The 115,343-nt window shown below is 70.8% G+C and carries 77 protein-coding genes and 1 pseudogene (2 of these 78 only partly in view); 30 read left to right on the top strand and 48 right to left on the bottom strand.

Going from position 1 to position 115,343, the window contains the following annotated elements:
- The 5 genes from WMF22_RS29760 to WMF22_RS29740 form a co-directional block, all read right to left on the bottom strand.
- A protein-coding gene (locus tag WMF22_RS29760; RefSeq protein WP_438031971.1) for an AAA family ATPase crosses the window boundary here: on the bottom strand, window positions 1-4,583 show its 5' portion. Its footprint begins 1,423 nt before the window's first position; 4,583 of the gene's 6,006 nt are visible here — the first part of the coding sequence; it begins with the start codon at window positions 4,581-4,583; the stop codon falls past the left edge of the window.
- 233 nt (window positions 4,584-4,816) lie between these two features.
- On the bottom strand, window positions 4,817-5,389 hold the full coding sequence (locus WMF22_RS29755; protein ID WP_438031970.1) for a hypothetical protein: 573 nt from the start codon (window positions 5,387-5,389) through the stop codon (window positions 4,817-4,819).
- Between the two features lie 58 nt (window positions 5,390-5,447).
- A complete protein-coding gene (locus tag WMF22_RS29750; RefSeq protein ID WP_438031969.1) occupies window positions 5,448-6,521 on the bottom strand; it encodes a hypothetical protein in 1,074 nt (357 codons plus the stop codon).
- Window positions 6,518-8,086: a FecR domain-containing protein gene (locus WMF22_RS29745; protein WP_438031968.1), complete on the bottom strand. Its 1,569-nt coding sequence runs from the start codon at window positions 8,084-8,086 to the stop codon at window positions 6,518-6,520. The genes WMF22_RS29750 and WMF22_RS29745 overlap by 4 nt, the downstream gene beginning before the upstream one ends.
- Complete coding sequence (locus tag WMF22_RS29740; RefSeq protein WP_012238084.1) at window positions 8,062-8,709, bottom strand: RNA polymerase sigma factor; 648 nt, start codon at window positions 8,707-8,709, stop codon at window positions 8,062-8,064. The genes WMF22_RS29745 and WMF22_RS29740 overlap by 25 nt, the downstream gene beginning before the upstream one ends.
- 233 nt (window positions 8,710-8,942) lie before the next feature.
- Here WMF22_RS29740 and WMF22_RS29735 point away from each other — a divergent pair, with 233 nt between their 5' ends.
- Window positions 8,943-11,186, top strand: coding sequence for a DUF3160 domain-containing protein (locus WMF22_RS29735; protein ID WP_438031967.1), 2,244 nt, complete (start codon window positions 8,943-8,945; stop codon window positions 11,184-11,186).
- 377 nt (window positions 11,187-11,563) lie between these two features.
- Here the strand turns inward: WMF22_RS29735 and WMF22_RS29730 are convergent, their stop codons facing one another.
- The 11 genes and pseudogenes from WMF22_RS29730 to WMF22_RS29680 form a co-directional block, all read right to left on the bottom strand.
- Window positions 11,564-11,920 (bottom strand): hypothetical protein, encoded by a 357-nt coding sequence (locus WMF22_RS29730; RefSeq protein WP_438031966.1) that lies wholly within the window; start codon window positions 11,918-11,920, stop codon window positions 11,564-11,566.
- A gap of 443 nt (window positions 11,921-12,363) precedes the next feature.
- Window positions 12,364-13,290: a hypothetical protein gene (locus WMF22_RS29725; protein ID WP_438031965.1), complete on the bottom strand. Its 927-nt coding sequence runs from the start codon at window positions 13,288-13,290 to the stop codon at window positions 12,364-12,366.
- Window positions 13,291-13,438: 148 nt separating this feature from the next.
- Window positions 13,439-14,326 carry a hypothetical protein gene (locus WMF22_RS29720; RefSeq protein WP_438031964.1) on the bottom strand — a complete coding sequence of 296 codons (888 nt, stop codon included), beginning with the start codon at window positions 14,324-14,326 and terminating at the stop codon, window positions 13,439-13,441.
- Window positions 14,323-14,895, bottom strand: coding sequence for an RNA polymerase sigma factor (locus WMF22_RS29715; protein ID WP_437293385.1), 573 nt, complete (start codon window positions 14,893-14,895; stop codon window positions 14,323-14,325). Before WMF22_RS29715 ends, WMF22_RS29720 begins: the two co-directional genes overlap by 4 nt.
- A gap of 100 nt (window positions 14,896-14,995) precedes the next feature.
- Complete coding sequence (locus WMF22_RS29710) at window positions 14,996-16,045, bottom strand: hypothetical protein (RefSeq protein WP_438031963.1); 1,050 nt, start codon at window positions 16,043-16,045, stop codon at window positions 14,996-14,998.
- A 59-nt stretch (window positions 16,046-16,104) separates the two neighbouring features.
- Complete coding sequence (locus WMF22_RS29705) at window positions 16,105-22,161, bottom strand: AAA family ATPase (protein WP_438031962.1); 6,057 nt, start codon at window positions 22,159-22,161, stop codon at window positions 16,105-16,107.
- A 147-nt stretch (window positions 22,162-22,308) separates the two neighbouring features.
- A complete protein-coding gene (locus WMF22_RS29700) occupies window positions 22,309-28,377 on the bottom strand; it encodes an AAA family ATPase (RefSeq protein ID WP_438031961.1) in 6,069 nt (2,022 codons plus the stop codon).
- Window positions 28,378-28,592: 215 nt separating this feature from the next.
- Complete coding sequence (locus tag WMF22_RS29695; protein ID WP_438031960.1) at window positions 28,593-34,637, bottom strand: AAA family ATPase; 6,045 nt, start codon at window positions 34,635-34,637, stop codon at window positions 28,593-28,595.
- 127 nt (window positions 34,638-34,764) lie between these two features.
- A complete protein-coding gene (locus WMF22_RS29690; RefSeq protein WP_438031959.1) occupies window positions 34,765-40,815 on the bottom strand; it encodes an AAA family ATPase in 6,051 nt (2,016 codons plus the stop codon).
- A 134-nt stretch (window positions 40,816-40,949) separates the two neighbouring features.
- Complete coding sequence (locus tag WMF22_RS29685) at window positions 40,950-41,402, bottom strand: P1 family peptidase (RefSeq protein ID WP_438031958.1); 453 nt, start codon at window positions 41,400-41,402, stop codon at window positions 40,950-40,952.
- A 66-nt stretch (window positions 41,403-41,468) separates the two neighbouring features.
- Window positions 41,469-41,833, bottom strand: a pseudogene (locus WMF22_RS29680) (P1 family peptidase); the annotation flags it as partial.
- A gap of 318 nt (window positions 41,834-42,151) precedes the next feature.
- Here WMF22_RS29680 and WMF22_RS29675 point away from each other — a divergent pair.
- Entirely contained in the window at window positions 42,152-43,147 is a 996-nt protein-coding gene (locus tag WMF22_RS29675; RefSeq protein WP_438031957.1) for a quinone oxidoreductase family protein, read from the top strand.
- A gap of 66 nt (window positions 43,148-43,213) precedes the next feature.
- On the opposite strand, the gene WMF22_RS29670 is transcribed toward WMF22_RS29675, so the two are convergent.
- The 3 genes from WMF22_RS29670 to WMF22_RS29660 form a co-directional block, all read right to left on the bottom strand.
- The gene (locus tag WMF22_RS29670) at window positions 43,214-44,200 is read right to left on the bottom strand and encodes an HTTM domain-containing protein (protein ID WP_437293378.1); all 987 of its coding nucleotides are present in this window, start codon (window positions 44,198-44,200) and stop codon (window positions 43,214-43,216) included.
- A gap of 4 nt (window positions 44,201-44,204) precedes the next feature.
- Complete coding sequence (locus tag WMF22_RS29665) at window positions 44,205-44,993, bottom strand: DUF5819 family protein (protein WP_438031956.1); 789 nt, start codon at window positions 44,991-44,993, stop codon at window positions 44,205-44,207.
- 235 nt (window positions 44,994-45,228) lie between these two features.
- Window positions 45,229-45,639: a hypothetical protein gene (locus WMF22_RS29660; RefSeq protein ID WP_437293376.1), complete on the bottom strand. Its 411-nt coding sequence runs from the start codon at window positions 45,637-45,639 to the stop codon at window positions 45,229-45,231.
- A gap of 574 nt (window positions 45,640-46,213) precedes the next feature.
- Between WMF22_RS29660 and WMF22_RS29655 the strand changes: the two genes are divergently transcribed.
- A complete protein-coding gene (locus WMF22_RS29655) occupies window positions 46,214-46,507 on the top strand; it encodes a hypothetical protein (RefSeq protein WP_437293375.1) in 294 nt (97 codons plus the stop codon).
- A gap of 166 nt (window positions 46,508-46,673) precedes the next feature.
- Here WMF22_RS29655 and WMF22_RS29650 read toward each other — a convergent pair whose 3' ends face one another.
- Window positions 46,674-47,153: a YbhB/YbcL family Raf kinase inhibitor-like protein gene (locus WMF22_RS29650; protein ID WP_437293374.1), complete on the bottom strand. Its 480-nt coding sequence runs from the start codon at window positions 47,151-47,153 to the stop codon at window positions 46,674-46,676.
- A 51-nt stretch (window positions 47,154-47,204) separates the two neighbouring features.
- Window positions 47,205-48,548 carry an erythromycin esterase family protein gene (locus WMF22_RS29645; RefSeq protein WP_437293373.1) on the bottom strand — a complete coding sequence of 448 codons (1,344 nt, stop codon included), beginning with the start codon at window positions 48,546-48,548 and terminating at the stop codon, window positions 47,205-47,207.
- Between the two features lie 1,295 nt (window positions 48,549-49,843).
- Between WMF22_RS29645 and WMF22_RS29640 the strand changes: the two genes are divergently transcribed.
- The 5 genes from WMF22_RS29640 (at window position 49,844) to WMF22_RS29620 (ending at window position 55,143) form a co-directional block, all read left to right on the top strand.
- Window positions 49,844-50,959 carry a glucuronyl esterase domain-containing protein gene (locus WMF22_RS29640; RefSeq protein ID WP_437293372.1) on the top strand — a complete coding sequence of 372 codons (1,116 nt, stop codon included), beginning with the start codon at window positions 49,844-49,846 and terminating at the stop codon, window positions 50,957-50,959.
- A 478-nt stretch (window positions 50,960-51,437) separates the two neighbouring features.
- The gene (locus WMF22_RS29635; RefSeq protein ID WP_437293371.1) at window positions 51,438-52,244 is read left to right on the top strand and encodes a hypothetical protein; all 807 of its coding nucleotides are present in this window, start codon (window positions 51,438-51,440) and stop codon (window positions 52,242-52,244) included.
- Window positions 52,245-52,470: 226 nt separating this feature from the next.
- Window positions 52,471-53,628, top strand: coding sequence for a sensor histidine kinase (locus WMF22_RS29630; RefSeq protein ID WP_437301629.1), 1,158 nt, complete (start codon window positions 52,471-52,473; stop codon window positions 53,626-53,628).
- Window positions 53,625-54,281: a response regulator gene (locus WMF22_RS29625; protein ID WP_437293370.1), complete on the top strand. Its 657-nt coding sequence runs from the start codon at window positions 53,625-53,627 to the stop codon at window positions 54,279-54,281. Before WMF22_RS29630 ends, WMF22_RS29625 begins: the two co-directional genes overlap by 4 nt.
- Before the next feature lie 130 nt (window positions 54,282-54,411).
- Window positions 54,412-55,143 (top strand): DUF2306 domain-containing protein, encoded by a 732-nt coding sequence (locus WMF22_RS29620; RefSeq protein ID WP_437293369.1) that lies wholly within the window; start codon window positions 54,412-54,414, stop codon window positions 55,141-55,143.
- On the opposite strand, the gene xylA is transcribed toward WMF22_RS29620, so the two are convergent.
- Window positions 55,124-56,455 carry a xylose isomerase gene (xylA, locus tag WMF22_RS29615; protein ID WP_437293368.1) on the bottom strand — a complete coding sequence of 444 codons (1,332 nt, stop codon included), beginning with the start codon at window positions 56,453-56,455 and terminating at the stop codon, window positions 55,124-55,126. The genes WMF22_RS29620 and xylA overlap by 20 nt on opposite strands.
- An 830-nt stretch (window positions 56,456-57,285) precedes the next feature.
- Between xylA and WMF22_RS29610 the strand changes: the two genes are divergently transcribed.
- The gene (locus tag WMF22_RS29610) at window positions 57,286-58,863 is read left to right on the top strand and encodes a hypothetical protein (protein ID WP_438031955.1); all 1,578 of its coding nucleotides are present in this window, start codon (window positions 57,286-57,288) and stop codon (window positions 58,861-58,863) included.
- A 175-nt stretch (window positions 58,864-59,038) separates the two neighbouring features.
- Entirely contained in the window at window positions 59,039-61,471 is a 2,433-nt protein-coding gene (locus WMF22_RS29605; RefSeq protein ID WP_438031954.1) for a substrate-binding domain-containing protein, read from the top strand.
- 40 nt (window positions 61,472-61,511) lie between these two features.
- Here the strand turns inward: WMF22_RS29605 and WMF22_RS29600 are convergent, their stop codons facing one another.
- Entirely contained in the window at window positions 61,512-61,955 is a 444-nt protein-coding gene (locus tag WMF22_RS29600; RefSeq protein ID WP_437293365.1) for a DoxX family protein, read from the bottom strand.
- A 172-nt stretch (window positions 61,956-62,127) separates the two neighbouring features.
- On the opposite strand from WMF22_RS29600, the gene WMF22_RS29595 reads away from it, so the two are divergent.
- Window positions 62,128-63,066, top strand: coding sequence for a LysR family transcriptional regulator (locus WMF22_RS29595; RefSeq protein ID WP_438031953.1), 939 nt, complete (start codon window positions 62,128-62,130; stop codon window positions 63,064-63,066).
- Window positions 63,067-63,225: 159 nt separating this feature from the next.
- On the opposite strand, the gene WMF22_RS29590 is transcribed toward WMF22_RS29595, so the two are convergent.
- Entirely contained in the window at window positions 63,226-65,082 is a 1,857-nt protein-coding gene (locus tag WMF22_RS29590) for a vWA domain-containing protein (RefSeq protein ID WP_438031952.1), read from the bottom strand.
- A 318-nt stretch (window positions 65,083-65,400) separates the two neighbouring features.
- Here WMF22_RS29590 and WMF22_RS29585 point away from each other — a divergent pair, with 318 nt between their 5' ends.
- The 5 genes from WMF22_RS29585 to WMF22_RS29565 all read left to right on the top strand — a co-directional run bounded on the left by WMF22_RS29585 (window position 65,401) and on the right by WMF22_RS29565 (window position 73,159).
- Window positions 65,401-66,624 (top strand): hypothetical protein, encoded by a 1,224-nt coding sequence (locus tag WMF22_RS29585; RefSeq protein ID WP_438031951.1) that lies wholly within the window; start codon window positions 65,401-65,403, stop codon window positions 66,622-66,624.
- Between the two features lie 83 nt (window positions 66,625-66,707).
- Window positions 66,708-68,405 (top strand): DUF1592 domain-containing protein, encoded by a 1,698-nt coding sequence (locus WMF22_RS29580; RefSeq protein ID WP_438031950.1) that lies wholly within the window; start codon window positions 66,708-66,710, stop codon window positions 68,403-68,405.
- A 196-nt stretch (window positions 68,406-68,601) separates the two neighbouring features.
- Window positions 68,602-70,314: a DUF1592 domain-containing protein gene (locus WMF22_RS29575; protein ID WP_438031949.1), complete on the top strand. Its 1,713-nt coding sequence runs from the start codon at window positions 68,602-68,604 to the stop codon at window positions 70,312-70,314.
- A 135-nt stretch (window positions 70,315-70,449) separates the two neighbouring features.
- The gene (locus WMF22_RS29570) at window positions 70,450-71,922 is read left to right on the top strand and encodes a protein adenylyltransferase SelO (RefSeq protein ID WP_438031948.1); all 1,473 of its coding nucleotides are present in this window, start codon (window positions 70,450-70,452) and stop codon (window positions 71,920-71,922) included.
- Window positions 71,923-72,229: 307 nt separating this feature from the next.
- Window positions 72,230-73,159 carry a YkgJ family cysteine cluster protein gene (locus WMF22_RS29565; RefSeq protein ID WP_437293358.1) on the top strand — a complete coding sequence of 310 codons (930 nt, stop codon included), beginning with the start codon at window positions 72,230-72,232 and terminating at the stop codon, window positions 73,157-73,159.
- A 10-nt stretch (window positions 73,160-73,169) separates the two neighbouring features.
- Here WMF22_RS29565 and WMF22_RS29560 read toward each other — a convergent pair whose 3' ends face one another.
- The 4 genes from WMF22_RS29560 to WMF22_RS29545 all read right to left on the bottom strand — a co-directional run bounded on the left by WMF22_RS29560 (window position 73,170) and on the right by WMF22_RS29545 (window position 78,223).
- Complete coding sequence (locus tag WMF22_RS29560) at window positions 73,170-74,678, bottom strand: DUF1552 domain-containing protein (RefSeq protein ID WP_437293357.1); 1,509 nt, start codon at window positions 74,676-74,678, stop codon at window positions 73,170-73,172.
- Window positions 74,679-74,682: 4 nt separating this feature from the next.
- Window positions 74,683-76,389 carry a DUF1592 domain-containing protein gene (locus WMF22_RS29555; RefSeq protein ID WP_438031947.1) on the bottom strand — a complete coding sequence of 569 codons (1,707 nt, stop codon included), beginning with the start codon at window positions 76,387-76,389 and terminating at the stop codon, window positions 74,683-74,685.
- A gap of 164 nt (window positions 76,390-76,553) precedes the next feature.
- Complete coding sequence (locus WMF22_RS29550) at window positions 76,554-76,772, bottom strand: hypothetical protein (RefSeq protein ID WP_438031946.1); 219 nt, start codon at window positions 76,770-76,772, stop codon at window positions 76,554-76,556.
- A 218-nt stretch (window positions 76,773-76,990) separates the two neighbouring features.
- Complete coding sequence (locus WMF22_RS29545) at window positions 76,991-78,223, bottom strand: hypothetical protein (RefSeq protein WP_437293355.1); 1,233 nt, start codon at window positions 78,221-78,223, stop codon at window positions 76,991-76,993.
- Window positions 78,224-78,680: 457 nt separating this feature from the next.
- Here WMF22_RS29545 and WMF22_RS29540 point away from each other — a divergent pair, with 457 nt between their 5' ends.
- A complete protein-coding gene (locus WMF22_RS29540; RefSeq protein ID WP_438031945.1) occupies window positions 78,681-79,487 on the top strand; it encodes a helix-turn-helix domain-containing protein in 807 nt (268 codons plus the stop codon).
- Window positions 79,488-79,696: 209 nt separating this feature from the next.
- Entirely contained in the window at window positions 79,697-80,050 is a 354-nt protein-coding gene (locus WMF22_RS29535; protein ID WP_437293353.1) for a DUF1428 domain-containing protein, read from the top strand.
- Between the two features lie 54 nt (window positions 80,051-80,104).
- Here the strand turns inward: WMF22_RS29535 and WMF22_RS29530 are convergent, their stop codons facing one another.
- The 3 genes from WMF22_RS29530 to WMF22_RS29520 form a co-directional block, all read right to left on the bottom strand.
- Complete coding sequence (locus tag WMF22_RS29530) at window positions 80,105-80,602, bottom strand: hypothetical protein (RefSeq protein ID WP_437293352.1); 498 nt, start codon at window positions 80,600-80,602, stop codon at window positions 80,105-80,107.
- Window positions 80,603-80,640: 38 nt separating this feature from the next.
- Entirely contained in the window at window positions 80,641-81,012 is a 372-nt protein-coding gene (locus WMF22_RS29525; protein ID WP_012238042.1) for a hypothetical protein, read from the bottom strand.
- Window positions 81,013-81,080: 68 nt separating this feature from the next.
- The gene (locus tag WMF22_RS29520) at window positions 81,081-81,995 is read right to left on the bottom strand and encodes an AraC family transcriptional regulator (RefSeq protein ID WP_438031944.1); all 915 of its coding nucleotides are present in this window, start codon (window positions 81,993-81,995) and stop codon (window positions 81,081-81,083) included.
- 102 nt (window positions 81,996-82,097) lie between these two features.
- On the opposite strand from WMF22_RS29520, the gene WMF22_RS29515 reads away from it, so the two are divergent.
- Window positions 82,098-83,129, top strand: a complete 1,032-nt coding sequence (locus WMF22_RS29515; RefSeq protein ID WP_437293349.1) for an NADP-dependent oxidoreductase — start codon at window positions 82,098-82,100, stop codon at window positions 83,127-83,129.
- Between the two features lie 101 nt (window positions 83,130-83,230).
- On the opposite strand, the gene WMF22_RS29510 is transcribed toward WMF22_RS29515, so the two are convergent.
- On the bottom strand, window positions 83,231-84,208 hold the full coding sequence (locus WMF22_RS29510; RefSeq protein WP_438031943.1) for an aldo/keto reductase: 978 nt from the start codon (window positions 84,206-84,208) through the stop codon (window positions 83,231-83,233).
- 58 nt (window positions 84,209-84,266) lie between these two features.
- Between WMF22_RS29510 and WMF22_RS29505 the strand changes: the two genes are divergently transcribed.
- Entirely contained in the window at window positions 84,267-84,878 is a 612-nt protein-coding gene (locus WMF22_RS29505) for a TetR/AcrR family transcriptional regulator (RefSeq protein ID WP_438031942.1), read from the top strand.
- Between the two features lie 304 nt (window positions 84,879-85,182).
- Here the strand turns inward: WMF22_RS29505 and WMF22_RS29500 are convergent, their stop codons facing one another.
- From WMF22_RS29500 to WMF22_RS29485, 4 genes are all read right to left on the bottom strand, one after another.
- Window positions 85,183-85,581 (bottom strand): hypothetical protein, encoded by a 399-nt coding sequence (locus WMF22_RS29500; RefSeq protein WP_437293346.1) that lies wholly within the window; start codon window positions 85,579-85,581, stop codon window positions 85,183-85,185.
- Between the two features lie 170 nt (window positions 85,582-85,751).
- Window positions 85,752-88,229: a helicase HerA-like domain-containing protein gene (locus WMF22_RS29495; protein ID WP_438031941.1), complete on the bottom strand. Its 2,478-nt coding sequence runs from the start codon at window positions 88,227-88,229 to the stop codon at window positions 85,752-85,754.
- Complete coding sequence (locus WMF22_RS29490) at window positions 88,226-90,424, bottom strand: hypothetical protein (RefSeq protein ID WP_438031940.1); 2,199 nt, start codon at window positions 90,422-90,424, stop codon at window positions 88,226-88,228. The genes WMF22_RS29495 and WMF22_RS29490 overlap by 4 nt, the downstream gene beginning before the upstream one ends.
- Window positions 90,421-91,290: a hypothetical protein gene (locus tag WMF22_RS29485; RefSeq protein ID WP_438031939.1), complete on the bottom strand. Its 870-nt coding sequence runs from the start codon at window positions 91,288-91,290 to the stop codon at window positions 90,421-90,423. The genes WMF22_RS29490 and WMF22_RS29485 overlap by 4 nt, the downstream gene beginning before the upstream one ends.
- A gap of 22 nt (window positions 91,291-91,312) precedes the next feature.
- Between WMF22_RS29485 and WMF22_RS29480 the strand changes: the two genes are divergently transcribed.
- Both WMF22_RS29480 and WMF22_RS29475 read left to right on the top strand, forming a co-directional pair.
- Window positions 91,313-91,582 (top strand): hypothetical protein, encoded by a 270-nt coding sequence (locus WMF22_RS29480; protein WP_437293342.1) that lies wholly within the window; start codon window positions 91,313-91,315, stop codon window positions 91,580-91,582.
- A gap of 91 nt (window positions 91,583-91,673) precedes the next feature.
- Window positions 91,674-93,224, top strand: a complete 1,551-nt coding sequence (locus WMF22_RS29475; RefSeq protein WP_437293341.1) for an outer membrane protein assembly factor BamB family protein — start codon at window positions 91,674-91,676, stop codon at window positions 93,222-93,224.
- A 73-nt stretch (window positions 93,225-93,297) separates the two neighbouring features.
- Here the strand turns inward: WMF22_RS29475 and WMF22_RS29470 are convergent, their stop codons facing one another.
- The 5 genes from WMF22_RS29470 to WMF22_RS29450 all read right to left on the bottom strand — a co-directional run bounded on the left by WMF22_RS29470 (window position 93,298) and on the right by WMF22_RS29450 (window position 97,730).
- On the bottom strand, window positions 93,298-94,386 hold the full coding sequence (locus tag WMF22_RS29470; RefSeq protein WP_437293340.1) for a HisA/HisF-related TIM barrel protein: 1,089 nt from the start codon (window positions 94,384-94,386) through the stop codon (window positions 93,298-93,300).
- A gap of 10 nt (window positions 94,387-94,396) precedes the next feature.
- On the bottom strand, window positions 94,397-94,945 hold the full coding sequence (locus WMF22_RS29465) for a tyrosine-protein phosphatase (protein WP_438031938.1): 549 nt from the start codon (window positions 94,943-94,945) through the stop codon (window positions 94,397-94,399).
- A 19-nt stretch (window positions 94,946-94,964) separates the two neighbouring features.
- Window positions 94,965-95,273 (bottom strand): exodeoxyribonuclease VII small subunit, encoded by a 309-nt coding sequence (gene xseB / locus WMF22_RS29460; protein WP_437293338.1) that lies wholly within the window; start codon window positions 95,271-95,273, stop codon window positions 94,965-94,967.
- A 4-nt stretch (window positions 95,274-95,277) separates the two neighbouring features.
- Window positions 95,278-96,921: an exodeoxyribonuclease VII large subunit gene (gene xseA, locus WMF22_RS29455; protein ID WP_438031937.1), complete on the bottom strand. Its 1,644-nt coding sequence runs from the start codon at window positions 96,919-96,921 to the stop codon at window positions 95,278-95,280.
- Between the two features lie 185 nt (window positions 96,922-97,106).
- Window positions 97,107-97,730: a glutathione S-transferase family protein gene (locus WMF22_RS29450; RefSeq protein WP_438031936.1), complete on the bottom strand. Its 624-nt coding sequence runs from the start codon at window positions 97,728-97,730 to the stop codon at window positions 97,107-97,109.
- 204 nt (window positions 97,731-97,934) lie between these two features.
- Here WMF22_RS29450 and WMF22_RS29445 point away from each other — a divergent pair, with 204 nt between their 5' ends.
- Window positions 97,935-98,084 (top strand): hypothetical protein, encoded by a 150-nt coding sequence (locus tag WMF22_RS29445; RefSeq protein WP_438031935.1) that lies wholly within the window; start codon window positions 97,935-97,937, stop codon window positions 98,082-98,084.
- 123 nt (window positions 98,085-98,207) lie between these two features.
- On the opposite strand, the gene WMF22_RS29440 is transcribed toward WMF22_RS29445, so the two are convergent.
- The 3 genes from WMF22_RS29440 to WMF22_RS29430 form a co-directional block, all read right to left on the bottom strand.
- Window positions 98,208-99,077 (bottom strand): hypothetical protein, encoded by an 870-nt coding sequence (locus WMF22_RS29440; protein WP_438031934.1) that lies wholly within the window; start codon window positions 99,075-99,077, stop codon window positions 98,208-98,210.
- Window positions 99,078-99,338: 261 nt separating this feature from the next.
- A complete protein-coding gene (locus WMF22_RS29435) occupies window positions 99,339-100,703 on the bottom strand; it encodes an MATE family efflux transporter (protein ID WP_438031933.1) in 1,365 nt (454 codons plus the stop codon).
- A gap of 6 nt (window positions 100,704-100,709) precedes the next feature.
- Window positions 100,710-101,687 (bottom strand): phosphotransferase family protein, encoded by a 978-nt coding sequence (locus WMF22_RS29430; protein WP_438031932.1) that lies wholly within the window; start codon window positions 101,685-101,687, stop codon window positions 100,710-100,712.
- A 170-nt stretch (window positions 101,688-101,857) separates the two neighbouring features.
- Between WMF22_RS29430 and lepB the strand changes: the two genes are divergently transcribed.
- Window positions 101,858-103,309 carry a signal peptidase I gene (gene lepB, locus WMF22_RS29425; protein ID WP_438031931.1) on the top strand — a complete coding sequence of 484 codons (1,452 nt, stop codon included), beginning with the start codon at window positions 101,858-101,860 and terminating at the stop codon, window positions 103,307-103,309.
- A gap of 97 nt (window positions 103,310-103,406) precedes the next feature.
- On the opposite strand, the gene WMF22_RS29420 is transcribed toward lepB, so the two are convergent.
- Window positions 103,407-105,407 carry a DUF4041 domain-containing protein gene (locus tag WMF22_RS29420; RefSeq protein WP_438031930.1) on the bottom strand — a complete coding sequence of 667 codons (2,001 nt, stop codon included), beginning with the start codon at window positions 105,405-105,407 and terminating at the stop codon, window positions 103,407-103,409.
- 93 nt (window positions 105,408-105,500) lie between these two features.
- Here WMF22_RS29420 and WMF22_RS29415 point away from each other — a divergent pair, with 93 nt between their 5' ends.
- Both WMF22_RS29415 and WMF22_RS29410 read left to right on the top strand, forming a co-directional pair.
- Window positions 105,501-105,698 carry a hypothetical protein gene (locus WMF22_RS29415; protein ID WP_438031929.1) on the top strand — a complete coding sequence of 66 codons (198 nt, stop codon included), beginning with the start codon at window positions 105,501-105,503 and terminating at the stop codon, window positions 105,696-105,698.
- A gap of 1,143 nt (window positions 105,699-106,841) precedes the next feature.
- Window positions 106,842-107,963: a DUF3500 domain-containing protein gene (locus WMF22_RS29410; RefSeq protein ID WP_438031928.1), complete on the top strand. Its 1,122-nt coding sequence runs from the start codon at window positions 106,842-106,844 to the stop codon at window positions 107,961-107,963.
- Window positions 107,964-107,977: 14 nt separating this feature from the next.
- Here WMF22_RS29410 and WMF22_RS29405 read toward each other — a convergent pair whose 3' ends face one another.
- Window positions 107,978-109,027 (bottom strand): iron-containing alcohol dehydrogenase family protein, encoded by a 1,050-nt coding sequence (locus WMF22_RS29405; RefSeq protein WP_438031927.1) that lies wholly within the window; start codon window positions 109,025-109,027, stop codon window positions 107,978-107,980.
- Window positions 109,028-109,145: 118 nt separating this feature from the next.
- On the opposite strand from WMF22_RS29405, the gene WMF22_RS29400 reads away from it, so the two are divergent.
- Window positions 109,146-110,270, top strand: a complete 1,125-nt coding sequence (locus WMF22_RS29400) for an ATP-grasp domain-containing protein (protein ID WP_437293330.1) — start codon at window positions 109,146-109,148, stop codon at window positions 110,268-110,270.
- Between the two features lie 167 nt (window positions 110,271-110,437).
- On the opposite strand, the gene msrB is transcribed toward WMF22_RS29400, so the two are convergent.
- Complete coding sequence (msrB, locus tag WMF22_RS29395; RefSeq protein WP_437293329.1) at window positions 110,438-110,836, bottom strand: peptide-methionine (R)-S-oxide reductase MsrB; 399 nt, start codon at window positions 110,834-110,836, stop codon at window positions 110,438-110,440.
- A 468-nt stretch (window positions 110,837-111,304) separates the two neighbouring features.
- On the opposite strand from msrB, the gene istA reads away from it, so the two are divergent.
- Both istA and WMF22_RS29385 read left to right on the top strand, forming a co-directional pair.
- A complete protein-coding gene (istA, locus tag WMF22_RS29390; protein ID WP_438031926.1) occupies window positions 111,305-112,891 on the top strand; it encodes an IS21 family transposase in 1,587 nt (528 codons plus the stop codon).
- On the top strand, window positions 112,891-113,712 hold the full coding sequence (locus tag WMF22_RS29385) for an ATP-binding protein (protein WP_438031925.1): 822 nt from the start codon (window positions 112,891-112,893) through the stop codon (window positions 113,710-113,712). Before istA ends, WMF22_RS29385 begins: the two co-directional genes overlap by 1 nt.
- Here WMF22_RS29385 and WMF22_RS29380 read toward each other — a convergent pair.
- The gene (locus WMF22_RS29380) at window positions 113,624-114,751 is read right to left on the bottom strand and encodes an ATP-grasp domain-containing protein (protein WP_438031924.1); all 1,128 of its coding nucleotides are present in this window, start codon (window positions 114,749-114,751) and stop codon (window positions 113,624-113,626) included. The two genes, WMF22_RS29385 and WMF22_RS29380, sit on opposite strands and share 89 nt — an antisense overlap.
- Here WMF22_RS29380 and WMF22_RS29375 point away from each other — a divergent pair.
- On the top strand, window positions 114,692-115,343 hold the 5' portion of the coding sequence (locus WMF22_RS29375) for a hypothetical protein (RefSeq protein ID WP_438037350.1). Its footprint extends 11 nt past the window's final position; 652 of the gene's 663 nt are visible here — the first part of the coding sequence; its start codon is at window positions 114,692-114,694; the stop codon falls past the right edge of the window. The two genes, WMF22_RS29380 and WMF22_RS29375, sit on opposite strands and share 60 nt — an antisense overlap.

Here is a 115,343-nt window from a genome sequence, read left to right as displayed (position 1 = left end):
TTTCCGATGATCTGATCGAGCGGCCTGCCGAGGGCGCGGCTCACCCCGCGGTTGGCGAGCAGGTGCCGGCCGTCGCGATCCTTGAGGAAGATGGCCGCGGCGGAGTTGTCGATGATGGCCTGGAGCGTGGCCTGGCTCCCGCGGAGCTCGCGCTCCGCCCGGCGCCGCTCGGCGTTCTCCTGCTCGATATCGGCGTAGAGCATGGCGTTCTCGAGCGAGATGGCCGACTGCGACGCGAGCAGCTCGAGCACGGTGAGCCGCCCGGGCGTGAACGCCCCCGCCACGAGGCGGTTCTCCAGGTAGAGCACGCCGATCAGCCGCGCCTGGCGCACGATGGGCAGGCACAGCACCGACCTCGGCTTCTTCCGCGTGAAATACTCCTCTTCGAGGAAAGGGTGCCTCCCGGCGGCGTCGTCGAGCAGCACGCGCTCGTGGCTGCGGCGAACGTAGTTGAGGATGGACTGCGGCAGCGCGGCCGCCGCGGCCTCGCCCGCGTCGAGCAGCCGCGCGGCGCCCCCGGACGCGGCGATCGCCGCCGCGGTCGACAGGCGATCTTCGCGGGCCAGGAGCACGTAGCCTTCCTCGGCGCCCGCGTGCTCGATCACCGTGCGCAGGAGCATCTCGAGCAGGCGCGGGAGCTTGAGCTCGCCGGAGATGCTCTGAGAGGCCTTGACGACGGAGAGGACGTCGAACTGCTCGGCGCGTACGGCGAAGGTGACGGTGGGGGCGATCGGCTTTCGCTCGACGAGGAAGGGATACCGCTGGTCGAGCTGCTCGACCTTGGCGTGGGCGCCCCAGCGGAAGTAGGCGGCGCGCGCCTTCTGGAGGTGGGCGTCGGCGGCGGTGGTGAGGCCGCACGCGCGGTAAAACGCCGCGGCGAGCTCGCAGGCGATGGCCTCGTGCTGGACGAAGCCGCCCTCCCGCGCGGCCGACGCGGCCTGCTCGTAGAGCCGGGCCGCCTCCGGTTCCTGCCCGCGGAGCCGGGCGATCTCGGCGCGGACCAGGGCGTGTTTGTGGAGGTAGTTGTCGGGGCCGTTGCTGGCCCACTCGCCGAGCTGCCGCTCGCAGTCGAGCAGCCCGTCCGGCAGCTCCCGCTCCGGCGACGGCGGCGCCTCGCGCGGGCTGTGCGCGTCGTCGTCGTCGACGAGCGCCGCGAGCGCGAGCGCGTGGTAATAGAAGTCCTCCGCCACGAGCGCCTGCGGGGCGGTCCTCCAGGGCCTGTCGACGATCACCCGGCGCGTCGCCTCGCGCGCCTCCCCGGGGGAGCCGAGCAAGAACAGCCCCTGGGCCTTCAGGCTGCAGGAGAAGCCGAGCATGCCGTCCGTGTCCCCGGGAGGCAGCCGCGCCTCGAACGCGCCGGGATCCAGCTCGGATCCATCCATCATCGGGAGCCGGGCCGGCCTGCCTCGCAGCGCCTGGACCAGCGCGTAGGCGCTCAGGAGGATGTTGTAGACGAACTCGTATCCGGTCTTGCGCACGAAGCGGAGGCGCTCCTCGACCTCGCGGAGGACGTCCTCCAGCGGCTCGCCGGCGAGCAGCGGGAACAGCGGGGCCCAGATGCAGAGGAAACACGCGTCGTTCAGGTTGCCGGTCTCGATCGCGGCGTTGAAGCCGGCGCGCGTGTACGGGTACGTCTCTCGGTAATGGCGCTTCCAGAAGATGATCATATTGCCGAACAAGGAAAAGACCATGGCCTTCATGGCGAGGAGGTTGTCCCGCTCCACCAGGTCATGACCGAGCTTGCCGAACAGATATCCCTCCTGGTATCGCCCGTATTTCGGGCCGATCACCTTCGCGAAGGCCGCATAAGCGTGAGGCGAGCTCGCGGCGTTGCCGTGCTGCAGGCTGAGCTTCACCATGCGCGCGACGACGAGGTAGTTCAGGTTCGGGTGCACGAAGTACGCGGGGACAGACACGCTCGCCAGGACGTTCATCGCGATCTTGCACGTCGGGTGCGTCATGGGAGGCAGGTGGATCAGGCCCTCGATCACCCGATCGCCCAGGGTCTGCCAGACGCCCTCGGTCTCCTCGGCGAGCCGCGCTTCGGTGAGCGGGATCGACAGGTCGATGTCGCAGGAGCGGAGGAACGAGAGCCCGATCTCCACCGCGCGGGCGGACTGCCCGCGGGTCACGCTCAGGGCGATGGCGAGCTCGACGGCCGCGGCTCGCTCGGCCTCGGTCCTCGCGTGGTCCGTCAGCGCTTGCAGCAGCCGCTCGGCCTCGTCGAAGCCGCCGGTGATGTACGCGGCGTGCGCGCGCTCGAAGGTCAGATCGTAGGTCAGATCGTGCCGCGCCTCCCAGCAGCCCGGCGCGAGCAGGGAGAGGCCCGCGGCGAAGAGCGCGGCGGCGGACTGGAAGGCCGCGGCGGCCTTGGCCTTCCTGCCGGCGCGGAGGTTCAGCGCGGCGAGCTCGTCGCGCTCGGCCTGGGAACGGATGAGCGCGGCGCCGCGGTTGAGGTGCCCCACGACGTCGAAGAGCGCCTCCTCGCGCTGGCCCTTCAGGAGCAGCCGGCCGATGCAGAGGTGCACCTCGGCGAGCTGTCCGGCGGGGATGAGCGCGTGGGCGGCCTGCTGCACCCGGTCATGGAGGAAGCGGTAGCCCGAGCCCCGGCGGAGCAGCAGCCCCTCGCGCACGGCCTCGGCGAGCGCCTCGTCGAGCTCGGCTGCCGGGCGGCTCGCGACGAGCGCGAGGGTGTCGAGGTCCAGGCTGGCGCCGAGGCACGCGGCGAGCTTGAGCGCGTCCTGCGTCGGGACGGGGAGCCGCTTCAGCTTGCCCACCATCAGATCGACGACGTTGTCGGTGAAGCCCTTGCCGCGGATCGCGGCGATGTCCCAGCGAAAGGCGCCCGCCTTCGCGTCGAAGGTGATGAGGCCTTCCTGGTGCAGCTCGAAGAGGAACTGGATCGCGAAGAAGGGGTTGCCGCCGGTCTTCTCGTGGACGAGCCGCGCGAGCGGCTCGGCGCGCTCGGCCGCGGCGTGGACCGCCCCCGCGACGAGCGCCCCGACGTCGGCGGCGGAGAGCGGCGCGAGGACGAGCTCGGAGACGGCGGCGCCGCGCTTCTGCACCTCGGCCAGCATGAGCGGCAGCGGGTGCGCCGGGCCGACCTCGTTGTCGCGGTAAGCGCCGATGAGCAGGAGGTGCTCGGTCTCGGTGTAGGTGATGAGCTGCTCGAGCAGCTGGAGGCTGCCGGCGTCGGCCCATTGCAGGTCGTCGAGGAAGAGCACCATGGGGTGCTCCTTCTGGACGCACGCCGCCACGAAGCGCTGGAGCGTCGCGTGGAACCGGTGCCGGGCCTCGACGCCCGGGAGCTCCGGCGCGGGCGGCTGCGGGCCGAGGAGCAGCGCGAGCTCGGGGAGCACGCCGGCGAGCAGCGCGCCGGTCGCGCCGACGGCCTCCCGGAGGCGCTCTCGCCAGCGCACGAGCTCCTCGTCGCTCACGCACAGGATCTCCCGCAAGAGCGCCCGGAACGCCTGGAGGAAGGCGTGGTAAGGGACGTCGCGCCTCAGCTGATCGAACTTGCCGGAGAGGAAGAAGCCCCGCTCGCGCACCACCGGCCCGCGCAGCTCGGCGACGAGCGACGACTTGCCGACACCCGAGTAGCCCGACACGAGCACGAGCTCGGGGCGGCCGCTCGCGACCACGCGCTCGAACGCGGCGAGCAGCGCCTCGATCTCGCGCTCGCGGCCGTAGAGCCGCTGCGGGATCTGGAATCGATCGGAGAGATCGCGCTCGCCGAGCGGGAAGGGCGGAATCGCCCCGCTCGCCTGCCACCTGGCGAAGCACTCGTCGAGGTCGCGCTGCAGGCCGAGCGCGCTCTGGTAGCGATCCTCGGCGGACTTGGAGAGCAGCTTGAGCACGACCGCCGACAGCTGCGGGGGAATCGAGGGGACGAGCGCGTGGGGCGGGGATGGGTGGAGGGCGACGTGGCAATACACCCATTCCACGGGATCGCTCGCCTGGAAGGGCAAGGCGCCGGTGAGCAGCTCGTAGAACGTGACGCCGAGGGAGTACAGGTCGGTCCGCTCATCGGTGGAGCGGTTCATCCGGCCCGTCTGCTCGGGCGCCATGTACGCCAGCGTCCCCGCGATGAGCCCGTCGTGGGAGGCGGCGTGGCATTCGCGGGGTGAGAGGCAGGCGATCCCGAGATCGGTGATCTTCACCTCCCCGGTGTCGGGGTTGTAGAGCAGGTTCTGGGGCTTGATGTCCCTGTGGATGACGTGGTGTCGATGCAGCTCGGCGAGCGCGCCGGAGAGGCGGAGGGCGAGGGGGAAGAAGCGCTCGAGCGGCGTCGGCCCCTGGATGAGCCGGTCGAGCGAGCGGCCGCCGAAGTCCTCCAGGACCAGGGTCATCTGATCCCGGAACGCCTCGATCCCGTGGGCCTTGACGATGGCCGTCGAGTCGAGCGCCCTGGCGACGTCGTGCTCGTGGCGCAGCCGGCCGAGGGCGCGCGGGCTCGCGTGGTCGCGCCGCAGGACCTTGAGCACCACCGGCCGGCCGTCCTCCTCGCGCCGGGCTCGGTAGAGGATCGTCTCGGGCCCGTCGTGCAGGACCTCGATCACGAGGTAGCGTGGACTATCGGCCATAGGAGGGTCTTCGAAGGCCAGTGCGGCGGCCTCCGAGGCGTCGAGCGTCGGTGCATGTTGCCAAAAGCGCCGCGCTCCGCCATGGGAAATGGCGGGGTGCCTTCGCGCCGGCTCGCCTGCGATGACGAGGGGGAAGGGAGGGAATCCGCGGAGGATCCCCCGGCGCCTGCCGCGCGGGCGCGCTGTGCCGTTTCTGCCGGAGCCTGGCGGCCAGCCGTCGTGCGACCGTGGCGTTATGTGCCGCAGCGCTGGACCGTGTGATCGCCGTCGACCGGCCAGTGCTGGTCGCCCGCGCCGCGCACCTTCACGAACAGCGAGGTCTCGTCGCTGCTGACGATCTCGAGCGTGCCCCAATGGCCGATGCCCCCGCCGCTCCCTCCACCGCAATTGGAGAAGATCACGGATTTGGAAAAGAAGATCTGCATGGCGTGGAGATCGATGAGGCCTGGCTTGTTGAGCTCGGGCGGGATCGTCAGGATGAATTGCCAGATCCCTGCCTTGTCACAGTTGACGCCGACCTTGAGATCGATCACGGGCTGGGCGCACTGCTCGACAGCGTTGCTGAAGTACAGGACGAGCCCTTCCGGGGTCTCCTGCGCGATGGCGTGGATGCCCGAGGCGCCGTCGTCCACGTCGTCCACGTCATCGTCGTCCGCATCATCGTCCTCCTCCTCATCGCCGTCGTCGGGCACGACGGGGCCCGGGGGGCTCTCCCAACCCCCATTTTGAATGGGATTGAAGATGAACTCGTCACATCCGCTGTTCATCACCGCCATCGCTCCGAGGACCATCAACCATCGTTTCATTCGAACGACCTCCAGGCCAGGTTCCAGAGGTGAAGTCCCTCCGGCGCGCGACGGCGGCTCACAAAATCAGATCGATCTCGATGCCGGCTGAAGACAGGATGAACGGTTTGCCCCAGGTGGCTGTCTCTCGGTCGACGAACCGGACGGAGACGCCCTCGACGAGGACGCTGGCGAGGGCGTCGGCGCGCAGGCGGAACGTGGGGGTCAGGGCGAAGGAGAGGCCGGCGCCCGCGAAGGGGCTGGCGGTCACCGCGGCGGCTGCGCTCGAGCGGAAGCCTTTGCTGGCCACCCCGGTGCTCCAGAGCAGCACGGCCGAGAAGCCGAGATCCGCCGAGGCCGTCCACGGGCTGCCGCGCGGGGCCAGCTGGAAGCGCGCGCCCCCGCCGGCGAGCAGGACGGAGAGCTCGGCGGTGCCTTGCGATCGCTCGATCTGGTGGGCGCTGACCGGGATCGCGGCGAACGCGATCGCGCCGGCGTGCTCGCTCGGCAGCCAGGAGAGGCCGACGTCGATGCTGACCGCCGCGCCGAAGCCGCCTGGGCTCAGCAGCGCACCGGGAGCGAGCGAGAGGCGGAGCGCCGGCGGCCTCCGGGCGGGCGCGGGCAGCGTGTCCGGCGCGCGGACCCGCAGCTTCTCGCGGATCTCGGGCGTCGCGGGCACCTCTCCGGGCGGGGGCGCGGGCAGGCCGGCCTCGAGGAGGCTGGCGCGCAGGAGCTCGACAGCGCGGAGCGCGAGCGCGGCGTCGTCGTCGGGCGTGCCGCCGTCGTCCGCCATCTCGCGGAGGACGGTCTTGCCGGTCACCCGGTCGGCGATCCAGACCTCGACGCCGCGCTCGGAGGGGACGGCGCGGATCGCGGCGATGGCGCTCACCTCGCGCGCCGAGGCCTCGAGGGACGCGCGCGACGCCGGCTCGGCCGCGGGGTCGAGGCGCTCCGCCCGGAAGCCCAGCGACTCGATCTCGGCCACGATCCGCAGGCCGAAGCGATCGCCGGGGGCGCAGAGGACGGCGATGGTCGAGGGGGCCTCGGTCCGGGTCTCGTCGGCGCGCGCGCCCTGCGCGAGCGCGGCCCCTGCCGCGAGCGTGGCCCCGGCGAGGAAGGCGAGGGAGAGGAGCGTCGCGGCGCGGCGTCTCACGGCGAGGGAGGCTCGGCGGCGGGGCCCGGCTCGCCGGGCGAGCCTCCGGGGGGGACGGGCCTGCCAGGCGAGCGCCCGGGGGGGACCGCCTTCGATCCGCGCGCGAGCACGTGCTTCGCGTACCCCGCGTGCGAGCCGCCCGGATGAGCGGCGAGGTACTGCTCGGCCGCCCTTCGGGCGCCCGCCTCGTCGCCCCGCCTGTCCTCCGCCTCGACGAGGCGCCCCGCGGCATCCGCGGCGAACGCGCCCGCCGGCTGCTCGTTCAGGTACCGGGCGAACCAGCGCGCGGCGGCCGCGTGGTCCTTGCTCTGGTCCTGGGCGATCCTCCCCAGGATGAACGCCGTCGACGCGGCCTCGGGCGAGCTGGGGAACCGGGCGCGGAGGGACGCGAAGGCCTGGGCGGCGCGCGCCGGGCTCCCGCCGAGCCGGGCCGCGTCGCCGAGCGCGTGCAGATCGCTCGCGCTCGCGGCGTCGCAGATCGCGTCGAAGCCCTCGCCCTCCGCGGCGGCCAGGGCGTCCCTGTACCTGGCCTCGAGCGCCAGGGCGCGCCACGACGGCGTCTCTCGGCGCGCGGGCAGGGGAGCGACCGAGCCCTCGCCGCCTGCTTGCCCTTCCAGCGCGGCCGCCCCGGCGTCCGGGGCGCGGGCGCTCGCAGACGGCCCGCTCGTCGAGGGCGCAGCCGCGCCCGGAGCGGCTTCGCTCGTGGCAGCCGCGCCTGGAGCGGCCGTGATCGAGGCACCTGGGCCGGGATCGGCTGCGGTCGGAGAAGCCGCGCCGGGATCGGCCGCGTTCGGGGCGCCTGCGAGAGGGGCGGTTGCTGTCGACGTGGGGCTCGAGGCGGCGTCGATCGCGCCCACCTCGAGGGTGTTCGTCGCGGGCGAGATGGTGAGCCGCTCGCCGGCGCGGACGGCGCGCGAATCGCCCACGACGGGCCCGGAGACCGTGATCGCCCCCTCGTGCAGCGCGACAACGAGCTGCTCGGTCACCGGGTCCCATCGGGTCTCGAAGCGCGTCCCGATCACGCGGACCTGGAACGGCCCGACCCGCACCGTCCAGCGCGCGCCCTCGCGGTGGACGACCGAGAGATCGAGGGCGCCTCGCTCGAGGGAGAGCTCCGCGCCGTCTGCGCCCACCGAGGCGACGCGGGCGCGCCCCCCCGGCGCGAGGCGGAGCAGCGAGCCGTCGGAGAACCGGATCGGCAGCTCCGCCGTGGCCGGCGCGGCGAGCCACGCGCCGACGACCCCTGGCTCGGCCGCCCCGAGCTCGAAGCGCATCGGAGCGCGGGGGCGCGCCACGAGCGCGACCACGAGCGCGGCGGCGAGCAGGGCCACCGCCGCCAGCGAGGCGGCGAGCCGCACCGCGAACGGCCTTCCAGGCCTCGTCCGCCGCCAGGAAGACTCGCGGCGGGGCCGCTCGCGCCCGGCCGGCTCGGCATCGGGCACCGGCGCCGCCGCGAGCAGCCGCGCTCGCCCGCGCTCGCGATCGAGCCGCGCCGCCGGCATCCGGTCCTGAAGCCCGGCCACGTGCCGCCCCAGGGTGGTCAGCGGGCGCTCGGATTGCCCCACCGGGTACCTCCATCGAGCCACGCCTCGAGCGCGGGTTGCTTGCGGGCTTCGGCCTCGAAGCGGGCGCTGGCGCGGGCGAGCCGCCGCTTGATCGTCGCGAGCGAGGTCTCGCACGCCGCGGCGACCTCGGTGAGCTCCATGCCGTCGATGAACCGGAGCGCGAAGGCGATCCGCTCGTCCACCGGGAGCGCGTCGAGGACCGCGTAGGTCGCGCGCAAGGCGTCCAGCACGTCGCCCGACGCCGCGCCGGACTCGACCTCGGGCAGCTCCTCGCTCGGCAGGAACCACAGCCAGCTGCGCCGCTTCCTGCGGGTGATCGACGATCGCGCCACGTGCACCGCGATCATCGTGAGCCAGCCCTTGAGCGCGCTCGGGTCCTCCAGGCCCGGCAGCGAGCCGAGCGCGCGGACGAAGACGTCGTGGTGCAGGTCGGCCAGATCGTGGCTGAAGCCGAGGAGCCGGTAGAGCACCCGGTGGACGTGATCCGCGAACCGGTCGTAGAGCGCGGCGCGCGCCCCGGGGTCGCCCCGCCGGAACGCGTGCACGAGGGTCGCGTCGTCGCCGGCGAAGGCCCGCTTCGGGGCGGGCGGCGGCGGTCGGACGAGCTTCAAGGGGCGGGTCAAGCGGGGCTCCTCTGCTGAAGTCCCGCGAGGGGAGGCGCACGGCTCAGGGGGTCGCACGATCGTCCCCCGAGGCCCGAGGAGCGCCTGAAGAGCCGTGGTTTCACGCGAGCGCCCTGACCCTGCGCTCCGTCGCAGGAGCGATCTTCGCGCCGAGGCCGCGCGGCCTCGGCACCACCTTTGCTTTCAGGGCCGTCGCGCCCCGGCCGAGGGGCACGCTTTCAAAGGGGAGCACGATGCGCAACCTGCTTCTTCGCCTTCACGTCGTCCCGATCCTCGCCGCCCTCGCCGCCGGCTGTTCGGGCGAGGGGAGCCGGCCCCCGCCCGGCACCGACGGCACCCAGCTGCCCTCCACGGAGCTCGGGCCCGAGCAGCAGGCGGAGCTCACCGCGCTGCTCGCCGAGAAGGAGGCCTCGGCGAGCATGAGCGCCGAGGATTTCGCCGCGCGCTACCCCGTCCCCTTCGCGTCGGGCCTGTCCTATGCGCCGGCGGACGCCGCGGGCCTCTCGCTGCTCCAGGGCACCGCGCTCGCCCTCGACGAGGACGAGCTCGCGAAGCTCTCCGCGAACGGCTTCGTCATCTCGAGCAAGAAGTCCTTCCCGACCTTCGTCTACGGCTACGAGAGCATCTACTCGCTCGACCTGCCGCTCTACGTGTCCGCGGACTCGGTCCTCTTCGCGGTCCACCGCTCGTACGACGCGATCCTGAAGGCGGTGGAGCTGGCCTCGCTCGCGCCCGAGCTCGGGACGATGCTGAAGCAGATGCGCGCGCGGCTCGCCTCGGGCGCCGGAGCGGAGCTCGGCGCCGAGGCGCGCGCGGACGCGGATCTCTTCACGGCCGTCGCGCTCGCGCTGCTCGACGGCGCGCCCGTCGCCCCCGTCGCGGGCGCCAGCGCCGCGGCGATCGACGCGCTCGTCGCGGGCGCCGAGGCCCACGACGGCATGGGGGAGGTCCGCCTCTTCGGCACGGACCGGCTCATGGACTTCTCGCAGTTCGAGCCGCGCGGCCACTACCTCGACGAGGAGCGCCCCGAGCTCGCGCGCTACTTCCGCAGCATGATGTGGCTCGGCCGCGTCGACTTCCGCTTCCTCGAGACCCAGCAGGACGGCACCCAGCGCTTCCAGCGGCGGCACCTCGAGGGCGCGTACGTGCTGCGCGCCCTGGCCGACGCGGAGACCGTCGCCCGCTACAAGCGCATCGACGACGCGATCCAGGCCTTCGTCGGCGAGAGCGACTATATGACCCTGCCGGAGCTCGACGACCTGCTCGCCGACCTCGGCCTCAGCGACGCCGCCGGCCTCGCCGGCGTCCCGGACGCGCGGATCGCCGAGGTCATCGTGAAGGAGGGCCACGGCACGCAGCGGATCTCGAGCCACATCATGATCAACGGGCTCGGCAAGGGCACGCTGCCCCTCTCGTCGAGCTTCGCGCTGCTGGGTCAGCGGTACGTCGTCGACGCCCACGTCTTCTCGAACGTGGTCTTCGACCGGGTGCAGGGCGGCGCCGTCAAGCGCATGATGCCGGACCCGCTCGACGTGGGCTTCGCCGCGCTCGGGAACGATCAGGCAGGCCAGCTGCTCGCGCCGGAGCTCGGGAAGTTCCCCTACGCGCCGGACCTGCACATGATGCGCGTGCTCGTCGACGCGCACCCCGGGGATTTCTGGGGTAAGACCCTTTACAATCGCTGGCTCGGCGCGCTGCGGGAGCTGTCGCCGGCGCGGGCGATCGGCGACGGCGAGGGGCTGCCCGGCGTGGCGAAGACCGAGGCGTGGGGCCGGCGCCTGCTGAGCACCCAGCTCGCCTCCTGGGCCGAGCTCCGCCACGACACCCTGCTCTACGCCAAGCAGTCGTACACGGGCGGGGACAGCTGCGAGTTCCCGGACGCGTATGTCGACCCGTACCCGGCGTTCTTCGCGCGCATCGCCGAGCTGGCCGAGCACGGCGCCGGGATCGTCGGCGCGCTCGATCTGTCGAGCGATCCGTGGCTCGAGAAGACGGCGCCGGCGTACTTCTCGCAGCTCCACGACGTCGCGCGCACGCTGGGCGAGATGGCCGCGAACGAGCGCGCCGGCCTGCCCCTCACCCAGGAGCACCTCGATTTCATCAACCAGGCCGTGCAGATCGAATGGGAGGGGTGCGGCGGGCCCACGGGCGTCCACGGCTGGTACAGGCAGCTCTTCTTCGACGAGCTGAAGAGCCTCGAGCAGGACCCGACGATCGCCGACGTGCACACCCAGCCGACCGACGAGGGCGGCGCGCCGGTCGGCCGCGTGCTGCACGTGGGCACCGGCCTGCCGCGGCTCATGGTCGTGACGGCCGATCCCTGCGGCGGCGCGCCGCGCGCGTTCGTGGGGCTCGCCTCGTCGTACTTCGAGGCCGTCACCGAGAACTTCGAGCGCATGGACGACCGGCAGTGGGCCGGCACGGTCCTGAAAACGACCCCCGACGTGCCCTGGATGGCGGACCTCGTCGCCCGCTGATCCGCTGATCCGGCGACGCAGCGCTCGGCGCTGGCCGTCCCGTGAATTTGTGCCGAACTGTGTCGACTTGTGCCGATCCGACGCTGCTGCGCGCCAGCGGGATCATGGTGCTCGATCGATCCCGTCAGCTCCGGGAACGTACCGCCGTCATGCGCTCGTCGCCATGTCGATCTCGAGCTCGAGGTAAAGCTCGCGGACGATCCTTCCAATTGTCTGCTCCGGTTACTTCGATTACGTCGGTCCGGCAGGTCGCCCGGAATCGTCCGGTCCCGGCTGGAAGCGCCGGATACTACGCCGACGACACGATCCCGTGATCACGGCGATCCACGGGGCGTCGAGGCGCTCGGGACCGCGGCGACACGCACCGGGTCAGCGCGTCAGCGCGGCGTCCAGGTGCCATTCGTCGCTTCGCAGATCGGCTTGACGACATCCGCCGTGACGAACTCTGTTTCATCATGGTACGTCGTCATGGTCTCGCCTTCGCCGGTGAGGACGCAGGTGCCGAGCACGTCGTCGGTAGAGCATCGATCGACGAGCTCGGCCTCGAGGGTTGACGTGTCCGTGCACTGGCTCTCGTGTTTGTCCGGGTCGTCGGTCTCGAGCTCGGCGCAGCTACGGACCGTCACGCCGCCCGGGGTGCTGCTGGTGAACTCGCAGGCCACCCAGCGCGCGGCCGGAGCCTCCCCGCCACATCCCACGATGAGCACGAACACGACGATGAGAACGTTGCGCATGGCCAATCCTCCTTGAAGAGCGCTCGAAGGAGCGCGAAACGATGACAATCACTGCTGTGTCCCCGGGCTCCTCCAGAGGTCGACCCGGGAGACGCGAGCGCGATGGCGGGCCACGACAGGGCCTGCAGGAGCGCTGGTCCCGGAGCGAACTCCCCTGGAGGCGCTCGGGGGATGACCCGCCAGAGCACCGATCGGCTTGGAAACCGGAGAAATGAACCGCCAAGCGCGCCAAGGACGCCAAGGGAAATGAAAGAATCTTGGCGTCTTATGGCGTCTTGGCGGTTCGACTCCTCGCTGTTCGCATGTGGCTTCCGCCGCAGAGCGGCGGTCACCCGCACAGGAGACGGGTCCAGATCGGCGTTTTCGGCGCGGAAGCGCACTCCGGTGCGCTGAGCACCGAAAACGTCGAGATGGGCCCGTATCCGAAGCGGGTGACCGCCGCTCTAGAACTTGCCCGAGACCGTGAGGCCTGCGTTGCCGTCGGGTCCTGAAGGCGCGACCTGCAGGCCGGCCCTGCGCAGGTCCCGCTGGTAGGACTGCGCCGGATGTTCGAGATCGAACATGGCGCCGATCGACCACACGGAGGCGAGGAGACCGGACGTCAAGCTCAACATCCGCCTCTCTGCTGGCAGATCGCCGTCCCACGCGGGCGCGGTGGCGGCGACCCCGCCCAGCGCGACCGGGAGGTAGATGGCCCAGCTAGGGATCGCAGGCGCGGTGGCCAGCAGATCCCGCTCGATGCTCGCGATCTGCGCGCCTGACAGCCGCGCGCGCCACTCGGGCGTCGCCACCAGCGCGTGGTCGGCGCGCAGGCGGGAAACAGGAGTGTAGTCGGACAGCGCCAGGTTCAGCCCGGAGAGCAAGCCGGACACGTAATATCCCGACGACAGCGCGATCGGCGTCACCCTCGCGAGGCCGCTGTCTGTGAAGAACGCGAGCCCGAGCCAGAAGCTGCCTTGTGAGAGCTGCGCGGCGGCCCCCAGCGTGTCGCGCCGGTACGCCTCCGGCACGGCGAGCGAGGCGATGCCTCCCGCGAGCAACGTCGCGGAGCCGGCGGTCCAGGCGAGGAAGCGAGGCTCGGCCGGGGCTACGGTCAGGCTCAAGGCGAGGCTCGCCCCGCCGATACCGCTGACGAGGACGGGCACCGCTTTCCCGGCGGAGCGCAGCCTGATCGCGTCGTGGAGGTGCGTCGCAAGGAGCGCGGCGCGCTCGCGCCGCTGGGCGATGTCTTCCCGACGCTCGGTCTCGTCCCGCGCCGGGGCGATCGCCTCCTGCGCCGCGGCGCTCGCCGGCAGCGAGAGGCGCGCCATCGCCGCTCCCACGAGGACCGCCTTCCGCGCGTGGCGCTTGCTCCATGACGACCAGACCATACGAAACCTCTCTGTTGAACACGCTCACGCTGAAAGCGCTCGAACCATTCGACGAACCGAACACGACAGGCACGCTCTCCGGCGCCCTCGAAAGCACGTTCACGCAGGCAGGCGAGCAGGTCGCGCGAGGCGCGCGCCGCTCGATCGATCATGGCTCGTCCGCCGCGCCGAGGAGAGCGCGCACGCCCGAGGCATGCGCGCTCGTCGGGCGCGAGGCGAGGAAGCGCTGGCCCAGCGCGGCCGCGCGGGCCCGATCGCCGAGGCGGATCAGCGCCTCGATGCGGAGCACGGTGGCCTCCTCTCCCATCGCGCTCCGAGGAAACTTGCTGTCGTGGGCGTCGAGCGCCGCGAGGCACCCCGCCGCGTCGCCGGCGGCGAGCGCGTCGCGCGCGCGATCGATCATGGCGACCTGCTCGCCGAGCGCGTCGACGGCGGCCTGCTCGCCGAGCGCGTCGCCCGGCGCGCCGGGAGCGGATCCCGCGCGCGGCGCGGCGCTCTTCGGGCGCGGCGGGCTCGCGGCGGCGGGCGCCGGGATCGACGGGGCGCTCGCCTGGAGCGGGAGCGGCGCGCGCGTCGCGGGCCCGGAGGGAGCCGGCGCGGGCGCGGCCGGCGGCGCGGTCGCGGCCGGCGGCTCGCCGGCGGTGGGCGGCGTGAGCGTGGCCTGCGGCTCGCTCGACGGTGCCCCCGCGGAGGGAGGCGCCGACGGCCGGAGGAGCGCGACGCCCGCGCCGATGAGGCCGACGCCGATCGCCGCCCCGAGGCCCCACTTCGCGAGCGCCAGCAGCTTGCCGGCGCCCGCCTTCGGCGCGGGCGCGGCGGACGGGGAAGGCGCGGCGGTTGTCTCCCCTGCGGCCCCGCCCCCTGCGGCCCCGCCCCCTGCGGCCCTGCCCCCTGCGACCCCGCCCGCGGCGAGCCCGGCGATGGCGAGCGCGCGTGCGCGCGCCGACGAGGACGGAGACTCCTGCTTCCACGAGCGGAGCAGCGCGCGCTCGAACTCGGTCGTCTCCTCGTCTCCAAGCGGCTTCGGATCGGTCATCGCTCGCCTCCCCGGTGCAGCGCCCTCGCCTGGACGCGCCTCGCGATCGCGCGAAAGTCCTCTCGCGCGCGGCGGAGGCGGGAAGCGACGGTGCCCTTCGCGAGGCCGAGCATCGCGGCGATCTCCTCGGTCGGGACGCCCTCGAGCTCGAAGAGGACGAAGACGACGCGGAGGTCCTCCTCCATCGCGTCGAGCACGTCGTCGAGCAGCGCGCGCGCCTGCTTCATCTCGATGAGCTGCTCCGGGTTCGGCGCGTCGTCCGCCGCGGCCGCCATCGCGCCGTCGTCGCAGAGCTCGCGCCGCCGCGCGCCGGCGCGGCGCGCGTTCGCCGCGACGCCCAGCGCCGTCCCGAAGAGGAAGGACCGCTCGCGATCGGGCGCGATCTCGGCGAGCTTCTGGTAGGCGATCAGGAAGACGTGCTGCGCGGCGTCGTCGGCCGAGCCGGCGGGCACGCCGAGCCCGCGCAACGAGCGCCAGATGAAGTCGAAATGCGCGTCGACCAGCGCGCGGTAGCGCTCCGCGGAGGGCGACGGCGCGCGCTGCTCGGCGCGCTCCGCAGGCGCCGTCATGGCCGCGTCGCGCACCACCTCTGCGCGCGCAGGGGGTCGGGATCGAGTCGCGCTGATCATCGTCTCCTGCCGCTGCTATGTTCGGAGGCGAGCGCCGGGATCACGGAATCGTCAACCCGAGCCCGAGCGCCGCGACGCTCTCGATCGGCGGCGGGCGGGCGCCGGCGCCGGCGCCGTCGGGGAAGAAGCCGTCGCGCAGCAGCGGCAGGCGTACCCCGGCGTCGGCGTCGAGCACGAACGGGCCCCAGAGCGAAAGCCGCGCGCGCACCGGCAGGCCGAGCGCCAGCCATCCGCGCGTCACGCTGCGCGCGGGGGCGATGCCTCGGCGGCTCGCCGAGACGAGGCCGCCCTCGACGCGCGCGCAGGGGGAAAGGCGCAGGACGCCGAGCGATGCGCCGAGCGGGCACGCGTCGGCGCCGAGGGCGGCGCGCAGAAACGATGCAGAGCCACCCGCCACGGGGACGTCGGAGGACACCTCGAGCTCCGCGTCGAAGCGCGCCGGGCCGACGCCGCGGGTCGCGACGGCGAGGGGAGGCTCCGCCGAGATGCGCGCGCCGAAGGAGGGGAGGCCGATCATCTGGCCGACGAGGAGCTGCGCGCCGAGCACCAGGTGCGTCGTGGCGTCGGGCTCCGGCGCCGGCGGCCGCGCCCGCGTGTTACCGGCCGGCGGGGCGCCCGCAGGCGGGGCGCTGGCAGGCGGCGCGCCGGCCGGCGGGGGCGGCGCGGCGACGGCGCTCGGGGACGCGGAAACCGCGGGTGTGGCGGCCGCTACGGGGGCGTCCCGGGCCTGGGTATCGACGGCGAGCGCGGTCACGACCGCGAGCGCGGCGACGACATCGTCGCAGGTGTCCCCCGCGACATCGCGGTCGGACGCCGTCCCGTCGGCCGCGCGGACGCCGAGGCGCCCGATGAAGCGGCGATCGCGCTGCTCGATGATCACGACGTACGCGCTCGCTGCGTCCGTCTCCGCGATGTTCCGCCGGAGGCGCGCGCCGACGCGCGCACGAAACTCCGCCTCTGCCGGGCATCCAGCCTCCGCGCGGTACTCGATACGCAAGGGCGCCGCGGTCGGCTGGGCGTGCGCGACCGCGCTTCCGCCGAGCGCCGCGGAGATCATGAAGAGCGGCGCTGCCGAGGAGCGTGACCTCACCCGGAGGCCAATGTGGCGTCCCGGCGCCCGGAGCGCCACTCCACATCGTCGCGCTCGTCCTAGGCCTGCGGGAACAGGTCCCCTCGGCCGTCCGCCGCCGTCTCCGACTCCGCCTCGGCCGGGTGCAAGGGGAGCTCGACGACGAACGTGGCGCCCGCGCCCGGCTTGCTCTCGACGCGGATGGTGCCGCCGTGGGAGGTGACGATCCACCGGACGATGTAGAGGCCGAGGCCGAGACCTCCGAAGTTGCGAACGGAGACGGCGCGCTCGAAGCGCTCGAAGATCCTGGCCTGATCGGCCTCGGCGATCCCCATGCCGTGATCGCGGACGACGAGCAGCGCGCGATCGCCATCGCCGCGCACGACGACGTGAACGGGGGCGCCCGCGCCGTACTTGATCGCGTTGGACAGCAGGTTGATGAGGACCTGCTCCATCCGAGAAGCATCCCAGTCCCCGATCACCGGCCCTTCCAGATCGAGCTCGGTGCGGCAGCGCGCGCTCGCGAGCTGCTGTCTCATCCGCTCGACGACCTCGCGCGTCAGGGCCGCCAGGTCGAGGGGGGCGCGCGCGAGGGTGAGCCGGCCGGCGTTGAGGCGGGTGACGTCGAGCAGCTCGTTGATCAGGTGGGCGAGGCGCGCGATCTGGCGGTTCAGGACCTGGATCGCGGCGTCGATGCGCTCCGGAGCGACCTCGGCGCGCTGGAAGCGGGGCAGGAGCCGGCCGAGGAGGTGAGCCTGCATCTTGAGCGAGGTGAGCGGGGTCTTGAGCTCGTGCGATGCGACGAGGAGGAACTCGTTCCGGCGCTCGATGGCCTCCTGGGCCTCGGCGAAGAGGCGGCTGTTGTCGAGGGCGAGCGCGGCGCGGCTCGCCAGCTCCTGGGCCAGCCACAGGTCGGCGGGGCGGTAATGGCGTCGGGGCGCGGTCGCCAGCAGGGTCATGACGCCGAAGCGCCGGTCGCGCGCGAGGAGCGGGACGCGGAGGAAGGAGTGAACGCCGAGCGGCTCGAGGAGCGGCGCGGCGCGGACGTCGCCCACCTCGGGGCGGTCCGGCGAGGTCGCTGCGAGGGGCCGCAGCGCGTCCATCACCGCGTCTGCCAGCTCGGCCGGCACGCCCGCGGTGGCCGCGGTGACCGTCCGCCCCGGGGCGTCCTGGGCGACGTCCACGTCGATGACGCACCGGTCGGCGAGCTCGGGCACGACGAGCTGCGCGACGCTGTCGAGGGTGGCGCCGTAGCCGAGGGCCATGAGCTTGCGGCTCGCGTCGGCCAGGAAGCGCTCGGCGAGCTCTGCGCGCTTGCGCTCGGTGATGTCGGTGGAGATGCCGCAGAGCACGCCGGGCATGACGCTCTCGCCGAGCGGGAACTTGAGCGACAGGAAGGTGTGCGGCCCGTCCTCCATCATCACCTCCTCCTCGAACTCGAGCGGCTCGCCCGAGTCGAGCACCCGCCGGTCGTTGTCGGCGATGATCTCGAGGTTCGTGGAAGGGAAGAGCTCGGTGCTCGTCTTGCCGACGATCTGATCGAGCGGCATGCCCAGGAGGCGGGCCACCTCGCGGTTGACGAGCAGGTGCCGGCCGTCGCGATCCTTGAGGTAGATCGTCGCAGCGGAGTTGTCGACGATGGCCTGCAGCGTGGCCTGGCTTCCGCGGAGATCGCGCTCCGCCCGGCGCCGCTCGGCGTTCTCCTGCTCGATGTCGGTGTAGAGCATGGCGTTCTCGAGCGAGATGGCCGACTGCGAGGCGAGCAGCTCGAGCACGGTGAGCCGCCCCGGGGTGAACGCGCCGGCCACCAGCTTGTTCTCCAGGTACAGCAGGCCGAGCAGCCGCGCCTGGCGCACGATCGGGAGGCACAGCACCGATCTCGGCCGCTTCCGCGTGAAATACGCGTCCTCCGAGAACGGGTGTCTGGCGGCGGCGTCGTCGAGCAGCACGCGCTCGTGGCTGCGGCGAACGTAGTTGAGGATGGATTGCGGCAGCGCGTCCGCCGCGGCCTCGCCCGCGTCGAGCAGCCGCGCGGCGCCCCCGGACGCGGCGACCGCCGCCCCCGTCGACAGGCGATCTTCCCGGAGCAGGAGCACGTACCCCTCTCCGGCGCCCGCGTGCTCGACGACGATGCGCAGGAGCATCTCGAGCAGGCGCGGGAGCTTGAGCTCGCCGGAGATGCTCTGAGAGGCCTTGACGACGGAGAGGACGTCGAACTGCTCGGCGCGTACGGCGAAGGTGACGGTGGGGGCGATCGGCTTTCGCTCGACGAGGAAGGGATACCGCTGGTCGAGCTGCTCGACCTTGGCGTGGGCGCCCCAGCGGAAATAGGCGGCGCGGGCCTTCAGGAGGTAAGCGTCGGCGGGCGTGGACAGGCCGCGATCGCGGTAGAGCCGGGCGGCGAGCTCGCAGGCGATGGCCTCGTGCTGGACGAAGCCGCCCTCCCGCGCGGCCGACGCGGCCTGCTCGTAGAGCCCGATGGCCTCCAGGTCCTGCCCGCGGAGCCGCGCGATCTCGGCGCGGACCAGGGTGTGTTTGTGGAGGAAGTTGTCGGGGCCGCTCGCGGCCCACTCGCCGAGCTGCCGCTCGCAGTCGAGCAGCCCGTCCGGGAGCTCCGGCCGGGGCGACGGCGCCGCCGCGCGGTCCTCGTCGACGAGCGCGGCCAGCGCGAGCGCGCGATAGTAGAAGCACTCGGCGTACAGCGCGTTCGTGTCCATCTTCCAGTCGCAATCGACGACCACGTGGGCCGTCGCCGCGACCGTCTCCCGGGGCGCGCCGAGGACGAACGTCGCCTGCGCCTTCATGCTGAAGTGGAAGCATGAAGGGACGAGCCCGCCCTCCCGGGCGAGCCGCGCCTCGAAGGCCGCCTGATCCAGCGCGGCGCCGTCCAGCATCGCGTAATGGACCGGCCGCCCGCGCAGCGTCTGGATGAGGTGCCGAGCGCCGAGGAGGATGTCATGGACGAACGCGTAACCGGCCTTGCGCACGAAGCCGAGGCGGTCTTCGGTCAGGTGGAGGGCGTCCTCCAGCGGCTCGCCGGAGAGCAGCGGGAACATCGCCGCCCAGATGCAGTTGTAACATGCGTTGTTCCAGTCGCCCCCCTCCAGCGCGGCGTTGAAGCCGCGGCGAGCATAGAGGCCGGTCTCCCGGTAGTGGCGCGTCCAGAACACGATCTGCTGCCCGAACAGGGTGAACACCGCGCCCTTCGTGGCGAGGGCGTGGCCCCGGTCCGCGAGGTCGTGACCGAGCTTCCCGAACAGGTACGCCTCACGGTACCGCCCGAACAGCGGGCCGCACATCCGCGCGAAGGCGGTGTACGCCTGGGCGGAGCTCTCCGCGTTGCCGTGGCGCAAGCTGAGCTTGACCATGCGCACGAGCAGCAGATAGTGCAGCTTCAGATCCACGAAGTAGGCAGGGATCATCACGCCGAGCAGGATGCGCATCGCGACCTTGATCTCGGGGTGATCCATGCGCGGCAGATCGACCAGCGCCTCGATGTCCCGGTCGCCCAGCGCCTGCCAGACGCTGTCGGTCTCTTCCTTGACCTGCGCGTCGGTGACGGGGAGCGACAGCTCGATGTCCCAGGCGCGGAGGCACGAGAGCCCGAGCTCGACGGCGCGGGCGCACTGCCCGCGGGTGACGCTCTGCGCGACGGCGAGCTCGACGACGGCTGCGCGCTCGATGTTGGTCCTCGCGCGCGCCATGAGCTCGTCGAGCAGCCGCTCGGCCTCCTCGAAGCTGCCGGTGGCGTAGGCGGCGTGCGCGCGCTCGATGCTCAGCTCGTAGGTCAGATCGTACCGAGCCTCCCAGCGCTCGCGGGGATCTTGCGCGAGGAGGGAGAGGCCCGCGGCGAAGAGCGCGGCGGCGGTCTCGTAGGCCGCGGCGGCCTTGGCCTTCCTGCCGGCGCGGAGGTTGAGGGCGGCGAGCTCGTCGCGCTCGGCCTGGGCGCAGAGGAGCGCGGCGCCGCGGTTGAGGTGACCCACGATGTCGAAGAGCGCGTCCTCGCGCTCTTCGGCGCGCTGCGCCTTCAAGAGCAGCTGGCCGATGCAGAGGTGCACCTCGGCGAGCTGTCCGGGCGGGATGAGCGAATAAGCGGCCTGCTGCACCCGATCATGGAGGAAGCGATAGACGCTGTCCCGGCGGAGCAGCAGCCCCTCCCGCACGGCCTCCTCGAGCGCCGCGCGGAGCGCGTCCGCCGGCCTTCGCGCGACGACCGCGAGGGTGTCGAGGTCCACGCTGCCGCCGAGGCAGGCGGCGAGCTTGAGCGCGTCGCGCGTGGCGACGGGGAGCCGCTCGAGCTTGCCGGCCATCAGCTCGACGACGTTGTCGGTGAAGCCCTTGTCGCGGATGGCGGCGATGTCCCACCGCCATGCGCCCTCGTCGGTGTCGAAGGTGATGAGCCCCTCTTCGTGCAGGGCGATGAGGAACTGGAGCACGAAGAAGGGGTTGCCGCCGGTCTTCTCGTAAACCAGCCGTGAGAGCGGCTCGACCTCGGCTTCGGGCGCATGGACCGCCTCGGCGACGAGCGCCCCGACATGGGCGGCGGAGAGCGGCTCGAGGACGATGTCGCCGACGGCGGCGCCGCGCTTTCGGACCTCGGCGAGGGTGAGCCGGAGCGGGTGCGCGGGGCCGACCTCGTTGTCGCGATACGCGCCGATCAGCAGCAGGTGCGCGTCGCCGGCGAGGGTGGCGAGCTGCTCGAGGAGCAGGAGGCTGCCGGCGTCGGCCCATTGCAGGTCGTCGAGGAAGAGGGCGACGGGGTGCTCCTTGCGGGCGCATGCGGCGACGAAGCGCTGGAGCGTGGCGAGCAGCCGGCTCTGGGCCTCGGCGGGCGGGAGCTCGGGCACGGGGGGCTGCGGGCCGAGGAGCAGGGCGAGCTCGGGGAGCATGTCGGTGAGCAGCCCGCCGCTCGTGCCGAGGGCCTCGCGGAGGCGCTCGCGCCAGCGCTCGACCTGCTGCTCGCTCGCGCCGAGGATCTCCTGCACGAGGCCCCGGAAGGCCTGAAGGAAGGGGCGGTAGGGGACGTCGCGCCTCAGCTGATCGAACTTGCCGGAGAGGAAGGAGCCGCGCTCGCGCACGACGGGCCCGTGCAGCTCGGCGACGAGCGAGGACTTGCCGATGCCCGAGTAGCCCGAGACGAGCACGAGCTCTGGCCGGCCGCTCGCGACGACGCGCTCGAACGCGGCGCGCAGCGCCTCGATCTCGCGCTCGCGGCCGTAGAGCCGCTGCGGGATCTGGAACCGATCGGAGACGTCGCGCAGTCCGAGCGGGAAGGCGTCGATGGCGCCGCGCTGGCGCAGCTGGGAAAAGCACGTGTCGAGGTCGTGGCGCAGGCCGAGCGCGCTCTGGTACCGCTCCTCGGCGGCCTTGGAGAGCAGCTTGAGGACGACGGCGGAGAGCTGGGGTGGGATCGAGGGGACGAGCGCGTGGGGCGGCCGCGGCGCCTGGGCGATGTGGCAATAGACCCACGCGACGGGGTCGCTGGCCTGGAAGGGCAGGGTGCCAGTCAGCATCTCGTAGAAGGTGACGCCGAGAGAGTACAGATCGGTCCGCTCGTCGACCCAGCGGTTCATGCGGCCGGTCTGCTCCGGCGCCATGTAGGCGAGCGTGCCCTCGATGAGCCCGTCGTGGGCGAGCTCCTGGGCCTCGCGCGGCGAGAGGGAGGCGATGCCGAGATCGGTGATCTTCACCTCGCCGGTGTCGGGGTTGTAGAGCAGGTTCTGGGGCTTGATGTCCTTGTGAATGACGTGCTGTCGGTGCACCTCGGCGAGCGCGGCGGCGAGGCGGAGGGCGAGGGGGAAGAAGCGATCGATCGACATCCCGCGCATCGGGCGCATGGGCCCGTCGCCATCGAGCAGCCGGTCGAGCGAGCGGCCGCCGAAGTCCTCGAGGACCAGCGTCACCTGGTCGCGGAACGGCTCGATTCCGTAGGCCCGGACGACGACGGGCGATTTCAGTGCCCTGGCGACCTCGAGCTCGTGCTGGAGCCGGCCGAGTGCGCGGGGGCTCGCGTGATCGCGCCGCAGGGCCTTGAGCACCACCGGCCGGCCGTCCTCCTCGCGCCGCGCGCGGTAGAGGATCGTGTCCGCACCCTGGTGCAGCACCTCCAGCACGCGGTAACGTGGACTATCGAGCATAGGAGGATCTTTGAAAGCCGGGGCGCCGGCGGCGTGTCGCCGTTCAACCCGGTACACTGCCAAATGCGCCGCGCCTCGTCACGAGCAAACGGCGGCGCGTCAGCGCCGGCTGAGGTAGCAGTCGGGTAGTGAGCACACAGCGCGCTCCTACGCTTTCGGGAGCAGGGCGCCCTGGCTGTCCGTCTCCGCCTCCGCCGCATGCAATGGCAGCTCGACGATGAAGGCAGCGCCCGCGCCTGGCGCGCTCTCGACGCGGATGGTGCCGCCGTGGGAGGTGACGATCCACCGGACGATGTAGAGGCCGAGGCCGAGGCCGCCGAAGTTGCGGACGGAGACGGCGCGCTCGAAGCGCTCGAAGATCCTGGCCTGGTCGGCCTGCGCGATGCCGATGCCGTGATCACGGACGACGAGCAGCGCGCGGCCTTCCAGGCCGCGCACGACGACGTGAATGGGGGCGCCTGCGCCGTACTTGATCGCGTTGGACAGCAGGTTGATGACGACTTGCTCCACGCGAGAAGCATCCCAGTGCCCGACCACGGGCTCTTGCAGATCGAGCTGGATGCGGCAGCGGGCGTCCGCGAACTGCTGCCTCATCCGCTCGACAGCCTCACGCGTCAGGGCGGCCAGATCGACGGGCGCGCGAGAGAGGGTGAGCCGGCCGGCGTTGAGGCGGGTGACGTCGAGCAGCTCGTTGACCAGGTGGGCGAGGCGCGCGATCTGGCGGTTGAGGAGCTGGATCGCGGCGTCGATGCGCTCCGGGGCGATCTCCGCGCGCTGGAGGCGGGGCAGGAGCCGGGCGAGGAGGTGGGCCTGCATCGTGAGCGAGGTGAGCGGTGTCTTGAGCTCGTGCGAGGCGACGAGGAGGAACTCGTTGCGCCGCTCGATCGCCTCCTGGGCCTCGGCGAAGAGGCGGCTGTTGTCGAGGGCGAGCGCGGCGCGGAGCCCGAGCTCCTCGGCGACCCACAGGTCGGCGGGGCCGTAGCGGCGCCGGGGCGCGGCCGCCAGCAGGGTCATGACGCCGAAGCGCCTGTCGCGCGCGAGGAGCGGGACGCGGAGGAAGGAGTGAACGCCGAGCGGCTCGAGGAGGGGCGCGGCACGGACGTCGCCCACCTCGGCGCGGTCCGGCGAGGCCGCTGTCAGGGCCCGCAGCGCGTCCACCACGGCGCCCGCGAGCTCGGCCGGCACGCCCGCGGTGACCGCGTGTCCCGGGTCGCCGTCAGCGACGCCCACGTCGATGACGCACCGGTCGGCGAGCTCGGGCACGACGAGCTGCGCGATGCTGTCGAGGGTGGCGCCGTAGCCGAGGGCCATGAGCTTGCGGCTCGCGTCGGCCAGGAAGCGCTCGGCGAGCTCGGCGCGCTTGCGCTCGGTGATGTCGGTGCAGATGCCGCAGAGCACGCCGGGCATGACGCTCTCGCCGAGCGGGAACTTGAGCGACAGGAAGGTGTGCAGCCCGTCCTCCATCGTCACCTCCTCCTCGAACTCGAGCGGCTCGCCCGCCTCGAGCACCTTTCGATCGTGAACGCCGATGATCTCGGCGAGCGCAGCAGGCAAGAGCTCGGCGTCGGTCTTTCCGAGGAGCCGATGGCTCGGCAGACCGGCGATGTTGCTCGCCTGGCGGTTGACGAGCAGATACCGGCCGTCGCGATCCTTGAGGAAGATGGCCGCGGCGGAGTTGTCGACGATGGCCTGCAGCGTGGCCTGGCTCTCGCGGAGCTCGCGCTCGGCCCGGCGCCGTTCGGCGTTCTCCTGCTCGATGTCGGTATAGAGCATGGCGTTCTCGAGCGAGATGGCCGACTGCGAGGCGAGCAGCTCGAGCACGGTGAGCCGCCCCGGGGTGAACGCGCCGGTGACGAGGTTGTTCTCCAGGTAGAGCAGGCCGAGCAGCCGCGTTTGCCGCACGATCGGGAGGCACAGCACCGATCTCGGCTTCTTCCGCGTGAAATACGCGTCCTCCGAGAACGGGTGTCTGGCGGCGGCGTCGTCGAGCAGCACGCGCTCGTGGCTGCGGCGAACGTAGTTGAGGATGGACTGCGGCAGGGCGGCCGAAGGCGCCTCGCCCGCGTCGCGCATCCGCACCGCGCCCGTCGGCGCTTCGATCGCCGCGCAGGAGAGGCGTTCACCCCGGACCAGGAGGACGCACCCCTGCTCGGCGCCCGCGTGCTCGAGCATCGTGCGCAGGAGCATCTCGAGCAGGCGGGGGAGCTGGAGCTCGCCGGAGATGCTCTGAGAGGCCTTGACGACGGAGAGGACGTCGAACTGCTCGGCGCGTACGGCGAAGGTGACGGTGGGGGCGATCGGCTTTCGCTCGACGAGGAAGGGATACCGCTGGTCGAGCTGCTCGACCTTGGCGTGGGCGCCCCAGCGGAAGTAGGCGGCGCGGGCCTTCAGGAGGTAAGCGTCGGCGGGCGTGGACAGGCCGTGATCGCGGTAGAGCCGGGCGGCGAGCTCGCAGGCGATGGCCTCGTGCTGGACGAAGCCGCCCTCGCGCGCCGACGAGATGGCCTGCTCGTAGAGCCCCATCGCCTCCACGTCCTGCCCGCGGAGCCTGGCGATCTCGGCGCGGACCAAAGCGTGTTTGTGGAGGAAGTTGTCAGGGCCGCTCGCGGCCCACGCGCCGAGCTGCCGCTCGCACTCGAGCAGCTGCTCGGGGAGCTCCCGCGCCGGGGAACCCCGCTCCGCGCGCGGCGCGCGGGGCGCGCGGGGTGCGTGCGGTACGTGCGGTACGTGCGGTACGTCGACGAGGGCCGCGAGCGAGAGCGCGAGGACATAGAAGCTCTCGGCCATGAGCGCGTGCGGCTGGTTCCAGAAGGGTTGCTCGGTGACGACGCGGGTCGCCGCCTCGCGCGCCTCCCTGGGCGCGCCGAGCACGAAGAGCGCTTGCGCCTTCAGGCTGTAATAGAATTCGCGCGTGGTCTCCAGCGCTCCCTCCTGCAGCCGCGCCTCGAAGGCCGGAGGATCCAGCTCGGAGCCGTCGAGCATCGCGAAGCGGACCGGCCGCCCTCGCAGCGCCTGGATCATGGCGCGGGCGCTGAGGAGGGCGCCGTGCGCGAACGCGAAACCCGCGCGGCGCACGAAGCCGAGGCGCTCGTCGACCTCGCGGAGCACGTCCTCGAGCGCCTCGCCGGAGAGCAGGTGGAACAGCGCGTCCCATACGCAGTTGAAGCACGCCATGCTCATCGCGCCGGACTCGACCGCGGCGCTGAAGCCGGCGCGCCCGTACGGATACGTCTCTCGGTAGTGGCGTGTCCAGAAGACGACATGGTGTCCGAAGGTGGCGAACACCATCGATTTCGTGGTGAGGCGGCCGCTCCTCTGCGCGAGGTCGTGGCCGAGCTTGCCGAACCGATAGGCCTCCTTGTATCGCCCGAACCTCGGGCCGAACATCCGCGCGAAGGCCGTGTACGCGACAGCGGAGCTCTCGGCGTTGCCGTGGCGCAGGCTGAGCTGGACCATGCGCAGGAAGGTGAGAAAGTACAGGTTCGGGGTCATGAAGGACGCCGCGATGCCCGCGCCCTCCAGCACACCCATCGTCAGCTTGACCTCCCGGTCGGTCATGGGGGGCAGATGGATCAGGTCCTCGATCGCCCGGTCGCCCAGGGCCTGCCAGACGCTCTTCGTCTCCTCTTCGAGCTGTGCGTCGGTGGGGAGGCGTGGAAGATCGATGTCGCAGGCGCGCAGCCACGAGAGGCCGATCTCCACCGCGCGGGCAGATTGCCCGCGGGTCACACGGAGCGTGACGAGGAGCTCGACGGCGGCGGCCGTCTCGGTCCTGGTCCTCGCGCGCTCCATGAGCTCTTGCAGCAGCCGCTCGGCCTCGTCGAAGCCGCCGGTGATGTACGCGGCGTGCGCGCGCTCGAGCGTCAGGTCGTAGGTCAGCGCGTGCTGCGCGTCCCAGGGAGCCTGCGCGAGCAGGGAGAGGCCCGCGGCGAAGAGCGCGGCGGCGGCCTCGTAGGCCGCGGCGGCCTTGGCCTTCCTGCCGGCGCGGAGGTTGAGGGCGGCGAGCTCGTCGCGCTCGGCCTGAGAACGGAGGAGCGCGGCGCCGCGGTTGAGGTGGCTCACGATGTCGAAGAGCGACTCGTCGCGCTCTTCGGCGCGCTGCTCCTTCAAGAGCAGCCGGCCGATCCGGAGGTGCACCTCGGCGAGCTGCTCGGCCGGGATGAGCGAATAAGCGGCCTGCTGCACGCGGTCATGGAGGAAGCGATAACCAGAGCCCCGGCGGAGCAGCAGCCCCTCCCGCACGGCCTCCTCGAGCGCCTCGCGGAGCTCCTCCGCCGGACGGCCCGCGACGACCGCGAGGGGGTCGAGGTCGAGGCTGCTGCCGAGGCACGCGGCGAGCTTGAGCGCGTCGTGCGCAGGGGTCGAGAGCCGCTTGAGCTTGCCGGCCATCAGCTCGACGACGTTGTCGGTGAAGCCCTTGTCGCGTATGGCGGCGATGTCCCATCGCCATGCGCCCTCGTCCGCATCGAAGGTGATGAGCCCCTCGTCGCGCAGGGCGATGAGGAACTGGAGCACGAAGAAGGGGTTGCCGCAGGTCTTCTCGTAAACCAGCCGTGAGAGCTGCTCGACCTCGGCTTCGGGCGCATGGACCGCCTCGGCGACGAGCGCCCCGACGTGGGCAGTGGAGAGCGGCGTGAGGACGACCTCGGAGACGGCGGCGCCGCGCTGCTGCACCTCGGCCAGCGTGAGCCGGAGCGGGTGCGCGGGGCCTACCTCGTTGTCGCGGTAGGCGCCAATCAACAGGAGGTGCTCGGAGCCGGAATAGGTGGCGAGCTGCTCGAGCAACAGGAGGCTGGCCGCGTCGGCCCATTGCAGGTCGTCGAGGAAGAGGGCGACGGGGTGCTCCTTGCGGGCGCATGCGGCGACGAAGCGCTGGAGCGTGGCGAGCAGCCGGCTCTGGGCCTCGGCGGGCGGGAGCTCTGGCACGGGGGGCTGCGGGCCGAGGAGCAGGGCGAGCTCGGGGAGCACGTCGGTGAGCAGACCGCCGTCCTGGCCGACGGCCTCGCGGAGGCGCTCTCGCCAGCGATCGAGCTGCTCCTCGCTCGCGCACAGGAGCTCGCGCAAGAGCGCCCGGAACGCCTGGAGAAAGGCGTGGTAAGGGACGTCGCGCTTGAGTTGCTCGAACTTGCCGGAGAGGAAGAAGCCGCGCTCGCGCACGACGGGCCCGTGCAGCTCGGCGACGAGCGAGGACTTGCCGATGCCCGAGTAGCCCGAGACGAGCACGAGCTCTGGCCGGCCGCTCGCGACGACGCGCTCGAACGCGGCGCGAAGCGCCTCCACCTCGCGCTCGCGGCCGTAGAGGCGTTGCGGGACCTGGAACCGGTCGGAGAGATCGCGCTCTCCGAGCGGAAAGTGCTGAATGGATCCGCTCGCCTGCCACCGTGAGAAGCACGTGTCGAGGTCGTGGCGCAGGCCGAGGGCGCTCTGGTACCGCTCCTCGGCGGCCTTGGAGAGCAGCTTGAGGACGACGGCGGAGAGCTGGGGTGGGATCGAGGGGACGAGCGCGTGGGGCGGCCGCGGCGCCTGGGCGATGTGGCAATAGACCCACGCGACGGGGTCGCTGGCCTGGAAGGGCAGGATGCCAGTCAGCATCTCGTAGAAGGTGACGCCGAGGGAGTACAGGTCGGTCCGCTCGTCGACGCGGCGGTTCATGCGGCCGGTCTGCTCCGGCGCCATGTAGGCGAGCGTGCCCTCGATGAGCCCGTCGTGGGCGAGCTCCTGGGCCTCGCGCGGGGAGAGGGAGGCGATGCCGAGATCGGTGATCTTCACCTCGCCGGTGTCGGGGTGGTAGAGGAGGTTCTGGGGCTTGATGTCCTTGTGGATGACGTGGTGTCGGTGGAGCTCTGCGAGCGCGGCGGCGAGGCGGAGGGCGAGGGGGAAGAAGCGATCGATCGACATCCCGCGCATCGGGCGCATGGGCCCGTCGCCATCGAGCAGCCGGTCGAGCGAGCGGCCGCCGAAGTCCTCGAGGACCAGCGTCACCTGGTCGCGGAACGGCTCGATTCCGTGGGCCTTGATGACCACGGGTGAATCGAGCGTTCTGGCGACCTCGAGCTCGTGCTGGAGCCTGCCGAGCGCGCGGGGGCTCGCGTGATCGCGCCGCAGGGCCTTGAGCACCACCGGCCGGCCGTCCTCCTCGCGCCGCGCGCGGTAAAGGACGGTATCTGCCCCTTGGTGCAGCACCTCCAGCACGCGGTAGCGCGGACTATCGGGCATAGGAAGAGCTTTGAAAACCGAGGCGCCAGCGGCGCGTTGCGGCTCAACTCGCTACACTGCCAAAAGCGGTGCGCCTCGTCACGAGCAAACGGCGCCGCGTTCTCGCGCCGGTTCGCCCGCGGCGACGCCGTCGTCCATGCATGGCGATAGCGGGGACGGAAAGGGAGCTGCTGAGGCGCGGTCGGGTAAGCGAGCACGCAGCGCGGAGCGCGCGCCTACGCCTGCGGGAGCAGGGCATCCTGGCCGTGCGTCTCTGTCTCCGCCGCGTGCAAAGGCAGCTCGACGACGAACGTGGCGCCCGCGCCCGGCTTGCTCTCGACGCGGATGGTGCCGCCGTGGGAGGTGACGATCCACCGGACGATGTAGAGGCCGAGGCCGAGGCCGCCGAAGTTGCGGACGGAGACGGCGCGCTCGAAGCGCTCGAAGATCCTGGCCTGGTCGGCCTCCGCGATGCCCATGCCATGATCGCGGACGACGAGCAGCGCGCGAGCGCCCTCGCGGCGCACGATGACGTGAATAGGGGCTCCCGCGCCGTATTTGATCGCGTTGGACAGGAGGTTGATGAGGATCTGCTCCATGCGGAAAGCGTCCCAGTCGCCCACCACGGGCTCCTGCAGGTCGAGCTGGGCGCGGCAGCGGGCGCTGTCGAGCTGCTCGTGCATCCGCTCGACGACATCGCGCGTCAGGGCGGCCAGATCGACGGGCGCGCGAGAGAGGGTGAGCTGGCCGGCGTTGAGGCGGGTGACGTCGAGCAGCTCGTTGACCAGGTGGGCGAGGCGCGCGATCTGGCGGTTGAGGAGCTGGATCGCGGCGTCGATGCGCTCCGGAGCGACCTCGGCGCGCTGGAGGCGGGGCAGGAGCCTGGCGAGCAGGTGGGCTTGCATCGTGAGCGAGGTGAGCGGTGTCTTGAGCTCGTGCGAAGCGACGAGGAGGAACTCGTCGCGGCGCTCGATGGCCTCCTGGGCCTCGGCGAACAGGCGGCTGTTGTCGAGGGCGAGCGCGGCGCGGCCCGCCAGCTCCTGGGCCAGCCAGAGGTCGGCGGGGCCATAGCGGCGCCGTGGCGCGGTTGCCAGCAGGGTCATGACGCCGAAGCGCCTGTCGCGCGCGAGGAGCGGGACGCGGAGGAAGGAGTGGACGCCGAGCGGATCGAGGAGGGGCGCGGCGCGGACGTCGCCTATCTCGGGCCGGTCCGGCGACGCCGCCGCCAGGGGCCGCAGGGCGTCCATCACCGCGCCTGCGAGCTCGGCCGGCACGCCCGCGGTGGCCGCGTGTCCCGGGGCGTCCTGGGCGAGGTCCACGTCGATGACGCACCGGTCGGCGAGCTCGGGCACGATGAGCTGCGCGATGCTGTCGAGGGTGGCGCCGTAACCGAGGGCCATCAGCCTGCGGCTCGCCTCGGCGAGGAAGCGCTCGGCGAGCTCGGCGCGCTTGCGCTCGGTGATGTCGGTGCAGATGCCGCAGAGCACGCCGGGCATGACGCTCTCGCCGAGCGGGAACTTGAGCGACAGGTAGATGCGTGGCTCGCCCTCCTTCGTCATCAGCTCCTCCTCGAACTCCAGCGGCTCGCCCGCGTCGAGCACCCGCCGGTCGTTGTCTCGGATGACCTCGACGTCCGCGCCCTCATAGAGCTCGGCGTCGGTCTTTCCGAGGAGCTCATGGCCCGGAACGCCGGCGACGCTCCCTGCGTGGCGGTTGGCGAGCAAATACCGGCCATCGCGATCCTTGAGGAAGATGGCCGCGGCGGAGTTGTCGACGATGGCCTGCAGCGCGGCCTGGCTCTCGCGGAGCTCGCGCTCGGCCCGGCGCCGCTCGGCGTTCTCCTGCTCGATGTCGGTGTAGAGCATGGCGTTCTCGAGCGAGATGGCCGACTGCGAGGCGAGCAGCTCGAGCACGGTGAGCCGCCCCGGGGTGAACGCGCCGGTGACGAGGTTGTTCTCCAGGTAGAGCAGGCCGAGCAGCCGCGTTTGCCGCACGATCGGGAGGCACAGCACCGATCTCGGCTTCTTCCGCGTGAAATACGCGTCTTCCGAGAACGGGTGCCTGGCCGTCGCGTCGTCGAGCAGCACGCGCTCGTGGCTGCGGAGGACGTAGTTGAGGATGGATTGCGGCAGCGCCGCCAGGGCCTCGCCCGCGTCGAGCAGCCGCGCGGCGCTCCCCGACGCGGTGATCGCCGCCGCGGTCGACACGCGATCTTCCCGGACCAGGAGCGCAACCCCCTCTCCGGCGCCCGCGTGCTCGACCACGATGCGCAGCAGCGTCTCGAGCAGGCGCGGGAGCTGGAGCTCGCCGGAGATGCTCTGAGAGGCCTTAACGACGGAGAGGACGTCGAACTGCTCGGCGCGTACGGCGAAGGTGACGGTGGGGGCGATCGGCTTTCGCTCGACGAGGAAGGGATACCGCTGGTCGAGCTGCTCGACCTTGGCGTGCGCGCCCCAGCGGAAGTAGGCGGCGCGGGCCTTCTGCAGGTGGGCGACGGCGGGCGTGGACAGGCCGCGGTCGAGGTAGAAGCGGGCGGCGAGCTCGCAGGCGATGGCCTCGTGCTGGACGAAGCCGCCCTTTTGCGCCGACGAGATGGCTTGCTCGTAGAGCCGGATGGCCTCGGGCTCGCGCCCGAGGAGCCGGGCGATCTCGGCGCGGACCAGCGTGTGTTTGTGGAGGTAGTTGTCGGGGCAGCTCGCGGCCCACACGCCGAGCTGCCGCTCGCACGCGAGGAGCCCCTCGGGGAGCTCCCGCTCTGGCGAGGTCGCCGCGTCGCGCGCCTCGTGCGCGTCGTCGAACACCGCGGCGAGCGCGAGCGCGTGAACATAGAAGGTCTCGGGGATCTCGGCGCCCGCGTCCATCCTCCAGTCGTAATCGACGACGACGCGGGTCGACGCCGCGAGCGCCTCGCTGGGAGAGCCGAGGAGGAACAGCGCCTGCGCCTTCAGGCTGCAGTACAAGCTATGAGCCCCGTACGAGGATCCCGGAGGAAGCCGCGCCTCGAAGGCCTCCTGATCGAGCTCGGAGCCATCCAGCATCGCGTAATGGACCGGCCTCCCGCGCAGCGTCTGGATGAGGTACCGGACGCTGAGGAGGATGCCATGGATGAACGCGTAGCCGGCCTTGCGCACGAAGCCGAGGCGCTCCTCGGTCAGGTGGAGGACGTCCTCCAGCGGCTCCCCGCAGAGCAGGGGGAACACCGACGCCCAGACGCAATGGTAACATGCGTTGTTCAGATCGCCGCATTCCACGGCGGCGTCGAAGCCGAGGCGATTGTAAGGGTAGGTCTCCCTGTAATGGCGCGTCCAGAAGACGGTCAGCTGCCCGAACAGGAAGAACACGGTGGGCTTCGCGGCGATGTGCTCGCTCCTCTCCGCGAGGTCGTAGCCGAGCTTGCCGAACAGGTAAGCCTCCTTGTACCTCCCGAACCGCGGGCCGAGCACCCGCGCGAAGGCGGTGTAGGCATGGGCGGAGCTCTCGGCGTTGCCATGGAGGAGGCTGAGCGTGACCATGCGCTCGAGGACCAGGTGATGCAGGTTCTGGTCCACGAAATACGCAGCGACGGACACGCTCTTCAAGATGCTCATCGCGATCTTGGTCTCCGGGTGCGTCATGGGGGGCAGGTGGATGAGGCCCTCGATCGCCCGGTCGCCCAGGGCCTTCCATACGCTCTCGGTCTCTTCGTCGATGCGCGCGTCGGTGAGGTGGGTTGGCAGATGGATGTCGTAAGAGCGCAGGAAGGAGAGACCGAGCTCCACGGCGCGGGCGCTCTGCCCGCGGGTCACGTGCAAGGCGACGGCGAGCTCGACGACGGCGGCCCTCTCGATCTTGGTCATCGAGCGATCCGTGAGCTCCTCGAGCAGCCGCTCGGCTTCATCGAAGTTGCCGAGGATGTACGCGCAGCGCGCTCGCTCGAAGGTCAGGGCGTGGGTCAGCGCGTACTGCGTCTCCCAGCGTTCCTGGGGCTCGTCCGCGAGGAGGGCCATGCCGGCGGCGAAGAGGGCGGCGGCGGATTCGTACGCCGCGGCGGCCTCGGCCTTCCTGCCGGCGCGGAGGTTGAGGGCGGCGAGCTCGTCGCGCTCGGCCCGGGAACGGAGGAGCGCGGCGCCGCGGTTGAGGTGGCCCACGATCTCGAACAGCGTGTCCTCGCGCTCGTCCGGCCTCCGCCCCTTCAAGAGCAGCCGGCCGATCCCGAGGTGCACCTCGGCGAGCTGCCCGGGCGGGATGAGCGAATACGCGGCCTGCTGCACCCGGTCATGGAGGAAGCGATAGGCGCTGTCCCGGCGGAGCAGCAGCCCCTCCCGCACGGCCTCCTCGAGCGCCTCGCGGAGCTCCTCCGCCGGCCTTCGCGCGACCACCGCGAGGGGGTCGAGGGTCAGGCTGCCGCCGAGGCAAGCGGCGAGCTTGAGCGCGTCGCGCGTCGGGACCGAGAGCCGATTGAGCTTGCCCACCATCAGCTCGACGATGTTGTCGGTGAAGCCCTTGTCGCGTATGGCGGCGATGTCCCATCGCCATGCGCCCTCGTCCGCATCGAAGGTGATGAGCCCCTCGTCGTGCAGGGCGATGAGGAACTGGAGCACGAAGAACGGGTTGCCGCCGGTCTTCTCGTGGACGAGCTGCGAGAGCGGCTCGACCTCTGCTTCGGGTGCGCGGACCGTCTCGGCGACGAGCGCGCCGACGTGGGCGGCGGAGAGCGGCTCGAGGACGATGTCGCCGACGGCGGCGCCGCGCTTTCGGACCTCGGCGAGGGTGAGCCGGAGCGGGTGCGCGGGGCCGACCTCGTTGTCGCGATACGCGCCGATCAGCAGCAGGTGCGCGTCGCCGGCGAGGGTGGCGAGCTGTTCGAGGAGCAGGAGGCTGCCGGCGTCGGCCCATTGCAGGTCGTCGAGGAAGAGGGCGACGGGGTGCTCCTTGCGGGCGCATGCGGCGACGAAGCGCTGGAGCGTGGCGAGCAGCCGGCTCTGGGCCTCGGCGGGCGGGAGCTCTGGCACGGGGGGCTGCGGGCCGAGGAGGCGCTCGATCTCCGGGAGCATGTCGGTGAGCAGCCTGCCGTTCTGGCCGAGGGCCTCGCGGAGGCGCTCTCTCCAGCGCTCGACCTGCTGCTCGCTCGCGCCGAGGATCTCCTGCACGAGGCCCCGGAAGGCGTGAAGGAGGGGGCGGTAGGGGACGTCGCGCCTGAGCTGATCGAACTTGCCGGAGAGGAAGAAGCCGCGCTCGCGCACGACGGGCCCGTGCAGCTCGGCGACGAGCGAGGACTTGCCGATGCCCGAGTAGCCCGAGACGAGCACGAGCTCTGGCCGGCCGTTCGCGACGACGCGCTCGAACGCGGCGCGCAGCGCCTCCACCTCGCGCTCGCGGCCGTAGAGGCGTTGCGGGATCTGGAACCGGTCGGAGACGTCGCGCAGTCCGAGCGGGAAGGCGTCGATGGCGCCGCGCTGGCGCAGCTGGGAAAAGCACGTATCGAGGTCGTGGCGCAGGCCGAGGGCGCTCTGGTAGCGCTCCTCGGCGGCCTTGGAGAGCAGCTTGAGGACGACGGCGGAGAGCTGGGGCGGAATCGAGGGGACGAGCGCGTGGGGCGGCCGCGGCGCCTGGGCGATGTGGCAATAGACCCACGCGACGGGGTCGCTGGCGTGGAAGGGCAGGGTGCCAGTCAGCATCTCGTAGAAGGTGACGCCGAGGGAGTACAGGTCGGTCCGCTCGTCGACGCGGCGGTTCATGCGGCCTGTCTGCTCTGGCGCCATGTAGGCGAGCGTGCCCTCGATGAGCCCGTCGTGCGCGAGCTCCTGGGCTCCGCGTGGGGAGAGGGAGGCGATGCCGAGATCGGTGATCTTCACCTCGCCGGTGTCGGGGTGGTAGAGGAGGTTCTGGGGCTTGATGTCCTTGTGGATGACGTGGTGTCGGTGGAGCTCTGCGAGCGCGGCGGCGAGGCGGAGGGCGAGGGGGAAGAAGCGATCGATCGACATCCCGCGCATCGGGCGCATGGGCCCGTCGCCATCGAGGAGCCGGTCGAGCGAGCGGCCGCCGAAGTCCTCGAGGACCAGCGTCACCTGGTCGCGGAACGGCTCGATTCCGTGGGCCTTGATGACCACGGGTGAATCGAGCGTTCTGGCGACCTCGAGCTCGTGCTGGAGCCTGCCGAGCGCGCGGGGGCTCGCGTGATCGCGCCGCAGGGCCTTGAGCACCACCGGCCGGCCGTCCTCCTCGCGCCGCGCGCGGTAGAGGATCGTGTCCGCACCCTGGTGCAGCACCTCCAGCACGCGGTAACGTGGACTATGGGGCATAGGAGAATCTTTGAACCCGGGACGTCAGCGTCGTGCTGCGGTTCAACTTGGTACACTGCCAAAAGCGCTGCGACCCGTCACGAGCAAACGGCGCGGAGCAGCGCCGGCTTCGGCCCCCGGTGAACGCTCACGCCGGCGGGAGAAAGGTGCCCTGGCCTTCCGTCTCCGCCTCCGGCGGGTGCAAAGGCAGCTCGACGATGAACGTGGCGCCCGCGCCCAACCTGCTCTCGACGCGGATGGTGCCGCCGTGGGAGGTGACGATCCACCGGACGATGTAGAGGCCGAGGCCGAGGCCGCCGAAGTTGCGGACGGAGACGGCGCGCTCGAAGCGCTCGAAGATCCTGGCCTGGTCGGCCTCCGCGATGCCCATGCCATGATCGCGGACGACGAGCAGCGCGCGAGCGCCCTCGCGGCGCACGATGACGTGAATGAGGCCCCCCGCGCCGTATTTGATCGCGTTGGACAGGAGGTTGATGAGGACCTGCTCCATGCGAGACGGATCCCAGTGTCCCGTCACGGGCTCGTCCAGCTCGAGCTGGGTGCGGCAGCGGGCGTCGGTGAGCTGCTGGTGCATCCGCTCGACGACCTCGCGCGCCAGGGCGGCCAGATCGACGGGCGCGCGAGAGAGGGTGAGCTGGCCGGCGTTGAGGCGGGTGACGTCGAGCAGCTCGTTGACCAGGTGGGCGAGGCGCGCGATCTGGCGGTTGAGGAGCTGGATCGCGGCGTCGATGCGCTCCGGAGCGACCTCGGCGCGCTGGAGGCGGGGCAGGAGCCTGGCGAGCAGGTGGGCTTGCATCGTGAGCGAGGTGAGCGGTGTCTTGAGCTCGTGCGAAGCGACGAGGAGGAACTCGTCGCGGCGCTCGATGGCCTCCTGGGCCTCGGCGAACAGGCGGCTGTTGTCGAGGGCGAGCGCGGCGCGGCTCGCCAGCTCCTGGGCCAGCCAGAGGTCGGCGGGGCCGTAATGGTGCCGTGGCGCGGCCGCCAGCAGGGTCATGACCCCGAAGCGCCGGTCGCGCGCGAGGAGCGGGACGCGGAGGAAGGAGTGAACGCCGAGCGGATCGAGGAGGGGCGCGGCGCGGACGTCGCCTATCTCGGGCCGGTCCGGCGACGCCGCCGCCAGGGGCCGCAGCGCGTCCGTCACCGCGCCCGCGAGCTCGACCGGCATCCCCGCGGTGACCGTCCGCCCCGGGGCGTCCTGGGTGAGGTCCACGTCGATGACGCACCGGTCGGCCAGCGCCGGCAACGCGAGCTGCGCGACGCTGTCGAGGGTGGCGCCGTAGCCGAGGGCCATGAGCTTGCGGCTCGCGTCGGCCAGGAAGCGCTCGGCGAGCTCTGCGCGCTTGCGCTCGGTGATGTCGGTGCAGATGCCGCAGAGCACGCCGGGCATGACGCTCTCGCCGAGCGGGAACTTGAGCGACAGGTAGATGCGTGGCTCGCCCTCTTTCGTCAACACCTCCTCCTCGAACTCCATCGGCTCGCCCGCGTCGAGCACCCGCCGGTCGTTGTCTCGGATGACCTCGACGTCCGCCCCCTGATAGAGCTCGGCGTCGGTCTTTCCGAGGAGCTCATGGCCCGGAACGCCGGCGACGCTCCCTGCGTGGCGGTTGGCGAGCAAATACCGGCCTTCGCGATCCTTGAGGAAGATGGCCGCGGCGGAGTTGTCGACGATGGCCTGCAGCGTCACCTGGTTGGCCTTCAGCGCCTGCTCTGCCCGGCGCCGCTCGGCGTTCTCCTGCTCGATATCGGCGTAGAGCATGGCGTTCTCGAGCGAGATGGCCGACTGCGAGGTGAGCAGCTCGAGCACGGTGAGCCGCCCGGGCGTGAACGCCCCCGCCACGAGCCCGTTCTCCAGGTAGAGCACGCCGAGCAGCCGGGCCTGCCGCATGATCGGGAGGCACAGCACCGATCTCGGCCTCTTGCGGCTGAAATACTCGTCTTCCGAGAACGGGTGCCTGGCCGTCGCGTCGTCGAGCAGCACGCGCTCGTGGCTGCGGCGAACGTAGTTGAGGATGGATTGCGGCAGCGCCGCCGCCTCGCCCGCGTCGAGCAGCCGCGTCGCGCCCCCGGACGTCGCGATCGCCGCCGCCGTCGACAGGCGCTCCTCCCGGACCAGCAGCACCACCCCCTCTCCGGCGCCCGCGTGCTCGACGACGATGCGCAGGAGCATCTCGAGCAGGCGCGGGAGCTGGAGCTCGCCGGAGATGCTCTGAGAGGCCTTGACGACGGAGAGGACGTCGAACTGCTCGGCGCGTACGGCGAAGGTGACGGTGGGGGCGATCGGCTTTCGCTCGACGAGGAAGGGATACCGCTGGTCGAGCTGCTCGACCTTGGCGTGCGCGCCCCAGCGGAAGTAGGCGGCGCGGGCGTCCCGCAGGTAGGCGTCGGCGGGCGTGGACAGGCCGCGATCGCGGTAGAACCGGGCGGCGAGCTCGCAGGCGATGGCCTCGTGCTGGACGAAGCCGTTCTCCCGCGCCGAGGAGATCGCCTGCTCGTACAGCCGGATGGCCTCGGGCTCGTGCCCGAGGAGCCGGGCGATCTCGGCTCGGACCAGGGCGTGTTTGTGGAGGAAGTTGTCGGGGCAGCTCGCGGCCCACGCGCCGAGCTGTCGCTCGCTCTCGAGGAGGCCCTCGGGCAGCGCCTGCGCCGGCGACCGCCGCGCTTCGTGCGGCTTGGGCGCGCCACCGTCGGCGTCGACGAGCGCCGCGAGCGAGAGCGCGTGAACATAGCAGTTCTCGGCGATGAGCGCGTAGGGCTCGTTCCTGAAGGGGTGATCGACGATCACGCGCGTCGCCGCGGCGAGCGCCTCTCTGTAAGAGCCGAGGGCGAAGAGCGCCCGGGCCTTCATGCTGAAATGGAGGCCGCGGGCGCCCCGCATATCCCCCTCGTCGAGCCGCGCCTCGAAGGCCGGCGGATCCAGCTCGGAGCCGTCGAGCGTGGAGAAGCGGACCGGCCTCCCGCGCAGCGTCTGGATGACGGCGTGGGCGCTGGCCAGGACGCCGTAGGCGAACGCGTAACCGGCCTTGCGCACGAAGCGGCTGCGCTCCTCGACCTCGTGGAGGACGTCCTCCAGCGGCTCGCCGGCGAGCATCGGGAACAGCGGAGCCCAGACGCAGTTGAAGCACGCCATGCGCATATCGCCGGACTCGACCGCGGCGCTGAACCCGGCGCGCGTGTAGGGGTACGTCTCCCGGTAGTGGCGTGTCCAGAAGACGACTTGCTGTCCGAAGAGGGTGAATACCAGCGACTTCACGGTGAGGAGCTCGCTCCTGTCCGCGAGGTCGTAGCCGAGCTTTCCGAACCTGTAGGCCTCGCGGTATCGCCCGAACCGCGGGCCGAACATCCGCGCGAAGGCCGCGTACGCGTGGGCGGAGCTCTCCGCGTTGCCGTAGCGCAGGCCGAGCTTCACCTGACGCAGGACGATGAGGTAGTGCAGGTCCTGGTCCACGAAGATCGCGGGGCCGGCCACGCTTTGCAGCACGGCCATGGCGACCTTGCACTCCGGGTGCTCCATGGGGGGCAGGCGGATGAGGTCCTCGATCGCCCGGTCGCCGAGGGCTTGCCAGAGGCTCTCGGTCTCTTTTTTGACCTGTGCGTCGGTGGGGTGGAGTGGAAGATCGATATCTCGGGCGCGGAGCCACGCGAGCGCGAGGTCGACGGCGTGGTCGGACCGCCCTCGGGTCTGGTAGAAGCTTACGGCGAGCTCGACGACCGCGGCGCGATCGAGCTTGTTCCTCGCGCGCTCCAGGAGCTCCTCGATCAGCCGCTCGGCCTCCTCGATGTTGCCGGTGGCGTAGGCGGCGTGCGCGCGCTCGAGGCTGAGGGGATAGACCAGATCGTACCGAGTCGCCCAGCGCTCGCGGGGATCTTGCGCGAGGAGGGCCAGGCCGGCGGCGAAGAGGGCGGCGGCAGACTGGTAGGCGGCGGCGGCCTCGGCCTTCCTGCCGGCGCGGAGGTTGAGGGCGGCGAGCTCGTCGCGCTCGGCCTGGGAACGGAGGAGCGCGGCGCCGCGGTTGAGGTGGCTCACGATGTCGAAGAGCGCGTCCTCGCGCTCGTCCGGTCTCCGCCCCTTCAAGAGCAGCTGGCCGATCCCGAGGTGCACCTCGGCGAGCTGCCCGGGCGGGATGAGCGAATACGCGGCCTGCTGCACCCGGTCGTGGAGGAAGCGATAGACGCTGTCCCGGCGGAGCAGCAGCCCCTCCCGCACGGCCTCCGCGAGCGCCGTGCGCAGGGCCTCCGCCGGCCTTCGCGCGACGATCGCGAGGGTGTCGAGGTCCACGCTGCCGCCGAGGCAGGCGGCGAGCTTGAGCGCGTCGCGCGTCGGGACCGAGAGCCGCTCCAGCTTGCCCACCATCAGCTCGACGATGTTGTCGGTGAAGCCCTTGTCGCGGATGGCGGCGATGTCCCACCGCCATGCGCCCTCGTCCGCATCGAAGGTGATGAGCCCCTCTTCGTGCAGGGCGATGAGGAACTGGAGCACGAAGAACGGGTTGCCGCCGGTCTTCTCGTGGACGAGCTGCGAGAGCGGCTCGACCTCTGCTTCGGGTGCGCGGACCGTCTCGGCGACGAGCGCGCCGACGTGGGCGGCGGAGAGCGGCTCGAGGACGATGTCGCCCACGGCGGCGCCGCGCTTTCGGATCTCGGCGAGGGTGAGCCGGAGCGGGTGCGCGGGGCCGACCTCGTTGTCGCGATACGCGCCGATCAGCAGCAGGTGCGCGTCGCCGGCGAGGGTGGCGAGGTGCTCGAGCAAGTGGAGGCTGCCGGCGTCGGCCCATTGCAGGTCGTCGAGGAAGAGGGCGACGGGGTGCTCCTTGCGGGCGCATGCGGCGACGAAGCGCTGGAGCGTGGCGAGCAGCCGGCTCTGGGCCTCGGCGGGCGGGAGCTCGGGCACGGGGGGCTGCGGGCCGAGGAGCAGGGCGAGCTCGGGGAGCATGTCGGTGAGCAGCCCGCCGCTCGCGCCGACGGCCTCGCCGAGGCGTTCTCGCCAGCGCTCGACCTGCTGCTCGCTCGCGCCGAGGATCTCCTGCACGAGGCCCCGGAAGGCGTGAAGGAAGGGGCGGTAGGGGACGTCGCGCCTCAGCTGATCGAACTTGCCGGAGAGGAAGGAGCCGCGCTCGCGCACGACGGGCCCGTGCAGCTCGGCGACGAGCGAGGACTTGCCGATGCCCGAGTAGCCCGAGACGAGCACGAGCTCTGGCCGGCCGCTCGCGACGACGCGCTCGAACGCGGCGCGCAGCGCCTCCACCTCGCGCTCGCGGCCGTAGAGCCGCTGCGGGATCTGGAACCGATCGGAGACGTCGCGCAGTCCGAGCGGGAAGGCGTCGATGGCGCCGCGCTGGCGCAGCTGGGAAAAGCACGTGTCGAGGTCGTGGCGCAGGCCGAGCGCGCTCTGGTACCGCTCCTCGGCGGCCTTGGAGAGCAGCTTGAGGACGACGGCGGAGAGCTGGGGTGGGATCGAGGGGACGAGCGCGTGGGGCGGCCGCGGCGCCTGGGCGATGTGGCAATAGACCCACGCGACGGGGTCGCTGGCCTGGAAGGGCAGGATGCCAGTCAGCATCTCGTAGAAGGTGACGCCGAGGGAGTACAGGTCGGTCCGCTCGTCGACCCAGCGGTTCATGCGGCCGGTCTGCTCCGGCGCCATGTAGGCGAGCGTGCCCTCGATGAGCCCGTCGTGGGCGAGCTCCTGGGCCTCGCGCGGCGAGAGGGAGGCGATGCCGAGATCGGTGATCTTCACCTCGCCGGTGTCGGGGTTGTAGAGCAGGTTCTGGGGCTTGATGTCCTTGTGGATGACGTGGTGTCGGTGGAGCTCTGCGAGCGCGGCGGCGAGGCGGAGGGCGAGGGGGAAGAAGCGCTCGATCGACATCCCGCACATCGGGCGCATGGGCCCGTCGCCATCGAGCAGCCGGTCGAGCGAGCGGCCGCCGAAGTCCTCGAGGACCAGGGTCATCCGGTCGCGGAACGGCTCGATACCGTAGGCCTTGACGACTGCGGGCGACTTCAGCGCCCTGGCGACCTCGAGCTCGTGCTGGAGCCTGCCGAGGGCGCGGGGGCTCGCGTGATCGCGCCGCAGGGCCTTGAGCACCACCGGCCGGCCGTCCTCCTCGCGCCGCGCGCGGTAGAGGATCGTGTCCGCACCTTGGTGCAGCACCCCCAGTACGCGGTAACGTGGACTGTCGGTCATAAAGGGAGGGTGTCCAGAGCCGGATTGGTCTCCGAGGCGCCCGGTCGATTCGTGATGTTGCCAAAAGCACCTCGCTGCGCCACGGGAAACGGCGGCGAGCTCTCGCTCCGGCCCGCCCGCAGCGGTCTCCTGCGTCATGCAGGGCGGGAGCGGCCGGACGGACGCTGGACGCCGTGCCTCGACAGCACCTCACGGACGCGATCCAGCGGAATGGCGTCCACGGTGCGACCGCTCCCCGTGGTGGTCTCGGCCGTGAAGAGCGAGTTGTAGATGGCCTCCTCCGTCGCCTCGATCACGGCCTGAAAGAGGGCGGACGTCTCCTGGTTCGAGAGCTCCGTGATCGCGAGCCGCTTCGCGCCGGAGCGGCGCCGCACCGAGGCGCTCGTCGAGAAGGCGATCGCGTAGTCGCCGGAGCCGTTCGCGCCGGAGGATCCGGTGCGCGGGAGGCCCAGGATCGCGCGGGCGGCGAGCCGCCCGAGGTTGCGATCCGACAGCGGCGCGTCGGTCGCGACGAGGATGAGGATGGAGCCGTCCCCCGCCGCCGCCTCGACCTGCGACCGGAAAGCGTGGCGGCCCGGAACGCGCAAAGCGTGGTCGTGAGGAGAATGGGAGTTTCCAGCTCACCCAGCTCGCGGACCTGGGTCGCGCCGACGAGCTTGCCAAACCCGTTGCCCACGTGGATCGCCCCGGGGACGCGGTCGAGGTAGAGGTTCCCCCCGTGGGGGAATACGGCGGTGACGCCGGTGCGGATCGCGTCTCCCTCGATCAGCGTCGCGTGCCCGACGCGCACGCCGCCCACGTCGGTGATCGCGTTCAGCGGGCCCGGGTCGAAGATGCCAGGCGCGACGCCGAGATCACGCGCGCGCACGGCGTCTCCCGCGCGCTTCGTGGATCCGGGCGCGAAGGGCGCGCTGCCCGCCTCGTCCGGGCGGCGAGCGATCGGGCAGCGGCAGGACGAGGCGGCCAGGCGCGACGTGCGGCCCGGTGACGGGACGCGGCCGAGAGAGGGTTTCGGCATCCACGGGGAGCGGCGATATCAACCTCCGTGCCAGGCGCGTCGGACGCCGCCCGAGCAGGCCGTGTCCTTGGCGGTGCGCCGCGAGCGATCCGAGCCGCGGTGCGAGCCGAGATCGCGCGCCTGAGCAGGGGTTGACCAACTCGGGGTGAGCGACCGCGCTCCCCACTCGATATTGTTAAATGTATTACATAACGGTGAGCGCATGGCGATTCCCGGAGAGCGCAGATCGCGACGAACCGGTCGGGACAGGGCCGCCGCCGGCGGCCACACTGCGCCCGAGCGGCCGCACGCCGGCGTCGCTCGAGAGGACTGCAACGCATGAAGGCAATCGGAATCCATCAACATGGCGACGCCTCGCAGCTCGTGCCGCTGGAGCTGCCCGAGCCGGCGCCCGGACCCCATCAGGTGCGCGTGCGCGTGATCGCGTCGTCGGTCAACCCGGCGGACATCCGGGCGCGCTCGGCGGCGCTCGGGCCGCGCCGCATCGAGCGGCAGTTTCCGCTGGTGCTCGGCTATGACGTCTCCGGGATCGTCGACGCGGTCGGCCCCGGCGTCGACGATCTCGCGGTCGGAGACGAGGTGTTCGGCTCACCCAGCCTGTTCGGGCAGGGCGCGAACGCGGAGCGGGTGGTGGCCGACAGCCGCACCCTCGCGCGCAAACCGGCGGCCCTCTCCCACGAGCAGGCTGCCTGCCTGTCGCTCGCGGGCGTCACGGCCTGGGAATGCCTCTCGCGCGCGCGGCCCGCGCCCGGCGCCGCGGTGCTGGTCACCGCGGGCGCGGGCGGCGTGGGCCATCTGCAGCTGCAGCTCGCGCGTCACCTCGGGCTGCGGGTGGTGGCGACCGCCAGCCGACCGGAGTCGACGGCGCTCTGCCGCGACCTCGGCGCGGCGGTCGTGCTCGATTACACGACGCAGGACGTGGGCCAGGCGTGCCGGGACCTGACCGGTGGGGCGGGCGTCGCGGTGGCCTTCGACAACGCCGGCGGCCGCGCGCTGGATCAGGCGCTCGACGCCGTGGCGCCGATGGGCACCGTGGTGAGCATCGTGCCGACGCCCGCGCCGGTCGCGGACAGGCTGTTCATGAAGGCGGCGTCGCTCCTCTATCACGTGATGGGGGCTGCCACGATCTGGCGGCTCGACCCGCACGCGCAGGGCCGCGCGCTCGCCGCGGTGGCGGAGCTGGCGGCGCAAGGCCACATCAGGCCCATCGTCAGCGCGAGCTACCCGGTGCGCGAGCTCTCGCAGGCGCACCGCGCCATCGAGTCGGGCCGCACGATCGGGAAGATCGCGATCCGCGTGGCGGAAGGCTGGTGAGGCCGGGCGGGGATCGCTGGGAGGCAGGGGGAGATCGGGCGGGCGCTCGAGCGCGCCCGCGCCGCGCTACTTCGTCTGGATCCGGCGCGCGGGCAGGAGGCGCCGGAGCGAGGGCGCCTCGAAGGACACGAGCCGCCTGGCGAACGCGCCGATCGCCCGGTATTCCGCGTCCGCGATGAGCGCGAGCTCGACGCTGATCATGAATACCGCGAACGTGCCGAGCCCCATCATGACGGCGATGCCGGCGTGGAACAGGAACGCCGCGGCGAGCGAGAGCCTGCGTGTGTGCCGGTTCAGGGCGAACAGGAACGGGAAGCTGAGCTGGAACCCGACGGTCGCGTAGGTCAGCGCCGTCACCACCGCCACGCTGCGGGAGAGGCTGTCGCTGTGGCCGGGCCACGTGAACTCGCCGACGCGGGTGATGTAATAAAGGGCCGTCCCGTTCTGCCACAGCTCCCCCTGCACCTTGTAGAGCCCCGCGACCCCGTAGACCAGGCACACCTGGACGGCGCAGGCGAGGATCGCCGCGTTGTGGAGCATCGCCTTCATCCGCTGGAGCTCCCCGCCGCGCTCCCGCTGCGCGCGGAGGCGATCGGCGTCGAGCGAGAAGTACGCGCCGAGCTCGGCGAAGATGCCGTACAGCAGCGCGAGCCGGACGAGGTTGTCGCCGCCGTCGAGCAGGACGGGGTTCCGCTGATGCAATGACCAGAGCCCGACATAGGTGAGCAGCGACATGAGCCGCGTGCGGAAGCCGATCACCCACAGCGCCGTGAACAGCATGGCGAGGTGGAAGACGACCTCGAAGTAGAGCGGCGACCTGCTGAGCAGGTAGATCGAGAACGCGCCGGTGTTGTGGGCCTCCTCGAGCGACCGCGCGAAGGGCCACACCCCCTCGGGGCCATAGAGATAATGGCGCTGGAAGTAGTTGGCCAGGTAGAGGTGGAGGATGGTCAGTCCGGCGACGATCCGGAAGAGGCTGGCCCCGATCAGGCAGCGCTCGCGGCTCGCGAGCGCCACGATGCGGTGCCAGCGTGCGTTCAGCTTGCTCAGCATGGCGTCACCTCTCCTCCGCGGCCGCCGCCTGGAGGGCCACGGGCGTCTCTCGTCTGTCCTCGGTCGTCGCGTCCAGCGGCGCCACCGGTCGATGGGGAGCCCAGTCGAAATCATAGTACGTCAATTCACCCTTCGAGTCGGGCAGGTCGCGCCGGGAGAAGCGCGGGAATTTCAGCACCGCCAGGCGCATCCGCACCGCGGCGGTGCGGCTCGGGCCGTACAGGCTGTCACAGTGCGCGGAGCCGGCCCGCTCCAGGACGCTCTTGCCGAGCTGACCGACGGCTTCCTGCTCCTTCTTCACCTCGTCCCTGAGCATGTCGGCCACCTGCGCATCGGACGCCTCCGCGCCGCCTCCGCCCGCCTGCGCGCGCGTGCGCTGCTGATCGAGCTTCTTCGCCATCTGCAGCGACGTCGGATCGACGGTGTAGATCATGCGCGCCGCGCCCGTCACCGATCGTCCGAGGCGCGTCGCGGGGCCGAGCCGGTTCTCCAGGTGGGATTCCCAGTAGGGGGTCGTGATATCGGTCCACCCGGTCTCGGTCGTGCTCCCGTCCGGCTCGCGCAGGCGGCAGGCGACCATCACGAGGCGCGTGTCGGTGATGGGATCGGGGGCGAAGAGGTGCCAGTTTTGCTCGAAGAACGGGTTCATGTAGCCGCTGATGAGCCGCGCGAAGCGGAGCTGGAGCGGGTTCTGCGGCGTCAGGTAGCCCAGTGTCATCGCGAAATGAAAGCAGAGCGCCGCGGCGAGCAGCGCGGGCGCGGACGTCGAGAGCACACGGAGTAAACGGCGCATGGTTTCGTCCATCCCGGGTTCGGGGTCGTCGGAGAGGAGGCCGCGCGCGGCCGGAGCGCCGCGCGCGGCCCGTGGATGCTCCGGCCCCAGCGGGCCGGCCGGGGCCGTTCGAGGCCGCCGGGGTGCGGAGCGGGGCGGAGCCCCGAGGAAACCAGCCAGGTCTGCCCGCGCGAGGCCGCGGCGAAGCGGCGCAGAGGTCCGGCCATCCCTGGCCGGACCTCTGGCGGGCGGAACGCTAGTTGTCGAAGAGGATGTCTGCTTGACCGGACGCCGGTGCGTCGTTCAGCGCGATCCTCCTCCAGCCTCCGTGGCCACGGCCGTGGCCGCCGCGGCCGTGGAAGCCCCCTGCGTTGGCCGTCGCGACACCGACGTTGCCGTACCCGCCGGCCTGGGCGACCGACGACTGGGCGACGGACCCCGAGGTCCCGATGGCGATGCCGGCGAGGCCGATGTTCGTCGAGGTGGCCACGTTGGCCCCAGGGTACCCGCTGTAGTACGCCACCTTCTCGGGGATCCCGGCGCTCGCCTCGGCGTTGAGGACTGAGCGACCCCTCAGGCTCGAGGTGGCGGGCGTCGCCGCCTGCGCCATCGCCACGCCGACGAACAACGACAACCCAGCGACCGCGGTGATGATCTTTCGTGTCATGTTCTTCCTCTTTCGTTCGATCTCGTGATGGTTGATGGTCAGAGAGGTCAGACACGCCAGCTGCGTTTGCCGACCGCGCGGAGCCCCTGCGTTCGAGCAGCTCCACCGGGCTCGGTGCATCAGGCCAGCTCGCGGGTCATGTGCCCCTGTGTCCTGCTTGCGGTCGAACGTAAGAGCACCCGTCGTGCCAGCCGCGTTCTCCGCTGGCCAGCGCGCGCCGCGCCCTCTCACAGCGCCAATGTGGGGCCGCGGCCGCTCGGCGGCGCCATTCACCGGCGGCCGGCTTGCGTGTTCGAGCAAACCATCGCGCGCAACCCTTTGCTCGGATTGTCGCGTTCGAAGCGACGATCTCGCCGCCCGTGGTGAGGATACGGCAGGACAGGCGAGCTCAACCCGCGCGGCCGGGCTGGCTCCGCCGTGCGAACACCGCGGACGCACGCGGGGCAGCGCTCCCGTACCTGCCGCGGCGCCGCGAGCTCGGCCGCCGGCCGCGCCGTTCGGCACGCCGCGTGCTCGGCCCCTGCCCATCAAGGATGCCCATTCATGGAAGCATCGCTGACCAGGAGGAGTGAAGATGCGCGGTACGCTGTTATCGGTGTTCGTGTTGTCGGTGCTGCCCGCTTCCACGGCGCTCTGGAGGAGCGCGGCCGCGGAGGCGGTGGACGGCAGAGCGGGGGTGTTGGTCGAGGCCAATGAGCCTGACCTTTCGCAGGCCAGCGAGGCCGAGATCGCGGCGGGCGTCGAGGGGGTCTCGGTCGCCTCGTGCGTCGCCACCTGCCCGAAGGGCGATAAGGTCGTCACGTGTCCTGATGGAGTGTGTCAGTGCTACTGTGACGATGACGGCCGCCCGGTCTGTACATGCGAATGAGCGCGCGCCGGAGGCGCGTTCATGGCGAGGTGTAGATTCGTGGTACGGGCTCATCCGCCGGGCAGGCGAGCGAGGCGTACGGAGGTACGCCGCAGCGAGTCGAGCGACGCGGATGAGCCCGTGGCGCACGAAGGCGAACGCGCGCGGGGGCCGGCGGCGCTCGGCTCTACGAGCCGCCCCGCTTCTGGTACGTCCCGACGAGCTCGACACGCGCGAGGACGTGTCCTTCCATCGCCTTCTCGAGCTCCACCTTCGTGAGCCCGCCTCGCGGGGGCAGCACCGTGTCGAGCGCATACAGCTTGAAGAAGTAACGGTGTTTGCCGATCGGCGGGCATGGGCCGCCATAGCCGGCGCGCTTCCAGTCGTTCCTTCCCTCGAGCGTGCCTGTCGGCAGATCGGCCTTGCGCGCGCCCTCGGGCAGGCCGCTGGCGTCGGGCGGGATGTTGTAGAGCACCCAGTGGACCCACGTCGTCTTGGGGGCGCGCGGATCGGGCGCGTCCGGGTCGTCGACGATGAGCGCAAGGCTCCTCGTGCCGCCGGGGATACCCGACCAGGAGAGCGCGGGCGGCACGTCCTTCCCCTCGCAGGTGTGCACGATCGGGATCACGTCGCCATGGTGGAAATCGGGAGATTGTAACGAGAGCATCGGTTCACCTCGCCCAGCGCGCTTTGCACTGCGCGCGCCATGCAGCCGGCGTCAGACGCCGGAGGGGTAGGTCTCCGGCGGCTCCTTCTCGGCCCGCGGCGCGAGGTGCAGCGGCCGGACGGCCTGTGACTCATCGACGAAGAGGAGCGCGTCGTAGCGGCGCGGCAGCACCGTCGGCACGTAGTTCCCGTACCCGTCGTACTCGGGGTGGTAGACGACGCCGACGGCGCGGTGGCCGCGCCAGGCCAGCGACTCCTCCGGCAGCCGCCCCGGCTCGAAGATCAGCAGCTGATCCCGGCCGCCCGCCTCGTGCAGCAGGTCTTCCCAGCTCTCGGGCCGCCCGACCGGCAAGCGCATCACCTCCATCGGCGCGTCCCACGCCCGGGCGGCGATCACGGTGCCGCGGTGGGCGCCGAAGGCGACGAGCGCGACGCGCTCCTCCCCGTGGCGCTCGCGGGCGAGCTGGCCGAGGTTCACCTCGCCCCGCTCCGCCATGTCGGTGAAGCGCGCGTCGCCGATGTGCGTGTTGTGCGCCCAGACGATCGCGCGGCCGCGCGGGCCGTGCTGCTCGAGCAGCCGATCGAGCGTCTCGGCCATGTGCCGATCGCGGACGTTCCACGACGCCGCGTCGCTGCGCACCATCGCCCGGTAGTAGGCCTCGGCGTTCTTGACCACGAGCGCGTTCTGCTCGGCGACGAAGTGCCCGTCGCGCCCGTCGGCGCCGAACTCCGGCGCTCTCTCGCGCACCTCGGCGAGCAGCTTGACGGCCTCCGCCTGGCACGACTCCGGCACGAGCACCGTCGCCCGGGCGTACTCCTGGGCGTCGTCGGCGTACGGCTCGAAGCAGCGCAGCGCGCGCCGCGCGGCCGGCAGCGCGTCGGGGGCGGCCCCCTCCAGGTAGCGCATGACCTCGCGGAGCGAGTCCCAGAGGCTGTAGACGTCGAGCCCGTAGAAGCCGACCCGCTGCTCCTCGGGCCGACCCTCGTTGTGCCTGCGCAGCCACTCGACGAGATCGGCGACCTCCTCGTTGGCCCACATCCAGGTCGGCCAGCGATCGAAGGCGCGCAGCACCGCGCGGGCGCTGCTCCCCGCGTCCGCGTAGCCCTTCACATAGCGGTTGACGCGGTAGCAATCGGGCCAGTCGCCCTCGACGGCGATGAAGGAGGCCCCCGCTTCGACGATCAGCCGCCTGGAGAGCGCTGCCCGCCACGTGTAGAACTCGCGCGTCCCGTGCGTCGCCTCGCCCAGGAGCGCGCAGCGCGCGCCGCCGATGCGCTCGATCAAGGGGTCGAGATCGGCCGTGGAGCGCAGCGGCCGAGCCAGCGCGCGGAGCGCGGCCACGAGGTCGGGCGTCGCGCGCGTCCGCGGCTCGATGAGGCGTCGCAGTCGAGCCATGATGGGATCCTCCTGGGGCGCGGCGCCGGAACGGCAAGCTCGCGCGGGGTGTGCAGGCCGCCTGGCGGCGGAAGAAGGGCCGCCCGGCGCCGTTGAGCCCGCGCCTCCGCCGGCACATCGCCGCCGCAGTCCGGTTCGTCCTCCGACGATGAGCAGATGACCAGACTCTGCGTCAACGCGACGCGACGAAAAAAGTCTCGCCAACGAGCGTCGCTTCCTCGGATGCCCCGCAGGTGCGAGCTTTCGCGAGGTGTTCCCGGAGACGATCCGGATCACATCGACTGCAAGCTTGTTGAATATTTGCATCCCGACCAGATGCTGCCTGCTCCGGTCGTACGATTCCCAGCGATAAGCGTGATCGAACTGCCCTCGGCTGGGAATGGGCATCTGGTGATGTCGTTCCGGCCAGCCTTCTCCAGACCTCTCCCCCGAACGGCCCTCCTCCCCTGTTCGTCGCGTGCGGCCCGAGCGACAGCCCCGAGACCACCGGCTCCGAGGCTCTTTCCTCCGGACCCGGCTGGAACGGAGGCGTCGTCCGGGAAGAGCTTCTCCTCATCATCATCGAGCGACGTCCGCCCGCCGCAGGCGACTGCAGAGAGCACAGCGAGGAGGCGAAGAGCTCGAGCGGAGCGCAGAGCCAGATCCGGGACTGGCTCCCCCGATCCCCGGGAGCGCCGTTCTCATAGCTCGATTGACGGGTCCTCGGCTTGACGGCGAACGACTCGCACCGCGCCCTGGAGTTTCTCGTTCACGTGCCACTGGCATAGTCAGCGCGCAAGTTCGCCCACGTCACGAAAGCATCGTCACCAACGCGAAAAACGCACAAATTTCCCTATCGTCTGCTATAAGTACGGCGGTTTGCCCGCGTGTCACGTACTACGTGTCAAGGACCGCGTGTCGCATTCCGCCACTGCACTCGAAACATGGAGGCCTTCATGTCTGTCCGTTCTCGTGCCTCGCGCAAATTAACCGCTCTCGCGATCCCCGTCCTCGCCCTCTTGAACTTCCCTGGCTGCGCTTCAGAAGTAGGAACCGGCGGTGCCGGGGGAGATGCTTCGGGCTCAGGCGGCGGGACACCGAGCGGGAGCGGGGGGGTCACCACGGGTGCGGGCCCCGCGAGCAGCGGTGCTTCCACGGGCGGCGGCGCCGCGACGAGCGGAGCCGGCACGGGCGGCGGCGCCGCGACGAGCGGAGCCGGCACGGGCGGCTCCCCGGCTGGCGCGACCAGCGGGACTGGCGGGGCCAGCGCGACCAGCGGGACTGGCGGCGGCGAGTTCAACTGTGTCCTGCCCACGTTGCCCGAGCCGAGTGGTCTGACCGAGGTCAACCGGAAGCTCCCGGATCCGTTCACGTTCTTCAACGGAACGAAGGTCACGACCAAGGAGCAGTGGGAGTGCCGCCGCAAGGAAATCCTGGCCATGGCGGCCAAGTACCTTTACGGTCCGGTTCCTCCCGAGCCGGATGAGGTGACCGGAACCGTATCCGGAGGTACCGTCTCGATCACCGCCAAGGCAGGTGGAAAGACAGAGACCTTCTCGGCGAGCATCAGCGGATCCGGCAGCGCGATCGCCCTCAAGCTGTCGGGTGGGATCTTCCCGTCGAGTCATAAAACGCTGTCGTTTGGGAGCGGCTTTCAAGACAAGATAAAGAATCTTTTCGGCCTGTCCGAGGTCAACACCAACATCGCCAACGGGTGGATGATCGACCGGGTGATGGACGTGCTGGAGAAGAACCCGGGCAGCGGACACGATCCCACGAAGGTGATGGTGTCGGGGTGCTCCGGATGTGGAAAGGGTGCTTACCTGGCGGGTGTCTTCAGTCGTGCGCCGGTGGTCGTCATCGTGGAGTCGGGCGGTGGTGGTGTAGCCAACCTGCGCCAGGCGGAGTGGTTCAGGCACGGTGAAGGTGGTTCTGTCTGGCAGTGCCGGGATGCCAAGCCTCAGAGCATCGACAACCTCGAGGACAACGGTATCTGCGGACCCTGGGTGACCGGCGCGGCCCGCTGGCTCCGGAGCGACCCCTCGAAGGTGTACAACCTCCCCTTCGATACACACATGCTCCTGGCGACCATCGCTCCACGGCACCTGGTGCACTTCACGAATGCCAACGGCAAGGACTCCTGGTGCCACCTGGGCGGGACCTGCGAGGCGCTCTCCGCATGGGCGGCGAAGCCGGTGTGGAAGGCGCTCGGCGTCCCGGAGCGCATGGGTTTCCAGATGTACAGCGCGAGCCACTGCGCCGCCTCGGGCTCTCAGACCGCTCTTGCAGGCGAGATGTTCAAGCGAGCGTTCGACGGCAATGCCAGCGCAAACACGGACGTGATGGGCATCCTGGACAATGGCGTTCAGCAGCCGGTCAGCGAATGGGAAGACATGTGGATTGACTGGGATATGGATACGGTGCTGCAGTAGTGATGCCCTTGGGGGGTATGAACGCCATTCTGGCCTTGCCCCCCCCATTGGGCGTGATTTCCTGGCGTCGATCATTCGAAGCTTCCCTCCCCGAGAGCCCCCGGTCTCCGTGCCATTCCGCGAGGGCCGGCCCCCTCACCACCATCGGTCACCCACGTGAACGTGGTCGTGGTCGTCAACGGTACGCCGTGAACGACCACGACCACGTAAACGTTCGGATGTAGCAAAACGCGGCGCGAAGCTTCAACGCCTGTGCGGGCGCCCGGCCCGGCGGCATTCCGGCGCGGACGGAGGTAATCGAGGTCGTTGCAGTTCGCCGTCGCCTCGGGCGCCGTTGTGGGCTTGACGCTCCGGGAACGTTTCGATTTCCTCCTCTCTCATGAACGGTGTGAATTCAGCTGCCGGAACTGCCGGAGAAGGCGCAAGAATCCGACGGTCGGCTCGATCGTGGCTTGACCGGCTCACGTCGATGGTCGCGGTGTCGTTGCTCGTCGCGTGCGGGTCGGGCGATGGGAACAGCGCCGGCGCGGGCGACACGATCACGGGGGGCTCGGGCGGCGCAACGAGCGGGGCGTCTCACGGTCCGTCGGGAGGTCTGGGCGGGGGCGGCGACGGCGGCGGCGCGGGGGAGGGCGGCTCGGGCGGAGACACGGACCCTGGCGCGACGTCGGGCGCCTCTGCCGGGGGCGCAGGGGGGGCCGGAGAGGGCGGCGCTGGAGATTGCGAGAGCGGCCCGGAGGCGCTCGAGGGCAGCGTCCATCAAGGCGATCTGCTCATCGCGTCGGACGCGGACGCCCTCGCGGCGCGCGCTTACTCCACGATCAACGGCACGATCTCGGTCAGCCCCGACTTCGCCGGAACGCTCGACTTGCCCAGCTTGCTCGAGGTGGGCGGTATCCAGGCCGAGGGCAGCGCCTCGAGCGGGGAGCTGGTCACGGCGCAGATCAAGGCGATCCGCATGCCGAACCTGGTGCGCGTTCGCGGTACGTTGTGGATCTATCTGGCGTTCGAGCTGCTGGAAGCCGACTTTCGCAAGCTCGAGGCCGTCGACGAGCGGTTCTGGATCCATCGAAACCCGGAGCTCGCGACGCTGCGGCTCGACGCCTTGCGCAGCGTGGGCGAGGACGTACAGATCACCGACAACTTCAAGCTCCCGGCATGCGCCCTCGAGAGGATCGAAGCCAACCTGAGCGCGGCCGGCACCACCAGCATGAACATCTCCGGAGGCTTCCAGGAGACCGGCTGTGAATGCAGGCTCGTCTGCGGACAGGGGCTCTGCTTGTAACGAGCGCCGGTCCGTGGCCGAGTCGAGGACGTGAGCCACCGGACAGGGGAGGCCTCCCTGCCGGCGGCTTCGGGGCGTCGATCCGCGCGGCGCGACGGACCATCGCGAGAGCGCCCCCATCGAGACCTCGTGCACGGCGTCCATCCGGTCTATGCTGCGACCAGCACGCCAGGTCGTCGTGCTGGTTCGCTCGAGCGATGGGCATGGAGTCAACCCGGCCCTCATCATGAGGCAGGTGCGCGCGTTCTTTCGATCCGTGTGGTCCGAGCCGCGAGCGCCGCACCCCCCTCGACGCGTCCGGATGGACTGGGTGCTCGTGGCCGTGTTCGCCGCGCTCGGGTCGCTCGAGGTCGCGATCCGGCGCGACCTGCCGTGGCGGATCGCATCGCTGGTGCTCTGCATCGGGCTCTTGCCGACGCTGCTCTGGCGGAGGACCAGGCCGCTGCAGGTGGTCGTGATCGCGTTCGGCCTTCTCATCGCGAACCAGCTCGCCGTGATGGCGACCGGCAGCGCGTCGCCGGGGCTCTACGCGATGGTCTACATGGTGCTGCTGCCCTATTCGTTGTTCCGGTGGGGTACGGGGCGTGAAGCGATGATCGGGCTGCCGATCATGGTGACCTCGGCGGCGGTCGACATGATCCGTTCTCATGCCAGGACCGGCGATGTCATCGGGGGCTACGCCGTCCTGCTCTCCACGATGGCGCTCGGCGCGGCCGTGCGCTACCGGGATGGCGTGCGCCTGCGAGAGCTCGATGAAGCCAAGCTGGCCGAGCGAGAGCGGATCGCCCGCGACCTGCACGACACCGTGGCCCACCATGTATCGGCGATCGCGATCCGCGCGCAGGCTGGCCTCGTCGCCGCGTCGGCTCGCCCCGAGGCGCCCGTCGACGCGCTCCGCGTGATCGCGGACGAGGCGTCTCGCGCCCTCGGCGAGATGCGCGCGATGGTCCGGCTCCTGCGTCGCGGCGAGCCGGCCGAGCTCGCGCCGAGCCCGCGGGTCGCCGACCTCGGACAGCTCGCGGGCCCATCCGCCACAGGCGCTCCCGTCGAGGTGAAGTTGACAGGGAGCTTCGATGATCTGCCATCGTCGGTCTCCGCCGCGATCTTTCGCCTCGCGCAGGAGGCGATCACCAACGCTCGCCGACACGCTCGCCACGCGACCCGGATCGACGTGGAGGTCACGGCCGACGACACGTCCGTGCGCTTGCGGGTCACCGACGACGGCCAGGGGGCCCACGCCGGCGATCCCACGTCGGCGGGATACGGGCTGGTCGGCATGATCGAACGAGCGACGCTGCTCGGCGGTACGTGCCACGCGGGCCCGGGCCCACGGCGCGGCTGGACGGTGACGGCCGTGCTGCCTCGGAATGGACGGACAACATGAGCATTCGCGTCATCGTCGCCGACGACCAAGAGATCGTCCGCACCGGGCTCACCATCCTCCTCGACGCCCAGCCTGACATCGAGGTCGTGGGCGTCGCCGACGACGGACACAAGGCCGTCGAGCTGGCGCTCGCCCTCCGCCCCGACGTGTGCCTGTTCGACATCCGCATGCCCGGGATCGACGGCATCGAAGCTACCCGACGGCTCGCCGGCCCGACCGTCGACCGCCCTCTGGCGGTCGTGGTGATCACCACCTTCGATCATGACGACTACGTGGTTTCTGCCCTCAAGGCCGGCGCCCGCGGCTTCTTGCTGAAAGACGCCGGTCCCGAGCTGCTCGCGCAGGCCATCCGCGCCGCCGCGAGCGGCGACGCCTTGATCGCGCCGCGTGTCACCGCCCGCCTGCTCTCCTCGTTCGCGGCCTCTCGCCCCCAGCTGCCACGAGCACAGCCCGGGGAGGCCCTCACCACCCGCGAGGAGGAGGTCCTCCTCATCGTGGCCCGCGGTCGAACCAACGCCGAGATCGCCGACGAGCTCCACATCAGCCTGAGCACCGTCAAGGCGCACATCGCCAGCCTCATGACCAAGCTCGGCGCGCGCAACCGGGTCGAGATCGCCATCTGGGCCTACGAGACCGGTCGCGTCCGCGACTGACCCGCCGGCCCGGGGCCAGGTGGCGGTGCGCCTGGCCGAAAGTACGATCGCCCCATCGGGCAATCGGCCGACCCAGATCCGACATTTGCGCCAATTGCGAGGCAACGAGGGCCGTCCCTAGCTTTTCGGCATGACGAACGAGAGCACCACGACCCCCTCGGCGAAGCGAGACTGGCTCGTACCCGCGCTGCTGCTCGGCCTCAGCGCGGTCCCCGTGGTGGCCGGCGCCTTCCGCCTGGCCGAGCTGAGCGCCGGCGCCAAGGTCACCCCGGACAACGCCCGCTTCTTCGCTGCGCCCGTGCCCATCGTGCTGCACATTCTCAGTGTCAGCGTATTCTCGGTGCTGGGTGCGTTCCAGTTCTCCTCGGGCGTTCGCCGCCGGAAGCCTCGCTGGCATCGCGCGGCGGGGTGGGCCGTGGCCCCGTCAGGGCTCGTCGCTGCCGCCTCGGGTCTGTGGATGCAGGCGTCCTACGAGCTCCCCAAGGGGGACGGCGACGCCCTCGCCGTCCTCCGGGTGCTGTTCGGCTCTGCCATGTTCATGTCGCTCGTGCTCGGCCTCGTCGCCATCTCGCGGCGCGACTTCGTCCGTCACGGCGCCTTCATGCTGCGCGGCTACGCGATCGGCCTGGGCGCGGGGACTCAGGTGCTGACCCACGTGCCGTGGGTGCTGCTCTTCGGCGCGCCGGGCGAGGGCGTCAGAGCGGTCCTGATGGGCGCCGGCTGGGTGATCAACGTCGCCGTCGCGGAGTGGATCATCCGCAGGAGAGCTGCGTCTCTTCGGAAAGAGAAACAGCCGGGCGCGCAGCTGCGTCGCCCGGCTGTCGTCCCCGCGATCGCTCGGCTTATCGGATCCAGCGATTGACGATGTTCTCGTAAAGCTCTTGCTGACCGCTCGTGAGCTTGACCTCACCGCCGGCGTTGCCGATCTCGGCCAGCTGCTCCAGCGTCAGCTTGCCCTGCTCGAACTCGGCGCCCTTGCCGCCGTCGAAGGACGCGTAACGCGCCTTGCGCATCGCCTCGAGCGGCGACTTGCGGATCAGGTCATCGGCGATGAGGAGCGAGCGGGCGAACACATCCATGCCGCCGATGTGCCCGTGGAAGGTGTCGATGAGATCGCTCGAGTTGCGGCGGCGCTTGGCGTCGAAGTTGACGCCGCCGCCCTGGAACCCACCGCTGCGGAGCAGGATGAGCATCATCTCGACCGTCTCGTTGATGTTGTAGGGGAACTGATCGGTGTCCCACGCGTTCTGGTAGTCGCCCCGGTTGGCGTCGATGCTGCCGAGCATGCCGTTGTCCGCGGCCACCTGCATCTCGTGGTCCATGGTGTGGCCGGCGAGCGTCGCGTGGTTCGTCTCGAGGTTGAGCTTGAAGTCCTTGTCCAGGCCGTGCTCGCGCAGGAACCCGATCACGGTCTCGGCGTCGAAGTCGTACTGGTGCTTCGAGGGCTCCATGGGCTTGGGCTCGATGAAGAAGACCCCCTTGAAGCCGCGCGCGCGCGCGTAGTCGCGGGCGATGGTCAAGAAGCGAGCGAAGTGCGCCTTCTCGCGCTTCATGTCCGTGTTCAGCAGGCTCATGTACCCTTCGCGGCCGCCCCAGAACACGTAGTTCTCACCGTTCAACGCGATGGTCGCGTCGAGGGCGTCCTTGAGCTGGGCGCCGGCGTAGGCCAGCACGGAGAAATCCGGGTTCGTGGAGGCGCCGTTCATGTAACGCGGGTTGGAGAACAGGTTCGCCGTGCCCCACAGCAGCTTGACGCCCGACTGCGCCTGCTTCTGCTTGGCGTACTCGACGATGGTCTGGAGGCGGCGCGACGTCTCGGCGCGGTTCTCGCCCTCCTCCACGAGGTCGATGTCGTGGAAACAGTAGTGCGTCGCGCCCAGCTTGGTGATGAACTCGAAGTTCGCGTCCATCTTCATGCGAGCGCGGGCCAGCGCGTCCTTGCCCTCGTCCCAGGGGAAGTTGATCGTCCCCGGACCGAACGGATCGTGCCCGCGCCCGCAGAACGTGTGCCAGTAACACACGGCAAACTTGAAGTGATCCTTCATGGCCTTGCCGGCGACGACGCGGTTGGCGTCGTACCACTTGAAGGCGAGGGGGTTGTCGGACTCAGGCCCCTCGTAGGGGATCTTGCCAACACCCGGGAAGTACTCTCTGTCTCCAGTGACAACGGTCATAAACGGATCTCCAGCTCGTGGTTTGCGTGTGCCTTAGTTCAGAGGGCGCTTTCGACAACGGTGTCCGCGGGGGTTGCCCCAGGGCTCTGGTCTCCAGGCCAGGGTGGAGGCGGCGTCTCCACGCCCGCGCTGGGCTTCCAGGCATGTTGCGTTTGTTGTGGCTCCGGCGCTCCTCAAGTCAGAACCACCGGCGCGCATCAGTTGCGCGCGTGGCGGAATCGGCGGGCTAGCAATAACATGGTGCCGGGTCGGAGGCTAGGGTGGGCCTCCGGCGCCTCGCACCGTCGACTCTGGCTAGCTGTGCCGCGTCAACCTCCCCGCAGGGGCGAGCCGCGAGACCTCACCGAGGTTGCCTGCGCTGCCCTCGCTGGATCCGCCAAGGCGCTCGTGCTGCCGCTCCCTGCGACGCCGGCCGTGTTGAGCAAGCCGGTCCACGGCGGCGGCATCTTACAGCGACATGGCATTCAAGCGTCTGGCGGCGGAACGTCGACGTGGGCGGTGCCCGAGAGGGGCCGAGCCCTGCGCGTCCGTCGCTTCGCGAGGCAAGGACTCACCCGCGTGGCTTGCAGCCAGCCGCGTTCGCACGGACGCTTCGCTCACCTACCAGGTCAGCGTGTGCGTGTCAACGCTCGCCAGGACCGGCGTGACGGGGGGCGGTCGGTGGTCTGGAGCGGGCGAGACTGCGGCCATCGCGGCGGATCGCGAGCGACGGTCGGCGCCGCAAGCGCGTTGCCCAGGGGCGCCTCGGGTGGCGCAGGAGGCCTTGCCGAGCCGCCGGGCCCCTCACCGGGGGCCTGCGGGGGTAACGTGGCGAGATGTCGAGACGAACCATGCGAGTCATCTGGTCTTTGGTTCTTATTGCCTTGCCCCCGGGCTGCGCTGGCGAGTCGGGCGGCAAGGTGTCGAGCAGTGGCGGAGGCGCATCGAGCGGGAGCGGCGGCGGGGCGTCGAGCGCGAGCAGCGGAGAGGCGTCGAGCGCGAGCGGCGGCGGGGCGTCGAGCGCGAGCAGCGGAGAGGCGTCGAGCGCGAGCGGCGGCGGGGCGTCGAGCGCGAGCAGCGGAGAGGCGTCGAGCGCGAGCGGCGGCGGGGCGTCGAGCGCGAGCGGCGGCGGGGCGTCGAGCGCGAGCGGCGGCGGGGCGGGCGGGGATCCGGGCCCAGGCGCGTGCGGCGTCACCCGCGACCGCATTCGCATCACCCAGGTCGACGTCGGGGGCCGCGTGATCAACAACGAGGATGAGGCCGCGCTGAAGCCGCTCGTCATCTCGCCGATACCGTCCGGCGGGTCGCGCCTGGCATGGATGAGCGACGACGGACAGGTCCACGTGCTCGAGCTCGACGCCGATGACAAGGCCGTGGGGCGCTCGTTCGGCTTGCCGGCGAACGACTTCGCCGACCTCTACGCGGATGACAGCGGCGGCGTGCTGCTGCTCACCCGCGATGCGGAGGGCGGCGGGACGCTGAATTGCGGCGCGCCCTCGAACCTGTGCGGTACGCCGCCGTCCCCTCCGATCGCCTGTCACGACATGTACATGGTCCGCTTCGACGGCGAGCGCGCCACCTGGGCGACGAAGCTCACGAGCTCGAGCGCCGCGCTGCCGCCCTACTCGACCGGCCCCACCGGGCCCGCGGTGTACATGATCTGGTGGTACGCGCACCACGGCCGCATCGCCTTCGACGGCTCGCGCTACGCGGGCTATTTCGGCGCCGCGATCAGCGTCTCGCAAGGCGGGTGCATCAACATCCACCAGGGCGATCGCATGAAGGTCGTCGACGCGAACGGCGCGCTGCAGAGGGACGGCTTCGACTGGGGCTGCAGCCACAGCGGTTACGAGCGCATCCTCTGGGACGACAGCGCCCGGAAGTTCGTGACGGTGTGCAAGACCGACAACAACAACCGCATCGCGTTCGCGCCGGATTACAAGACCATCTATCCGGTCGATCTCGCCTACTCGAACCTTGGGAACCTCGTCACGGCGGCCGGCGGCGGCTACTGGCTCACGACGAGCAATATCCGCTCGGGCCAGCCGGCGGGCGCGAACGGGCTCGCGGAGGTCCGGCTGCTCCACTTCACCGACGGCGCCCCGGACAAGGACCTCACGATCGCCAGCGACGCGGGCATGAACCACCGCGCTCCGCACCTGGCCGCCTACGGCCGCTCCCGCATGCTCGCGGCCTGGGAGACCACGACGAGGGCCGGCGATATCGCCCGCAACGACGCGGCGCGCGCGCTGTTCCTCCAGACGCGCGATCGCGCCACCGGCGAGGCCGAGGGCGAGCCGCTCGAGGTCGACGTGCTCGGCAATCGTTACCAGGACTTCGTCGCGTTTCCCGACGGGAGCGTGGCGTTCGCCGCGCCCGGCAGCTCGAACACCTCGATCCGGGTGCTGCGCATCCTGCCCTGCGAGTAGCGCGCGCCGCGCGGGCGACTCGCCCCCTCCCTGGCGACCTCGGCCGTCGACGGCGGGCCGCGAGCCGGCCCACACACCGGGGGAGATGGGCAAATCGACCTTGACAGAACTGTGGCTCATCGCGCCTTCTGGGCACCGCGTCGCGCGTCGTGACGGCGGATCGAGCGGGACCCGTATGCGCCATGGAGTGGATCTCTTCGCGACATTGCAGCAGATCGTGCGACGGGCCATGGCGATCGCGCCGCGCGCGCCGCGCGGCAGCCTGCTCCTCTGCGAAGGGCACCGCCTCGTCTACAGGGCGCTCGAAGGGTTCGACGCGTTCGCTCGGCAGGGGGTGAACCTCCCGACCGACGCGGGCCTCGCCACCGCGAGCGGCCCGCGCGCCCCGCGCGCGGCGCCCGAGGCGGCGAGCGGGATGTGCGTTGTCGGTGCACATGCGTGGTATGAAGAGCACCTGCCTCTCGCGATCGCGGCAGAGGGCGCGGTGCCCGCGGGCGCGGGGGTGCTCGTCGCGCCCGTCGTCGTCCGGGGAACGCCGGCGGGCTACCTCGCGCTGGAGCAGGCGACCCTCGAGCCTCCGCAGGGCGAGCGTCGCGCGATGCTCGAGGTCTTCCTGGACGCCGCCGGGGCCGCGCTGGAGCGGCGCAGGCTCTATGACGAGAAGGCGAGGTTGGCGCAGGAGATTCGCCTTCTCGAGCAGGTGCTGAACGCGGTGGGCACCACGGTGGAGCCGGACCACCTGCTGGACACGCTCGCCCACGGCATCAAGGGCGTGCAGATCGACCAGCAATGGGCCTCGGTGGAGCTGTGGCTCGTCGAGGACGCCGGCGGCGGAGAGGGCGCCGCGGCCGCTTCGGGCGCGCTGGACGCCCGCGTGTTCCGGGCCGGGCGGTCGGCCCCCATGACGTACTTCCACACCCTGCGCGACGGCGCGGTCGACGCCGCGCGCGGCCTCGGCATCTCCGTGGATTTCCGCCTCGGGCCCCCGGGCGGCCCGGGAGGCCAGGGCGAGATCCTCGAGGACGGCATCCGGCGGGGTGTGGACGGCATCATCATCGCTCCGGGCGCCCCCGAGGAGGCGGAGGAGGGGTTCCGGCGCGCGGCGGAGGCGGGGATCCCGGTGATCGTCGTCGACACGCCGCCGGTCCCGGGCAGCCGGGCCCCGCTCTATATCGGCACGGACAACGTGGCGGCGGGCAGGCTGGCGGGCGAGGTGATGCGGCGGCTGCTGCCGCGCGGCGGGGTCGTGGCGCCGCAGCGGCCCACGAAGGACGCGATCAACACGCGCGAGCGCATCGAGGGGTTTTGCGCGGCGATGGAAGGGGCCGAGTTCACCGTGCTGCCCCCCCACGAGGACAGCGAGCACGATCAGGAGCTCGGGACGGAGCTCGCGCGGGCGGCCCTCCAGCGGCGGCCGGACATCGCCGGCGCCTTCGGGGTGGCGGTCGGCGGCGGGCCGGCATGGGGCCGCGCCGCGAGGGAGATCGGCAGGGGCGGGGAGCTCAAGATCGTCGCGTTCGATCTCTTCTCCGCGACGGTCGCGCTGCTCCGCCGGGGCGCGATCCACGCGACGATCGTGCAGCGCGAGTACGACATGGGGTACCGCGCCGCCGAGATCGTCCACCGGATGATCACCCGGGGCGTCGAGCCGACGCTCGCGGAGCTGCCGGCCTCGCGCATCATCCACACAGGCGTCGATTGCGTCACCCTCGAGCACACGCCGTGGTCCACGATGCTCAGCGATCACCTCGCGCTCGACGCGGCCCGCCGCGTCGCGAGCCGGCGCGTCGAGGGCGACGCCGCCGGCCGACCGATCGAGGTGCTGTTGATCGGCGTGGCGGCGCGCAGGGAGCCGGTCGTCGAGGAGCGCGTGTCCTTCTCGCCGCGCTCGCTGGTCGGCCGGGTGCTCGACGGAGGCCGCCCGCTCGTGATCGATCCGGCCGGGCACGACGGGCGCGAGGACGCCTCGCTCCTCCGCGGGCACGCCGGCGCGCGGACGCTCGTCGGGGTGCCGCTGCGGGCGCGGGGCAGCGTGGTCGGCGTCCTCGTCCTGAGCAGCGAGCGTGAGGACGCCTGCGGGAGCGACGACGTGCCGTTCCTCGAGCGCGTGGCCGGCACCGCGGCCGTGGCCCTCGAGAACGCCCGGCTGTTCAGCCGGATCTCCGAGCGGAGCGTCGCGCTGGAGCGGGCCAACCAGCTCCAGGAGTCGATGCTCCGGACGATCCATGAGCTGTCGAGCCCCGTGGTGCCGATCGCCGATGGAATCCTGGTCATGCCCGTGGTGGGCACGATGGATGCCCAGCGCTCGGGCCGCTTCATCGCGTCGCTGCTGAAGGAGATCCACGAGCACGACGCGCAGGTGGTGCTGATCGACGTGACGGGGATGGCGGTGGTCGACGCCACGGCGGCGAACCAGCTCGTCCGGGCGGCGCAGGCGGCGGCGCTGCTCGGCGCGGAGGCGGTGCTCGTCGGCGTGACCGCGGGGGCGGCGCAGATGATGGTCGCCCAGGGCCTGGACGTCGGCGCGATGGTCACGCACGTCGACCTGGCGCGCGGCTTCCGGTACGCCCTGAGAAAGACCGGCGGCCGCATCCTGTATCAGCGCTGACGGCGACGGCCGCCGATCGGGTCGGCGCGAACGGGGCGGCTCAGGCCGCGCTCTCGACAGGCCGGAGCTTGCTCTGCTCCGCGCCGGCGCTCGCGTCGACGCGCGCGGCGAGCATCGGGCGGAACGCGGCCCGGTACGCGAAGGCGAGGTAGAGCTCGAGGGCGAGGACGAGCCATGTGACCGGGTTCGCCGGCGCGAGGAAGGTGTGGAAGGCGACGATGTTCACGACGATGGGCGCGAGGAGCGCGAGCGCGAGGGGCACGTAGCGGTTCGAGAGCAACAGCGCGCCTGCGACGACCTCGGTCCCCTTGATGAGCGGGAACATGTACCCCGTCGCCGCGAGCGCGCCCGCGAAGCTGGCCGCGGCCTCCGGGGCCGGGGGCTGCGGCAGGAACTGCAAGAAGCCGTTGAGCCCGAACACGAAGAACACGAGCCCTTGCAGGACGCGGGCGGCGGTGGGGGCGAAACGCTTGACGTTGTTCATGATGAGCCTCGCTGAGGTGTGGCGGGCTCTCCCGAATCGGAGCGCCCACGCCTTTCCAGATGCGCCCTCGCGGCGCCCGGTGCTATCGTGCAACGGCTCAACACAACGTTGCGCTGGCGCAACCTGGCGAGAGCCCCCGATCGGCGCCGTTTACCCCTCGTGAGGTCCTACCATGCCCAGCCCCAGCGCGGCAGCGCGAGCGCGCCCTGCCCGGGCGCCCCAGCTCGATGAGATCGCCGCGTTCGCCAGGGTGGCGGAGCTGGGCTCGTTCACCGCCGCGGCGGAGCAGCTCGGCGTCCCGAAGTCGACGGTGAGCCGCGCTGTGACGCGGCTGGAGGACGGCCTCCAGGTGCGCCTCCTCCAGCGGTCGCCGCGCGCCGTGGCGCTGACCGAGGCGGGCCGTCGCTTCTTCGGCGACGTGGCGCCGCACATCGCCGGTCTCCGCGACGCGGCGCAGGCGCTGGACGCCTATCAAGGGCAGCCCCAGGGCACGATACGGCTGAGCGCTCCCCCGGATGGTGGGGAGTCTTTCCTCGGAGAGATGCTCGTCGAGTTCGGGGCGCGTTACCCGCTGCTGTCGCTCGAGGTCGACATGTCCACGCGCCGGGTGGACCTCTTGCGCGAGGGCTTCGACGTGGCGCTCCGGGCGACGGGCGAGCTCCCGGACTCCTCGCTCGTCGTGCGCAAGCTGCTCGACTCCTACGTGCAGCTCTTCGCTGCGCCGGCGTACCTCGCGCGCCGCGGCCTGCCCCGCGCGTTCGAGGAGCTCGCCGACCACGAGCGGGTGGTGTTCCTCCCCAACAGCCGGCGCGGCCAGCAGCCCGTCGACGGCCCCCGCTCGGTGCGCGACGCGATGGCGACCGGGCGCATCGCGACCGACGATTTCCAGCTCATCCGCTCGGTGCTCCGGGCGGGGGGCGGTATCGGGCCGCTCCCGCGCGTCCTCGCCGCGCCCGAGCTGGCGAGCGGCCGCCTCGTCCACGTGCTGCCGGAGTGGTCGCAGCGCGCAGGGACGCTGTACCTCGTCTATCCGAGCGCGCGGCACGTGCCGCGGAACGTGGCGGTGTTCCGCGACTTCGTCCTTGCCTGGGTGAAGCGCCTCGCCTGTTAGAGCGGCGGGCACCCGCTTCGGATACGGGCCCACCTCGGCGTTTTCGGTGCTCAGCGCACCAGAGTGCGCTTCCGCGCCGAAAACGCCGATCTGGGCCCGTCTCCTGTGCGGGTGACCGCCGCTCTGGGACGCTCGTACTAGGCTCAGCTGAAGACCGCTCTAGGGCTGGTTGTCGATCATCTTCTGAAGGGTCGCGGCGATCTCGAGGAGATCGGCGTCGGCGCCGGTCGTGTTCGCGGCGAGGACGGCCTCCCGGGCGGCCGAGAGCGCGCTCGCGCGTTCGAAGGGGCCGAGCTCGACGAGCTGCCTGAGGGCCTCGGCATACGCGATGATCGCCGCCGCCTTCGTGAGGTTGCCGTCGTCGATCCCGAGCCCTCCGAGCGTGGTTTGCTGCACGGCCTCCCTGGCCTCGCCGGTCGTCGCGTCGCGCCAGGTGACGCGGACCCGATACGGGTCGTTCGCGCTCGGCAGCGACGGGTCGCACGGGCGGAGGATCTGATACAGCATCATCGAGTCGCTCGGGGCGAGGTGCTGCGTGCGCACCTTGGCCGGATCGGGCGAGTACTCCTCTCCATAGAACTTCTGGATGCCGAAGTACGGCGGGAGCGTCAGCTCGATCCTCACGTCGCGCGCGGCGACGAGGACCGTCTCGGCGAACCGGTCGACGAAGACGCGCCTCGCCTCGTCGGCGCTGTCGAGGTAGACATACGCGCCGCGGCCGGCGTCGGTGACCACGTCCATGAGCGTGTCGTTCACGCCGTCGCCGACGCCGACGCCGACGAGGTAGACGCCCTCTCCGTCCGCGTCCTCGGCGTTCTCTCCGATGAGCTCCTCCTCGGTCACCCCGACGTTGGCCTGTCCATCGCTGATCAGCACGACGCGGTTGATGCCGCCCGCGGTCCTGTGCGCGTTGGCGAGCGCGTACCCCGCGGCGAGGCCGCTGTACAGGTCGGTGCCTCCGTCGGCCTCGATCGCGCTCGCGACCCCGAGCAGCACGGGGTCGTCGGGGCCCGAGACGACGTGGCCTTCGAGCACGGGGCTCTGCCCCGTATTCCAGGTGACCGCGTTCACGACGTCGCCCGCGATGAGCGTCGACGCGATGGCCCGGACGGCCGCCCTCTCGAGCTCGATCGGCTCTCCCGACATCGATCCCGACGTGTCGAGCACGAGCGTGATCGTCATGGGCTCGCGCGCGGCGGGCGCCCGGCTCGACTGCACCGCGATCTGGAGCGCCAGATCGCCCGTGAGCACGCAGGAGCCGAGCTGCGATACGATCGAGAGCTCTCCCGGCTCGGCCGGGGCGAACGAGTACCGGTAGTAATTGAGGAACTCGTGTGTGCGGATGACATAGGGGTCGATCAGCGGCGCGCCGCGCTCGATCTGGCGGCGGACGATAACCGGAGATGCCATCGAGTTGGAGTCGTCGGACGAGAGGTACAGCGTGAGCGGCGTGGAGAGGTTGACCCCCGCGCACGAGCCGCCGCTGGCCTGCGGCGCGAGCCGGGGCCCGGCGTCCCGCGAGCTGCCGGCCCCGCCGCCCGCCGTTGTGCTGCCGCCGGTCGCCGCGCCGCCGGCCGAGCCGCTGCCGCCGCCGGCCGAGCCGCTGCCGGCCGAGCCGCTGCCGCCCTCGTCGCCGCACCCGCCGGCGCCGTCGCCGCCACCGCCGCCGGCCCCGCCTTCGGCGCATCCGCCCCCGGAGCCACCGCTGGCGTCTCCGGAACCCCCGCTGCCCGCGGCGCCTCCTTCACCCGCGGGCGGCTCTGCGTTGGGGTCCGTGGAGCCGCCGCTCGAGCCCACGCCCGCGCTCGCGCCCGTGCCCGTGCTCGCGCCCACGCCCGCCACCGGGTCGCGGCCGGAGCCGTCCCCCTCGCGGGTCGCGCCGCCGCCGCAGATCGCCGCCGGCGCCTCGCCCAGCTGGAGCGGCTCGTGCGGCGGCGCGTCGCTCGACGAGGAGCAGGCGATCGACAACGAGGCGGGGATGATGAGAGCGAGCGCTGTACGCTGAAACTGTGCCATGAACACCTCCACGGGCCGGCGCTCTCGCACGGGCGGTGCCAGGGAAATCATCAATTGTTCCGCGGATGGATGCCTCGTTTGCGCCACGGTGTTCGGCTCATGTTGGCCTGAATCGTCTCGAGGTGTGCCAATGTGCGATGGGGCGCGTCCGCGGCGCGCCGGCGATGGGAGTGCGCCGAGCGCCCTCACGGCTCTGGGCCGCGCGGAGGGGGCGAATGGCCCTGGATCGAGCCCGAGAAGCGCACGGCGATGACCGCAATGCCGCCGCGGACGATGGCTCGGTGTACCCTCCGCGCCGTGCGTGCGTTCGAGAGTGCCGTGCTCCACCCGCGCTGGCTCGCAGCCGTCGTCGTGCTCGCCGGCGCCCTGACCGGGGGTGACGCCTGGGCGGAGGTCCAGCGCCTGCGCATCGCGTACGAGGCGCACGACGGCTGTCCCGGCGCCGGGGCGTTCCTGCGCGAGGTGACCGCGCGCACGGACCTCGCCCGCGCCGCCGCGGCGGACGAAGCGGCGCTCGACGTGCGCGTGCGCATCACCTCGAGCGCGGGCAGGAGCCGCGGCCGGATCACGCTCGGCAAAGGCGAGGACGCGCGCGTCCGCGAGGTCGACGGCTCGACGTGCGGCGAGGTCGTCGCGGCCCTGGCGCTCATCACGGCCCTCCGGGTCGACCCCACCGCGTCTCTCGATCCGCAACCGCCGGCCGTCGGGTTGCCCTCGTCCGAGGCGCCGGAGGCTGGCGAGGCCCGGGGGGCCGGCGGGGCGCCAGCGCCGGCCGAGGATCCCGTCGCGGCCCCGCCGCCCGCCGCGGATCCCGCCGCTCCTGCGCAGCCGGCCGGGGCCGCGCAATCCGCCGGGGCTGGCGTCCCTGGCGGCGCAGCGCCGGGCGCGGGGACCTCGCCGCAGCCGCCCGCTGCCGCGCCGGCCCCACCGGCGCCGGCCGCGCGCCCCTTGCCGATCCGCCCGCCGTCGCCGGTCGCGGGGGCCTCGCACCCTCCGCGGCCGCGACGGCCCGTGGAGCGCCCGTGGACGCTCGGCCTCCAGGGGAGCGCGGCCTCCGGGGTCGCCCCCGAGGCGCTGCTCGGCGGGGGGCCCTTCGTCGAGCTGCGCGCCGATCTGGGCCTCGGCGCGGCGTTCCGCGTCGCCGCCGAGGTGGCCGCCACCGGCGCGGTCGACGCCGGGCCGGGCGGCGCCCTCTTCCTGCGCGGGATCGGCCGGGTCGACGCCTGCGCGGATCTCTTCCGCCCGACACGCCGGCTCTCGCTCGGGCCCTGCGTGGGCGCGGAGGGCGGCTTCCTTCACGGCACCGGGCTGGTCGGCGAGGCGATCTCCGACGTGGACGAGGGCACCGTCCCCTGGGCCAGCCTCGGGCTCCTCGCGCGCGTGACCGCCACGCTCGGCTCCCTCGTGCGGATCGACGCGCAAGGTGGACCGGAATTTCCGCTGGTGCGGCGATCGTTCATGTTCGAGCACCCCGCGCAGCTCATCCACGAGGTGCCCGCTGTCACGTGGACGCTCCGCGTCGGCGCCGGCCTCTCGCTCTGATCGCCGGCCGCAGGGAGCGACGCGCGGCGAAATTGTGATCCCGGGGGAGAGATTCGGAGATTGCTACGGCGGGAGGCTTTGCCATGAGACCTTTGAAAGCCGTACCTTCACTCGGCTTCTTCGCGGTGCTCTCGCTCATCGTCGCTGGCTGCGAGATCACGATCGTGGGTGACGACACCGGCGGCAGCGGTGGAGACGGCGGCGGCGGCGCTGACCACGGCACCACGGTCAGCGTCGGGGAGGGCCCAGGCAGCGGCGGGGGGGATCCCTGTGTCCCCGGCGTCCCGGCGACGTCCCAGATCCCGCGCCTGCTCAACCGGGAGTACGACGCGGCGGTGCGGGATCTGCTCGGCGTGACCGCGCTGGCGAGCGCCGGCAACGGCCCGCCGTCGACGCTGCTCGCCCCCGACTTCGAGGGGGACATGACGGGTGTCGCATGGAACGCCTACCTCGCGGTCGCCGAGCAGATCGCCGCCGAGGTGATCGCCGGGCCGAACAGGTCCAGGTTCGTCAGCTGCGATCCGGCGGCGTCCGGGTGCCTCGAAGAGACGATCATCGACTTCGGTCGCAAGGCCTTCCGCCGTCCTCTGCTCGAAGAAGAGGTGCAGAGCTTCCTGCGGCTCACCGCGGTGGAGCCCCAGGGCACGCCCGACGAGATCGCCGAGGCCATCCTCTTCACCTTCCTCGCCTCGCCCTCGTTCATCCTGCGCCCCGAGCTGGCGGAGGAGCCGGAGGGAAGCGCCGTCAAGCTCTCCAGCTACGAAGTGGCGGCGAGGCTCTCGTTCCTGCTCTGGGACTCCGTTCCAGATGACATCCTGAACGCCGCGGCCGACGCTGGCCAGCTCGCCACCAGGGAGCAGATCCTGGCGCAGGCGCAGCGGATGATCCGGATCCGCGAGAAGACGGCGCCGGTCGTTGTCGCCTTCCATCGCGATTACGCGGAGATTCGCCAGAGCTCGCACTGGGGAATCCACGATCACGACACGACCCTGTACCCCGACTATTCCCCGGACGCGGTCGCTCCCATGATGGCGGAGATCGACGCCCTCTTCGAGGAGGTGGCGTTCGAAGGGGGTTCGTTCGAGGACCTCTTCCTGAGCAACGTCGCGTTCGTCAACGAGGACACCGCGGCGCTCTATGGGCTCGATCCAGCGAATTTCGGCGCGGAGCTGACGCGGGTGGAGCTCGACCCGGCCGAGCGGCCTGGGTTCTTGACCCGCGTCGGGTTCTTGAGCTCCTACTCGTCCTACGCCGCCACGAGCCCGATCCTCCGGGGCGCGTTCATCTCGAGGCTGCTCGGGATCAGCCTGGTGCCCCCGCCTCTCGCGGAGCCGGTGCCCCCTCCGGGCGAATACACAACGCAACGCCAGCGCGTCGAGGCGCTGACCTCTCCGGCGGCGTGCGCCGCGTGCCACGTCCCTTACATCAATCCGCCGGGCTTCGTGCTCGAGCGGTACGACGCCGTCGGCAAGGTGCAGACCACCGATCCGCTCGGCGGCCCCATCGATGGAACCGCCGACGTCCGCTTCGGCATGGACATCACCGAGACGATCGAGACACCGCTCGAGCTGATGAACGAGCTCGCCGCTGCTCGGGCGGCCAAGCACCACTATGCCGAGCGGTGGGTCACCTTCGCCACCGGGCGGCAGCCGAACCCGAACGACTTCTGCGACGTCGATGAGCTCGACGCCAAGCTGTCTGCCGACGGTTACACCATTCTCGACCTGCTCGCCGATCTTACCCAGACAGATTCGTTCCGTCTGCGCGTCCGCGGAAACTGAGGCCGGCGGCGGGGCGCAGCGCAGCGCTCGTGGCGGAGCGGCGCGGCGCGGCGCTCGGCGTGACGCGGCGCTCCCTCGAAGCGCGCCCCGGCAGACCTCACGCTGGCCGCATCGAAGCGGGCGCCGCGCCGACATGCGCGACGCAATTGTGATCGCGGGGAAGCTCCCTGGGAATTGTACGCCGGGAGGCTTTGTCATGAGGCTCTGGCGCGCCGTATTCTCGCTCTGCTGCTTCGCGGCGCTCTCGCTCGTCGCCCCTGGGTGCGGGATCACGATCCTGGGCAAGGGCACCGACCGCGACGATCAGAGCGGCGGCGGCAGCGGCAGCGGCGGCGGCAGCGGCACCACCGCCGGCGTCGGGGGGGGATCGGGCGTCGGAGGGGGGGAGTACTGCGTGCCCGGCATCCCGGTGACGTCGCAGATCCCGCGCCTGCTCAACCGGCAGTACGACGCGGTGGTGCGGGATCTGCTCGGCGTGACGGCGCTGGCGAGCGCCGGCAACCTCCCGCCGTCCGCGCTCCTCGTCCCCGACTTCGACGGAGACATGACAGAGCCCGCATGGAACGGCTATCTCGCGGCCGCCGAGCAGATCGCCGCCGAGGTGATGGGCGGGCCGAACAAGCCCAGGTTCCTCGCCTGCAATCCGGCGGCGTCCGGGTGCCTGGAAGAGACGATCAGCGCCTTTGGTCGCAAGGCTTTCCGCCGTCCTCTGCTCGAAGACGAGGTGCAGAGCTTCCTGCGGCTCACCGCGGTGGAGCCCCAGGGCACGCCCGAAGAGATCGCCGAGGCCATCCTCTTCACCTTCCTCGCTTCGCCCTCGTTCATCATGCGCCCCGAGCTGGCGCAGGAGCCCGAAGGAAGCGCGATCAAGCTCTCCAGCCACGAGGTGGCGACGAGGCTCTCGGTCCTGCTGTGGGACTCCATTCCAGATGACATCCTGGACGCCGCGGCCGACGCTGGCCAGCTCGCCACCAAGGAGCAGATCCTGGCGCAGGCGCAGCGGATGATCCAGGACCGCGAAAAGACGGCGCCGCTCGTGGCCCGGTTCCATCGTGCTTATGCGGACATTCGCCCGGGGTCGCGCTGGGGAGCGGTAGAACACGACACGACCCGCTTCCCCGACTACTCCCCGGACGTGGTGGCGCCGATGATGGCAGAGATGGACGCCCTCTTCGAGGGGGTGGTGTTCGAGGGGGGGGCGTTCAAGGACCTCTTCCTGAGCAACGTCGGTTACGTCAATCAGGACACAGCGGCGCTCTATGGGCTCGATCCAGCGAATTTCGGCGCGGAGCTGGCGCGGGTGGAGCTCGATCCGAACGAGCGGCCCGGGTTCTTGACCCGCGTCGGGTTCTTGAGCTCCTACTCGCGTTATGACGCCACGAGCCCGATCCTTCGGGGCGCGTTCGTCGTCAACAGGCTGCTCGGGATCGACCTGGCACCCGTGCCCGCCGCGAGCGAGGTGCCGCGGCCTCCGGGGCCGTTCTCCACGGAGCGTGAGGCCATCGAGTCCATGACCTCCGCGGCGGGGTGCGCCGGATGCCACGGCACGTACATCAACCCGCCGGGCTTCGTGCTCGAGAGGTACGACGCCGTCGGCAAGGTGCAGACCACCGATCCGCTCGGCGGCGCCATCGACGGGACCGCTGACGTCACCTTTGACGTCGGCAACGTCAAGACGATCACGTCGCCCATCGAGCTGATGAACGAGCTCGCCGCCGATCCGGCCGTCATGCGCCATTATGCCAGGCGGTGGGTCGCCTTTGCCACTGGACGGGAGCCGAACGGGAGCGACCAGTGTGACGTTGACGGGCTCCGCCTCAACCTGCTCGTCGACGGCTATACAATCCTCGATCTGCTCGCCGATCTCACCCAGACGGACTCTTTCCGCCTGCGCGTCACCGGGAACTGAGGCGGGAATACGACAGGACGAGGCGTCTGTTCGCTCGCCTTCGCGCGAACGGCTCAGCGTCGCTCGCTCCCGCGGCCCTCCGGCGGGCTCTTCCGGCGGCTTGAGCGGCGGCACCTCCGCGCGTAAGGTTCGCCGATGAAGCTCCCGTTCGACAACACCTACGCCCGCCTTCCCGACCGCTTCCACGCGCGCGTCTCCCCCGCCCGGGTCCGCGCGCCGCGCGTCGTGAAGGTGAACCGCGCGCTCGCGGAGGTGCTCGGGCTCGACGCGGATCAGCTCGCCTCGGCGGAGGGGGCGGAGGTGCTCGCGGGCAACACGCTGGCCGAGGGCGCGGAGCCGATCGCGCTCGCGTACGCGGGGCACCAGTTCGGCAGCTTCGTCAGCCAGCTCGGGGACGGGCGGGCCATCCTGCTCGGCGAGGTCGTGGGCAGGGACGGCAAGCGGCGCGATCTCCAGCTCAAGGGCGCGGGGCGGACGCCGTTCTCGCGGGGCGGAGACGGGCGAGCGGCGCTCGGGCCGGTGCTGCGCGAGTACGTCGTGAGCGAGGCCATGGCGGCGCTCGGCGTGCCGACGACGCGCGCGCTCGCCGCGGTCACGACGGGCGAGCCGGTCTATCGCGAGGAGGTGCTCCCCGGCGCGGTGCTCACGCGCGTGGCCGCGAGCCACATCCGCGTGGGCACGTTCCAGTTCTTCGCCGCGCGGGACGACCGAGAGGCGCTGGCCACGCTCGCTTCGTATGCGCTCGCCCGGCATTACCCCGAGGCGATGGGCAGCGGCAATGACGCGCTGGCGCTGCTCGAGCGTGTCGTCGACGCGCAGGCGTCCCTTGTCGCGCGCTGGCTCGGCGTCGGCTTCGTGCACGGCGTGATGAACACCGACAACACGTCGATCTCCGGGGAGACCATCGATTACGGGCCGTGCGCGTTCCTCGACGAGTACGATCCCGCGAAGAAGTTCAGCTCGATCGATCGGGGCGGCCGGTACGCCTTCGGGAACCAGCCGCGCATCGCGCAGTGGAACATGGCGCGGCTCGCCGAGGCGCTCCTGCCGCTCCTGGCCGAGGGCGAGGAGGAGGCCGTCCGCCTGGCGACCGAGCGTGTGGAGCGCTTCTCCGCGCTCTTCGTCGCGGCCCACGCGCGCGTCCTGCGGGCCAAGCTGGGGCTCGCGCGCGAGGAGGAGGGAGATCTCGCGCTCGCCGCGGATCTGCTGGAGCGGCTCGCGTCGAACGGCGTCGATTACACGGTCTTCTTTCGGCGCCTGTGCGCGTCAGCGGCCGATCCAGCCGCCGACGCGCAGGTGGCCGCCCTGTTCGCGGAGCCCGGCGCCTTCCGCGACTGGGCCGAGTCGTGGCGCAGGCGGCTCGCCCGGGAGGAGATCACGCCCGAGGCGCGCGCGAGCGCGATGCGGCTCGTCAACCCGGCGTTCATCCCGCGCAATCACCGGATCGAGGCGCTCATCCAGGCGGCCGTTCTGCGTGACGACTTCGAGCCGTTCGAGACGCTGGTGCGGGTGCTCGAGCGACCGTACGACGATCAGCCGGAGAACGCGCATCTGAGCGAGCCCCCGCAGCTGGACGAGCGAGTGCAATACACGTTCTGCGGGACCTGATTCCCCTTCAAGGGTGCAGCATCGCAGTAAATCGATCCTGGTGGTGGGGTACTTTGCCCGAAGGTGAGGTCATTTGAACGCCAAGACGCCATAAGACGCCACAAGACGCCAAGAAAAATACAAAAATTTGGCGTCTTGTGGCGCCTCATGGCGTCTTGTGGCGTCCTCTCGGTTCCTGCTTCCCGGCACGGTGGGAGAGTTCGCCCCCAACCAGACGAGGGGAGGTCTGGCGGACGGTTCGGCAGCGTGATAAACTACCGTTTCTTCAAGCGCTCGGGCGGCAACCACCCTCCAGGAACCGGCCACCATGAGTCAGAGGAAAGGCAAGCCGTTCCTCGCATCAGGAAAGAAGGCCCGTCGAGCCGCCCGCAAGGACGGCGCGGGCCGCGTGCATCTCACCGTCCTTCGCGACCCCGCGAGCGGGCATGAGCGCGTCGCGCTCAGGACCCCGGTGTTCCGCGAGGCGTGGCAGAACGACATCGCAGCGGCCGCGGCCAACACGGCGTATTCCGCCCTGCGTGGGGAGCCGAGCGTGGATGGCGCGGTCGAGCTGGCGCGGGACGCGATGGCGGCCACGTCGCGGCTCGCTGCGGGGCTCCTGGCGCGCGCGCCCGACGGCGCGGTGGCGTGCAGGGCGGGCTGCGATCACTGCTGCCATCAATCGGTCGGGGTCACTCCGCCGGAGGCGCTCGCGATCGCCGACCACCTGAAGTCGACCCTGTCCGACGCGGAGCTCGCGCGCGTGGCTCAGCACGTGTCCGGGTGCCACGAGAGGACACGAGGCCTGCCGTCGACAGAGCGGTTCTCGCCGGACCACCCTTGCCCCTTCCTGCGGTCGGGGCGGTGCTCGATCTACGAGGTTCGACCGCTCTCCTGTCGAGGGATGAACTCGCTCGACGCGGGAGAGTGCGCGACCAGGCTGCGGGACCCCGAGGCGCGCGCCGCGTTCCTGGCGCGGGGCGTGGGGGGCCGCTCGTTCATGGAGCCCATTCGCGGCGTCCACGCCATCAGCGCCGGCCTGCAGCTCAGCCTCTCCGAGCTCTTCCGCCTCGACATGCGCCCCCTGGAGCTGACGGCGGCGATGCACCTGCTCCTGAACGGGCCGGACTCGCTCGCCGACGCGTGGATCCGCGGGGAGCGGCCGTTCGAGTCGGCGCGCAGCGCCGACAACGCGACGGATCCCGGCCTGGGCGAGCTCATCGAAGCGGTGGGCCTCGCGCCCGGCCGGGAATCGTGAACGCCCCGCGTCAGGCCTTGAGATCGGTCAGCTCGCCCGGCTTGGTGATGCCGGCCTCGGCGTTCCTGCTGTCGAGCTTGCCAAACTGCTCGACGGGCCCGCCGCCTGCCGCCGTGCACCCGACGGCGTTCATCAGCGTCACGTAGAGCTTGTTGATGGGGACATTGCCTGTGTTCGAGCCCGTGCCGAAGCCGACGCTCGTGTCGCCGCCGGTGCAGTCCGCCTCGCTGTTGCCGGTGCCGAGCTTCCCGCCGTCGACGTTCACCACGTGACCCTGCTTGAGGTAACCCCCCGCGCTGCCCGCGATCACGATCGGCAGGTTGTTCGTGTTGTGGGCGTTGCCGTCGGCCAGCTCCGGGAGCCACATCGTGGCGGTGTTGTCGAGCAGCGTGCGATCGCCCTCGGCGATGCTGTCGAGCAGGGTGACGAGCCGCACGTACTTGGCCGCGTACCAGGCGTCGATCTGCGCGATCATGTCGAGCACCCCGTTCTTGCAGGTCCCGCCCACCGCGAACGAGCCGTTCCGGTGCGAGAGGCCGTGGTGGTCGGCGTCGTGCTCGATGCCATCCCAGTCGAAGGTCACGTAGCCGGGATAGACGAGGATCATCGACCGGTTCATGTCGCAGATCATGCTCAGCGCCATGAGGTTCATCATCATGTCCCCGCCGGCCGTGAACGACGTGCCCAGGCCCGCGCCGAACCCGCCGCCCGAGCTCGCAGCGTCGACCTGCGCGGCCGTGACGCCGACCTTGGTCGCGGTCGCCTCGTTGCACGCCGTGGGCGCGACGTTCTGCTCCGTGCTGCGGAGCAGATCGAGCCAGTCGCTGATCCGGCGCTGGTCGGACTTGCTCATGGTGAGCCGCTGGTAGCTCTGAAGGTCGTCCTTGACGAGATCGATGGCGCTCTGCCCGCGCTTGACGCGGTAGTCGGCCTCGGTCTCCTGCCCGCCCCCGAACAGCCCGGTGAGCTGCTGGTACACCGTCTTGGGGTTGACGACGGCCGGGAAGGCGGTGTTCGGCGCCGAGAAGGACAGCACCTCCTTGATGCTGCTGCTCGACGGGCCGACCGAGAGCACGAGCGGGCTCGCCTTGCCGGGGTTGATCTGCTTCGCGATCTCGTGGTCGAGCGAGTGGGACGTCGCGTACCGCGTCTTGTCGTCGCTGATGAGCGCGCATGTGAGCTTGCCCCCCATCGCCTGATCGTGCGGGTCGATGGACTGGATCTCCGCGTACGAGTTGAACATCTTCAGGCCGCGCGGGAACAGCAGCTTCGACACGAACGGCGTCAGCCCCGCCAGCGTGGTGCCCTTGATGTGCTCGGCCGTGAGGGCGCCGCTCTCGATGGTCGGGAACCAGCGGTTGGTGAGGCACCCGTTGTGCGTGTAGAAGATCACGAGGCGCCGGGGCGGCGACGACTGGGGCGCGGACTGCGCCTTGACCTCCCGCTCGTGGACGGAGCTCAGGAACGGAGCCGCGAGAGCGGCGCCAGCGACACCCTTCAGGAAGACTCTGCGCTTCATTCGCCTACTCCAGTTCTACGGCTCGGGTTCGGAACGACGGAGACTGCGTGAGGTCCGTGACGAGGTTGAGGACCGTGTACCCCCCGGCGGTGATCTTCGCGGACACGTCGCGCACCGTGCACGAGTCGAGCGGGTGGCCGTCGCGCTCGTAGGCGTACGAGACCCACTTCTGCGCGTACTGGCGCTGCGCGTTCGGGGAGACGGCGAGCTTCGCCATCAGGTCGGCCGGGCTCGTGACCCGCACGGGCTGCCCGTCGATGCGCACGTCCGCCACCGTGTCGATGGGCGCGCCGGTCAACGCTTCCTGCGTCTGCCACGACCCCATGGCGTCGTACGCCTCCATCACGAAGCCCGGCGGGTTGATGAAGTTGTGGTGGCACGCGGCGCAGGTGGCGCCCGCCGTCTGCGCGTCCACGCGCTTGCGGTTCGTGTCGAGATCGTCCCCCTCTGGCAGCGGCGTCTCGAGCGCGCCGGGAGGTGGGGTGCCCGGGTCGATGCCGAGCACGTCCTTGGTGATGAACACGCCCCGGAGGATCGGCGAGGTGCGGTTGTACGACGAGTACGCGTTGAGGAAGCCCACCCGCGTCAGGAACCCCGGCCGCTGCGTCGGGTCGAGGGACACCTCCTCGAGATCCGCCCCGAACTCGGCGGGATCGAGCCCGTAGAGCGGCGCGGTCGCCGCGTTCACGAAGGCGACCGGGCTGAGGAGGAACTCCTGGAACGTCCCGCCGCGCGTGAAGACCAGATGATCGAAGAAGCGCTCGGTCTCTTCCGCCATGATCGGGATGAGCGCGCGATCGAACATGGGGAACATGGTCGTGTCCCGCTGCGCCGAGTCCCAGCGCGTGTTCGGCCCCAGCTCCAGGTAGTATCGATGGAAGGCGGCCACCATCTGCCGGGCCCTCGGGTCCTCCAGCATCCGCTGGGCCTGCGCCAGGACCTGCTCCGCGGTGGACAGCTGGCCCTGATCGGCCGCCTGGTTCAGCGCCTCGTCGGGGATCGTCCCCCAGAGCATGTAAGAGAGGCGCGACGCCACCTCATGGTTCGAGAGGGTGAACCCCGCGGCGCCGCCGGGCGTCTCGGTGATCTCCGCGCGCTGGATGAACGTGGGGGAGATCAGGAACATGAACAGCAGCGCCTCCGCGACCTCCTCCGGGGCCCCGCTCTCGGTGATCTCCGGCCCCTTGGCCACGATCGCGTCGAACCTGGCCACCTCCGCGTCCGTCAGCGGCCGGCGGAAGGCGCGCCGCCCGAAATCGAGGATCGTGTCGTGCAAACACGCGGCGCCGTCGCCGCTGGGCGTGCACTTCAGAAAGTTCTTCTTGAGCGCGGGGTCCGCCATCACCTGCGCGGCGATCATCTCGGCCACGGACCTGTAGGCGCTCCAGCCCAGATCCGTGAGGCTCCCTGCCTGGTCCGTCGCCAGCAGCGTCGAGGGCGCCACGTTGCCGGAGGCCGTCAGCGCCGTGACGCCCAGCAGATCGCGGACCGTCCTGTCGTACTGCGCGTTCGTCAGGCGCCGGATCTGCGATGTCGGCGCGATTCCAGGCTTGCACTCGCCGCTCGCGCCTGGGCCGTCCGGCGTGCCGTCCGTACCCCCGGTGGGGTTTTGCCCGCCCAACTCCGAGTCGACCTCGGCGTCTCCCACGGAGCCCACACAGCCAGCCGCGAACGCGGTGGCGACGATGATGCCGCTCCTCCACGTATGCATCGCACTCACCTCAGGTGGTATGTTCCAGATCAAAGAACCCAGACGGAAGCAGCAAGGGCGTCTTTTGCGACCGACGCGCGACGTCCGGTGGCTGCCCTGCTCCCCGTGTACCACATCCTCTCATGTCGAGAGGATGTGGTGCAATGATGTGTCGGTGAGGGCTCTCATTTTTTTTTCTGTGATTGATGCTCTAATTTTTCATCAAAGGCATGCGGGAACATTTTGATGTTCACCCATGTGCGCTTTTCGTCAAAGGCATGAGGGAACATTTGGGTGTTCACCCATGTGCGCTTTTCGTCAAAGGCACGAGGGAACCCATGGATGTTCACCCATGCGCGCCGCGCGGCCTCTCGCGCGAGCTCCGCGAGCAGGCTGCCGCCCACCGGCCGTGGCCGCGGTTCGCAGCGGCCAGAACGGAAGGCCGGCGACGACTCGGCATGTCCAGCGTGGTGATGGCGCGCCTGTCGCGCTGTACGTCCGCGCCGCCGCGCCCGATGACGCGGCGTGGGACACATGTTGCTCTATTGCCGCGCTGCTCCTGAACGAAGCCGCCCTGCGTCATTCACCCCGTGCGGGCCTGCACGGCGGAGAGGCCCTCCGCTCAGAGGAGCTTGAGATAGGCGACCATGTCCGCCTCTTCCTGGGCGGTCAGGGTCGCGCGTCCCCCGAGGATCGGGGCGGCCAGGATCGGGGCGGCCTCGAAGGCCAGCTTGTAGTGGTGGATGACGTCCTCCAGCGTAGGGGCCGAGTTGTCGTGGAAGTAGGGCGCCGTCTCGTTGATGCCCCAGAGGGAGGTCGTCTTGCCGTCCCCCAGGACGTCCAGGGTGCCGAAGAAGAGAGCGGCGCCCGGATCGGCGGCCAGCATCGAGAGGACGCCGTCCTCGATCCTCGGCTGGTAGACGGCGATGAGCGGGAGCAGGTCCGGATTGGAGCAGAGGAGGCCGCTCCCGTCCGACGGGCAGGCCATGGCGTAGCGACGCATCGGGTTCGGCGTCGGCCGCACCTCCGGGGTGCCGAGGACCTCGCCCGAGAAGCCGGTCAGCACGCCGGTGATCCTGGTGAAAGCCCCGAAGGGGAACTGCTCGCTGCTCGTGTTGAGCATGGGCCCGCTGTGGCACTGGCCGCAGACGCCGTTCGGGAGAAAGTGCTTGCGCCCGCGCTTCTCGGACCGCGTGTGGCCGCGAGGCAGCTCGGGCTCAGGCCCGCCGTGCGCGTAACGGCGCAGCTCTCGTGAGCTGAACAGCGTCCGCTCGTAGTCGGCGATCTTCTCGAGCTGCCGCCGCGTGGGCGTGACCGTCGGCTCGAAGTGCGCCAGGATCGCGTTCGCGGCCTGCGTCTCGAGGTCGGGCTCCCGTGCGTCGAACGTGATGAGCGGATCGAGCGCGGGCGAGTTCTTGACGGAGGGGACGCCTCGGAAGACGGTCACGCTCGTGGCCGCGGGGTCGTCCTGGATCCAGACGTTCGGGGGCAGCGGGAACTCGAAGCGGAACGTGGCCTCGTTGAGGAGCCGCGTGTAGCTGTCGCCGACGCCATCGTCGCTGTCGATCGGGCGGAAGAGAGGATCGTTCGGGTTGGCCGCGTACCGCGCCTGCACTTCCGCCGGGGAGATCGTGCCTGTCTCCTCGCTGTGGCAGGTCACGCAGCGGCGCCCGTTGCCGCCGAATGTCGCTCTCTCGAAGAGCTGCTCGCCGCTCTGGAGCCGGTGCGCCTGGGCGGCGACCGCGACGAGCTCGCCTGTGTCCCACTCCTCCTGCCCCGCGCAACCCGCGGCCCCCAGCAGCGGGATGAGGAGGAAGAGACAGGCCATGAACATGCCTTGATGGGAATTGAACATGTGATTCATAAACCCTCCCTGGTAATGAGTCTGACAGGGGAGCATCGCCCGGTGCGACACGGTGTCGTGATCGCGCCGGTCGAGGGACGCGCGCTTAAGCCGAGCGCGCAGCCATCATGTTGGATCTAGATCGCGGTGATTCGGGCGTCCGCGCGAGGTTGCGGCGCGCCGCGAAGAGGACCCCCGGGTGACCTCGCAGTTTTCAGAAAAAACGAATCGGTCCCCGGCTGTCAAGGGAGCTCAGCCGTACCTGACCCGTTTGCCAGGGTGTGCGTGCCCGTGGGGTTCAGGTCGCCGATGCGCGCTGGGGGCCGCCGCTGTGTGACACCGCGTCGCCTGCTGGACCGAGGGAGCCGCGAGGGCCAGGGCGGTCCAGGAAGCCTGCCCCATCAACGCGTGTTACCCTGCGACGGTGGCCATGGAGTCGCAGCTTACAATTGACGCCCTCGAGAGCGGCGTGATCCACGTACATGCCTGTCGCGCGCCGGAGCTCCGCCCGATACAGCGCGCCGCCGTGCACACCTATTCGGTCCTCGCCTTTCACCTCGGCGGCCGGATGCGGGTGGAGCACCGCGGCGAGCTGGAGCTGACGGCTGGCCAGGTCCACCTCATCCCGGCCGGCGATGCCCACCGGTGGCTCACGGCGAGCAAGGTGGACATGCGCGGCGTGGCCTTCTGTCGCTCGTGCCTCCCTCAGGATCGGTTTCAGGAGCTGCTCGCGCCGCTCGATCGCGTCCGGCGCGGGGCTTTCCCGGTCGTCGAGCTGCCGACGAGCAGGCAGCCCCACGTGCTCGGCCTGCTCGAGGAGCTCGAGCGCGAGCTGTCGCGGTCGTCGGGCATGCTGCCCGTCGTGGCCGAGAGCCTGCTCGGGCTCGTGCTCGCCGAGATCGTGCGCGCCGCCCCGCGCGAGGTGGCTCTCCCCGAGGCCCCCTCGATTGTCGCCGAGGCGCTCACCGTGATCGAGGCGCGCTGTCTGGGTCCGCTGACCCTCGGTGAGGTGGCCCGCGCGGTGCACCGATCCCCCGCCTACGTCACGACCGCGGTGAAGCGGTCGACGGGCCGCTCCGTGGTGGCGTGGATCCTCGAAGGCCGCCTCGCCGAGGCGCGGCGACGCCTGCGCGACACGGACGAGCTCGTCGAGATCATCGCCGAGCGGGTCGGTTATGCCGACGCCAGCCAGTTCAGCCGCCTCTTCCGCCGCCGCCACGGCGTGGCCCCGGCCGCGTGGCGCGCCCGCGAGCGCGCGCTGCCTCGCCCTGGGTGATCGTCCGGCAGGCGTGTCGCGCCGAGCGCGCTTTCCGGCCCGCTCGAGCGCCGTGAGCCCTCGGACGCGGCCGCCAGGCGGCCTTGCAGCGAAGTTGCATTCGTCGAGCGCGTGGGGCATCACCCCGGCCCCCGAGCTGGTCGGCACGCCGCCGCGCGGGTCGCGGCGGTGGTTCGTTTGGAACGGGGCCGAACGAGAGGAGAACAACGATGAGCTACGTCGACGGTTTCGTTGTGCCCGTGCCCGCGGGCAAGAAGCAGGCTTATCGCGATCTGGCCGAGAAGGTCGCGGCGGTGTTCAAGGCGCACGGGGCGATTCGCGTCGTCGAGTGCTGGGGCGACGACGTGCCCGACGGCAAGATCACCGACTTCAAGGGCGCGGTGAAGGCGGAGGAAGGCGAGGTCGTCGTCTTCTCGTGGATCGTCTGGCCGTCGAAGGAGGCGCGGGACGAGGGCAGCAAGAAGGTGATGGAGGACCCGCGCATGCAGATGAACAACGAGGACTCACCCTTCGACGCAAAGCGGATGATCTACGGCGGGTTCGACGTCCTCGTCGACGTCTGATCGGCGGGCTGCGGTCCTCGAGCACGCCCCCCGCTCAGGGGGGCCCCGGGCCGGTCACGGCGGGGTGGCGTCGATGGGGTAGGTATCGATGACCGCATCCCAGAGGTCAACGTGGTGGACGAGGCTCACGGCAAAGTGCGCCTCGTCCAGCTCCACGAGGATGGGGTCGGACTCGTCCCAGCTCGCTCCGGCGAGGACGGCGGCCACGCAGCCGGCGGCGAGCTCCTTGCGGCCGGCATCCTTGAGCGCGGAGACGCTGGCGCGAGCCCAGCCGGTCCGAGCATCGAGCAGCAGAGCGACAGTCGCGGACGGGAACGCGCGCTCAAGATGGGGGAGCGCTCGAGAGGCGGCTGACGGATCAGCTCCAGGCGTGGCGATCAGGACGAAGAACTCCGAGGTGCGGGGGTCGCCCTGGAACGCAGCGCTGTAGCGAAAGAACTGAGGGCTGTGCTCGACGCCAGGGACCGGAAGCATGACGAAGCGGCCCGCCGTGACCTCACCCGCCCCAGGATGTCCGGGCGGAACGAGGAACCCGTCCTCGATCGGCTTCACCTGGGCTGATACCGCGTGCTGGCGCGCCGCGCGCGCCGTCATCCGGGGCCCCGCAGCGCCTCGACCAGCGCCTCGACCAGCGCGCGCACCGGGAGCGAGGACGACCGCTCGCCGAGCAGCTCGAGCACATCCTCGTCGTCCTCGCCGCACGAGAGCTGCACGGCCGCGACAACGACCCCGTCGCGCTCGACCGCCAGATCGAAGATCCCCTCCTCGTCGCTCACCGGCGCGCCGAGCAGCGCCGACAGCCGGCGGCCCAGGAGCTCGGCCAGCGGCTCGTCACCGTCGAGGCTGGCCTGGTCGGGCTCGATGGTGGCCTGGACCGCGCGCGTCGGCGCCCCGCTCACCTCGGCGCCCTCGCGATCGAGCCGGAAACGGAAGCCACGCGCCTCAAAGAACCCCGTCGTCATGGGCTCGATCAAGGCATGCCGCGGGCGCGCCGGCAAGCGGGTCGGGTATCGAGCGATGGCGAACAGCCTCACGCCCGACGTCTACGCGCATACGCGCGCGGCGACTCGCCCATCGTCCTCTTGAACGCCGCGCTGAACGCGCTCTCCGACTCGTAGCCGACGGCGCCCGCGATCTCGAAGACCGAAGCGTTGGAATGAAGTAATTTCTCTCCCGCGATCAGCATTCGCCACCGGGTCAGGTACTCCATCGGCGACTCGCCGACCGTTCGCCGGAAGTGCTCTGCGAACGTCGTCCTCGACATGCTCGCCTGCTCGGCGAGCGTCTGCACGGTCCAATCGTGCCCCGGCTTCTCGTGCATGCTCGTGATCGCGCGCGCTATCCGCGGGTTCGCGAGCGCGAAGAGCCAGCCGACGCCGCCGCGCTCACCGCGCGCGAGGTACATGCGGAGGACGAGCACCAGCATCGAGTACGCGCTCTGTCGCGCGAGGAGGAAGCCGCCAGGCTGCGGATTCTTCATCTCCTCCATGAGCTGCTCGAGGTGGCCTCGCAGCGACGGCTGGTCCGCGCCCTTGCGCAGATGCACGAGCGGAGGCAGCTCGCGCAGCAGGATCCCGGCGTTGCCTTCGAGCGCGAAGTGTCCGCCGATCAGCAGGAAGTCATCACCGGGCGCGATCGAACGAAAGCCGTTGTAGCGGCCGATGGGGCCGGAGAAGAGCGTGCGCGCGTCGCGCGGACGTGCGTCCAGATCGCTGCAGAGGCGAAAGGAGCGACCGTGCGGGAGCATCAGGCAGTCGCCGGTGCGCAGCTGCGCCGGTCTCTTCACGCCGTCGATCGCGACGAAGCCTTCGCCCTTCATGATGGCGTAGCACTTGATGCCTCCGTGCGCGGGAAACTCGAGCGCCCAGCGACCACCGCCGACGAGCCCTCCTGAGGCGTAGTTGTTGGGCCTCAGGAGCGACAGGACGTCAGAGAGCGGGTCCATCGAAGCCTCCGTACGAACGCGACAAAAACACGGACGATCCAGCATGGATCGTACGGGACAACGGCCATAGAAACAAGCGAACCCAAACGGGAGGTTTCATCCATGTCCGCTGACAAGAAGACCCGCACGATTCGCTTTCATGCTCACGGCGAGCCCGCCGACGTGCTTCGCCTCGAGGAGACGGAGCTGCCCGAGCCCGCCAAGGGGCGCATTCGCATCGCCGTCCATGCGTGCGGGCTGACGCCGGCGGACTACGGTCTGTGCAAGGGGCTGTTCCCATTTCCAGGCGCGCTTCCGCGCGGCATCGGGATCGAGGCCTCCGGCATCGTCGACGCGGTCGGCGAGGGCGTCACGGATGTCGCCGTCGGGGACCGCGTCCTCGGTGTGCCCGACTATGTGGGAGCACCGATCGGCGGCGCGTCGGACTTCGCCATCCTGAGCGCCTGGGCGCCGATGCCCGAAAACCTCGATTTCGCGCCCGCCGCGGCGCTGCCGATGGCGGTGGAAACGGCGTATCGCAGCCTCGATCAGCTCGGCGTGAAGGCGGGCAAGTCGCTCCTGGTTCACGGCGCAGGGACGACGGTCGGATTTGCCGCGGTGCAGATCGCGCTCCTCCGCGGGGCTCGGGTCTTCGCGACGGCCGGTGAGACGTACGCCGAGCGGTTGCGTGCGCTGGGGGCCAAGGTGACGTCGTACGACGCGGGCCTTGCCGACCGCGTCCTCAGGCTCGCGGGAGGGCCGGTGGAGCTCGCGCTCGACACCGCGCCGGTGAACGTGTCGAGCACGGTGAACAGCGCGCTCGCTGACCTCACCCGCGCTGTCGGCGGCAATCCGAAGCGCGTGCTCACGATCGCCGACTTCGCCGGCGCCGCGAAGCTCGGCGTCCGTACCAGCTTCGATCCGGAGGGCGCGACGATCGGCGGGTCTGACACACCGCAGCTCGACGAGGGAGCAGCTTCGATCATAACGAACACGCTTCGCTACGACGTGCTCGGCGAGTTCGCGAAGCTCGCCGCCGAAGGTCGCTTCTCGATCCCGATCGCACGCAGCTTCGCGCTCGAAGCGTGGCGCCAGGCGTTCGACATCCTCCTGACGGGCAACGCGCGCGGGAAGCTGCTGCTGCTCCCGCGTTGATGGCGGATCAGGTCGCGCAAGCCCCGCGGGGACGGCGCCTTTCGGCGGAACGTCACGACGTGACGTCCACCAGGACCTTGCCGACCGCGGCGTGGGGTCGCTCAGCGCGCCGCGTACTTCATGACGAACGAGGGGTATCGATCACCGACGATCGCGCCCGGCGCGAACGCAGCGTCGAGCTGCGCGAGCTCGTCGGGGGAGACGCGCACGTCGAGCGCCGAGAGGTTCTCGTCGAGCCGCGCGCGCCGGCGGATGCCGACGAGCGGCACGATGTCGTCGTCGCCGCGCGCGAGCAGCCACGCGATGGCCAGCTGGGCTGGCGTGCAGCGCTTCCGGGCGGCCAGCTCGACGAGCGGGCGAGCGGCGCGGACATTCTGCTCCAGCGCGTGTCCTTCCATCCGCGGCGCCACGAAGTGCGCGCCAGGGCTCGGCGCCGTCGCGCCGCTGAGCAGCCCGTCGGCGAGCACGCGGTAGGCGACGATGCCGATCCCGAGCTCGCGCGCGGCCGGCAAGATCTCCGCTTCGATGAAGCGGCACGCGAGCGAGTACTCGATCTCGAGCGCCGTGATCGGATGCACGGCGTGCGCGCGGCGCAGGAGCTCCACGCCGACCTCGGACACGCCGATATGACGGACTTTGCCCTCGCGCACGAGGTCGGCGATGGCGCCGATCGTCTCCTCGAAGGGCACGTCGGGATCGGGCCGCCCGGGCTGGTAGAGGTCGATCTCGTCGACGCCGAGGCGCTGGAGCGAGTAGGCCGCGAACGTCTTCACCGTGGCCGGGCGGCCGTCCATCCCAAGGAACTTCCCGCCCGGAGTACGCAGCATGCCGAACTTCACGCTCACGAAGGCCCGGTCGCGCCGGCCCTCGATGGCGCGCCCGATGAGCGCCTCGTTGTGCCCCATGCCGTAGAAATCGGCGGTGTCGAGGAGGTTCATCCCGGCGTCGAGCGCCGCCTGGATCGTGGCGATGCTCTCGGCGTCGCTGCCGGCGCCGCGGCTGGGCGACATGCCGCCGCAGCCGAGGCCCAGCGCGCCGACGAGCGGACCGTTCTTGCCGAGATGAACGCGCGGTATCATGGGCATCTTTCGACCCCCCCTCAATGTTAGAGCGAACGCTCTATCAATGAATCGCCGCATGCGCACTGTCAACCCCGAACAGCACGAGAAGAAGCGTCGCGAGCTCCTCAGCGCCGCCCTGCGCCGCTTCGCCGCCGAGGGCGTGCAGGCCTCCATCGCGAGCATCTGCGCCGAGGCGGGCGTCAGCCCCGGGCACCTCTACCACTACTTCCCGAGCAAGGAGGCCATCCTCGAGGGCCTCTTCCAGCTCGTGCTCGACGAAGCGGCCACGCACCTGTCGGGCGACGTGCAGGCCGCGCGCGACCTCCCCGCGCTCGTGGCCGATCTCTACAGCGGCAAGGGGCCGAACCTCCTCTTCGACCTGCTCGCCGAGTCGCAGCGCAACGCCGCGATCGCGGATCGGCTCCGGCGCCACAGCGCCGAGATGAAGCAGCTCCTCGCGGGCGCGATCGCGCGCGGACAGGCCGCCGGCCTCGTCGACGACACGTTGCCGGCGGCGGACCTCGCGACCATGCTGCTCGCCGTGCTGGACGGCAGCAAGGCGATCCGGCTACGCGATCCAGCCGTCGACCGCGATCACGCGCGCGAGATGCTGCTCGCGCTCGTGTCGCGCGTGCTCGGCGACCGGCCCGCGTCGAAGGCCGCAGGCTCCGCGACGGCAGCGGATTGACCGCGCGCGATCGCGCTCGCGCGGCGCTTCACCGTGCGCGTACGCCTGCGCCGCGCGACTGCCCGACCCCGCTCCGCTGCTCGAAGCAGAGCTCCTCGCCAGCTCGCAGATGCTCATCGCGCGCCACCCCGATCTGCTGCTCCCCCCGACGTGGCAGCGCTTCGCCCTCCGCCGCCCCTGCGCGCCGCTCGCGCCCTCCTCGGCCTCATCGACACCCTGCTCGGCGACAGGCGAGGAATGGCGGAGCGCAGACGAGATGACGGGGGAAATGCGCAGACCGCGGTAAGGCGCCGGTACGGATGGGCTATGTCAGTCGTCGGATACCGACCATAGCAAGCGCGCCGCCAATCGCCATGGGGAGAAGCAGTTGCCATGTGAACTCGGGACGTGTCTCCCTCGTGGCGTTGATATAGAACGCTATGCCGGCAATCAAGGTGATGACACCCCCAAGGATCAGGCAGAAGTAGGCACCAAGCCTCTGCCAGATGGAGAGACTCGGCTTGGGCGCAGTGGCCGCCGGCGTGAGCTGGGGTAGAGCCAGACGCCGCAAGGCGACGAATGCGGCCGGAGCTCCGATCCACAGGAGACCGTACTCTCCCAAGAGCGGTATCCGAGAGAGCGCGCCAGCCACTGCGAGCCCAAGGAGCGCCGCAGGCACATCCCAGAAGTGTAGCGTCGGGTTCCTTGGGTTTCCGCTTGCCATGTCGATCTCCCTGCCAGATGTCATTCTGTTACGAAAACTCGATCTGGAGCCGGAAGCCAGGGCGAGTGGGGCCGACTCCATCAACTCGCCCACGAAGCATGGGGCGATGCCGGAACCGAGCGCCTCGCGGCGCAGGTGAGAAGGCGTTGACCCCGCCCGCGCCCGGCGCGTCACCCGCCTGTTCCACGGAGCCCCGCCTCGGTGACGGCCCGCTCCACGCGATCGGGCGACCATGCGCCGGCGTGGCGCGTGAAGAGCGTTCGCCCCTTGAACGCGCGGCCCGCGAGCTCCGCGGGCATGTCGGGCCAGCGCGCGACGAAGCTCCCCCTCGGCGCCCCCTTGCGCGCGGCGACCCAGGGAGGGGCCCCGCCCTCGACGGTGAACCAGTCGATCACGCGCTCCACGTCCTGGGCCGCCTCGAGCCGCCCGATGAGCTTCGTGCTCGTGTTGCCGAACACGTTGTAATCCACCGATCGAGGGCTCTGGGTGCACAGCAAGCAGCCGACGCCGTACTTCCGGCCCTGGGTGAAGAGCCGGATGAGCGGCTGCTTGGCGGGCGGCTTGCTGCCGCCGGCCGGGATCCAGTCGCGCGCCTCGTCGATGTAGAAGAGCAGGTTCACGCCGCCGGAGGTCGCGTCCACGGTCGTGATCATCCAGCGGTACAGCTCCGTCGCGAGGGCGGCGAGGAAGAAGTGTTTCTCATCGTCGTTGCTGAGCGCGTTCAGGTAAACGACGTTGAGCGGCACGCGCCCCGGCTTCGAGGGCCGGAGCAGCTCGGTGAAGTCGAGGCGCGTCCCCCCCGAGAACAGCCGCGCGGACGGGCCCTGCACGAACGTGTTGAGCTTTCGCGCGAGCCGCTCGCGCTCGGACTTGCGGATCAGGCTGTCGACGTCGTCGATGCCGAGGTCCTCGGGCGCGGTCACGGCGGCCACGATGTCCCTCAGCCGGACCGGCGCCGCGCGCGGCAGGTGCCGCAGCACCTGGTAGAGGAACGTGCGCTGCGACTCCTCCTCGCCGCCGCACGCGCACAGGCTGACGAGGTTGGCCGCCACCGCCACGAGCAAGCCCTCCTCCTCCTCGGCGCGGAGCGCGGGGTTCGCGATGTGCGAGAGCTCGCCCGCGCTCGGGAGCCGCAGCGGGTCGAGGCAGAGCCGCTGGCCGTGCGACGACCCGGGCGTGAGGATGCGCGGCTCCACGCGCTCCCGGAGCTCCTCCCACGCGCGGTGCAGCTCGGCCGGCACGTCGGACGGCGGGCGCGCTTCCATCATCTGGACGAGATCGCCCTGGGGGTCGATCGCGACGACGGGGACACCGGCGCGCAGCGCCTCCTCCGCGATGACCTTGGCCATCCACGTCTTGCCGCTCCCCGCCGCGCCGACGACCGAGACGTGCGTCCGGAGCACCGCGGGGTCCACGCAGACGGGCGAGCCGCCGTCGTCGAAGCCGAGGAGCATGCCGGTGACGCTCGCGGTGCGGGGCTGCGGCGGCGCCTCCGCGGCCTCCGGCGGCGCCTCCGCGGCCTCCGGCGGCGCCTCCGCGGGCGCCTTTCGCCCGCGGCCCCGCGCCGGCGCCGGCTTCGGGCGCTCGACGGCCGGCTTCACGACCGCCAGCGCCTCGTCGAGCTCGGGATCGTCCTCCACCATCGGCTCGTCCGCGGCCGGCCCGTCCGCGGCCGGCGCGCTGGCGGCGGGCTCGCGCCCCTCCGACGCTCCGCCGCCGCGCGTGGCCTCGAGCGCCGTCCAGCGCCTGTCCCACGCGCCCACATCCTTGTGGCCGAGCTGCGCGACGCACGCCCCGGAGCGCTCGTGCTTGCAGCCGCCGCAGTACGCGCGGTCGCCCGGCGGCGCGAGCCCGCCCGCGCCCACCGCGTGGTCGGACCAGGCCACCATGCTGGCGATGAGCTCGTGGACCTTGCCGCGCTTCGCCTCGATCTCCTCCCAGCGCGCCTCGCGGACGCTGCGCGTGGGGTGCAGGTAGAACACCGCCACGTCCGGCCGGGTGCCGTGCTGGTGGTGGTGCATCAGCGCGTACGTGAAGATCTGGAAGAGATCGCTGTTCGGGGAGGTCGCGGGCGTGAGCTTGTAGTCCACGATGCGGTGCTTCCCGAGCCGCGGATCGAAGTACACGTAGTCGATCGCCCCGGTCACGTGGACGTGGACGTCCTCCCCCACGTGGAACGTCACGTCGACCCGCTTGCGCGAGTCCCCGAAGAGCTGCGCCCGGAGCTCCGCCGCGGGCAGGCCCGCGGCCCTCGCGTGCGCCGCGAGCCGCGCGAGCTCCTCCATGTAGAGCTGGACGGCCGAGATGAAGCCCAGCCGCAGCGGCACCGGGCGCGCCGCGAGCGCGTCGAGGTCGAGGCAGGAGGCGTTGAACCAGCGCATCAGCGCCTGCTGGAGGCCCGGGGCGTCGCCGGCGGCCTCCAGCGCCGCCAGCACCTCGTCCGAGCTCGCCGCGGCGGCGTTGAAGCGCTCCACCGCGGTGTGGAACAGCGCGCCGCAGCCGGGCGCCTCCCCGCCCTTGCGCCAGATGCGGCTCACGACCGTCCGCCCGTCCTGCCGCTCGGCCGTGGCGCGCGCGTCGAACCAGTGGAGCCTCGGGCACGTCGCCGCGACGCGGAGCTGGGTCACGTTGACGTGCACGAGCCTCATTTCTTGCCCCGCAGCTGGACGAAGAGGTCGTCGTCGGTCGCTGTCGCGTGGACGTGGCCCTCGTCATGGAGCGCCTGCGCCGTCTTCTTGATGTGCGACCACACCTCCGGGAAGCGCTTCTCGTGCAGCTTCTTGCGGCTCGCGAAGATCTGCGCGAGCTCCTTCGCCATCAGGCCGAGGCGCCACGACAGCTCGGCCATGATGTGCTCCCGCGTCTGCTGCGGATCCCACGCCGGGGGCGGCGTCGAGTCCCCGCCGCCCTTCACGATCTCCTCGGTGAGCAGCTCGCGCAGCAGCGGGTGCGCGAGCAGGAGGCTCTGGCGCTCGAAGGACGCCATCACCTCGGCCTCGGTCACCTTGCGGTACTGCCCGCGCGGGTGCTCGATCTCGAGATCATGGCTCCTCGCGGCGCCGAGGAGCCCCACCAGCGAGTCGAGCTCCGCGTGCCCGGCGAAGTCGAGGTGGAGGTGGAGGAAGCGCTGGCGGCCCAGCTTGCAGAGCGCGTCGTACGCGGCCTTGCCGGCGCCGCCGAGCCGGAGCGGCCGGCGCTCCTCGTCGGTGACCAGGATGCGCTTGTCGGCGTGCTTCGTGTCCTCGACCATGCGCTGGAGCGGCAGCCGCGCGCCGTGCCCGCTCGGCGCGCAGAGGAACGTCACGCCGGTGGTCACGACGACGCCGTCCGCGCGCTTCTCCCTGGCCACGAGGTGGTGCGCCGGGGCGGCCTTGCCGCGCTTCCTCGCGGTGGCGTGCTCGACGCTCAGGAGCGTCGAGGCGCCCTTGCCGGCGCACCTGGCGAGCAGGTGGTGGGTCAGGCTCGCGAGGTTGTCCTCGTCGGGCGGCAGCGACGCCTGCTGCAGCCGGCGGCGGGTCGTGCCCTCGACGAGCTTCTTCTTCACCTCGGCGTCGATGACGTCCTCCAGCTTCGGAGCCGGCGGCTTCGGTTCGCTCCCGTCGAGGCCGGGCCACTCCTTGAGCCAGCGCTTGCCGCCGACGGCCGCGAGCCGGTCCTGCTGCGCCTCCCAGCGGTCGCGCGCCCAGAGGATCGCGTCCCGCGGCCGGAGCTCCTGCACGCCGTCGAGGCGCCGCTCGAGCCACGCGCTGCCGAGCGGGAAGAGCCGATCGCGCTTGCGCGCGGCGATGACCTCCTCGATCTCCTTCTCCTCGAAGCCGGAGAGCGCGGCGTCGAGCCGCCCCTCGAGGATGGCGCGGGCCTCCTCCGGCGAGACCATGTGCAGCTCGAGGATCCGCTCGGCGATGCGGTCCCACGCGGCCGCCGGGATCACCTCGCCGGTGCGCAGGGAGAGCATCGACTGCTTCACGCCCGAGACGATCACGACGAGGTGCTTCGCCCGGTCGAGCAGCGCGTGCGCGTACGACATCAGGGCGCGCACGGCCTCGGCGTCGAGGTTGTCGATCTGGTCGAGGCAGAGCACGAGCGGGAGCTCGGCGAGGGCGCACAGGTGCGCGAGGACGTGGAGGACGCGCTCCACCGCGGCGTCGTCCGCGAGGGCGAGGCCGTCCTCCCCGGCCGCCTGCTCGAGCAGGCGCGCCTCGTCGGGTCCGAGCGTCTCGCCGGAGAGCCAGAGCACCGCCGCCTGGGCGCGCTTCTCGGCGCTGGCGTCGCCGAGGCTCGCGTGCGACGTCCCGGTGAGGAACGCGTTGAGCACGGGGATGACGGCGCTCTGCGGGTCGATCTTGGCGCCGAGGCGGGCCAGCGCCTCCTTGCGCGCCTCGATCTCCCTGGGCCCCGTCATCATCCTGCGGCCCTTGAGCGCGCCCGTCCGGATGAGGGCGCGGTTGAGGACGGTGTAGAGGCGCGACTGCGTGTAGTCGCTGCCGCGGTGCCCTGCGAGGTCGCTGACGGTCGCGTTGAGCACGTACCGGAGCATCCGCTCGGGCGAGGCGAGGATGTTGTGCAGGTAGACGACCGTCGCCCTGTCTTCCCCGGCCCACTGGAACAGCCGCGCGAGCAGGTGGCTCTTGCCGACGCCGGGCGCGCCGATGAGCAGCGCGCCGATGCTGATCGGCTCCTTCGCGGCGTCCTGCACGACGCGCACGAGCCTGGTGAAGGCGCTCTTGTGGATCGACTCGACCGTGGCCTCGCCGCCCCCGACGTCGGTGATGCGGTGGCTGCGGAACGGGTTGGTGCCCCGGACCGCGGCGAGGAAGCGCTCGAACGTCGGCTCCTCGCTCATGCGTCGTCCCTCCGCGCCACGTAGACGAGCAGGTTCCCGGCCTCCATGATGCCGGCGTCGCGCTCCGCCTCGGCCATCTGGTGGTGGCGGCCGTCGGACGGGTCGAGCGAGTAGCGCCGCTGCCGCCGGAGCGCGCCGAGCTCCGCGTCGAACGTGGCGCGCGGGATGTCCGGCAGCGCGGCGCGGAGCGCGTGGAGGGTGACGTAGTTGAGGCGGCCGGAGGCGCGGTCGAGGGAGGAGAAGGCGGCGTCGAAGCGATCGGCGAAGGAGATGTCCGGCGCGCCGGCGCCGCTGGCGGCCGAGGTGCCGGGGCCGCTGGAGATCGCGTTGCCGGCGCCGTCGGGGGCCGCGCGGCGGGCAGCGCCGTCGGTCGCGATCGCGGCGGGCCGCGCCGGCGCGCTGGCGGCCGGGAGGACGGCGTCTGCGACGAAGAAGAGCAGCGGCTTCTTCCCGAGCAAGGCGCCGATGGTGCGGGGGAGCCGGCGCTCGGCGATGCGCTGATCGAGCGCCGCCTTGAACGCGCGGCTCAGGGCAGGAAGGAGGCCCTTGGGGAGCTGCGCCAGGTCGACCGCGGGAGCGTCGGCCGTCCGCGCCGACTGGAGCTGCACCTCCAGGAGCCGATCGGACTGCGCGATCGCCTCCAGGTCCTCCGCGAGCAGCACCAGCGTGGCGCCGGGGGCTGGCTTCTTCTTGCCTCCCGGGGCGCGGGAGAGCAGCACGCGCCCCTTCGCCTCCTTGGTCGTCAGCGCCTTGCTCGTCACCGCGAGCGTGTCACCGGTCAGCTCCGTCAGCCGCTCGAGCGTCGGCGGGTACGACGCGCCGCCGAGCTGCCTCTGGGACTCCAGGACGCCGAGGAGCTTCGGCACCGGCGAGGGCGGCGGCTCCTTCTTGCGCGCCGCGCCCTTCTGCCGCGCGGGAGCCTTCGGCGCGGCGGCCTTCCGCGGCGCGGCGGACTTCTTCGGCTCCTCGGCGCTGCTCTTCCTCGCTGCAGTGGTCTTCGTTGTCGTCGCCCGCGAGCGCGGACTCGATGCGCTGTTCCGGTTCGTGGCCCACCTCCCGAGGGGCCGAGATTACCCCGGTATCCAGCCATGGGAAGGGGCTCCGCGCCGCCGCGCCGCCTTTCTCTATCCGATTGACGCGCAGCTCGATTCCGCGTGACGTAGACTCGGGGCCTCGTGCTGCAGAGGCGACGGAACTGGCGTGTCGGGTGGCCGATCGCCGCTCACCTCGATGCCCCAGGAGGAGCACCATGAAGCGCATCTTCTGGGTCCGGTCCGCGATCGGGGCCGCCCTGTGTCTTGCCTTGCTCAGTGTCGTCCACGGGAGCACGGCCATGGGCACGGGCGCCGGGCGCTGGACCGTCTATGGCTACGATCTCGCCAACACCCACCACGCGCGCGACGAGCACGACATCGGGCCATCGAACGTCGCATCGCTCGCCGTGAAGTGGGCCTTCACCACGACCGGCATCGTCCCCGCGACGCCGGCCGTCGACCACGGCGCTGTCTACTTTCCGGACGGGGGCGGCAAGCTGTACAAGCTCGACGCCAGGACCGGGCACCCGATCTGGACGCGCACGATCGCCGGCCTCACGGGCACGGCCGGCGCCGTCTCGCGCACGACCCCCGCGCTCCACGGCCACACGCTCTTCCTCGGCACCCTCGCCGGCGCGCACATGGTCGCCGTGGACACGCGCACCGGGGCGCTCTTGTGGAAGAGGCAGCTCGACACGCACCCCGCGGCGATCATCACGCAGTCTCCCGTCGTGCATGGCGGCCGCGTGTACGTGGGCGTCTCCTCGCGCGAGGAGCTCTTCGCGGCGGACAACGCCTATCCGTGCTGCAGCTTCCGCGGCAGCGTGGTCGCCCTCGACGCGGGGACCGGGGCGGTGCTCTGGAAGCGCTACACGGTGCCCGCCGGCTACACCGGCGGCGCCGTGTGGGGCGGCGCGCCGTCGCTCGACCTCAAGCGCCGCGCGCTGTACGTGACCACCGGCAACAACTACACCGTGCCGCCGTCCGTGTCCGCGTGCGTGGAGGCCGCCGGCGACGACCCCGTCGCCGCCGAGGCCTGCCTTGCGCCGGACGACTATATCGACGCCGTCCTCGCGCTCGACCTCCGCACCGGCGCGCTGAAGTGGGCGCGGCGGCTCCAGGGCTTCGACGCCTGGACGGGCGCCTGCTACTTCGGCGGCGACTGGTGCCCCGATCCGGCGGGCCCGGATTACGACTTCGGCACGGGCGCCACGCTCTTCACGGCCGGCCAGGGGGCGGAGCGCCGCGATCTGGTCGGCGCCGGCCAGAAGAGCGGTATCTTCTGGGCGCTCGATCGGGACGACGGGAGCGTGGTGTGGAGCACGCTGGTCGGTCCCGGCGGGGAGCTGGGCGGCATCATGTGGGGAGTCGCCGTCGACGAGAGCAGGATTTACGTGCCGATCGGCAACAACGGCCAGGTCGACTACACGCTGCAACCCTCCGGGGAGGTCATCCACTGGGGTTCGTGGAGCGCGCTCGACGCCGCCACGGGCGACATCCTGTGGCAGACGCCCGATCCCACGCCGGGCGCGCAGACCAGGGGGCCGCTGACCGTCGCGAACGGCGTGCTCTACGGCGGCTCGATGAGCGGCGACGTCCACGCGCTCGACGCCGCGACGGGCGACGTCCTCTGGAGCCATCCGGCCGACGGCTCCGTCAACGCCGGCCCGGCGGTGGTGCGCGGTACGGTGTTCTGGGGGAGCGGCTACGAGAGCTTCGGCATCGGCACGCCGGGCAACACCCTCTTCGCGTTCGACTTGCCGTAGCGCTGCCCGCCGCCGGACGGCGGACACCGGAGCCCGGCCGTGCCGTGGTGCCAGGCGCGGGCGCCGGTGGCCGTCAGTCGGCCACGAAGCCTCTCCACCTCCGCAGGTACCCGGCGAACGTCTCCGAGACGCCGCGCTCGTACAGCTCGGCGCGCGTGAGCGGCGGTCTCCGGGGTTGCCAGGCGGGGTCGGCGATCCGCTGCGGCCAGTCGGGGTTGGTGATGGCGGCGCGCCCCAGCGCGACCCCGGTGGCGCCCTTGTCGAGGAGCGCCTCGGCCTCGGCGCGCGTCCAGACGCCGCCGGCGACCACGAGCGGCAGGCTCGCCCCCACCGCCTCGCGGAACAGCGGCAGCGGGTGTGTGTCCCCGCGCTTCTGCGAGGGCTTGCTCGAGTCCCACAGCGAGAGGTGCAGGAAGTCGGCGCCGTCCTCGGCCAGCCAGCGCGCGAGCGTCAGGTTCTCGTCCAGATCGAGCCCCTTGGCCTGGCCCCAGTCCTCGGGCGACAGGCGCACGCCGACCACGAAGGGCGCGGGCACCGCGGCGCGGACCGCCCGGAGGGTCTCTCGCAGGAGGCGAGCCCGGTTCTCCCACGCGCCGCCCCAGCGATCCGCGCGGAGGTTCTGGGTGGCGGACAGGAACTGGCCGAGGAGGTAGCCGTGGGCGCCGTGGAGCTCCACGCCCGCGAAGCCGGCGGCGTGCGCCCGCGTCGCGGCGTCGCGGAAGCGGCCTATCACCGCGAGGATGTCCTGCTCGGTGGCGGCGCGAGGCACGGGGAGGTCCGGCTCGGCGACGGCGCTGGCGCTCCACGTGGGCAGGCCGGAGATCTGGGGATTGGCACGGAGGCCCCCGTGAAAGAGCTGGACGAGGCCGAGCGCGCCCTGGGCGGCGATCTCGGTCGCGAGCCGGCGGAGGCCGGGCAGCAGCCGGTCGGCGAAGACGCCGAGCTCGCCCTTCCAGCCCTGGCCGTCCTCGGCCACGTGGGCTGCGCAGGTCTCGACGACGCCGAAGCCGCCTCGGGCGCGGTAGGAGAGCCAGCGCAGCTCGTCGTCGCCCAGGGAGCCGTCGTCATGGCTTTGCCCGTTCGTGAGCGGGGCGAGCCAGACGCGGTTCCTGGCGGTGATGCCGTTCGGGAACGAGAAAGGAGAGAGCAGCGGTGAGGTCACGGGGAGATGATTAGCACTCGCCCGAGGTCAGCGCGCCCCGCAGCCTTGCCCTGTCGACCTCGGCGGACGGCAGCCACTCCAGGATGCCCTCGATGGCCCGATCGATGGCGATGCGGTCGGCGCCGTCGCTGAGCATGTACTCCTCCGCGACGACCTGCCGCGGTACGTCGATCGCCAGCAGGGCCGCCGCGATGACGACCCCGGTCCGATCTCTCCCCGACGTGCAGTGGACGTAGACAGGCCAGGGGAGGGCGGGGGCCGCGAGCGAGGAAAGAGCCTTTCCAATCCAGCTCGTCACCCGTCGTTGCCGCGTGTCGTAGTTCTCGATGTCGTCCTCCGCGGCGACGTGGACAACCTTGATTCCCTCGAGATGACCGGGATCGGCGCCGCGCCGGAGGTTCAGTATCGTCCCGGGGAAACCGAGATCGCTCGCCGCTGTCATGAGGTCGAATCGCCCGCCGCGGAGCAGGCGGCCGGCGGGGATCGGCGAGACGTCGAGCCAGAGCCCGAGCATCTCGCCGACATCCCGGTAGTTGGCGGGCCGGAACGTCGCGCTCATGGGGGTCGCCTGCGCCCTGCTACTCGTCGTCCTCGTCTTCGTCGTCCGCGTCCGTGGTCGTTGGCGCCTCGCGCTCGAGCTGCTCGGTGATGGTCTGCACCTGGATCTCCGCGGCATGGATCTTCTGGCGGCAGAGCGTCACCAGATCCGCGGCCTCCTTCACGAGCGCGGAGAGCGCGTCGATGTCGACCTGACCTTCCTCGATGTTCTGCAAGATCTCCTCGAGGCGCGACGACGCCTCGCCATACGAGACCTCTTTCGTGGCGCGCTGCGGGCTTGCCGTGTCCCCTTCGGACAGCTCCTTCGTCCCGCGCTTCGGCTTTGCCATGACCCTATGTCTCCTCCGATCCGTCCGAGCGAAGCCGCAGCACGCCCTGCTTCAGCTCGGCGATGAGCGTCGTCCCCTGGGGCGCGCGCGCCGCGTCGGTGAGCACCGCCCCTTCCGTCGTGCGCAGGATCGCATATCCCCGCTCCACGACGCGCCGCGGATCGAGGAGGCGCAGGCGCCGTTCGCGCGACTCGAGGCGCTCGGATTCGAGCGCGAGCCGCCGGGACGAGCGCGGGCCGAGGAGCGAGGCCATCTCGTCGACCCGATGCGAGGCGGCGTCGAGATCGCGCCTCGCCCCCTGGCGAAGCTGGCGGACCGCCTCCTGGAGCTGGCCCGCGCGGCGCGCGATGAGCAGCGACGCGGAGCGCGGGACCCGGGCCGCCCGGCGGGTGAGATCCGACGAGGCCGACCGGAGGACCCGCCGGCCCTGGTCGAGGATGCTCAGCAGCGACGACTCGACCTCATCCCGCGCGTCCGAGACGCGTTTGACGAGCATCGCGGCCGCGGCGGTCGGGGTCTTCTCGCGAAAGCCCACGAAATCGAGCGCGGAGATGTCTCGCTCGTGGCCGATGCCGACGACAACGGGGAGGGGGAATGTGGCGACGGCGCGGGCGATCGGCTCCGAGTCGAACCAGGCGAGGTCGGTGCGCGAGCCGCCGCCGCGGCATATCAGCAGCACGTCGAGCTCCGCGGCGCGGGCCCGGAAGTAGTCCAGGGCGTTCAGGACCGACGGCTCCGTCTGCCGCCCCTGGACGCGCACGCCGTGCGCCACGACGCGGAACGCGAAGCCTGACTCCCTGAACGTGCCGAGCACGTCGTTGTAGGCGTCCGAGCCCAGGCTGGTCACGAGCCCCACGCGGAGGGGAAGGGCGGGGAAGGGCAGGGAGCGGTTCCGATCGAGCAGCCCTTCCTCGGCGAGCCGGCGCACGATCTCCTCTCTCCGCCGGGCGGCCTCGCCGAGCGTGTAGCCCACGTCGAGGTCCTCGATCAGGAACCGGTACGAGCCCCAGGGGACGTAGAGCTCCACGCGCCCGCGCACGCGGATCTGGATCTCGTCCTCGATCTGGAACGGGTGGCCCGCCGCGGCGAGGCGCCGCTCGATCTCGGCGCGCGCGCTCTCGAAGAGGGTCGCCTTGACCTGGGCGATCTCCTTCCCGAGGGCGTCGCGCTCGACGAGCTCGAAGCCGACGATGCTCTTGTGGGCGGCCCGGTTGTACCCGCAGACCTCGCCCACCAGCCAGATCGAAGCTGGAAACGCCGCCTCGAGCGCGGCGCGGACCTGCCCGTTGAGCTTCGAGACGGTGAAGTCGGACGCGGCCACCGCTGGCCTCGGCCGCGCGTCCCCATTGCGCGGCTCATCGGCTCGGGCTGGCTCCACGGTGGGGATCGGCGTGACGCCCCGTTCGTCGAGGGCGAGGGCCCCGCCGCGTTCCCGGTAGAGGCGCTGCGTCACCTCGCAGAAGCCGAACCCCTCGGCGAGCAGCACCTCCACCACCGCGACCACGTGCGTCTCCGGGACGCGCCAGGTCTTCTGTTCGGGATTCCAGCGGCGGGACGGGAGCGACTTCACGACCTCCACCAGCCTGCGATCGAAGGCGAAGTGGATCTGGAGGCTCCCGGTCCCGTCGCTGCTGACGCGGCGGCTCATCGCGCCACTCTATCATCGCGGGTCGCGCACGGGCATCGCGGGGGATCTCCCGGCCGACCTGCCGGGGCGCGCGGCCGCGCCGCGGTGGCCGAGCGCGCGCTGCATGGCGGCCGGGCGCGCGCTGCGCCACGGCGGCGAGCAAGCCCTCGGCCTCGAGGACGAGAGCTCCTCCAGCCGCCTGCCCCTCACGCGTTGAGGCTGGCGAACGCCTGGGCGATGCGCGGGGCCGCGTGAGGGCGCGCGTACATCCGGTCCATGTAGGTCCGGAGCTGCGGGAAGTCGTCCAGGAGGTGGGCCTCGTTGGCCCAGTCGAGGGTGTAGGCCATCACGAGATCGGCCACCGTCACGCGGTCACCGACGACGAACTGCCGCTGCTCCATGTGCTTCTCCAGCACGTCTGCCATGGCCTTGAAGTCGTCGCGGGCGAGGGAGATGTCGCCAGGCAGGCGTTTGTCCTCCGGATACAGGAATTTGTGACGCGCGATGCGCCACAGCGGCTGCTCCAGCTCGGTCGCCGCGAACAGCAGCCATTGGTTGACCTTGGCCCGCTCCCTGGGGTCTGCCGGGAGCAGGCCCTTGTCGGGGTACTTCTCGGCCAGGTAGAGCACGATGGCAACGGACTCGGTGAGCACGAGGTCGCCGTCGACGAGCACGGGGAGCTTGCCGGCTGGGTTGAGCTTGAGGAACTCGGGGCGGCGATTCTCGCCGGCCCGGAGGTTGACCTGGACGGTCTCGAAGTCCACGCCCAGCTCCTGGAGCGCCCAGCGCACACGGATCGAGCGGGTAGGAGCGAACTCATAGAGCTTCATCGATGCCTCCCTCCTCAGCCGCGCGCCGCGGCTGGTATCGTTGCTTCTGTTTACTTACGTCCGGACCTGCTGTGTTTCGGCAGCGACGGTGGCCGCCGGAAGGCGAGCAGTTAACGGCGCCTCGTGACGAGTGTCAATGGACATGCTCGGCCAGGGATGGCTTTTGCATGCTCCTTCGGGGGCCCTGGAGGCCGTGCGCGGCCTGTGCCGGAGCCTGACGGCCAGGTCGAGGCGATCGACGAGGCTTCACCGGAGGAGGACACGGACGAGCCGGGTGTCGCAGACCTCCATGGCTTCGCGGACGAGGTGCTGCTGGTCGGCGAACGAAGCGGCGCCAAGGACAGTTTGCTGTAGGCTTTGCGGGGTCGAACGCGACCGTCCGTAGGGGTCAACGAACCTGATCAACGGGGGTCAACTCGGGTTGCGACGCGCCTCCGATAACACGACAGGATGGCGGCGTGGCGTGGCCGCAGAGGCCTACTGGACGCAGGCCACGTGCGCCGTCTTGTCGTCGGTCACCTTCACGCTCCACCAATGGGACCCGGGGTCATAGTTGATAAAGACGCCGTCGTCCCAGTCAGACCACCAGAAGCGCCCGCCGACACCAGTGAGGAAGCACTGCGTACCGAGGGGGTTCGTCCCCCCGTCAATCTGCTGGAGCACATTGAGCGTGCTCGTGCCCGTTGTCGGCGCCCATGTCGCGTTCCAGATGAAGTTGTAGGTCACGTCCACGCATCCGCCGATCCCGTCGGCGTGGCCGGTGCCGCCGATGTACCAGTTGGTGCCGTCGTTCCAGATCATCACGCCGTCACCGGCGGCCTTCCAGTTGTCGTCGTTGCCGAGAGTATCTTGGTTCAGCACGCTCATCAGACCACATCTCCGAAGGGTAGTGACTGGCGCCAGAACCTGCGCCGGCTGCCCCTCCGACCAGCGGACCGGCGTTGTCCGGTTTGCGACGCTGGGAAGGCAAATGGCGGTCCCCTTGATTTCAAAGTGGGGGAAACCGGCGTGCGTGTCCAAATACCAGTCGCCGCCGGAGCGAAAAACCGACACTCTGACGTCACCGTCAGGCCATGTACCAGCTTGGGACGAGAAGGTCCCGCCGACCCCAGAGAGAAAGCAGGTCCTGTCGGTGTCCGTGCCGAGATGCAAGGGGGGCGTGCTCGAGTCGTCTGCCCACGACGCGGTCCAGTAGCCGCTGAATGCCTGCTCGGCCGTGGCGACAGTCTCGTCGTCCGCCTGCTCGTCACCCGCTTGTTCATCCGCGGCTGCTATGCAGCCGGTCCCCATGAGCAGGACAGGCAGCATCCACGACATCTTCCAGATTCGCTTCGACGCGCTATTCATGTGCATCCTTATGTAGTGGCGCTCTGTGGCCGTGAAGGCGCCTAAACGCTGATCTATTCAGCGGCCCCCTCACGGTGAGCGTTCTCACATACACGGGCAAGGGAAGTCAACGACGACGTGGGCGTCGACCGTCGAGAGCAACTTTTCGACGCGCCCGAGCGTGCAGCGACGTTTGGGCGGGTGGTGGACGGCTATCCCGTCACGGAGTGGGTCCGATGAAGGGCCCCGTGGGTGCAGCGGGAGACGGCCTTTCCACAACGCTCAGCCTGCGTCAGGCGCTCTTGCCATGCCATGCCCAGAACCAGCGTGGGCGTTCTTCAGCAGCACGAAGGAGACGATGCAAAGAATCAGCTCCGAGATCGCCTCGGAGGCCCAGATGCCGGTCAGGGAGAACAGGCGGGAGGCCAGCAGCAGCACCGGCAGCTTGACCAGGAGGATGCCCCCGAGGGTGAGCAGCAGCGCCTCCCTCGCGCGGCCCACCGACTGAAACGAGGCCGCCGTGACCATGGCCACGCCGGTCAGGGGGTAAGAGAGCGCCAGCAGCCGCAACGCGGTCTGCCCTTCAGCGATGATCGCGCTCTCCCTGGAGAGCAGGGCGATCAGCGCGGCCGGCATCACCAGGCAGGCGCCGCAGACGAGCGATCCATAGACGACCGAGGCGCCAAGGGAGAGCCGGATGGCCTCCCGCACCCGCTCGAGCTTCTTCTGGCCGAAGTTGTACCCCACCAGCGGCTGCATCCCCTGGACGATGCCGGTCAGCGGCGCGAGCATCCCGGAGTAGAGCCGGCTCACGATCGCGAACACGCTCAGGGCGCTGTCGCCGCCGATCCGCCGGAGCAGGTTGTTGGTGACGATGGCGATCAGGCTGACGCTGGCGTTCTTGATGAGCGAGGGGGACCCGATCTTCACCACCTCGATGAGGATGGGCCAGTCCGGCTTGAAATAAGACGCCTTGATCCGATAGGAGCGGTTCTTCCTGAAAAAGAAGAAGTGGAGGCCCATGCCGGCCGAGGTGGCCTGGCCGCAGATCGTCGCCAGGGCGGCGCCGGAGACGCCCATCTGCAGGACGAGGATGAAGAGCCAGCACAGGACGATGTTGACGCAGATCGGGATGATCCACATGGCGGTCGAGTACCTGGCGTTGCCATCCGCCCTGACGATGGCCGAGTAGCCGGTGCCGGCGATGGCGCCGAGGAAGATGATCCGCCCGTACTCGATGGCATAGGGGGCGATGCTGCCGGTGGCCCCGAGCAGATAGACGATCGGCTCGATGAAGACCGAGCCCAGGACCGTGATGGTGATCGCCGCCGCCCAGAAGATCAGGAAGGTGCTTGCCACCGTCCGGGAGGCCTTCTCCACGTCCCGCTCGCCGAGCGCCCTGGAGACCACCGACGCGCCGCCGGCCCCGACGGTCGTGGCGACGGCGCCGAGGGCGATCAGGACCGGCGCGATGATCGAGGCCGCGGCGGCGGCCAGCGAGTTGACGCCCACGGAGAGAAAGTAGATGTCCGTCAGGCTGTAGATGGCAAAGACCAGCAGCGAGAGCGTGGTCTGGGAAGACATCTCCAGCAGCAGCTTCCCGACCCGCTCGGTCCCCAGACGTTCAACCCTGGAGCTCTCGCCCATGAGCGTTCAGTTTGCGCTCAGCCAGGCCATGTGTTCGCCCATCCACTGCCTGGAGAGGTTGAGGACGGAATCGGTGTCGTAGTTGCGGTAGTAACACTCCGTGTTCATGACCAGGGCGAGGTGCAGCGAGTACAGGCGGCATCTCCGCTCTTCCTCGAAGGTGAAGGAGGTCTTGCCGTAGCCGCGCATGCAGCTGGTGATGCCCTCGGCGGAGAGCAGCCGGAACTGGGCCTCCATCAAGGGATCGGCCCAGAGCGCCCTCTCGAAGTCGATGATGCCGGCGACCCTGCCTTCCTTGACGAAGACATTGGGGTTCCAGACGTCCCAGTGGACGAGGCAGGGCGTGGTGACCTCGTCCAGCGCGGGGGCGTGCCTGAGGACGGCGGCGCGGATCTCCTCGTAGCCCTGGTCGTACGCCACGCCTTTGCGGGCGCCGTCTTCCAGCACCGACTCCATGATCCTGGTGAACGCCTCGCGCCAGGTGCTCGCGCGCAGGTCCGGGTTCCCATCATAACCAAAATAGGTGCCGGTGAAGCCGTTGATCGCCCGGACGATCTCGCCGATGTGCAGATCGATGGACGCCTGCGTCTCGGGGGAGAGGCTCGATTTCACGTGCTCGAGGTTGTCCGCGGCGATCTTCTTCATGAAGAAGTAGTCCGAGTCGCACAGGTCGCGGGTGTCGTCGAAATGGTAGATCTGGGGCACCGGGATGGCCGGGTTTCGCCGCACCAGGCGCATGGCGGCGACCTCGGTGGCCATGATGTTCTTCTCATAGAACATGACCTCCGCGTCTCTCGGCGGCGCGATCTTGAGGATGACCTCCCGGCCATCGGCGAGCCGGACGCTGTAAGCCGCATTGAACCAGCCGTCTTTCAGCTCGACCACGGCGTCTTCGCCGTCCGCGAGCGCCATGCCGCCGAACGCCCTGGCGGCCATGGCCGCGATCTGCGGGCGTGTCTTCGTGTTCTTGGTCTTGCTCTCCACGGTCTTCCTTCGTCGATTGGCGGCCCTTGGGATGAGCGAAATAACGTTCATTGTGCTGGATCCTGGGGAGCTGTCAAGTCGCGACCTGGAGTGTGCCGGGGCCCGGAGCGCGAGGGGGCTGAAGTCGCCGGCGTGGCCGGCGGGGGCTCACGCGGGTTATCCTGCGCCCTATGCCGACATACGATCCCGAGGAGAGCTGGAGTCGCGGGGGGCTCACCAGGCGCATCGAGGCGATCCGCGCTCGTCGCATCGTCCGCGGTTCGTTCCTTGTCGCGTCTGCCCTCGCGGCGGGTTATCTCCTCGCCCTCGCAGGCTGCGGCGGGAGCACGCCCGGACCGAGCGCGGCGATCGGACCGTCGCCGGCGGGGCCGGCGGAGCCCCAGCCGGCTGAGGACCGGCGGACGTTCGCGGAGCGGGTGCCTGCACGGACGCGTTTGCTCGCGCAGATCGAGCTGAAGGCGCTGCCCGCCGCCGATGTCAGCGCCGTGATCGGATGGGGCGCCGCGCGGTGCGGGGTGGACATCGAGCGGAGCATCTCGCGAGTTCAGATCGCCGTCGCCGAGCCATCGGAGATCCGCGCCGACATCCTGGGCTCGCTCACGATCGAGGACGTGGGCTGCCTCCTCGAAGCCGAGCAGGACGGCGGCAGGCTCCGCGCCGGTCCGCTCGAGATCGTCCCGCTGCCCCACGGCGGCGTGCGCGTCGCGACACCCGGCGCCCTCGCTGACGGCCCAGGCGCGAAGGAGGCGCTCGCGCGGCGGCTGGACGAAGCGCTCTCCCGCAGCGGCGCCGCGGTGGTCGCCGACCTCGGGGCCGCCAGTGCCCCGATCGAGCTCGTCGCGACCGTCACCGATCACCTGGAGGCGAGGCTATCGTCGCCCGGTCGCTCCGACGCGTCGCTCGCGGGAACGCGGCTCGGCGAGGCGCTGGCCACCGCCCGGCAGGGCGGGGCGGCGGGCCTGGAGGCGCTGGAGGTCGCGGCGGCTCCTCCCGACGGCTTCGTCATGAGGGTCGAGATCGCGACGGACCCTGCGCGCGCCGCGGGCACGGCGCTCGCCGTGCGGCGGCACGTGATCGAGTCGTTCAAGGTGCCTTCCGGGAGCATGAGCCCGACCGTGATCCCGGGCGACCACCTCTTCGTGCTGAAAGACAAGCGTGGCGAGCGGGCCGGCCGGGGCGATGTCGTCGTGTTCCGCTCCCCGGCGAACCCGAGCCAGCGCTTCATCAAGCGGATCATCGCCACCGGAGGAGATCGTGTTCAGATCGATGATCGCGGTCTACGGATCAACGGTCGCCAGGTGCCTTCGGAGCTCGTCGGCGCGGAGCACCGCATCTCAGGAGACGACGGGCAGATTCATGAGTTATGGCAAGAGACCCTCGACGGGAGGCGTTATCCGATCTTGCGCACCCCCGGCGTGCCTGCGTCGAGCGCCGCGATCGATGCGACGGTGCCTCGAGGGAGCGTCTACGTCATCGGCGATAACCGGGACAACTCGCATGACTCGCGGCATTTCGGCCCCGTGTCCGTCGAGGCCATCGAAGGGGTCGCCGCCGTGATCTACTTCTCCATCGATGCGAAGGGCCTGGGCCGCTGGGAGCGCACCGGGCTCGCGGTGCGGTAGGGGGCTGCCCTCGCGGCGCCTCGCCGATGCGATGCGCACCTGATTCAGCGTCCGCGGCAGGTCGGTCGGCGGACGTCCTCGAGCAGACCGGGGCGCGTCAACCCCCCGCAAAGGAGCTCACCGCGGGAGCGAGCTCTGGTGGTGGAGCAGCAGCGAGCCCAGTGGGAGACGCGTCCGCAGCCGCCTGCGTCTTCCTGTACTCCTCGGCCGCTGGAACGAGCAGGAACGTCACGAGGCCGTGAAGGCTCTGGACGGCGTCGCGGATTTCCTCGAGCGTGACGCGGAAATACTCTTTGCGATGGTTCACCATATTGACCCGGCGAGCCGCGAAGGCACGATGGAGCTTGCCCTCCAGCGCAGGCGCGTCCTCAGAGTAAATGATCGCGTGCACATCGAACGGGAACGGCACCGATGCGTCGCCGAGCTCTTCGACACGCTCGAGCGGCTCCAGCCGGCGTGTCATGCCGATCTTGTAGATGCCGGCGCCGAACGAACCGATGTTCGACAGCACGTAGACGTGGCCGGACTTCGTCAGCTGCGCGCGCGCGATCGCCTTCGCTTTCCGATCGAGCGCGTCCTTGAGGTCAGTTTCGAGACGGTTCACGAGGGCTTCGAGCTTCTCGTGCTGCTTCGCCGTCGCGGCGCGCGCGACTTCCGCGGCGGCCGCTTCGACTCCCGCGGCCTCGATCCTGGCTGCCTCTGCGGCCGCAGCTGCGTCCACGGCGGCGAGCTCCGCGCGTGCCCGAGCGAGCGCGGCTGCCGACTTGGCTTCCTCCTTCTCGGCATCGGCCTTGGCGCGATCGATCTCCTCCTGGGCCCTCTGCTCCTCGCGCATCTGCTCCTTGATGCGCTTTTGCTCTTCCTTCTCCTGCTGGACCTTCTCGCGGTGCTCGTGCACGAGGTGCAGCTCGGCGAGCTTCAGGTCGAAGTACCGACGCGAGATGAAGACGCGCTGGACCTCGCCGAGCTTGTTTATGTCGTCGTAGGCCTTCGTGATCCGCTGTTCCAGCGTCGTGACGTTGTCATACCGAACTTTCGCGATCGCAGCGTCGCATTCACCGTTGAAGGCGCGCAGCATCAGCTTCGACTGCTGGCGGATCATCTTCTTGCCCTCCGCTGCGCTACCGCCGACGGACCACTTCGTGTCGCACGGCGCCGCCTTGTCCTCCTTGATGAGCATCTGCTGCTCGTCGCGCGTTCCCTTGAGGCGGGCAGTGTATTGTGCGGACGACTCGAACCCATACTTGGGCGTGTAGAAGCCGAACGACTGGATGTCGAGAGCCTCCTCGATGGAGCGAAGCGCACGATCCGCGGCCTCGAACTCCGCCTTGGCGCGCACGATGTCACCTCGGATCCGCTCGAGCTCGTCGGGATCACGCGTCGCGGCCTTGAGTGCCTCTTGGGCGGCCCGGAGCTCTCGATGCGCTGCGGCGGTTGCATCCTGCGCTGATTTCGCCTCGGCCTGCGTGCGGGCGATATCGCTCCGAGCGGCCCTCAACTCGGTGCGGAGCTGTTCCAGCTCCTGTGCGGCCAACGGCAGCGACTGCCCGGCAACGGCCGCCGCGGACGGCGGGGATTGCGCGGGCGGCGTTGAGACGACGGCTGGCCGGGCCACAGCCGCGGGCTGCGGCGCTGGTGCGGTCATTGACGAGGCTACGCGCTGCGACGGCGCTGGTTGAGGCGATGGCAAGGCAGGGAGCCAGACCACCACGCCGAAGGACCCCTGATTCGAGTGGGACGGCGGATCGAGTTGCGCCTGACAGGCCACGTGGGCTCCGTACCGGCCATATAAACTAGCGAAGATGGGCTTCCACTGAAACGCCAGCTCGCGCGGCAGATAGCCAACCTTCCCGCCGAGCACCCAGACGATGATGGCGTTTGGATCGTGCGGATTATGCGGATCGGGTAGCAGCCATGCCTGGATGAGCGCGTCCGTTCGGCCGTGCACGGCGGAGACTACTCGCCGCATCTGGTCCGGGTTATAAATCTCGCCGACGACCTCATGGCGCACGCACCTCGGGCCAGCGATCCAGACGGCGCGTTGAGCGTCCACAATCTCAATCGAATGCGGGATAGCCAGGTCGTCGAAGGGCTGCATCCAATGTGCTCCATCCGTAAGAGGTCGGAATGTCTACCCCTGTTTTAGAAGGCGATATATGGCACGATCAGCGTTGTCGGGAGGCAGGGACGAGTGGGGCAAGCTGCGACCCAGACAGAGCGCCCGTATGTCGGCCGGCGACGGCTTTCCGCTCGAGCGCGCGACGATCTGCACGCCCAGCTTGACGTCGTCGCGCGGCGGCACAAGAAGGAGCTCGCGCGGACCACGATGATCTCCACCCACGTCATCGACCGCGGCCTTCTCGGCGTCATCAGGCCCCTTGATCGCTGACCGCCGCCTCAGCGCGGAGCGCCTTGAGCTCCGACCCCACCCCGTCGTGCCGCGCTCACGCATCGTGGAAAGGCAGCGTACCTGACGCTGCCCCTGCCTTGTCAAGGAGACCGACGGCCCGTGATGGGGAGCAGGCGCTCATAGTTGTCCCAGACGACGGGACCGGCATCGCTCTCGGCGACGGCGACGGTCTCGCCGTGCAGTCTCTTGGAAGGAGCCGTGCCGTGCGCATCGACGGGCGTCGGGCAGCGAGGAAGGGCCGATCTGAGCGACCTTTCGTGACGTGCAGGCCGTCCGGCGTCGGCGATCGGGGTGCGGGGATGGTCGCAGGCGGGCCGTTTGGCATCGACACGATGCCCTTCAATCCATCTTGCCTGCGCCAGCGAGTGGCGCTTGGAGCAGCGCGAGCGCATGTACTGCGGCCCATGCGTCGCGGCGCGCAAGACCGAGTCGACCGGTGCAATGCGCCGCGCCCGCGAGCTGGAGGGCGCGGCGCCGACGCTCGATCACATCACCTTCCGCTTCATGCCGGATGGGCTTGCGCGTGCTTCGCGCGCGCGGTCAGGCGACGGCGATCGAGGACCGTGGCGACGACATAGCCGCCGCCGGCGATGGCGAGGACCCAGAAGAAGCCAGGAGTGCCGAGGAAGAGCGCTGCGGTGGAGAACAGGGCGAGTCAGGTGCCGAGGCCGTAGTGCAGCAGGTTGCGGCGGACGGCGCCTTCGCTGACATAGATCAGGCCGACGATGAGGCCGGAGCCGGTGGGCCAGAGCATGGTACAGGTCGGGCATGTCGAGGGTGTACGCCAGGCCGGTGACGGCGAGGAACAGCGGCGTGAAGGCGCTGACCCAGGAAGCGCCGAGCAACTTGCCAACGTGCCGTGAGCCGCCTTTCCCTGGCCTGCCGACACTGCCGAACGCATCATCACCGCGCTTGCGCACCTCGACACCTGAGCCGCGTACCGGCAGACGTGAGCGCCACACCTCGATCCGCGGGATATCGCCTCGCCAGCCCGGTGACGGCACGATCGCGCGGGCCGGTGCGGCCCCGCGTGCGCTCCAGCCGCGCCGCGCCCGCCCGTCCGGGCCGGGCTCGTGGATCGCGATCCTGCTCGCGCTCGTGACGACGACCTCGTGCAACAGCATGCGAACCCAGGAAGGCCCGGCCGGCGAGCCCGCTGCCGCGCCGGGCAGCCCGCCCGCGCCGGCACAGCGGGCCGCCGGGCAGGGCGCCCTGCCCGCCCTGCCCGCCCCGCCCGAGCCTCCGGCGCCCGCGGGGCCTCCGGGCGCCGCGCCTCCGCCCGGCGGCGCTGCGGGGCGCGCCACGGCCGAGGCGATCGCGGCCTCCGCGCGCGCCTTCCTGGACGGCCTCGGCGGCGAGGCGCGCGGCCGGGCGCTGCTCGCGTTCGAGAGCGGCGAGCGCGAGGACTGGCATTACGTCCCGCGCCGCCGCGCCGGCCTCGCGATCGGCGACATGGACGGCGGCGAGCGCAGCGCGGCGCACGCGTTGCTCCGGGCCAGCCTTGGCCCGGAGGGCTACCGCAAGGTCGAGGGCGTCCTGCTGCTCGAGGGCATCCTCGGGGGCATCGAGGGCAACCCGGCGTTCCGCGACCCGGGCCGTTACCACCTCGCCCTCTTCGGCCAGCCCGGGCCCCGGGCCCCGTGGGGCTTTCGCTTCGAGGGACACCACGTCTCGCTCAACTTCACCGCTGCAGGAGGCGGCGTGGCCACCACCCCGACGTTCCTGGGCGCCAACCCGGCCGAGGTGCCCTCGGGTCCTCGGAAGGGCCTGCGCGTGCTCGCGATCGAGGAGGATCTCGGCCGCGCGTTCCTCGCCTCCCTCACCCCCGCGCAGCGCCAGCGCGCCGTGATCGCCCCCGCGGCGCCGCCCGACCTCGTGACCGAGGCCTCCCGTCGGGCCGCGCTGGCGAGCTTCGACGGCCTGCCCGCCGCCGAGATGACCCCGGCCCAGCGCGCCGCGCTGCTGCGCCTCCTGGAGGTCTATGCCCGCAACTTCCCCGCCGACGTCGCCGACGGGCACCTCGACCGCATCGCGCGCGCCGGCGTGGAGCGCCTGCACTTCGCCTGGGCGGGCGGCGCCGCGCCGAAGCAGTCGCATTACTACCGGATCCACGGCCCCACCCACCTCATCGAGTACGACAACCGCGGCGGTGATCACATCCACACCGTGTTCCGCGACCTCCAGGACGACTTCGGCGACAGCCTGCTGGCGCGGCACCTCCAGGAGGGCCACGGCGCCCCCTGAGCGCGGCTGGCGGGTCAGGCGAAGCACCCCTTCAGGCGCGGATCGGTCCGGAGGATCGCCTCGACCTCGGATACGCAGTCGCGGGAGGAGAGGACCGTGGTGTAGCCGGGCTTGATCTCCGGCGCGACGCGGACCGCCTCGAGCCACTCGTCGAGCGAGAACGGGTCTGCCCGGATCGCCTCCCAGAAGCCCGTCGCGTCGAGGACGGCGGCGATGAGGTCCGTGTCCCGCCCCTGGAGCTGGCTGACAACGTAGGCGGCCGTGCCGACCTGCAGGCCGTGGAGCCGCGGCCGGCCGGAGGTCTGGTCGAGCGCGTGCGAGATGAGGTGCTCGCTGCCGCTCGCCGGCCGGGACGACCCGGCGATCTCCATGGCGATTCCGTTCAGCATGAGCGCCGTCGCGAGCAGGCGCATGCCCTCGAGGTCGCGCCGGGGGCGCGCCATGAACTGGAACACGGTCGCGTCCGAGAGCAGGGCGGCGAAGTCGTCGACCGGCTCCCCGCGCGCGTGGAACGCGAGCTTCCAGTCGTGGACCGCGGTGACCTTGGCCGCCAGATCGCCCACGCCGGAGAGCCACAGGACCTCCGGCGCGTGCAGGCAGACCTCGGTGTCGACCACCACGCCGAAGGGCACCGCGCACGGAAGCGAGCGGCGCCTGCCGCCCACCGTGAGGCTCGCCGAAGGGCTGCAGAAGCCGTCGTTCGAGAGCGAGGTGGGCACGGCGAGGAACGGCAGCCGGGCGAGGGACGCGAGGTATTTGGCCGTGTCGAGGGCGCGGCCGCCGCCGAGCCCGACGATCGCGTCGCAGCGCGCGGGGAGCGCGGGCAGGAGCGCCGAGGCCTCCTCGACGCTGGCCGAGGCGACCTCGCACCGGGCCAGGACCTCGATCGCCTGCGCGTCCAGGCCCTCGCGCATCGCCGCCTCGATGGCGGCCGGCGTCCCCGCGCTCGAGAGCAGCAGGACGTGGCGGCGCGCCGCCCGCGCGAGGTAGAGCCCGCTGCGCGGGAGCGCCCCGGGCTTGATGCGCACCAGCGTGGGGATGCCGATCTGGGTGGCTGCGGCCATGCGCGGTCTCCTAGGCCCGCCGCCGCGGCGCGGCTAGTCGCCGCGGGCTGCTCTACTTCCGGCCGAGCCCGAGGGGCGCCGAGTCGTCCTGATCCAGGGAAAGTGCGATGCTCGACCCGTGTCCCGCGTCGCTCTCCTCTCCGACCTCAACCGTGCCTTCGATGCCCAGGCCGACCCCCGCAATGTGGCCATGATCCGGCGTCGCCATGCGTTCTGGGCCCAGCTCGCCCGCCTACATGGCTGGGACCTCGCGGTCTGCGACGTCGCCCAGCTCGACGCGCCGCAGGGGGTCCGCGGCAGTCTGTCCTGGATCGATCTGCCGATGCTACCCCGCGCCGCATACCACGCCGTCTTCGCTCGAGCGGTCGCTGCCGGCGCCGCGTGCGTGCTCGACCTCCCCGAGCATGTGGAGCGGGTCCTCGGGCTCGATCGATTCTACTCGGTCCTCACGAACGCCGGTGTCCCCACGCCGCGCACCGCGCTGCTGCCCGTGGACGCCGCCGTCGCTGCCGCGATCGACTCTCCCGCGGCCGTGCGCCGTCTGTTGACGGAGGCGATCTACGGCGCCCTCTTCGATGCGGAGATCGATCCCCACGCCGGGGTCTTCGTCCGCGGCTTCTACTCGTCGGCCAAGTCCGCCAACCCCGAGCTCTACTACGGCAGCAACCAGGCGGAGATCGAGGCCACGGTCTTCGAGGTGGTCCGCCGCCTGCGTGTCGCTCTCGACGTCGGCGGCCTCGCCTTGCGCGAGCACCTCGACCTCGAGCGCATCGAGCTCGCCACCCTGCCCGGCGATCGCAACGCCATCCGGGTGCCCTTCGAAGTGCGGCTGACGGTGCTGGGTGGCCGCCTCCTCATGGCCAGCTACCACGGCCCCTTCGAGGTCCTCATCGACGACGCGCGCCGGCTCCTCGCCGATGAGCTCACTGCCAGGCGCGACGTGGTGCAGCGGGCGGTTCGCGCCGTCGTCCCAGCTCTCCTCACGGCTGATCTCCCGGCGAACTACGTGGCTGACGTGGCCTTCGTTCGAGGCGGCCAGCCAGTGGTCCTCGAGCTCAACCCACTCTATGCAGCGGGTTACAACGTGCCCTCGGCGCACGCCCTGCTTGTCGCTGCGCTCGGCGCCGACCTCGCCCACCGTGCCGGGTACGCAGCGTTGCCGTGGACCCAGATCCTCGACAGCGCTGCGATACTTGCCGGCGAACGTGTCGAGCAGAGCCCGGCGGTATGGCTGCTCGGGTAATCGGTTTGCCTGGCTGTCCAGCCGGCCGACCGGCCATGTAGCAGCTGGAGCGCCTCGTGGCCGAGGGCATCCCACTCCCCGGCGACACCCCGGGCGCTCCGAGCGGCGCTCGGCGGGACCTGCCGGTCACGGCCCAGCTGTCGACGTGACGTTCGCCGCCTAGCGCGTCATTCGCTTTCGAACTCGAGGCAGGCGGAATTGATGCAGAAGCGCTCGCCCGTCGGCGCTGGCCCGTCATCGAAGACGTGCCCCAGATGTCCATCACAGCGCGCGCATACGACCTCCACCCGATCGAGGCCATGCTTCCGGTCGGATCGGCGCTCGATCCGCTTCTCGTCGAGGACTGCGCCGAAGCTGGGCCAGCCCGTCCCAGAGTCGAATTTCGTCTGCGACGAAAAGAGCTGGGTGCCGCAGCCGGCGCATCGATAGACGCCCGTGCCGTGGTGGTTCCAGTACTGCCCCGTGTACGGACGTTCGGTGTTGCCGTAGCGGAGCATTCGGTAGCGATGCGGCCCGAGCAGCAAGAGCCACTCGGGTTCGGTCTTCGAGATCTTCTTGTCTGCCATCGCTGGATCCCATCGTTGAGTTCTGGTGTCACGCCCGTTCGGCTCGGCGTCGGCGGCCGACATGCGTCTTCTGGCGTCTCAGCTTCTCGCTGTTGGCGCGCGGCCTCAACCCGTTTGTCGCGCTAGCCAGGCTTCATCCTCGGGATCGCGTTCATAGTCCAGAGGTATCAGTCGGCCGTAGACCATGGACGCCTCCGCCCACCGCTCTCGGCCGTCAAGGTAGTCGGCGATTGCCAGTTCGCAGGCTCATGGGGCCACTTGACGGCGTTTTTCGCAGGGTCATGGGGCCACCCCAATCGCAGGAGGATGGGGCCACCCGCGCGGGGGCGTGACCTAGTTTTTCGCAGGGTCATGGGGCCAGCTTCCGAGGTTTTTCGCAGGGTCATGGGGCCAGCTCGGGACGCCGCGGTCGGGATCTGAGACGGGCTCCTTCCGACGACGGCGCGGGTCGCCGTCGGAAGGAGCCCGATGCCCTACCGAGAGCTGATCATGGTTGACATCAAGGAAATGCTCCGCCGTCGTGCGGCGGGGCAAAGCGCGCGTCAGGTGGCGCGCGAGACGGGGTTCGATCGCAAGACGGTCGGCAGGTACTTCGAGGCCGCAGCGACGCTGCCACTGCCGCGCGACCGCGAGCCGACGGACGAGGAGATTCATGCGATCGCCCAGCGCGTGCAGGCGCGCCCGGTGCCCGACGCGAGCGACGAGAGGAAGCAGATCGACGCGCATCGCGTGCGTATCGAGGCCTGGCTCGCCCAATCTCGCCCGCTGAAGCTGCGGAAAATCCACACGCTGCTCCAGCGCGACCACGGCGTCACGGCGAGCTACGACACGCTCTGGCGCTTCGCCAAGGAGGAGCTCGCGTGGCGCAAGAAGACGCCGACGGTTCGTGTCGCTGATACCGAGCCCGGCGAGGTCGCGCAGGTCGATTTCGGCCTCATGGGCAGGCTGTTCGATCCTGCGACGCAGCGAGTTCGCAATCTGTGGGTGCTCGTGGTGACGCTCGTGTACAGCCGCTACCAGTTCGTGTGGCCGTCGTTCGAGCAGACCACCGTGGCGGTGTGCGCGGGCCTGGATGCGGCGTGGCGGTTCTTCGATGCGATGGCGCGCGTGATCATCCCGGACAACATGAAGGCCATCGTGCTGCGCGCCGACGAGCTCGCCCCCGTGCTCGCGCCGGCCTTCCTCGACTACGCTCAGACGCGCGGGCTGTTCGTGGATGCCGCGCGTGTCAGGTCGCCGAGAGACAAGGCACGTGTCGAGAATCAGGTCGCCTACGTGCGGGAGAGCTGGTTCGACGGCGAATCGTTCACGAGCCTCGAGGACGCGCGCGCGTCGGCTGAGCGGTGGTGCCGCGACGTCGCCGGCGCGCGCGTCCACGGCACGACGCGCGAGGTACCGCGCGAGGTGTTCGAGGCGCGCGAGAGGAGCGGCATGAAGCCGGCGCCGGCAGCACCGTTCGACGTGCCGTACTGGACCGACGCAAAGGTGCACCCCGATCATCACGTGCAGGTGCTCCGGTCGCTCTACAGCGTGCCCACCCGCCACGTCGGCAGCACGGTGCGCGTCCGCGCCGACAGCGCGTCGGTGAGGATCTACGCCGGCACGGAGCTCGTGAAAGTGCACGCGCGCGTCGCGCCGGGCAAGCGTTCCACCGATCCGAGCGACTACCCCATGGGCAAGGACGTCGCAGCGGTGCGCGACGTCGCCTCGCTCATCGCGAGCGCGAAGAAGTGCGGAGTGCACGTCGGCGTCTACGCTGAGCGACTGCTCGCGGTGCCGTTGCCCTGGACGCGCATGCGGCTGGTCTACGCGCTGCTGCGTCTGTGCAAGAAGTTCGGTAACGGGCGTGTCGAGGCGATCTGCCAGAGCGCGCTCGCGTTTGATGTCGTCGACGTGCAGCGCGTGGCGCGCATGCTCGAGACCGCGAAGACGCCGGCGTCACCGTCCACGGGGCAGCGGACGGTCGTTGCGCTGCCCGCGCCGCGGTTCGCGCGCAGCACGGAGCACTTCGCGACGCGCATGCCGGCGGCTGCCGCGACCAAGGAGGACTCGTGATGAGCTCGAGTGATGTCGACCCTGCGCTCATCACAGCGCTCAAGCGCCTTCGTCTCGGCCGCATCGCGGCGACGCTGCGCGAGCGTCTCCTGGTCGCCGAGAAGCAGTCGATGGGACACGAGGAGCTGTTGCTCATGCTGCTCACCGACGAGATCGCGCGTCGCGAGGCCAGCGCGACGGAGAGCCGCGTACGCGACGCCGGGCTCGATCCGGCCATGCGCCTGGAGCTCTGGGACAAGACCGCGAAGGTCAGCTTCGACAAGCGTCTGCTCGGCGGGTTCACGAGCCTACGCTTCCTCGAAGAGCACAAGCACATCGTCATCCTCGGCTCTGTCGGCGTGGGCAAGACTTACCTCGCGAACGCGCTCGGACACCTCGCGTGCCAGCACGGCTACAGCGTGCGCTTCTTGCGCGCGGACGCGATGCTGCGCAGGCTGCGCCAGAGCAGACTCGACAACTCACGCGACGCCGAGATGGTCGCGCTCACGACCGTCGACCTGCTCATCCTCGACGACTTCGCGCTCGAGGCGATGAACAAGGAAGAGAGCCGCGACGTGTACCAGCTCTTCCTCGAACGCACAGGCAACGCTTCGATGATCGTCACGAGCAATCGCGACACGGCCGAGTGGCTCGCGATGTTCGACGACGTGCTGCTCGCGCAGAGCGCCGTCGATCGGTTCAAGAACGCGGCGTTCGACTTCATCATCGAGGGGGAGTCGTACAGACCGCGGCTCAAGCCGAAGCTCGACGAGAGCGCCACGGCCGCGCCGGTGCCCGCGCGCAGCAAGCCACCCACCCACCCACGCAGCAGGCGGCGATGACCGCTGCGGCCCCGGCGAGGACGTCGAGCCCGGGGCCGCGCCTCTGACCCCTCGCTCCGATCGGCGTGCCTCGCCCACCCTCGTCGACGGGAGCGCGGGTCTCGCCGGGGGCGGGGTGTACCTGCCAGCTCCTGAGCGTCGCGGACCCTGCTCGGGATCTACCGGGGCGCCTGGGTGGCCCCATGACCCTGCGAAAAGAGAGACGTCGCCGGTCGCTGCGCGCCCGGCTCCGGGGACCTCGACACGCTTCGCGGTCTCGGGCATGGTCGAGACCGATCACGGCGTCTCCCCCTGGCCCCATGACCCTGCGACGGGGTGGCCCCATGACCCTGCGACGTGGCATCGGCGATCGACTCGAACGCGCGCACGCGCTCCGCTGCTTCGGTCTCCGCCTCCGCAGAGCGAATGGCCCGCCCAACGAGCTCGTCGGCACGGGCCGGGGCGTCTCGGTGGTTCCATCGGGCATCATCCAGCAGAGTCTTCCACGCCATGGCTTCACCTGGTCACCGGCACCAGTCCAACGACCTTGCGCTGCGCCGCGGGCGCGACGCGCCCGTCGGCACCAGCGCCTGATTGGGCAGAGGTCGGCATGATCTAGGTTGCCCGCTCCTGATGCTCGGAGACGGTTCGTACGACGCGCTCCACGTCTGCCGAGCAAAAAACGGCTTCCGTTGAAGCAGTTGCACTCGACAATCTTCCACGCGCCGTCGACCCGCGCCACGTCAAGAACGAACACGCTCGCCGGCGCCCATCGCGAGGCCGCTCTCTCCGCGAAGTCGATCAGCTCGCGAGGGAGGTGTGAATCGCCGCTCGGCCGGTACATGCTACCTGTCACAACTTCACCGTCCACGACGAACAGCCGCCATTCTCCATCGATCTCACGCGGTTCGCCAAGCACGACCTCGGACGTGGGCTCCACCGGCCTCGCTGCACCTCGTAGAGTTTGAAACAGGGCCACGCACTCCGAGAAGCGAAGAACTTGTCCGGTAAAGCGCTTCAGATCGTCGTTCGGCCTCCTGGAACGTCGATGCCGGCACATCCGGAGCCGCCGCAGAAATTCATGTGGGGCGACCTGGGTTTCTTCGTGCGCGCTGCCCCTTTCCCTGCAACGTCGACGCCGGTGCATCCGGAGCGGCGGCAGAAATTCATGTGGGGCGACGGGGCGTTCTTCGTGCGCGCTGCCCCTTTCTGCGGCATCCGTTCGTGCTTGACGTCGGGGCCGCCGTCGTCGCAGGTAGCGGCGTGCTACAGCCGCCAGGAGCTCTGCGAAGCCGGCTACGAGTTATCTCGTGCGGAGGCGTATGGATACTCCGCCGCGCTTGAGCGAAGCTGGCTCTCGGTGACTACAGGAGAGAACGCAGGTGGCGTGACGGATGTTTCGAGGGAGTCATACCACGCACTCATCAGTGGATGCATGATCCGGGAAAGTGGACACGGCGAGGTATTCCTCCGCATCGAGCGACGGCGCGACGGGACCGGCATCGCGCGGGCCGAGGTGCGGGACGGTCTGGTGGAACCGGACCTGCTGTGCTGTCTACGCGAAGCCCAGAGCACGCTCGTGCGGGCGCTGCGCCCCGGCACGGCGCGCGCGCTCATGGTCCGCTTTGGCGGTCAGGATGGGTTTGAAGTGA

The sequence above is a fragment of the Sorangium sp. So ce204 genome (genome assembly GCF_051526795.1).
Taxonomy (GTDB): domain Bacteria; phylum Myxococcota_A; class Polyangia; order Polyangiales; family Polyangiaceae; genus Sorangium; species Sorangium cellulosum_B.
The sequence above is the reverse complement of the archived record's forward strand: the minus strand, read 5'-3'. Positions and strand labels throughout refer to the sequence as shown.

Coding starts and splice junctions, on each gene's coding strand:
- WMF22_RS29730 (WP_438031966.1), bottom strand. CDS start 11,920: ATGCGCAACGTTCTCATCGTCGTGTTCGTGCTCATCGTGGGATGTGGC.
- WMF22_RS29570 (WP_438031948.1), top strand. CDS start 70,450: ATGAAGCTCCCGTTCGACAACACCTACGCCCGCCTTCCCGACCGCTTC.
- WMF22_RS29510 (WP_438031943.1), bottom strand. CDS start 84,208: ATGATACCGCGCGTTCATCTCGGCAAGAACGGTCCGCTCGTCGGCGCG.
- WMF22_RS29705 (WP_438031962.1), bottom strand. CDS start 22,161: ATGCTCGATAGTCCACGTTACCGCGTGCTGGAGGTGCTGCACCAGGGT.
- WMF22_RS29405 (WP_438031927.1), bottom strand. CDS start 109,027: ATGGCCGCAGCCACCCAGATCGGCATCCCCACGCTGGTGCGCATCAAG.
- WMF22_RS29735 (WP_438031967.1), top strand. CDS start 8,943: ATGCGCAACCTGCTTCTTCGCCTTCACGTCGTCCCGATCCTCGCCGCC.
- xseA (WP_438031937.1), bottom strand. CDS start 96,921: ATGAGCCGCCGCGTCAGCAGCGACGGGACCGGGAGCCTCCAGATCCAC.
- WMF22_RS29465 (WP_438031938.1), bottom strand. CDS start 94,945: ATGAGCGCGACGTTCCGGCCCGCCAACTACCGGGATGTCGGCGAGATG.
- WMF22_RS29450 (WP_438031936.1), bottom strand. CDS start 97,730: ATGAAGCTCTATGAGTTCGCTCCTACCCGCTCGATCCGTGTGCGCTGG.
- WMF22_RS29595 (WP_438031953.1), top strand. CDS start 62,128: ATGCCCAGCCCCAGCGCGGCAGCGCGAGCGCGCCCTGCCCGGGCGCCC.
- WMF22_RS29500 (WP_437293346.1), bottom strand. CDS start 85,581: ATGGCAAGCGGAAACCCAAGGAACCCGACGCTACACTTCTGGGATGTG.
- WMF22_RS29385 (WP_438031925.1), top strand. CDS start 112,891: ATGAGCTCGAGTGATGTCGACCCTGCGCTCATCACAGCGCTCAAGCGC.
- WMF22_RS29690 (WP_438031959.1), bottom strand. CDS start 40,815: ATGACCGACAGTCCACGTTACCGCGTACTGGGGGTGCTGCACCAAGGT.
- WMF22_RS29420 (WP_438031930.1), bottom strand. CDS start 105,407: ATGCAGCCCTTCGACGACCTGGCTATCCCGCATTCGATTGAGATTGTG.
- WMF22_RS29695 (WP_438031960.1), bottom strand. CDS start 34,637: ATGCCCCATAGTCCACGTTACCGCGTGCTGGAGGTGCTGCACCAGGGT.
- WMF22_RS29675 (WP_438031957.1), top strand. CDS start 42,152: ATGAAGGCAATCGGAATCCATCAACATGGCGACGCCTCGCAGCTCGTG.
- istA (WP_438031926.1), top strand. CDS start 111,305: ATGCCCTACCGAGAGCTGATCATGGTTGACATCAAGGAAATGCTCCGC.
- WMF22_RS29630 (WP_437301629.1), top strand. CDS start 52,471: ATGAGGCAGGTGCGCGCGTTCTTTCGATCCGTGTGGTCCGAGCCGCGA.
- WMF22_RS29490 (WP_438031940.1), bottom strand. CDS start 90,424: ATGAGCGAGGAGCCGACGTTCGAGCGCTTCCTCGCCGCGGTCCGGGGC.
- WMF22_RS29525 (WP_012238042.1), bottom strand. CDS start 81,012: ATGACGACGGGGTTCTTTGAGGCGCGTGGCTTCCGTTTCCGGCTCGAT.
- WMF22_RS29410 (WP_438031928.1), top strand. CDS start 106,842: ATGCGAACCCAGGAAGGCCCGGCCGGCGAGCCCGCTGCCGCGCCGGGC.
- WMF22_RS29555 (WP_438031947.1), bottom strand. CDS start 76,389: ATGCATACGTGGAGGAGCGGCATCATCGTCGCCACCGCGTTCGCGGCT.
- WMF22_RS29475 (WP_437293341.1), top strand. CDS start 91,674: ATGAAGCGCATCTTCTGGGTCCGGTCCGCGATCGGGGCCGCCCTGTGT.
- WMF22_RS29660 (WP_437293376.1), bottom strand. CDS start 45,639: ATGACACGAAAGATCATCACCGCGGTCGCTGGGTTGTCGTTGTTCGTC.
- WMF22_RS29725 (WP_438031965.1), bottom strand. CDS start 13,290: ATGGTCTGGTCGTCATGGAGCAAGCGCCACGCGCGGAAGGCGGTCCTC.
- WMF22_RS29495 (WP_438031941.1), bottom strand. CDS start 88,229: ATGAGGCTCGTGCACGTCAACGTGACCCAGCTCCGCGTCGCGGCGACG.
- WMF22_RS29645 (WP_437293373.1), bottom strand. CDS start 48,548: ATGGCTCGACTGCGACGCCTCATCGAGCCGCGGACGCGCGCGACGCCC.
- WMF22_RS29520 (WP_438031944.1), bottom strand. CDS start 81,995: ATGGACCCGCTCTCTGACGTCCTGTCGCTCCTGAGGCCCAACAACTAC.
- WMF22_RS29515 (WP_437293349.1), top strand. CDS start 82,098: ATGTCCGCTGACAAGAAGACCCGCACGATTCGCTTTCATGCTCACGGC.
- WMF22_RS29560 (WP_437293357.1), bottom strand. CDS start 74,678: ATGAAGCGCAGAGTCTTCCTGAAGGGTGTCGCTGGCGCCGCTCTCGCG.
- WMF22_RS29650 (WP_437293374.1), bottom strand. CDS start 47,153: ATGCTCTCGTTACAATCTCCCGATTTCCACCATGGCGACGTGATCCCG.
- WMF22_RS29575 (WP_438031949.1), top strand. CDS start 68,602: ATGAGGCTCTGGCGCGCCGTATTCTCGCTCTGCTGCTTCGCGGCGCTC.
- WMF22_RS29440 (WP_438031934.1), bottom strand. CDS start 99,077: ATGAATAGCGCGTCGAAGCGAATCTGGAAGATGTCGTGGATGCTGCCT.
- WMF22_RS29600 (WP_437293365.1), bottom strand. CDS start 61,955: ATGAACAACGTCAAGCGTTTCGCCCCCACCGCCGCCCGCGTCCTGCAA.
- WMF22_RS29565 (WP_437293358.1), top strand. CDS start 72,230: ATGAGTCAGAGGAAAGGCAAGCCGTTCCTCGCATCAGGAAAGAAGGCC.
- xseB (WP_437293338.1), bottom strand. CDS start 95,273: ATGGCAAAGCCGAAGCGCGGGACGAAGGAGCTGTCCGAAGGGGACACG.
- WMF22_RS29665 (WP_438031956.1), bottom strand. CDS start 44,993: ATGCGCCGTTTACTCCGTGTGCTCTCGACGTCCGCGCCCGCGCTGCTC.
- xylA (WP_437293368.1), bottom strand. CDS start 56,455: ATGACCGTTGTCACTGGAGACAGAGAGTACTTCCCGGGTGTTGGCAAG.
- WMF22_RS29610 (WP_438031955.1), top strand. CDS start 57,286: ATGCGAGTCATCTGGTCTTTGGTTCTTATTGCCTTGCCCCCGGGCTGC.
- msrB (WP_437293329.1), bottom strand. CDS start 110,836: ATGGCAGACAAGAAGATCTCGAAGACCGAACCCGAGTGGCTCTTGCTG.
- lepB (WP_438031931.1), top strand. CDS start 101,858: ATGCCGACATACGATCCCGAGGAGAGCTGGAGTCGCGGGGGGCTCACC.
- WMF22_RS29620 (WP_437293369.1), top strand. CDS start 54,412: ATGACGAACGAGAGCACCACGACCCCCTCGGCGAAGCGAGACTGGCTC.
- WMF22_RS29505 (WP_438031942.1), top strand. CDS start 84,267: ATGCGCACTGTCAACCCCGAACAGCACGAGAAGAAGCGTCGCGAGCTC.
- WMF22_RS29545 (WP_437293355.1), bottom strand. CDS start 78,223: ATGTTCAATTCCCATCAAGGCATGTTCATGGCCTGTCTCTTCCTCCTC.
- WMF22_RS29755 (WP_438031970.1), bottom strand. CDS start 5,389: ATGAAACGATGGTTGATGGTCCTCGGAGCGATGGCGGTGATGAACAGC.
- WMF22_RS29380 (WP_438031924.1), bottom strand. CDS start 114,751: ATGTGCCGGCATCGACGTTCCAGGAGGCCGAACGACGATCTGAAGCGC.
- WMF22_RS29655 (WP_437293375.1), top strand. CDS start 46,214: ATGCGCGGTACGCTGTTATCGGTGTTCGTGTTGTCGGTGCTGCCCGCT.
- WMF22_RS29435 (WP_438031933.1), bottom strand. CDS start 100,703: ATGGGCGAGAGCTCCAGGGTTGAACGTCTGGGGACCGAGCGGGTCGGG.
- WMF22_RS29720 (WP_438031964.1), bottom strand. CDS start 14,326: ATGACCGATCCGAAGCCGCTTGGAGACGAGGAGACGACCGAGTTCGAG.
- WMF22_RS29715 (WP_437293385.1), bottom strand. CDS start 14,895: ATGACGGCGCCTGCGGAGCGCGCCGAGCAGCGCGCGCCGTCGCCCTCC.
- WMF22_RS29605 (WP_438031954.1), top strand. CDS start 59,039: ATGCGCCATGGAGTGGATCTCTTCGCGACATTGCAGCAGATCGTGCGA.
- WMF22_RS29580 (WP_438031950.1), top strand. CDS start 66,708: ATGAGACCTTTGAAAGCCGTACCTTCACTCGGCTTCTTCGCGGTGCTC.
- WMF22_RS29670 (WP_437293378.1), bottom strand. CDS start 44,200: ATGCTGAGCAAGCTGAACGCACGCTGGCACCGCATCGTGGCGCTCGCG.
- WMF22_RS29700 (WP_438031961.1), bottom strand. CDS start 28,377: ATGCCCGATAGTCCGCGCTACCGCGTGCTGGAGGTGCTGCACCAAGGG.
- WMF22_RS29535 (WP_437293353.1), top strand. CDS start 79,697: ATGAGCTACGTCGACGGTTTCGTTGTGCCCGTGCCCGCGGGCAAGAAG.
- WMF22_RS29625 (WP_437293370.1), top strand. CDS start 53,625: ATGAGCATTCGCGTCATCGTCGCCGACGACCAAGAGATCGTCCGCACC.
- WMF22_RS29590 (WP_438031952.1), bottom strand. CDS start 65,082: ATGGCACAGTTTCAGCGTACAGCGCTCGCTCTCATCATCCCCGCCTCG.